The sequence below is a fragment of the Streptomyces sp. L2 genome (assembly GCF_004124325.1).
In the GTDB taxonomy this organism is placed as follows: domain Bacteria; phylum Actinomycetota; class Actinomycetes; order Streptomycetales; family Streptomycetaceae; genus Streptomyces.
The window spans coordinates 7,135,746-7,247,730 of the sequence record NZ_QBDT01000001.1; the positions used below are offsets into that span (position 1 = coordinate 7,135,746).

Sequence of the window (111,985 nt, forward strand, 5' to 3'; positions counted from 1 at the left end):
CCTGCCGGGTGGCGGGCAGGGTGACGAAGAAGAAGGTGCGGACGGGGCCGCCGTAGAGGTCGCGGCCCGCCTCGATGAGGGAGACGTCGAGGCGTTCCAGGGCCGCGTACAACGGGATGATCATGAAGACGACGAAGCCGTAGACCAGGCCGGCGACCACGCCGACGCCGGTGTTGAGGATCTTCGTGTGGTCGTCGGCCAGCCCCACCGCGCGCAGGGCGCGCAGCAGCGGCCCGTCGTCGGAGAGGACCACCGACCAGCCGTACATGCGGACCAGGTAGTTGGCGAAGAACGGCACCACGATCGCGGCGATCAGCGCGTGTTTGTAGCGTCCGCCGTGCAGCGCGATGGTGTACGCCACCGGGTAGGCGATCAGCAGGCAGATGACGCAGGTCAGCACGGCGTAGCCGAGGGAGCGGGCCAGCACCTCGGTGTAGGCGGGGTCGGCGAGGGCGCGGACGCTGCCGAGGTCGAAGCCGAAGCGTGGGTTGCCGAGCGCGTCGGTGGTGCCGACGGCGAGGACGGCGACCAGCAGCAGCGAGGCGATCAGGAACGCGGTCATCCACAGGGTGCCGGGCAGCATCAGCCAGGTCCACAGCCGGGCGCCGGTGGTGTCGCGGCCGCGCCGGCGGGGGCGGGCGGAGCGGGGGAGCAGTGCCATGGGTCAGCCCGCCTTCACATGGGTCCAGGCGGTGTCGCGGGCGTCCTCCGCCGCCCGGCCGCCGTTGCGGAAGTACAGGTCCGCCTTGAGGTCGTCGGCGCTCACCAGGCACTGCGGGAACGGCTTGACCAGGTCGGCGTAGGTCTTCTCGGTGCCGGCGACGGGCATCGGGTAGCCGATGTACTCGATGTTCTTCTTCACGTTCTCCGGCCGGAGCATGTAGTCGAGGAAGAGCATCGCCGTGCCGGGGTGGGCGGCGTTCCACGGGATGGCGTAGCAGTCCGAGTTGATCGGGGTGCCTTCCCCGGGCGCCTCGAAGCCGAAGACCGAGGGATCCTTGGCCTGGTTGAGCATGGCGGCCATGTCGCCGCTCCAGGCCTGGGTCATCAGCGCGTTGCCGTTGAGCAGGTTGTTGTAGCTGTCGCTGGAGAAGCCGCGCAGCCTCGGGCGCAGGGTGGCCAGCAGGCCGGTGATGCGGTCGAGGTCGTGGGTGTCGCCGGTGCTGACGTCCAGGCCGAGTTCGAGGGCGCCCATGCCGAGCACCTCGTCCCGGTCGTCGAGCAGGAACACCTTGCCCCGGACGGAGTCGTTCCACAGGTCCCGCCAGGAGCCGCCCAGGTCGCCGATCCGGTCGCGGCGCCAGCCGATGCCGGTCTTGTACATGGTGAAGGGCACGGTGTGGGCGGATCCGGGGTCGTACCAGGGGTCGGCGAAGTAGGTGTACGTGCCGAAGATCGCGTGGGCGTTGGTGAGCGCGGAGTGGTCGATACGGCGGAGCCGGCCGCCGCGGGCCAGGCGCTGGGCCCATTTGGCGGTGGGGAAGATGATGTCGTAGCGGTTGCCCGCGTTGAGTTTGGCGACCATTCCTTCCATCGAGTCGAAGTTCGACTGGACGACCTTGACGCCGTACTCCTTCTCGAAGCCCTTGAAGACGGACGGGTCGACGTAGTCGGCCCAGTTGAAATAGACGAGATCGCCGTCGACGCGGGGCCGGACCGGGGCGAGGTCCTTGGCGTCGGCGGTCTTCGCGGGCATGAAACCGCAGCCGCCGGCCGCGGCGCCGAGCAGGCCGCAGGCGCCTGCCCGCAGCAGCGCGCGTCGGGTCGGTGGAGGTACCTCGGGGGACATGAACGTCCTCTTTCGTCGAGGAACGGCACAACTCCAGGGCGGTACCGGCTGGTCGGATCACCACAGGCCCTGACTGCGTGGTGGAGACCGGTCTGGGGAGGCGCGGGGCGTGCGTCAGCGCGGGAGGGATAAGCCCGACGGGGGGCGCCGGAGGGACGCGACGCGCGGGTGGGGCCGGGACGCGACGTGCCGGTACGGCCCGCACGCGACGTGCCGCTGCGGCCGGGACGCGATGCGCGGGTGCCGTCGGGACGTGACGCGCGGATAGGGCCGGGCCGCCGGGCGGTGCGGCGTCACCGGCGGTCCCCGCCCAGGCGGTCCCGGTCGAGGTCGGCCCTGTCCAGCCCGGCCCCCTTGAGGCCGGCCCCCTCCAGGTCGGCCCGGATCCGGCGGGCGAACCAGCCGACGGCGGCCTCGCGCCGGGACAGCGGGCCCGGCTCGAACCCGGGGGTGGTCAGACCGGCCTGCACGCGCTCGACCAGCTCGGCGTCCTCGTCGTTGGTGACCCAGCCGATGTGGATGTTCAGGCGCCGCGCCAGCCGGGTGCGGACGCTCTCGCCGTGCCGGGTGTAGAAGGCACCGGGAATCGCCGCCCGGTCCTGGGCGGTGGGCAGGGCGGTCCACGCGAGCACGTGGTCAGGGTAGAAGTCGATGAGCGTGTTGGGGTAGATCACGGCGTACCGCCATACCCGCCGGTCGGCCTCGGTCAGCCCCGGCATCGGCGTGGCGAGCCGCTGGTAGAGCCGCTCGGTCCAGTTGGAGGAGGGGTTGTCGCGCAGCGGCGACTCGAACAGTACGTAGTTCTCCTGGATGTCCACCGTGTACGCCTGGTAGTCCAGCAGCCGCATCAGCGCGGGGTGGGCGACGGGGACGTGGTAGCCCTCCAGGTAGTTGTCGACGATCACCTTCCAGTTGGCGTTCTGCTGCTCGCCGGCGGCCGGGTCGTGGATGCGGTGCTTGCCGACGGGGACCAGATCCGGCCCGGCGTAGCGGCCGACGGCCTCCGCGAGTCCGGCGCAGCTCTCGGCGAGCGGGACCGCGTCGAGGTCGAGGTTGACGAAGACGAAGCCGAGGAACGACTCCACGTTGACCGGGTGCAGTCCCAGGCGGGGCTTGTCCAGGCAGGGGATCCGGCGGGCCTCGGGGGCTCCGACCAGCCGGCCGTCCAGCTTGTAGGTCCAGCCGTGGTAGGGGCAGCGGATCGCCTTGCCCGAGGGTTCCGGTTCGGTGACGAGGCGGGTGCCCCGGTGCCGGCAGACGTTGAGATGCGCGGCGAGGCCGCCGTCCTCGGTGCGTACGACCAGCACCTCGCGTCCCGCGGCGGTGGCGGTGAGGCGGGCGCCCGGGCCGGGCAGGTCGGACTCGTGGCAGACCAGCTGCCAGGAGGTGGCGAAGACGCGCTCGGTCTCGGCCTCGGCGATGGCCGGATCGGTGTAGTAGCGGGCGGGCAGGGCTTCCCCCGGATGTTCGGGGGGCGGTTCCGGCGTGGCCGGGGTCGCGGCGGCTGCCCGGGTGGTCGGCGAGTGCATGGGATCCTCCTCCGCGCCGCGTGACGCGGCGATGGGCGGTGAGGCGAGCCCGGGGAAGCGGCAGGTAGCACGGCGGACCTGCCGGCTCCGGAAGCGGGCTGACTAATTGGTTAGTCAGAGTGGGCCCGAGGGTCCGGCAAGTCAAGGCTTGTGGGCTGACTAATTAGTTAGTTAGTCTCGTGGGGCGGGTCGGCGACGACCGGCCCCTTCCGTTCAGCCCGCCCGGTCCTCCAAGTCCGGACCTACGGCGGCCCGGGCGCCCGCATCCGGACGCCCGCACATCGCACGACGTCCCAAGCGTCGGCCCCACGGCCCCGCTGCCCCTCCCGCATCTCCGTCCACGCCATCGCCGCGCCCCCGGAGGCCTCGCATGAGCGTTCGCCGAAGTCTGGTCTGGCTCGGCCTCACGCCGGAACCCGAACAGGAACTGCCCGCCGCGGTCGCCGCCCTGCGCGCCCCGGCGGCCGGCCGCCCGGCACCGGCCCTGATCACCGCCGAACGGCGCCGCGTCGAGCGGCTGGTGCTGCGCGGCACCCAGCGGGACTGGCTGCGCTACCTCGGCGAGGTCACTGCCCTGGTGGTCCAGGCAGCCGACGGTCCCCCCGCCGCCGGCCGGGGCGCCGCGCTGCTGGCGGCGGAGGTCGTCCTCGACCACCACCGCATGCTGATAGGCCTGCCCGGCAGCGGCTACGACCGCACCGCCGCCCAGCGCCACGCCCTGGAACGGGCCGTGGCACGGCTGACGCCCCGTGACGCCCACGCCGAGCCCCGGAGCACCGTATGACCGACGTCCTCTCCCTCCTGCCCCCGGGCCGGCCCGGCCTGCTCGCCGACGTGCCGCCCGGCGCGTGCGAGGACCTCGCCCACTACCTGGCCACGGGCGGCTGCGCCCCGCTCCCCGCACCCGGCCGGCTCGTCGACCGGATCGCCGCGGCCGGGCTGCGCGGACGCGGCGGCGCCGGATTCCCCACGGCCGTCAAGCTGCGCACCGTCCGGGACGCCCCGGGAGGTCCGCCCGTCGTCGTCGCCAACGGCGAGGAGGGCGAGCCCGGTTCCGTCAAGGACCGCTGGCTGCTGTGGCACCGGCCGCACCTGGTCCTGGACGGCCTCCGGCTGGCCGCCGCCATGACGGGCGCCGCCCGCGGCTACGTCTACCTCTCCGACGACCTGGCCGAACACGCCGTACGCCAGGCACTGGCCGAACGGAAGGTGCCGGCCGGACGCCAGGCACTGGCCCTGCGCCAGGCGTCGGCCGAGTGGGCCCCCGAGGTGCCCGTGGACGTCGTGCGCACCGAGCGGACCTATGTGGCGGGGGAGGAGACCGCGGTGGTCCGCCGGATCGACGGCGGCCCGGCGCTGCCCACGGCCAAGCCGCCGCGCCCGTTCGAGAGCGGGGTCGGCGGTGCGCCCACCCTGGTAGCCAACGTGGAGACGCTGGCCCGGATCGCCGCCCTGCACACGCATCCCGAGTCCGCGGCCGCGATCGCCGGCACCCACCTGGTCACCCTCTCCGGCGCGGGCGGAACCCCCGCCCTGGTCGAGGCGCCCGCCGGTACCCACCTCAAGACCCTGGCCGACCTGAGCGGGCACGGCAGGGCGCGGGCGGTCGTCCTGGGCGGACTGTTCGGCGGGCTGTACGGGGCCGGCTGGAGCGACCTGCGACTCGACCACGAGGAGCTGGCCGCCGCGGGCGGCGCCCTCGGCTGCGGGGCCCTGCACTTCCTCCACCCCGACGACTGCCCGGTCGCCGCCGCCACCGACGCCGCCGGCTGGCTCGCCGCGCAGAGCGCCCGGCAGTGCGGGGTCTGCGTCTCCGGCACCTCGGCTCTCGCCCGGGCCCTCACCGCCGTCGCACGCGGCGAGGCCGACGGGACCACGGTCGCCAACCTGGAGCGCTGGTCCCGGCAGTTGCCCGGCCGCGGCGCCTGCGGGCTCATCGACGCCGCCGCACGCATGGTGGCCACCCTGCTCACCCACTACCCCGAGCGGATCGAGGCCCACCGCAGCTCCCCGTGCCCGCCCTGCACCGCAGCTCCTCCCGCCACCCACCGGTACACGGTCGCCGTCCCCTGACGTCCGCCGCCGGCCGCCCGCGCCCCGCCCCACCCGCCGTCCACCTCTCCCCGCTGCCTCCGCCATTCACCTCTCCCCGTTGTCCCTGTCACCCGCCGGTACACGGTCGCCGTCCCCTGACGTCGGCCGCCGGCCGCCCGCGCCCCGCCCCACCCGCCGTCCACCTCTCCCCGCTGCCTCTGCCGTCCACTCCCCGCTGTCCGTGCCGCCCACCGGTACACGGTCGCCGTCCCCTGACGTCCGCCGCCGGCCGCCCGCGCCCCGCTCCACCCGCCGTCCACCTCTCCCCGCCGCCTCCGCCTCCGCCCGCCCCTCCCCGCTGTCCCCGCCACCACCCGCTTCTCCCCGCCGCACCCGGCGCCCACCCCCTCCCGGCCGCCGGCCCCCCCATCTCGCTAAACCCACCGTCGCCCGCCCCCACCCCCCGAAGGGACCCGTCATGAAACTCCTGCTCGACTCCACCCGCTGCCAGGGCTACGGCCTCTGCCAGGAACCCGCGCCCGAACTGATCGACCTCGACGAGTGGGGATACGCGCGGCTGCGCGAGACCACCGTGCCCGACGACGCCGCGGAAGCCGCCGCCGCTGCCGTCGCCGCCTGCCCCAACTCCGCGCTGAAGCTGGTGAAGTGACATGGGACGCGACCTCTCCGCCCTCTTCGACCCGGTCTCCGTCGCCGTCGTCGGAGCCAGCGACGACCCCGCCAAGTACGGTCACGCCATCGCCGTCCAGGCCCTCCGCGCGAACGGCCGCCGGCCCGTGCACCTGGTCAACCGGCGCGGCGGCACGATCCTCGGCCGCACCGCCGCCCCGAGCCTCGGCGCGATCGGCGAACCCGTCGACCTGGCCGTGGTCGCCGTGCCCGCGTCCGGCTTCGAGGACGCCGTCGACGAGGCCCTGCGCTGCGGCGCCCGGGCGATCGTCGCCATCACCGCCGGCTTCGCCGAGACCGGCACGGCCGGCCGCGCACGCCAGCACGCGGTCGCCGAGCGGGTCCGGGCCGCCGGTGCCGTCATGGTCGGCCCCAACTGCCTGGGCATCGCCGACAACACCACCGACCTGTTCCTCGCCTCCGACACCTTCACCCCCGGCGGCATCGCGCTGCTCAGCCAGAGCGGCAACCTCGCCCTCGAACTCCAGCTCCGCTTCCGCCCGCACGGCCTCGGCTTCTCCCGGTTCGTGTCGCTGGGCAACCAGGCCGACGTCACCCTCGTCGACCTGCTCGCCGACTGCGCCCGGCACGACGGCACCCGCGCCATCGCCGTCTACGCCGAGGACTTCGCCGACGGCCGCGCCTTCGCCGAGGCCGCGGCCGCCGCCGGGAAGCCGGTGGTCCTGCTCACCGCCGGACGCGGCGACGCCTCCGCGCGCAGCGCCCAGTCGCACACCGGAGCGCTGACCACCTCCGCCGACGTGGTCACCGCAGCCTGCCGTGACGCCGGCGTCGACCTGGTCGCCACCCCCCGGGAACTCACCGTCGTCCTCGCCGCGTCCGCCGGGGGCCGGCGGGCGGCCGGCCGCCGGGTCGCCGTGCTCACCGACGGCGGGGGGCACGGCGCCGTAGCCGCCGACGCCGTCGAGACCGCCGGACTCGCCGTTCCCGAACTCCTGCCGCCCACCCGGGAGAAGCTGCGGGCGGCCCTGTGGGAGCAGTCCGCCGTCGCCAACCCGGTGGACCTGGCCGGCATGGGCGAGCAGAACCCCGGCTCGTACGCCGACACCGTCGCCGCGCTGCTGGCCGCCGAGGAGGCCGACGCCGTCCTGATGACCGGCTACTTCGGCGGCTACGCGGCCGCCGACGGCGGGCTCGGCGGCGGCGGTACGGCCCTCGCGCACGGGGAGCGGGAAGCCGCCCGCCTCATCGCAGACCGGCACCGGGCCACCGCGAAACCCCTGGTGGTGCAGTCGATGTACCCCGAGTCGCCGAGCTGCCGCACCCTCGCCGCCGCGGGCATCCCGGTCTTCGCCGCCACCGAGGACGCGGCACGCGCCCTCGCCGCCGCCGGCCCGGGAGCGTCCGCCACCGGGATCGCCCCGCTGCCCCAGCCCGCCACGCCCCTCGCCGCGACCGGCTACCTGCAGACGCGCGCCGCCCTGGAAGCCGCCGGACTCCCCTTCCCCGCCGCCCGAGAGGTCCACGACGAGACCGAACTGCTAGCCGCCACCGAGGAGTTCACCGGCCCCTACGTGCTCAAGGCGCTCCACCTGCTGCACAAGTCCGACGCGGGAGGAGTCGCCCTCGGCCTCGCCGGACCCGCCGAACTCCTCGCCGCCTTCCGGGAGATGCGCGCCCGGCTCGGCGCGCCCGCCTACTCCGTGGAAGCCATGGCGGACCTGACCGACGGCATCGAGCTGATCGTCGGCGTGAACCGCGACCCGCGCTTCGGCCCCGTCGCCATGATCGGCCTGGGCGGCGTGCTGGCCGAGGCCCTGCACGACGTCACCTTCGCCCTCGCCCCCGTCACCGCCGACCGCGCCGAGCGCCTGCTGCGCGGCCTGCGCACCGCGGCCCTGCTCGACGGAGTCCGCGGCCGGCCCGCCGTGGACGTCGCCGCGGCCGCCGCCGCCGTCGAGACGATCACCACCTACGCCGCCGCCCACCCCGAACTGGCCGAGATCGAGGTCAACCCCCTGCTCGTCCGCCCGCACGGGGTCCTCGCCCTCGACTCCCGCGCCGTACTCGCCTGACTCGTCCCCCTATACCGAAGAGGCACCCATGGACCTGCGCTACACCCCCGAGCAAACCGACCTGAAGCGGCGCGCCGCCGACTACGCCCGCCTGCTGATGCGGTACGAGGACCAGTCCGAGCAGGCCGGCGGCCCCCTGCCCGAGCCGCTCGTCCGCGAACTGACCCGCGCCGCCATGGACGCCGGCGTCTACGCCATCAACATGCCCGCCGAGTGGGGCGGCGCCGGGCTCAGCCTGTTCGACCAGGTCATCGTCGAGGAGGAGTTCGGCAAGGTCACCAACTGCCTGTGGGACATACCCTGGCGACCCGCCAACGTCCTCGCGTACGGCGACGAACGGCAGCGCGAGAAGTACCTGCTGCCCGTGATCCGCGCCGAGAAGTTCGACGCCTTCGCCGTCACAGAGCCGGGCGCCGGATCCGATCCCTCCGCCGGGACGTCCACCGCCACCCGCACCGACGGCGGCTGGCTGCTCAACGGCGAGAAGTGGTTCGTCACCTGCGGCGACATCGCCGACTTCCTGCTGGTGCAGGCGGACGCCGGGCCCGACCGGCTGCCCACCCTGTTCTTCGTCGACAAGGCCGCGCCCGGCGTCGAGATGACCCGCGTGCCGCACTTCATGCACTCCGCGGTCAACGGGCACCCCGAATTCACCTTCACCGACGTCTTCGTGGCCGACGAGGACGTGCTGGGCGGGGTCGGCAACGGCTACGAGCTGACCAAGGAGTGGTTCACCGACGAGCGCCTGATGATCGCCGCGCGCACCGTCGGAGCGGCCGAGCGCGCGCTCCGGCTGGCGCGTGACTGGGCCGTGGAGCGGGAGCAGTTCGGGGCGCCGATCGCCTCGTACCAGCTGATCCAGGGGATGCTCGCGGACTGCGCGGTCGACATCGCCGTCAACCGCGCCTACACCCACCAGGTCGCCTGGGAGGCCGACCAGCCGGGCACCGACCGCAAGACGCTGCACGCCAAGGCCTCCACCGCCAAGCTCGCCGCCAGCGAGGCCGCCGGCCGGGTCGCCGACCGCTGCCTGCAGATCTTCGGCGGCCGCGGCTACGACCGCACCTACCCCGTCGAGCGCATGTACCGGGAGCTGCGTGTCGACCGGATCTGGGAGGGCACCTCCGAGATCCAGCGCCTGATCATCGCCAACGAGCTGATCAAGCGCGGCACCCGCGCCCTGGCCCTGCCCACCCACTGAAACCGCCCCCGCGACACCCACGAGCGAGGACTTCCATGGACTTCCGTCTCACCCCGCGCCAGGCACAGCTCAAGGCCGGCGCCCGCGCCCTCACCGACTTCATCACCGCCTACGAGACCCAGTGCGAGGAGAACAACGGCCTGCCCGCCGACGCCCACGCCAAGATCCGTGACGCGGTGCTCGACTCCGGCCTCCAGGCCGTCAACATGCCGGCCGAGTGGGGCGGTGCCGGCCTCACCATCGCCGAACAGGTCACCGTCCAGGAGGAGTTGGGGCGCCTCACCGGTGCCCTGTGGGACATGGTGTGGCGGCCCGCCAACGCCCTGCGCTTCTGCACCCCGGAGCAGCGCGAGCGGTTCCTCGTCCCGGTGATCAAGGGCGAGCGGCGCGACTGCTACGCCGTCACGGAGCGCGGCGCCGGCTCGGACCCGCAGAACATCGCCACCACGGCGACGAAGAACGACCAGGGCTGGGTGCTGAACGGCGAGAAGTGGTTCGTGACGGTCGGCGACCACGCCGACTTCATGATCGTCCTCGCGGCGGCGGGACCGGAGCGCGCGCCGACGCTGTTCCTCGTCGACAAGGACACCCCGGGCATCGAGATGACCCGCGTGCCCCGCTTCATGCACACCTTCGTCTACGAACACCCCGAGTTCACCTTCACCGACGTCCAGGTCGACGACGACGCCGTGCTCGGCGGGATCGGCGAGGGCTACGACATCACCCGCTCCTGGTTCACCGAGGAACGCCTGATGATCGCCGCCCGCACCACCGGCGCGGCCGAACGCGCCCTGGAACTCTCCCGTGACTGGGCCGTGGAACGGGAGCAGTTCGGGGCGCCGATCGCCTCGTACCAGCTGATCCAGGGGATGCTCGCGGACTGCGCGGTCGACATCGCCGTCAACCGCGCCTACACCCACCAGGTCGCCTGGGAGATCGACCAGGCCACGCCCGAGGACCGCAAGCGGCTGCACGCCAAGGCGGCCATCGCCAAGCTCGCGGCCAGCGAGGCCTCCGGCCGGGTCGTCGACCGCTGTCTGCAGATCCACGGCGGGCGCGGCTACGACCGCTCCTACGCAGTGGAACGCCTCTACCGCGAACTGCGCGTCGACCGGATCTGGGAGGGCACCTCCGAGATCCAGCGCCTGATCATCGCCGGCGAACTGATCAAGCGGGGCACCGGCGTGCTGGACCTGCCGGGGGCCTGACCCCACCCGCGGGCCGGAGCACCACCGTGCTCCGGCCCGCCCACGGCCGTCCGCCCCGGCGCTGCCGGCCGTACGACGAACCCCCACCGGCACAGCCAGCCGTACGACGCCGCCCGGATCGGCGCTGCCGGCCGTACGACGACACACACAGCGAAGGAGGACGACGGATGACCGGTATCGAACGCGTGGGGATCGTCGGCTGCGGACAGATGGGCGCCGGCATCGCCGAGGTCTGCGCACGCGCCGGCGCACGGGTCGTGGTCGTCGAGCGCGACGCCGGAACCGCCCGTGCGGGCCTGCGCCGCATCAGCCGCTCTCTCGACCGCGCCACCACGAGCGGCAGACTCGACGCCGGGGCCCGCGAGGCCGCCGCGGCCCGGATCACCGTGGCCGACCAGATCGAGGCCCTCAACGACAGCGATCTCGTCGTGGAGGCGGTCGCCGAGGACGAGCGCCTCAAACTCGACGTGTTCACGCGACTGGACACCGTGGTCACCGGCGAGCACAGCATCCTCGCGACCAACACCTCCTCCCTCCCGGTGATCCGGCTGGCCACCGCGACACGGCGGCCCGAACGCGTTGTCGGCCTGCACTTCTTCAACCCCGTGCCGGTACTGCGGCTCGTCGAACTCGTCCCGTCCCTGCTCACCTCGGCCGGCACGGCCGCGCGCGCCGAGGAGTTCGTGACCGAGGTGCTCGGCAAGGAGGTCGTCCGGACCGGCGACCGGGCCGGCTTCGTCGTCAACGCGCTGCTGGTGCCGTACCTGCTCGCCGCCGTCCGGATGGTGGAGTCGGGCAGCGCGAGCGCCGAGGACGTCGACCGGGGGATGGTGCTCGGCTGCGCCCACCCCCTCGGTCCGCTGGCCCTGACCGACCTGATCGGCCTGGACACCACCCGGGCCATCGCCGAGTCGCTGTACGCCGAGTTCCGCGAGCCCCAGTACGTTCCGCCCCCGCTGCTCTCCCGGATGGTGGAGGCCGGGCTGCTCGGGCGGAAGTCCGGGCGGGGCTTCCACACCTACGACGCACCGCCGCACCGCGCGGAATCGGCACCGGCGGGGGCGGCGGGGCCGGCGTGAGGGAAAATGGCCCCGGCGTACGACCACCGAACGAGGGGAGCCGCAGGGTGTCCACGAAGGTGCGCACGGCAGACACGCGCGAGCGCATCCTGACCGCGGCATGCGAGGTGATCGCCGACATCGGCTTCGAGAAGATCCGGATGCGGATGGTCGCCGAGCGGGCCGGGGTGTCGACGGCGCTGCTGCACTACCACTTCGACACGCGGGAGAAGCTGTTCACCGAGGCGATGCGGCACTCCTTCGCGCACACCGCCGTCGACGTCGACCGGGACGCGGAGACCGCGCCGGCCTCCGTCATCCTGGCCCGGATCCTGCGCAACCTGCTGCCGACCGACCCCGAACTGCACCAGGACTGGCGGCTGTGGCAGGAACTGTGGGCCCGCGCCCTGCGCGACGAGGACACCCGCGTCTTCGCCGTCGACCTGTACGCGCAGCTCCACGCCTGGGTCGCCGACGCCGTACGGCGTGGCATCGCCTCCGGCGAGTTCACCCCGGCCGACGTGGACGACCTCAGCACGCTCGTGCTGTCCCTGTGCGACGGCTACGGCATCCGCCTGATGCTGCGCGACCCGGCGGTCACCGTGGACGGGGCCCTCGCCGCGATCTGGCGGCACGTGGCCGCGGCGCTCGGGCTGCCGGACACCGTCCCCGCCGGGTGAGGGGCTCGCCTTCGCCGAGGCGGGGTACTCGGACCGCGGAAACCGTACGACCGAGCACGACACGGGCGGGAGGCGTCGGGATGAGCGAGTACACGACTCCGTCCCAGGCGGAGGGCGAGCCGGACGAGGACGTCACGGAGGCGGCCGAGCCGCAGCGGACGACGCCCTCGCAGGCGGAGGGTGAGGACGACGACGAGGAGTCGTCCCGCTGACCCACCGCGGCGGTCCTCAGTCCCCGTCGCCTGGGCCCCGGGCCGCCGCCAGGTAGTTGTACGCCGAGGCCCGGGAGATGCCGAGCCGGGCGGCGACCTGCTGGACCGCCCCGCGGACGGCGAACACCCCGCGCCGGTCGAGATCGCGGAACAGCGCCAGCCGTTCCGCGCGCGGCAGCTGGACCCACGCCGTGCCGTGCGCCGGCTGCCGGGTGTCGACGACGGCGTCCACCACCGCGCCGATGTCGTCGCCGAACGTCGTCGTCGGCACGGCCTCGGGCGCGGGCCCCGCGACACCGGCCAGCTCGCCGGTCAGGGCGTGCACCTGCCCCAGCGCGGTCACGTCCAGATTGACGCAGAGCGCCCCGAACACGGCGCCGCCGGAATCGCGCAGCAGCATCGTCGAGGACTTGACCAGCTTCCCGTCCGTCGTGCGCGTCAGGTAGTTCAGCTCGTCGCTCGCCTCGTCGCCCCGGGCCAGCAGCCGCATGCCGATCTCGCTCATCGAGCCGCCGACCCCGCGCCCCGTGACCGATCCGGCGAGAGCGACGACGGAGTGCTCGGGCCGCCGGAAGTCGTGGATCACCACCTCGCACATCGCCCCGAAGGTCGCCGCGATCCCGTCGATCACCGGCGTCAGCGCGGCGATGACAGCATCCCGCTCACCACCCGTGCCGCCGCCCGGCCCGCCGTCCACCCGGCCGGGCCCGGAGCCCGCGCCGCCCGGTCCGGGATCCGCCTGCCCGGGCCCGGAGCCCGCGCTGCTGGGTCCGGGGTCTGCCTGCCCGGGCCCGGCACCCGCGCTGCTGGGTCCGGGGTCTGCCTGCCCGGGCCCGGCACCCGCGCTGCTGGGTCCGGGGTCTGCCTGCCCGGGCCTGGAGTCCGCGCTGCTGGGTCCGGGGTCTGCCTGGCCGGGCCCGGCGTCCGCGCCGCCCGGTCCCGCATCCGCGCCGTCCGGCCTCGTGCCCGAGCCGTCGGATACCCCCTCCGTGCCGCCCGGTCCCGCATCCGCGCCGTCCGGCCTCGTGCCCGAGCCGTCGGATACCCCCTCCGTGCCGCCCGGTCCCGCATCCGCGCCGTCCGGTCCCGTGCCCGAGCCGTCGGATACCCCCTCCGTGCCGCCCGGTCCCGCATCCGCGCCGTCCGGCCTCGTGCCCGAGCCGTCGGATACCCCCTCCGCGCCGTCCGGTCCCGCGTTCACGCCGCCCGGTCCCGCCCCCGTGCCGCCCGGTGCGGGGGGAGTCACCGCTGACCGCGCCTGTGCCTCTGTCATCCGCTCGCCTCCGATGCGCCGTGCGCCGCCCGAACTGGGCATCTGGACTTTCCGTCTATATGTTAGACAATGTTTCCAGAACCCGGTGGCTCCGGGCCACAGCGGTCCCGGAGGTCACGGCGACAGCCGACCGCGCCCAGAACGGAGTACGTACATGCCCGACACCCAGCGCGTCACGCTCCAGGACGTCAGGGACGCGGCGGAGCGGATCAAGGGCGTCGCCCACCGCACCCCCGTCCTGCGCTCGCGCACCCTGGACGAACTGGTCGGCGCCGAGGTGCACATCAAGTGCGAGAACCTCCAGCGCGTCGGCGCCTTCAAGTTCCGCGGCGCGTACAACGCGGCCTCCCGGCTGTCCCCCGAGCAATTGGCCAAGGGCATCGCCGCCTACTCCTCTGGCAACCACGCGCAGGCCGTGGCCCTCGCCGCCAGGGAACTCGGCACCACCGCGGTCATCGTGATGCCCGAGGACACCCCGCGCGCCAAGCTGGAGGCGACCGCCGGCTACGGCGCCGAGATCGTCACCTACGACCGCTACACCGGCGACCGGGTCGCGATCGGCGAGGCCCTCGCCGCCGAGCGCGGCCTCACCCTCGTACCGCCGTACGAGCACCCGCACATCATCGCCGGGCAGGGTACGGCCGCCCTGGAGCTGATCGAGGAAGCCGGGGAGCTGGACGCGCTGGTCGTGCCGGTCGGCGGCGGCGGGCTGATCGCCGGCAGCGCCGTGGCCGCCAAGGGGCTGCTCCCGGAAGTCCGGGTCATCGGCGTCGAACCGGAGGCGGGTGACGACACCAAGCGGTCCCTCGAAGCCGGCCACCGGGTGTCCATCCCGGTGCCGCGCACCATCGCCGACGGGCAGGCCGCCGAGATCCCCGGCGAACTGACCTTCTCCCTCAACCGCCTTCTCCTCGACGGCATCGCACTGGTCAGCGACGAGCAGATCCGGGACGCGATGCGCTTCGCCTTCGAGCGCCTGAAGACGGTCGTCGAGCCCAGCGGCGCCAGCGCGCTCGCCGCCCTGCTCGCCCACCGCGTCGAGGCGCTGCCGCCCCGCGTCGGCGTCATCCTGTCCGGCGGCAACGTCGGCGCGGAACGGTTCGCCGAACTCGTCGGCGGCAACTGAACCCCACCCGGGGCCCGGCGAGCGACGGCAGTACGGCGGACGGGCCCGGCGGCCGGCAGCCGGCGCGTGCCGGGCCCGCGCCGGTGGCATGATCCGCCGGACAGGCCATAGCCTCGACGGGACACGTCTGGACAGGTAGGGCGGCGACATGACGCACCCGCAGGACCCCAGTGAGAGCGGGGCCGACGGCCGGCGGCTCCAGGTGGAGACCCACGGGCTCGACGTGATCGGGGACGCGGCCCGCAAGGGCACCCCGGGCACGCTGTTCTGGCCGTGGTTCGGCGCGAACGTCTCCGTGCTCGGACTCAGCTACGGCGCCTTCGCGTTCGGCTTCGGCATCTCCTTCTGGCAGGCCCTCGTCGCCGGAGTCCTCGGCATCGTCGTCTCGTTCCTGCTCTGCGGGTTCATCGCGGTCGCCGGGAAACGCGGCTCGGCGCCCACGATGGTGCTCAGCCGGGCCGCCTACGGCGTGCGCGGCAACCGGCTGCCGTCCGTCATCTCCTGGATGCTCACCGTCGGCTGGGAGACCGTCCTCACCGCGCTCGCCACCCTGGCCACCGCGACCGTCTTCGACCGCCTCGGTTGGGGCGGCGGCACCGAGACGAAGATCGTCGCCCTCATGGTCGTGGCAGCGCTGACCGTCGTGGGCGGGGTGATGGGCTTCGACCTCATCATGCGCCTGCAGACGGTGATCACCGTGGTCACCGGCGTGCTCACGATCGTCTACGTCGCCCTCGTCGCCGACCACGTCCACTGGAGCACGGTCAGCGCCGTACCCGCGGGCTCCGCCCAGGAGTTCATCGGCGCCCTCGTGTTCATGATGACCGGCTTCGGCCTCGGCTGGGTCAACGCCGCCGCCGACTACTCCCGCTACCTGCCCCGCGGTTCGTCGAGCCGGCGCGTGATCGGCTGGACCACCTTCGGCGCCTCGGTCGCCCCGCTGCTCCTGCTCGTCTTCGGCCTGCTGCTGGCCGGCTCCTCCGCCACGCTCAGCAAGGCCATCGCGGCCGACCCGATCGGCGCCCTGACGACCATCCTGCCCACCTGGTTCCTGGTGCCGTTCGCCGTGGTCGCCGTACTCGGCCTGGTCGGCGGCGCGGTCCTGGACATCTACTCCTCCGGCCTGGCCCTGCTCTCCGCCGGACTGCGCGTGCCCCGCTATCTCGCCGCGCTGTTCGACGGCGTTCTGATGATCGCCGGATCCATCTACATCGTCTTCTTCGCCGACGACTTCCTCGGCCAGTTCATGGGATTCCTCACCACCCTCGGCGTGCCGATCGCCGCCTGGTGCGGAGTCATGCTCGCCGACCTCGCGCTGCGCCGCCGCGACTACGACGAGGGCGACCTGTTCCGCCCGCACGGACGCTACGGCGACGTCGCCGCCCTGCCCCTGCTGCTGACCCTCGCGGCGACCGCCGTCGGCTGGGGCCTGGTCACCAACACGGCCGCGAGCTGGCTCACCTGGCAGGGCTATCTGCTCGGCCCGTTCGGGCTCGGCGGCAAGAGCGGGGCCTGGGCGTACGCCAACCTCGGTGTCCTGGTCGCCCTGGCGCTCGCCTTCCTCGGCACCCTGCTGCTGGGCCGGGGGAGGGTGCGCGAGCAGGAGGCGAAGGCGCTCAGCCAAGAGGCCGGCGAGGGGGCGTACAGCGCATGACCTCCGGACACCTCGCGGTCATCGACATGCAGCACGTCTTCGCGGACCCGGCGAGCCCCTGGGCCACCCCCCGCTTCGCCGACGCGGCCGCGGGCGTACGACGGCTGCTGCCGGACTTCGGCGACCGCGTCACCTTCACTCGCTTCGTGGCCCCCGCGCAGCCCACCGGGGCCTGGCGCGCCTACTACGACCGCTGGCCCTTCGCCCTCCAGCCCCCGGACGCCGGACTGTGGCGGCTGACGGAGGAGTTCGCGGACCGTGCCGCGCACGTCGTGGACGCCCCCACGTTCGGGAAATGGACCCCGCCGCTGGCCGACCGCGTCGGTCCGGACGGCCCGCTGGTGCTGGCCGGCGTCAGCACCGACTGCTGCGTGCTGTCCACCGCCCTGGCCGCCGCCGACGCCGGCACCGAGGTGCTGGTCGTGGCCGACGCCTGCGCCGGAGTCGACGACGACTCCCACATCAAGGCACTGCACGTCATGGACCTCTACCGGCCCTTGATCCGGGTCACCACCGTCGACGACCTGCTCGCCGGCGCCGGCACCCCGGCATGACCGGTGTGCCGCCCAGGCACCGGCACGGACGCGCAGGCATGCCTTGTGGCCGCCGTGGGTACGCGAGGCGGGAGCACGCCCGGGCACACCGGTCCGTGCGGCCCGTAAGACCGCCGCTACCTGGGGATCTGCCATGGAGACACCCGCACACGACGACCTTCCGACGCCGGCCGAACAGGCGCTCGACGCGCTGGCCGTCAACGCCGACGACCAGGCCGCGCTGGACACCCTCGCACACAGCGAGGTGCTCATACCGGTGCCGGACGACGCGGTGGACGGAGAGGGAGCCGACGCCTCGACGGTCGCCCTGCCCGTCCTGGAACAGCCCGGGGGTGAACCGGTCGTGCCCGTGTTCACCTCGGAGGTCGAGATGGCCGGCCTGCTGCCGTTCGTCTCCCGCTACCGCCTGATACCGCTCGGCGCCCTCGCCTCGCAGTGGCCCGAGGACGACCTGTCCCTCGCCATCGACGGCAACTCCACCCACGCGCTGACGCTCACCTCGCAGGGGGTGCGCACACTGCTGGCCCGGTGAACCGGGAGCTGAACGGGGGAGTGCCCGCGCCGCCGTCCCGGTGACACCGGGGCTCCGGCGGGCCGGGGCTGCTCCTGCGGCCGGGCCCGGGCCGCAGGCCGCCGATTCAGCGCCGGTCGTCGCCTCCTCGCCCTCGGCGCCCTAGTCGCCGCCCTCGGTGAGCATCCGCCCGAGCACCGCCCGCTGCAGCGGGCGGACCTCGGCGTGCAGGGCGCGGCCCTTGCCGGTCAGGGCCACCCACACCCCGCGCCGGTCCTCCGCGCACACCGAGCGTTCGACCAGACCCTCCTTCTCCAGCCGGCCGATCAGCCGGGACAGCGCGCTCTGGCTGAGATGCACCCGTCCGACCAGGTTCTGCACCCGGCACTGGTCGCCCGCCTCGGGCGACTCGGAGGCCAGGATGTCCAGCACCTCGAAGTCGCTGGCGCCCAGCCCGTGCGGGTGCAGGACACGGTCGATCTCGCACATCGTGCGCGCGTGGACCGTGAGGATGTCCCGCCAGCGTTCTTCGAGCCGGGCGTCGGCCGTCTTGACTGCCATACCCGCACCGTAGCACCGATCCGGCCAATCGTTGAGTGTGCAACTAATGCGGGTGGTGGCGGGCGTGACGGCAGCTGCGCCATGCTCAGGCGGACGGGTCCTGCAGCAGGCCGACCAGGTTGCCGTCGGCGTCCTTCACGGAGGCGATCAGCCGGCCGTTGCCGACGTCGCGCACGTCCTGTACCACCTCGGCGCCGGCCTCCAGCAGCCCCGCCAGACGCTCCCGGAGATCCGTCACGTGCCAGTACGGCACCGGCCCGGTCAGCCCCTGGGCGTGCCCGTTGGGGTCGAGCCCGACATCCTGCCCCTCGGCCTTGAAGCCGACGTAGTACGGCTGGTCCGCGTACGGCTCGACCCCGAGCAACGCGGTGAACAGGGCCTTGGCCCGCCCCAGGTCCTTGACGGGGTAGATGATCGTCTGCACACCTGCGGTCATGGGACTCACTCCTCGATTACGGCACCCGGCGGGTTCCTCCTCGCCGGTGCCTTCACGCTACGGCCGCAAGCCCCACCCCGGCTTCTCCGATCCTGACCGCTTGCGAACTCCGCCCGGGCGCTCTCCTCCCCGACGGCGCCTATTGAGTCGTACGGCCGTTCGGTACCGGACAACGGGTGGTGAGTCGGGCGTGTGGCGGCGTCGGGCGGGTCACAGTGGGAAGCGGCGGACGAGGAGGCCGGGACGGAGGCGGGGCGGATGATGGGAACTCCCTCGGGCCGTGTGCGGCAGGACATCCTGCGCTGGCTCAAGGACCCGGCGGCCCACTTCCCGGCCCGGTACGCGCGCGATCCCGCGGAGACGGGCGTGACCGCGGGTGCCGTGGCCGCCAAGCTAGGCGTCTCCCGCCGGGCCGCCGCCGCCCACCTCACCCTCCTCACCCGCCTCGGCCTGCTGCGCACGCGGCGGATCCGCTGCCGTACCCACTACCGGCGTGACGAGATCCGCATCGCGGAGGTGGCGAGGCTCTTCGAGAAGGGCTGGTGACCGGGAAGGGCCGATGAGGCGGCCGCCGCCCGGCGGTACCCTGGTGCCCGGCCGTGATCACCCGTCGGGGCAGGCCCGAACCAGGAGACGTACGAGCGATGACAGCCCCGGAAGCCGAGAGTATCCGTGTCCGCACGGCACCGCCGAAGCGGTCCGAGTGGCGCGCCCAGATCCCCGTCGTCGCGGTCGTCGCCGTGGGCGGTGCCCTCGGCGCGACGGCCCGCTACGCGCTGAGCCTGGCCCTGCCGACACCGCCCGGCGGCTTTCCGTGGGCGACGTTCTGGACCAATGTCATCGGGTGTGCCGTGATCGGCGTGTTCATGGTGCTGATCACCGACGTGTGGGCCGCCCACCGCCTCGTCCGCCCGTTCTTCGGCACCGGGGTGCTCGGCGGGTTCACCACCTTCTCCACCTACACCGTGGACATCCGCACCCTCGTCGGCGGCGGCCACCCGCGCACGGGCCTGGCCTACCTCGCCGCGACCCTGTGCGCGGCCCTCGCGGCGGTGTGGCTGGCCTCCGTCGCGGCCCGCCTGCTGCTCACCAGGAGGCAGCGATGACATCACCGATCGGCCGCGCCCTGCGGCTCACCGTCTACCTCGACGAGGACGACACCTGGCACCACCGGCCCCTCTACTCCGAGATCGTCCACCGGGCGCACGCCGCCGGGCTCGCCGGGGCCAGCGTCTTCCGGGGGATCGAGGGCTACGGCGCCTCCTCCCGCATCCACACCTCACGGCTGCTGTCCCTCAGTGAGGACCTGCCCGTCGCGGTGGTCGTCGTCGACACCGAGGAGCGTGTCCGGGCCTTCCTGCCCAAGCTCGGCGAACTCGTCGGCGACGGCCTGGTGACCCTGGAGGAGTGCGAGATCGTCACGTACGCCGGCCGTGCGGGAAACCCGGACCAAGCGGACCCGAAGGGTGAGAATTCCTCGTGAACTGGCTGTTGGTCGTCGCCGGGGCCATGGTCGGCGCCCCGCTGCGCTACCTCACCGACCGGGCCGTACAGGCCCGGCACGACTCGCTCTTCCCCTGGGGCACCTTCGCGGTGAACCTAGGCGGCTGCCTGGTGCTGGGCCTGCTCAGCGGCGCCACCGCGGCCGGAGCGGCCGGCCCGCACGTGCAGTTGCTGCTCGGCACCGGCCTGTGCGGGGCGCTGACGACCTACTCGACCTTCTCCTACGAGACCCTGCGGCTGACCGAGGCGGGGGCGGGCCTCTACGCTGCGGTCAACGTCGTCGCGAGCGTGGCGGCGGGCCTGGGAGCCGCCTTCGCCGGGGTGTCCCTCGCCGGGGCCCTCTGGGGCTAGCCCCTCAGTCAGCTGGGGGCCGGCCCTCCGGGCTGGGGGCCTCCAGTACGACCCGGCATAGTAAGACTGTCAGACTGTCTACAACACTGTCGACCAACTATCCCCAGAACTGGATCCCATGAGCGCCATCTCCGTCGGTCAAGCCGTCGTCCTCGGAGTCGTCGAGGGGGTGACCGAGTTCCTCCCCGTGTCCTCCACCGGCCACCTCAAGATCGCCGAGGGGCTCATGGACATCCCCGTCGACGACGCGTCCGTCGTCGGCTTCTCCGCCGTCATCCAGGTCGGCGCCATCGCCGCCGTGCTCGTGTACTTCTTCAAGGACATCAAGCGGATCGTCTCCGCCTGGTTCCGCGGTCTGACCGACCGCGAGGAGCGCTACCACCACGACTACAAGTTCGCCTGGTGGGTGATCTACGCGACGATCCCGATCGTCGTCGTCGGCCTGGCCGCCAAGCCGCTGATCGACGGCCCGCTCGCCTCGCTCTGGGTGGTGGCCGGCTCGCTCATCGTCGGCTCCGGCGTGATGTGGTGCGCGGACCAGATGGGACGGCACAAGCGCGGCGAGGACGACACCTCGTTCAAGGACGCCATGCTGGTCGGCTGCTCCCAGATCCTCGCCCTGCTCTTCCCCGGCTTCTCCCGCTCCGGCGCCACCATGTCCACCGCGCTCGTCCTCGACCTGGACCGCGTCGCCGCCACCCGCCTCTCCTTCTTCCTCGGCATCCCCGCCCTGACCGGCGCCGGCCTGTACGAGCTGAAGGACGCGCTCGGCGCGGGCGTGGGCGCCGCCCCGCTGGCCGTCGGCACGCTCGTCTCCTTCGTCGTCGCCTACGCCTCCATCGCGTGGCTGCTCAAGTTCGTCGCCAAGCACTCCTTCAACGCCTTCGTCCTCTACCGGATCGTGATCGGCGTCGGCCTCCTCGGGCTGCTCGCCACCGGCACCCTCAACAGCTGACCTGACCCGGCCGGCCGGGGCCGTACACCGCCCACGGGGTGCGGAACGCCCGCACCCCGTGGGCGGGCTTGTCGGGGCCCGCCTTGACAGGTCCGCCCCGCAGACCGCACCATCGCTTCCGTGAACCTGTCAGACAGCCAGACAGGTGGCCCGATACCCCGGCGCGTCAGCGCGATGGAGGCGGTCCTCGGCCACCTCCGGGACGCCATCGAACGCGGCGAGTACGCCATCGGCGACAAGCTCCCCTCCGAGGCCGAGCTGTGCCGCACCCTCGAGGTGTCCCGCCCCGTGCTCCGCGAGGCACTGCGCGCCCTGCAGACGATGGGCCTGACGGTCTCCCGGACCGGCAAGGGCACCTTCGTCGTCGCCGACACCGTCGAGGAACCGACCTTCGGCGACTACGCGGCCGGCGACCTGCTCGAAGTGCGCCGCCACATCGAGATCCCCGTCGCCGGGTACGCGGCCCGCCGCCGCACTCCCGAGAACCTCGACCGCCTCGCCCACCTGCTCGCCCGCATGGAGCGGGAGACGGACACCACCGCGTGGGTCGCCATGGACACCCTCTTCCACCTCACGGTGGCCGAGGCCGCCCAGAACCCGGTCTTCCGCCGGGTCATCGAGGAGATCCGCGACGCGCTGGCGCGCCAGTCGGCCTTCCTGAACGAGCTGGGCGGGCGCCGTGAGCAGTCCAACCGCGAACACCGGGCCATCGTCGAGGCCCTCGCGGACGGCAGCGAACACGACGCCGTCGACGCGATGAGCCACCACCTCGACCGCGTCGAGACGACCCTCACCGACATCGTGCGCGCCTCGCGCGCGTCCACCGGCGCCGGCGCGTGACCCGCGTCCCGGCTCCCGCCGCTCTCCCACCCACCCACCAGTGATCCAGGCAGCCATGTACACCAGCACTCCCGCGGCCCCACCCGTCGTCCGCGAACCCCTCCACGCCCCCGTCGCCCACCTCATCCGCGGCGGGGTCGTCGAGGGCATCCACCACGGTTCCGTCGTCGTCCTCGACACCACCGGAAACGTGCGTTTCCAGCTCGGCGACATCGAGGCCGCGTTCTACCCGCGCTCGGCGCTCAAGCCCGTCCAGGCCGTGGCCATGGTGCGGGCCGGGCTGCCGCTCGACGGCGAGCTGCTGTCGCTGGCCGCCGCGAGCCACTCCGGCGAGGAACGCCACCTCGCCGGCACCCGCCGCATCCTCGAACTCGCCGGACTCACCGAGGACGACCTGCGCAACGTCCCCGACCTGCCCTACGACCCGGCGGTCCGGGACACCTGGGTCCGCGAGGGCCGCGCGCCCTCACGACTGGCCCAGAACTGCTCCGGCAAGCACGCGGCCATGCTGTGGACCGCCAAGCTCAACGGCTGGTCCCTGTCGGACTACCTCGACCCCGCCCACCCGCTCCAGCAGGCCATCGCCGAGATCACCGAGGACCTGACCGGCCAGCGGATCGCCCGGGTGACCGTGGACGGCTGCGGCGCGCCCCTCTTCTCCGTCTCCCTGCACGGCCTCGCCCGCGCCGCCGCCCGCATCACCACGGCCGCGCCGGGCACGCCCGAGGCGCGGGTCGCGGACGCGATGCGTGAGCACGCCGAGATGGCCTCCGGCTCCCGGCGCGATGTCGCCGCGCTGATGAGGGCTGTGCCCGGGCTGCTCGCCAAGGACGGGTTCGAGGGCGTTCAGGTCGCCGCGCTGCCCGACGGGCGGGCTGTCGCCGTGAAGATCGCGGACGGGGCGAACCGGGCGCGGATACCCGTGGCCGCGGCGGCGCTGGTCCGCGCGGGCGTCGAGGAGGGGCCGCTCGCCGAGTTCGCGGGGGAGCGGTTGCTCGGGGGAGGCAGGCCGGTGGGGTGCGTGCGGGTTGCGCGGGCGCTGGATCCGTTGCCGGCGTGTGTGTAGTGGGCCGCGTCGCGACGGGGTTCTGCGGGCCGTTCGCGGTCTGCGGGCCGGTCGTGGCTGATCGCGCCCACGCGGCGGTAGCCGCACATAGACAAACGCCCCGCGCCCCTTTCAGGGGCGTCTCACCTCTGTGTCTCAGAAAGAGAACCGTTTCCTCATGACCTCCGAAGCGAGCCGTGTCGAGCATGACCTGCTCGGCGACCGTGACGTACCCGCCGACGTGTACTGGGGGGTGCACACCCTGCGTGCCGTGGAGAACTTCGCCATCACCGGGACGCCGATCTCCGCGTATCCGCACCTGATCGACGCGCTGGCCGCGGTCAAGGAGGCCGCCGCTCTCGCCAATGAGGAGCTCGGGCTGCTGGCGCCCGAGAAGGCGGGCGCGATCGTCGCCGCCTGCCGGGAGATCCGGGACGGGAAGCTGCACGAGCAGTTCGTCGTGGACGTCATCCAGGGCGGTGCGGGCACGTCCACCAACATGAACGCGAACGAGGTCGTGGCGAACCGGGCGCTGGAACTGCTCGGACACGGCAAGGGCGAGTACGCGTATCTGCACCCCAATGAGGACGTCAACCTGGGGCAGTCCACCAACGACGTCTACCCGACGGCCGTCAAGATCGCCACGGTCTTCGCGGTGCGCGGACTGCTCCGGGCGATGGCCGTGCTGCAGGACTCGTTCGCCCGGAAGGCCGTCGAGTTCCGTGACGTGCTCAAGATGGGCCGTACGCAGTTGCAGGACGCCGTGCCGATGACGCTGGGCCAGGAGTTCTCCTCGTACGCCGTCATGCTGGAGGAGGACCGCAGCCGTCTGGCGGAGGCCGTCGAGCTGATCCATGAGATCAACCTGGGCGCCACCGCGATCGGGACCGGTCTCAACGCGCCCGCCGGGTACGCCGAGTCGGCCCGCGGCCACCTCGCCGCGATCACCGGGCTGCCCCTGGTCACCGCGGCCAACCTGGTGGAGGCCACGCAGGACTGCGGGGCCTTCGTCCAGATGTCCGGGGTGCTCAAGCGGATCGCGGTCAAGCTGTCCAAGAGCTGCAACGACCTGCGGCTGCTGTCCTCGGGGCCGCGTGCGGGCCTCGGCGAGATCAACCTGCCGCCGGTGCAGGCCGGTTCGTCGATCATGCCGGGCAAGGTCAACCCGGTCATCCCCGAGGTCGTCAACCAGGTGGCCTTCGAGGTCATCGGCAACGACGTCGCCATCACCATGGCGGCCGAGGCCGGGCAGCTCCAGCTCAACGCGTTCGAGCCGATCATCCTGCACTCCCTCTCGGAGAGCATCACCCACCTGCGCAGCGCCTGCCTCACCCTCGCCGAGCGCTGCGTGGACGGCATCACCGCCAACACGGAGGTGCTGCGGGCCACGGTGGAGAACTCCATCGGCCTGGTCACGGCCCTGAACCCGCACATCGGCTACACCGCGGCCACCGAGATCGCCAAGGAGGCCCTCGGCACCGGCCGGGGCGTGGCGGAACTGGTCCTGGAGAAGGGCCTGCTGCCCGCTGAGCGGCTCGCGGACCTGCTGCGGCCGGAGGTCCTCGCCGGCCGCGGCGCGACCCCGGCGGTCTGAGGCGAGGACACCCCGCGTGCGCCGCCGGCCCGCGGTGCAGGATCGTGCCTGCCGTGCAGGATCATGCCTGCGGTGCAGGACCATGCCTGCTGTGCCGGGTCATGCCGACACGCGGGGTGTCTTCACCCGCGGGAGTGACCCCGGCTGGGCGGCCCGTCCCGCGCGGCCCGTACAGGCACTGCCGTCCGACGTGGCGTCGCCCGCGGGCATCGGCTGATCGGCCCAGCAGGTCTCGTCATTATCCAGAAAATGCTACTAACGCTCATATGGTGAATTCGCGGCCTCGGTAGAGGCCGTCTCCTGTCCTGGCGAACAGCCCCCGTACCGGTGCCGGGCGGAGCGACGGAATCCCCTCGGTGAATCCAGGAGAATTCATGCGTGTGGCCGTGACAGGTGGCGGCGGATTTCTCGGGTCGCATCTCTGTGAAACGCTTCTTCGACGCGGTGACGAGGTCGTGTGTCTGGACGACTTCTCCACCGGAGACCCGGCGAACATCGCCGCGTTTCTCCAGAATCCGGCTTTCGAACTCGTCCGGGGCGATGTCAGCCGGTCGGTCGACGTCCGGGGCACCGTGGACGCGGTGGCCCACCTGGCCAGCCCGGCCTCCCCGCCGGACTACCTCAGGCGTGCCCTCGAGACGCTCGCCGTCGGCAGCCGCGGCACGGAGAACGCCCTGCGGCTCGCCGCCCGCCACGACGCCCGCTTCGTCCTCGCCTCCACGAGCGAGGTGTACGGCGACCCCGAGGTGCACCCGCAGGAGGAAAGCTACTGGGGTCATGTGAACCCCGTCGGACCACGCAGCGTGTACGACGAAGCGAAACGTTTCGCCGAGGCGTTGACCCGGGCCCACCGGACGCATCGCGGCACGAACACGGGAATCGTCCGGATCTTCAACACCTACGGCCCGCGCATGCGTCCGCACGACGGCCGGGTCGTCTCCAGTTTCGTCGTGCAGGCCCTCGCCGGTGAACCCCTGACCGTCTACGGCGACGGAAAGCAGACGCGCAGCTTCTGCTACGTCGACGACCTGGTCCGCGGCATCGTCGCCATGCTCGACTGCGACGAGCCCGGACCGGTGAACCTCGGCAACCCCGTCGAACTCACGATGCTCGAACTCGCCGAACTCGTGCTCGGCCTCACCGGATCCAGCGCCGAGATCCAGTTCCACCCGCTGCCCGTCGACGACCCCGCCCGCCGACGCCCGGCGATCGCCCGCGCCGCCGAACGGCTGGGCTGGGCGCCCGAGGTGGGCATCGACGAGGGCCTGCGCCGCACCGTGCGGTGGTTCGCCGAACGCCCCGCCGGCGTCGCGGCCGCGCTCGCGGCGATCCGGGGCGGCCAGCAGGACGGCGTGGCCGCCGCGCGGCCCAGCCCGCTCGGCGCGACCCCCGCGGCGTCGTGACCCAGACGGAGCACGGCCCGGCGCCGGGCGGCGCCGCTGTCGGACTCGGCACCCCGGCGGGCCCGGAGCAGGAGTTGCGGCACCACCTGCTGACCCTGTCCTCGGGCAACGTCGTCGACACCGCCGCCGACGGACCGGTGTTCGGCAGGCCACGCCGCACCCTCCCGACCACGCCGGCCTTCTGGATCCCCGGCCTGCGGCGCGCGGACCGGGTGAGGGCCGCGCTGCTCGCCGCCTGCTGGCTGGCCGCCCTGGTGTGTTTCTGGGAATGGTGGGTGCGCCCCGAACACCGGGTCAGCTGGACCGGGTTCGCCGTCAACAGCGCGCTGCTGCTGTACCTGTCCCTGCTGCCGATGTACTTCGTCGTCGTGGTCCTGCGGCTGCGCACCCTCGACACCGCCGTCGAAGTCCCCGCCGTCCGCACCGCGTTCGTGGTGACCCGCGCCCCCTCGGAACCCTGGGCGGTCGCCCGCGCCACCCTCACCGCGATGCTGCACCAGGACTTCCCCCACCCCTACGACGTGTGGCTCTGCGACGAGGACCCGCACCGGGAGATCCTCCACTGGTGCGAGACCAACGGCGTACGCGTCTCCTGCCGGCGAGGCGTCGCGTCGTACCACCGCGACGCCTGGCCCCGGCGCACCCGGTGCAAGGAAGGCAACCTCGCGCACTTCTACGACCACTGGGGATACCGCGACTACGACGTCGTCGCCCAGCTCGACGTCGACCACGTACCCCACGCCCGCTATCTGTGCGAAGTGGTCCGCCCGTTCGCCGATCCCGCGGTCGGCTACGTGGCCGCGCCCAGCGTGTGCGACGCCAACGCCCGCTCCTCCTGGGCGGCCCGCGGCCGGCTGCACCGCGAGGCCACCTTCCACGGACCCATGCAACTGGGGCACTCCGACGGACTGGCACCCCTGTGCATCGGCTCCCACTACGCCGTACGCACCCACGCCCTGCGGGACATCGGCGGACTCGGACCCGAACTCGCCGAGGACTTCTCGACCACGTTCCTGCTGAACTCGGCCGGCTGGCAGGGCGCGTTCGCCATCGACGCCGAGGCGCACGGCGACGGCCCCCTCACCTTCGCCGCGATGGTCACGCAGGAGTTCCAATGGTCACGGAGCCTGGTCGTGATGCTCCTCGGCATGCTCCCGCGCCACCTGCGGCGGATGCCCGCCCGGCTGCGCGTCCGGTTCGCGTTCGCCCTCTCCTACTATCCGCTGCTGGCCCTCACCACCACCGGCGGACTGCTGCTGCCGCCCATCGCCGCCGTCACCGGCACCCCCTGGATCAACGTCGACTACGGCGCCTTCCTCGTCCACTTCTGGGCCATGTCGTTCTTCCTGGTCCTGCTCACCCTGCTGCTGCGCCGGCGCGGACTGCTGCGCCCCGCCGACGCGCCCCTGCTGAGCTGGGAGGGCTGGCTGTTCGGGCTCACCCGCTGGCCGTTCGTCGCCTGGGGAGCCGCGGCGGCACTGCTGCAGCGGCTGCGGCCGAGGACGATCGTCTTCAAGGTGACGCCCAAGTCCCGTGACGGCATGGAACCGCTGCCGCTGCGCCTGATGCTCCCCTACCTCCTCATCACCGTCGCGCTGTCCACGGCGGCCCTGGTCGGGGAAATCACCGGACCCGCGATCGGCTACGTGTTCCTCTGCCTCCTGGGCTCCCTGTCCTACGGGGCGGTGACCCTCGCGGTGAGCGCCCTGCACATCCGGGAGACCGCGCGATCGGCGGGCGTCGGCGCGCACCGGGCCCTGCGCACCGCCGCGTGGCCGCTGGCCGCCGGGCTCGTCGCACTCCTGCCGCTCACCGGGGCGCTGCTGCTGTTCCCCACCTACCTGCGCGGCTTCATGGCGGGCTGACACCGCCCGCACCCCTGGCCACCCACCCCGACGAGAACGAGGTCCCCCATGCCCGAAACGGTCCTGGTGACCGGCGGCGCAGGCTTCATCGGCAGCCACACCTGCGTCGAACTGCTCGCCCACGGCTACGAAGTCGTCGTCGTCGACAACCACGTCAACAGCTCGCCCCGCGCCCTGGACCGCATCACCAAGACGGCGGGCCGGCCCCTCGCCGGCGCCTACCGCGTCGACGTCCGCGACCGGCGCGCACTCTCCGAGGTGTTCACCGCGCACCCCGTCGACGCGGTCATCCACTTCGCCGCCCACAAGGCGGTCGGCGAGTCGGTGGCCCTGCCCGTCGAGTACTACGACACCAACGTCGGCGGCACCTGCGCCCTGCTGGCCGTCATGCACGACCACGACGTCCACCGGCTGGTGTTCTCCTCCTCCTGCTCCGTCTACGGCGAGGCACCGACCGTACCGCTCACCGAGCGGAGCCCGGTCGCCCCGACCAACCCCTACGCCCACACCAAGCTGGCCTGCGAGCGGATCCTGCGGGACGTGTGCGACCACCTGCCGGACATGAAGGTGCTGGCCCTGCGCTACTTCAACCCCGTCGGAGCCCACCCGAGCGGACTGCTCGGCGAGGACCCGCGGGGCGTCCCCAACAACCTCATGCCCTACGTCGCCCAGGTCGCCGTCGGCCGCCGGGAGCGGCTGGACGTCTTCGGCGACGACTACCCCACGCCCGACGGCACCGGCGTCCGCGACTACATCCACGTCATGGACGTCGCCGAGGGACACCGCGTCGCCGTCGCGCACCTCGACGACCAGGCGGGCCTCCGGGTATTCAACCTCGGCACCGGCACCGGCACCTCCGTGCTCCAGCTCGTCGCCGCCTTCGGCGAGGCCAGCGGCCGCCCGGTGCCGTACCGGATCGTCGAACGCAGGCCCGGAGACGTCGCCGAACTGGTCGCCGACGCGGGCGCGGTCGCGGTGGCCTGGGACTGGCGCACCACCCGCGACCTCACCGCCATGTGCCGCGACGCCTGGCGGTTCCAGGAACTCAACCCCGACGGCTACGCAGGCCGGCCCCCACGCGCCGGCGGCCCCACGACAGGAGGAACCCCATGCGGCTGACCGTCATCGGCACCGGCTACCTGGGAGCCGTGCACGCCGCGTGCATGGCCGAGATCGGCCACGAGGTCCTCGGCGTCGACACCGACGCCGCGAAGACCGCGGCCCTCGCAGCGGGCCGGGCCCCGTTCTTCGAACCCGGCCTGCCGGAACTCCTCGCCCGGCACACCCGGACCGGCCGGCTGCGCTTCACCACCTCCCTGGAGGAGGCCGCCGACTTCGCCGCACTGCACTTCGTCTGTGTCGGGACCCCGCAGCAGCCCGACTCCCTCGCCGCCGACCTCAGCCACGTCGAGGCGGTCGTCGACGGACTGGCACCGCGGATCACCCGCGACAGCCTGATCGTCGGCAAGTCGACCGTGCCCGTCGGCACGACCCGCGCGCTCGGCCGCAGGGTCACCGCGGGCGCCCGGGACGGCGTCGAGATCGACCTCGCCTGGAACCCGGAGTTCCTCCGCGAGGGATACGCCGTCCAGGACACCCTGCGCCCCGACCGCCTGGTCGCCGGGGTGACCACACCGCACGCCGACCGGCTGCTGCGCGCCGTCTACGAACCGATGCTGCGCTCCGGGATCCCCTACATCCGCACCGATCCCGCCACCGCGGAACTGGTGAAGGTCGCCGCCAACTCGTTCCTGGCCACGAAGATCTCCTTCATCAACGCCATGGCCGAGGTCTGCGACGCCGCCGGCGCCGACGTGGTGACGCTGGCCGACGCACTCGGCCACGACGAACGCATCGGGCGCCGGTTCCTCTCCGCCGGCCTCGGCTTCGGCGGGGGCTGCCTGCCCAAGGACATCCGCGCCTTCCTCGCCCGCGCCGAGGAGCTCCAGGTCGGCGAGGCGGTGGCGTTCCTGCGGCAGGTCGACCGGATCAACGAGCGGCAGCGCCTGCGCACCGTCGACCTGGCCCGGCAGCTCCTCGGCGGCACGTTCGCGGGACGGCGGATCGCCGTGCTGGGCGCCACCTTCAAACCCGACAGCGACGACGTACGGGACTCACCGGCGCTCGCCGTCACCTGCGAACTCGCCGCCCAGGGCGCCGACGTCCGCGTGCACGACCCGGAGGGCGTCGACAACGCGCGGGCCGTGCTGCCCGGCCCGGCGTACCACACAGCCGTTATGACGGCGTGCCGGGACGCGGAACTCGTGCTGCACCTGACCGAGTGGCGCGAGTACCGCGCGCTGGACCCGGCCCGGCTCGCCGAGGTGGTCCGGGCCCCGCGGCTGCTCGACGCGCGCAACGCGCTGGACACGGCGGCCTGGCACGCGGCCGGCTGGCACGTCCGGGCCCTCGGCCGCCCCGCCCACGTCCCGCAGCCGGGCCACGGCGAGCCGGTCCGGGTGACGATCCCTCACGCCTTGGGCGCTCCCTGCACGGCCCCCACCGCCGGAGAGCCGGTCAGCGGCGCCCCGGCGTAGTCGGCCGTCCCGGGGTCGACACCCAGGGACCGCAGGTCCACGGCGGCACCCGCCAGCGCGTGGGCGCACCGGGAGACCAGTGCGCCCCGCGTCGCCCCGCCGCCGCGCACGCCGGGCCCGCCGGTGGACAGCGGTACCTCGGTGAGGCAGGGATCCGCGGCGGTACCGGTGGCCCGCGAGCCCTGCGTCTCCTGGCCCGACTCCCGGCGCCACGCGGCCAGATCGGTGTACCAGTGGTCACCCCACTGCAGGGTCCAGCCGGCCGGACCGTGGTAGTCGTTGCCCTGCATCTCGACCTCGGAGGTGTCGAAGTGCCCCTGGGCCGCGACCACCGGCGCGCCGTCGGTGACGAACACGTTGTTGCGCACCCAGACCGCGCCCAGGTTCGGCTGGAGCCGCAGCGCGGGCGCCCGGACCGAGCCGTTGGCCGAGGCCAGCACGGTGTTCTGGTAGATCGCGAGGTTGGCCACCCAGGAGCCGAGCGCCACGATGCCGCCGTAGTCCTGGAGCTTGCGCCCGTTGTCCCGGCTGATGTTGTAACGGATCGCGTTGTCGGTGTGGGCCCGGTTCGGTACGGCCGAGTACGCGAGGAATCCGGCGCCGTCGTTGCCGTACGACAGGTTGTACTGCATCAGCGAGTACGACACGTTGTTGTCCAGCCCGAAGCCGCCGCCGTCCACCTGGGACCCCGTGTGGTTGTCGTAGGCCACGTTGCGCTGGAACACCATGCGCGTCGAGTCGTACGTCCAGATGCCCTCAGGGCCCTCCAGCGCGTCGGCGGAGGACGACCCGCCGTTGTCGTGGGCGACCGACTCCTGCACCACGCCGTGGCTGACGCTGCCGAGGACGATCCCGCTGCCGGTGTTGCGGGACGCGGCCGGGTCGCCGGCGTTCTTGAACGCGACCACCTTGGAGACGGTCAGCTTCTCGTGGGCGTAGACGGGCGCGTCGGCGTCGAAGGCGGGACCGTCCGCGACGAGACCCGCGTCCTTGTTGTCGTGCACCGCGCAGTCGTCGATCACCACGTCCCGGAAGCCGGACCCCTCGGCGCCGCCGTGCAGCCGGATGCCGTTGCGGAAGCCGGACACGTCGACACCGGAGACGCGGATGTAGGGCAGCTTGCGCCTGCCGGAGAGGTCGCTGACGAGGGAGATGCCGTCCTGGTCCCGGTAGGAGGTGCCCTTCCCGGCGAGGACCAGGTCGCGGATGACGATGCCGCTGGTGTCGTGCACCTCGATGCCCCGCGTACCTGCGGCCGTGACGATGGCGCGGCCGTCGCCGTAGGACTCGATCACGACCGGTCTGCGCGAGTCGCCCGCGTCCCCCGGCCCGACGCTCAGCGTGCCGGAGAACCGCGCGCCGCCCTGCAGCCGCAGCCGGTCGCCCGGCTTCAGCCGGACCGTGTCCGCCCGCCGCAGTGTGCGCCAGGCGGTCTGCGGGGTCCGCCCGTCGGCGTGGTCGTCGCCGTGGGGACTGAGGTAGAAGTCGCGTCCGCCCTGGGCGTTCTCCCGCACGGGAACATGCGGGGAGGGCAGGCCGCCGCAGCCGGCGAGCAGCGCCACCACCGCGCACAGGCCCAACGCGGCCCGCACGCGCCGCCGCGCCGCGACCGCCCCTTCCGCCTCCCCGCTCCGGGTGGCTCCCCTGTCGTCTCTCCGCCGCCGCACTGCCCCTCCTGCCCGGTCGATGTCCGAACGGACCCCGATCCACGGAGACCGTGGGACTCACCCTGACGCGCGGACCGCCGTGGGGCGTGCCAGCACGCGGGCGCCGGTGCACAACACGCCTGATTGGCGGCGTTTCGCCGCAGCGGGCGGGCGGTCCGGTCACCCGGTGCGGCCCGGCGGCCGGCGGGGTCAGCAGTGCGGCATGATGACGCTCATGTCCTCGCAGTTCCAACCGGTTCTGGACCGGATCCAGGCGGAGATCGACCGCACCCCGGGCCGTGGCCGGTCCGCCGACTACATTCCGGCCCTCGCGGCCTGCGATCCACGCAGCTTCGGCATGGCCGTCGCGGAGCCGGACGGCAGCGTGTACGGGGTGGGGGAGTGGCGGCAGCCGTTCTCGGCGCAGTCCATCACCAAGGTCTTCACGCTCGCCCTCGACCTGGCCCGCGAGGGCGACGAACTCTGGGAGCACGTGGGCCGCGAGCCCTCCGGCAACCCGTTCAACTCGCTGGTGCAGCTGGAGTACGAGAACGGCATCCCGCGCAACCCCTTCATCAACGCGGGCGCGCTCGTCGTCACCGACCGGCTGCAGACCCGGACCGGGGACGCGGCCGGTGAACTGCTGTCGTTCCTGCGGGCCGAGAGCGGCAACCCTGGCATGGACTTCGACGCGGAGGTCGCCGCCTCCGAGACCGCGCACGGCTCCCGCAACGCGGCCCTCGCCCACTTCATGGCGTCCTACCGCAACATCGACAACCCGGTGCCGGTCCTGCTCGACCAGTACTTCCGGCAGTGCTCCATCGCCGCCTCCTGCGCCGACCTGGCCCTCGCCACCACGTTCCTGGCCCGGCACGGCATCCGCGCCGACGGCTCCCGGCTGCTCACCCGGAGCCAGGCCAAGCAGATCAACGCCATCATGCTGACCTGCGGGACGTACGACGCGGCCGGGGACTTCGCCTACCGGGTGGGGCTGCCCGGCAAGAGCGGTGTCGGCGGCGGGATCATCGCGGTGGTGCCGGGCCGCTGCACGCTGTGCGTGTGGAGCCCGGGCCTCGACGAGCGCGGCAACTCGGTGGCCGGCGTGGCGGCCCTGGACCGGTTCACGACGCTCACGGGGCTGTCGGTGTTCTGAACACCGCGGGGCCGAGTGGCTGAGCGTCAGCCCTCGTCGCCCTCGGCGCGCCTGCGCCTCGCCCGCAGGGTCAGGCCGACCGCGCCCAGTCCGAGGCCGGCCAGTCCGGTGCCGGCCGCGACGCCGAGGGTGCCCGGCCACGCTGAGTCGTCGTCGGGCTCGGCGGCCGTGGCCGCCGCCACCGGTGTGGCGGCCGGCGCCTGCCGGGGCGTGGCGCGCAGCCCGTCCAGCGAGCCGACCGGATCGACCAGCCCGGCGGCCCCGAAGCCCCAGTCCAGCAGGGACCGCGCCTCCTGGTAGACGGTGTAACCGCCGCCGGCCTGCGGGTTCATCACGGTCACGATCAGCGTGCGGCCGTTCCGGCGCGCCGCGGTGACCAGGGTGTTGCCGGCGTTGCTGGTGTAGCCGTTCTTGACGCCGATCACCCCGGGGTACGGCTCCACCCCGTTGGCCCCGGTGAGCAGCCGGTTGGTGTTCGCGATCCCGTACGACGACCCGTCACCGGGGAACTGGGCCACGGCCGTGGAGCAGTAGCGGGCGAAGTCGGGGTTGCGCAGACCGTTGCGGCCGAAGATCGCGAGGTCGAACGCGGAGGACACCTGGCCCGGGGCGTCGTAGCCGTCCGGGGAGACGACGTGGGTGTCCAGGGCGCCCAGGGCGTGGGCCTTGGTCTGCATCTTGGCGGCCGTGGCCTCCCAGCCGCCGCCGAGCGAGGCGAGGACGTGCACGGCGTCGTTGCCGGAGGCGAGGAAGACGCCCCGCCACAGGTCGGCCACCGTGTAGGTGTGCCCCTCCTCGATGCCGACCAGGCTGCTGCCGGGGCCGATGCCGGCCAGGTCCTCCGGGGTGACGGTGTGCCGCATGGTGCTCGGCAGGCCGGGCAGCACGGTCAGGGCGAACAGCGTCTTGAGCGTGCTGGCGGGCGGCAGTTTGCGGTGGGCGTCATGCGAGGCCAGCACCTCGCCGGTGTCGGCGTCGGCGACCAGCCAGGAGAGCGCGGACACGTCCGGGAGGGCCGGTACCCCGCGGTGCGGCCGGACCTGGACGCCCGAGCGGTACAGCAGGGCCGGCTGGGGCACCGCCGCCCGGGGCCGGGGCGGCGCCGGTTCCATGATCCGCTGCCCGGCGGAGGCGGCGGTCGGGGCCAGCGCCAGCATGCCCGCCACGCACAGGGCGCAGGCGGAGGAGACCGTCCGAGAAGAAAGTCCGGTAATCATATGATTAACGTACGAACGGCTGGTCCGGGTCTCGCGCCGTCTGGGCCGAACGGCCGAGCGTCGTTCGCCGAGTGCCGAGTGCCGAGTGCCGAGTGCCGAGTGCCGAAGCGCCGAGTGTCCGATCGCGCCCGGTGCCGTCACCGCTCCGGCAGCGTCGGCTGCACGCGCCGCAGGAAGGTGGCGTTGTCGGGTGTCTCGCGCAGCCGTCGCAGCAGGGTCTCCAGGCCGGCCGGTCCGCCGTCCCGTGACCCCAGGGCCCGGCGCAGACCGCGCGCGCCGGTCAACTCCGCCCGGTCGAGCAGGAGTTCCTCGCGCCGGGTGCCGGTCAGGGCGATGTCCACGGCGGGGAAGACACGGCGGGCGGCGGCCTCCCGGTCGAGGTGGAGCTCCATGTTGCCGGTGCTCTTCAGCTCCTCGAAGAAGTAGCCGTCGGCGCGGGAACCGGTGTCCACCAGGACGGTGGCGAGGATTGTGAGAGAGCCGCCCTCCTCGGCCTGGCGGGCGGCGCCGAAGAACCGCTTGGGTCCGATCAACGCGCCCGCGTCGACGCCACCGCTGAGCGTACGGCCGCCGGCGGCGGAGGCGTTGTTGTGCGCCCGGCACAGCCGGGTCAGGGAGTCCAGCAGGATCACCACGTCCTCGCCCTCCTCGACGAGCCGCTTGGCCCGTTCGACCACGAGGTCGGCGAGCGCGATGTGCTCCTTGGGCGCCCGGTCGAATGTGGACGCGTACACCTCGCCCCGCACCGAGCGGCGCATCTCGGTCACCTCCTCGGGGCGCTCGTCGAGCAGCAGGACCATCAGCCGGCTCTCGGGGTGGTTGGCGGCGACGGCGGCGGCGAACTGCTGGAGCAGCACGGTCTTGCCGCTCTTCGGCGGGGCGACGATGAGCCCGCGCTGGCCCTTGCCCACCGGCGCGAACAGATCGGTGAGGCGTCCGGCCGGTCCGGACGCCGGGTGTTCGAGCCGGATCCGGCGGTGCGGGTGCAGCGGAGTGAGGTCCCGGAAGTGGCGGCGGTCCTTGAGGGCGCCCGGGGCCCGGCCGCCGACGCGGGTGATCTCGGTCAGGGCGCGCCGTTCCCCGCGCACGCCCTCGACGAGGTCGCCCCGGCGCAGGCCGTGACGGCGGATCAGCGCGGGGGAGACCTGCGGGTCGGCCGGGGAGGCCAGACAGCTCGGAGCCCTCAGGTGCCCCTTCCCGTGCGTGTCGATGTCGAGGACGCCGGTGACGATCCGGTCGGCCGGGGCCTGGCCGGTCGCGGGCGGGTGTTCGAGTGTGGTGGTGGTCATGGGTGGTGGTCCTTTCACGGACGGGAAGACAAGAGGCGAAGGGGGAGAGGCCGCGAGCGGGAGGCGGGTACGCCTGCCTCCGGGCGGCGGGAACGACACCTCGGTACGGCGAGAGAAGGCCAGGTCACGAGGTGGTGCTGAGAAGCCGGGCCGGCGGGAAAGCGACGGCCGTGCGGCTGGAAGAGAGGGAACCCGCACCGACGCCCTGACGACGGGGCGCGCAGCGGTGCTGATCGCACTATAGCGCCGGCCCTGGGGGTGTCAACAAGTCGCCGTCCCGTTCTGTTCCCGGGCCAGGGCTCAGGGCCCAGGGCCCAGGGCCGAGGCTCAGGCTTGGGGCCGGGGCTCAGGTCCAGGTCCAGGGCCGGGGCCGGGGTCGGGGCCGGCGCCCGGTCCCGGTCACGGCCGCGTCGGACCGACCGATACCCCGGTGCCCCGGTCGCCTCTACGATCGCTCTGTCGCGCCCCATTCCCACGACCGCCAGGAGAGCCGGTGGAGTCCACGCCCGCGAGACGCCCGCACCGCCTGGATCCGGCCGGTGGCTGTCCGCACGCCGACAACGCGCGGCTGCTGGCCCGGAGTTCCGTGGCTCCGGTCGAACTGCCGGGCGGGATCGAGGGGATGGCCGTCCTGGGGCACGAGGCGCTCCGCGCCTTCCTCCAGCACCCGGACGTCGCCAAGAACGCCCGGCACTTCACCGCACTGCACGAGGGGCGCATCCCCGAGGGGTGGCCGTTGCGGACGTTCGCGACCGTGCCCGGCATGACCACCGCGGACGGAGAGGACCACCGGCGACTGCGGTCACTGGTCAGCAGCGCCTTCACTCCGCGCCGGGTCGAGGAACTCCGTCCCCGGGTAGAGGAGTTGACGGCGGACCTGCTCGACGGCCTGGAACGGGCCGCCGAGGAGGGCGAGGGCGTCGCCGATCTGCGCCGGCACTTCGCGCTGCCGCTGCCGATGGCGGTCATCAGTGAACTCCTCGGCGTGGACGCCGGGTTCCGGGCGCGGCTGCACCGGCTGAGCAGCCAGGTCGTCGCCACCGACATCGAACCCGCCGAGGCCGTCGCCGCCAACCGCGAACTCCTCGCTGTCCTCGCCGAGATCGCCGCGCAGAAGGCGGACCGGCCCGGCGGCGACCTCACCAGCGCCCTCCTCGCCGCCCGGGACGAGGAGGGCGGCCGGCTGGACGGGCAGGAACTGATCGGCACCCTCCTGCTGATGATCGTCGCCGGGCACGAGACCACGCTGAACCTGATCACCAACGCCGTGCGCGCCCTGTGCGGCCACCGCGAACAGCTCGACCTGGTCCGGGCGGGCGGCGCGAGCTGGGCCGACGTGGTGGAGGAGACGCTGCGCTGGGACGCGCCGGTCAGCTACTTCCCGTTCCGCTACCCGGTCCGGGACCTCACCGTCGACGGCACGCTCGTCCCGGCCGGCACTCCGGTCCTCGCCGGGTACTCCGCCGCCGGCCGCGACCCCGCCGTGCACGGCCCGGACGCCGACCGCTTCGACGTCCGCCGGCCGGCCCGTGACGGTGCCCTACGGCATCTGTCCCTGGGGCACGGCGCCCACTACTGCCTGGGTGCTCCGCTGGCCCGGCTGGAGGCGACCGTCGCCCTGGAGCGGCTGTTCGAGCGCTTTCCCGGACTGGACCTCGCGCTGCCGGAGGAGGAACTGACCCGGCACGCGAGCTTCGTCGGCAACAGCGTGCGCACACTGCCGGTGCGCCTGAAGCCCTGAAGCCCTGAAGCCCTGAAGCCCTGAAGCCCTGAAGCCCTGAAGCCCTGAAGCCCTGAAGCCCTGAAGCCCTGGCGGCCGGACGCCCGGCGAAGGGCCGACGCGCCGGTCCTCACGCGGACCGCGCCTCCGCCTCCTTCGCGATCTGCTCGAACCGGGCGCCCATGGCCTCCTTCAGGGCCTGGGCACCCGACAACGGGCGCACCATGACCATGAGTTCGTCGATGAGGCCGTCCTCGTCGAGGTGGATGAAGTCGCAGCCGGTCAGTTCCCGGTCGGCCACCCGCGCGCGGAAGACCAGCGCGTGGTCACGGCCGTCGGCGCCGGCCAGCTCCCGCTCGTACCGGAAGTCCTCGAAGACCTGGGCGACCGCGCCCAGGATCGCCGCGGTGATCGCCTTGCCCGAGTATGGCTTGAAGACGACCGGGCTGGTGAAGACGACATCCTCGGCCAGCAGTGCCTCGACGGCCTTCAGGTCTCCGGCCTCGACCGCCTCGCGGAACGCGCGCACTCGGATCACCCCACATAGTCAATTAATTGAATAGGTGCGGATGAGAGTAGTCACCGGCTGCTAGCGTGTCCACATGTCGCTCAAGTACGCCGTCCTGGCCGCCCTGCTGGAGGGCGAGGCCTCCGGCTACGAGTTGTCCAAACTGTTCGACGTCTCGTTCGCGAACTTCTGGCCCGCCACCCCCCAGCAGCTCTACCGGGAGCTGGAGCGCCTCGCCCAGGACGGGCTCGTCCAGGCCAGGACCGTGCGCCAGGAACGGCGGCCGGACAAGCGGATGTTCACGCTCACCGAGTCCGGCCGCGCCGGTCTGCGGGCCTTCGCCGACGCGCCGCCCCGGCGGCCCACCGCCGTCCGCGACGAGCTGCTCATCAAGATCCAGGCCATGGACGGCGGCGATCCCGAGGTCACCCGGGCGCTGGTGGAGGAGCGCAGGGGCTGGGCGCAGGGCAAACTCGACCGCTACCAGCGGGTGCGCGAGCGCCTCCTCGGCGGCCGGAGCGAGGAGGAGTACCTGCGCGACGCCGAGCGGATCGGACCGTACCTCACCCTGCTCGCCGGAATCTCCTTCGAGGAGGAGAACCTCCGCTGGTGCGACCGCGTCCTCGGCATCCTCCGGCAGCGCGTGACCCTAGGCTGACCCCATGTTCAGCCCCGAAGGCCCCACGCTCCGTGAACTCGCCGTGCAGGCGCTGTCGTCGGTCGAGCACGGCTACGACCTGCTCGCCCCGAAGTTCGACCACACCCCCTTCCGGACGCCCGGCCCGCTGCTGGAGTCCGTCGCGAAGGCACTCGCCCCGCTCGGCCCCTACGAGGACGGGCTCGACCTGTGCTGCGGCACCGGCGCCGGGGTCGACGCGCTGGCCGGGATCTGCCGCCGCCGTGTCACGGGCGTCGACTTCAGCGCCGGCATGCTCGACGTCGCCCGGCGCCGGGTCCCGGCCGGGGCGCCGGACGTCTCCTGGGTGCGGGCCGATGCCCGCGCGCTGCCGTTCACGGCCGCCTGCGACCTCGTGGTCAGCTTCGGGGCGTTCGGTCACTTCCTGCCCCGCGAGCTGCCCGGCCTGTTCGCCCAGGTGCGCTCGGCGCTGCGGCCCGGCGGCCACTTCGCCTTCCCGGTGCTCGCCCCGCCCCGCCCGTCGCACCCGGCGTACTGGACGCTGCTGGGCTTCGACGCGGTGATGCGCGTGCGCAACGCGTTGTGGCGGCCCCCGTTCGTCATGTACTACCGGGCCTTCCGGCTCGGCGACATCCTGCGGGAGCTGGGGCACGCGGGCTTCACCGTGGACCTGTACGCCCTGCCCGAGTTCGGGCGGCGCTCCGACGGCGGCCCGCGGGCCCGGCTGCTGGTGGCCCGCCGCGCTCAGACGGCAGCGGGCAGCGTGAACTCGTAGACCAGCGCGTCCCGTTCCGCGTTCACCACCAGGTCGGTGATCTCCAGCGGGCGGGCGAACTGGTCGTGCACGCGCCGGGTGACCCGGACCGCGGTGGCGTCCCCGAGCTGGGTGATGCAGTCCCGGTGATGCAGCGTCAGACCGGCCTTGCGCATCCAGTCGTAGACCCTCCTGAGCTGGGCTTCCGCCGATCCGTCCGCGCGGTCGCGGTAGCGGCCCAGCTCCGCGACCTCGGTCAGCGCGACCGCGGAGAAGGAGGTCACGGCGGTGCGCAGGGCGCGGCCGTCGGGCGTGGCCGACCGGTAGCGGTGCACCAGGGTCGGCCGGTGCGGAGCCAGCCCCAGCGCCGCGGCGTGGTCCGGCGGCGGCTCCTCCCACGTGACCGTGGCCCGGTCCACCGCGCACGGGTCCGCGGAGCGCGCCCCCACCGGGAAGGCGAGGGACACCGGGTCCTCGACCGGACGGCCCGGCAGCGTCGCGTGACTGCCCCGGCGGTCCGTGGCGACCAGGCCGCCGCGCCGCAGCACCTCCAGCGCCTGCCGTACGGTCTCCCGGCTCACCCGGAAGTGGGCGGCCAAGTGCCGCTCCGCCGGGAGCCGTTCACCCGGCGATATGGTGCCGTCGCGCAGCTCGTCCAGCAGCAGCGTCGCGACCCGCCAGTACAGCGGCTGGTCGTCCGGCTGCCGGGACGCCGGCGGCTGGTCGCCGGACGGCCGCGCGTCGCCGGACGGACGAGCGTCGGCGGGCGGAGCGGGATCGCGCGGCCGGTCCTCGGTCGTCGCGGGTACGTGGGGGGTGGTGCGGGCCATGCCGCGCCTCCTGTTGGTGACAAGACGTAGCCGAAGGGGCTCATTGCGTGACCACATCTAACATTGGTCTAAACCACGAGGGAAGAGCAGCCTACTGGTTCGGCCGAAACCCACCCGCGCGACCCCCCGTTCACAGGACGCTGTAGACCGCCTCGACCAGAGCCGTCTTGCGCGGGTCGTCGGCGATGTGCGGCCCCATCCGGTTCATCGTGTAGCCCAGGGCCACGCCCGCCTCGGGGTCGGCGAGTCCGCAGGAGCCGCCGAACCCGTCGTGTCCGAAAGCCCGCGGATTGGGCCCGTAGGAGCCGTTGGTGCCGCTCAGCCACAGCCCGAGCCCGATCTCCGTCTCGTGCTCGAAGCCCGCCCCCAGGACCAGGTCGCGGCAGCCGCCCTGCCCCTCGCGCACCCGCTCGGCCGCCTCCGGGGAGAGGATCCGCCGCCCGCCGTACGAGCCGCGCCCGGCGAAGACGCCGTACAGCGCGGCGACGGCCCGCGCGGTGCCATGCCCGTTGGCCGCCGGGATCTCCGCCGCGCGCCACTCGGGTGTGTTCGCCTGGGCCGCGCCCACCAGCGGATTGGCCAGCGCGGCGATCGCCTCCGGTGTCAACTGGCCGAAAGTAGCCGCTTGATCGCCGCCGGGGCGGGCGCGCGGATGGACCAGTTCGGCGACCCGGCCGGACTCCTTCTCCGGCAGGCCGACGGTGAAGTCGATCCCGAGCGGCCCGGTCACCTCCCGCTCCAGGAACGCTCCCGGGCGCAGCCCCGAGACCCGCCGTACGACCTCGCCCACCAGGAAGCCATAGGTCAGCGCGTGGTACCCGGACCGGGTGCCCGGCTCCCACCACAGCTCGGTGGCCGCCAGCCTCGCGGTGGTCAGCTCCCAGTCGTACAGGTCGTCGAGACTGTGCGGCTCGCGCAGCCCGCACAGGCCGGCGCGGTGCGAGAGCAGGTGCCGTACCAGCACCCGTTCCTTGCCGGCGGCGGCGAATTCCGGCCAGTACGCGGCCACCGGGGCGTCGAAGTCGAGCAGCCCGCGGTCGGCCAGGATGTGGGCGCACAGCGCCACCGGGCCCTTGGTGGTCGACCACACGTTGACCAGGGTGTCACGCTCCCAGGGCCGGGTGCGGTCCGCGTCCGCCCAGCCGGACCACAGGTCCACGACGCTCTCGCCGTCGATGCTCACCGCGACGGCGGCGCCCAGCTCGCCGCGCTCGGCGAAGTTCTCCTCGAACGCCTGCCGCACCGCCGTGAACCGGGCGTCGCAGTGACCGTGCACCTGTGTCTGCCGAGTCGGCATCGGACCTCCGTGGTCGCCGGAAAGGCCGGGCCGCCACCCGCGGCCCGGGCCCTCCAGAACATACCGACTGGTCGGACCGGGGGGAAGGATGCGCGGGCCCCGCAGGCGTGGCTCGGTGAAGAGGTCGCAAACGCTCACAGGAGGAACAGCCTGCCCGCGGGGTCCTGGTGTCCCTCGGCCGTGTGCCAGTAGTCACGGGTCTCCACGGCCCGACCCGCCTCGTCGAAGCGCACGAACACGCAGCCCGCCAGCGCCGACTCGGCGCCGCCCTCCGCACCGAGCACCCGGAACTCCGCCACCGCGACGCCGTCCGATCCGACGAGGGGCGCGGAGAACCGCACGTCGGTCACCCGCTCCTCGGCGAACGACCAGCGCAGATAGGCGGCGAGCGCGTCCCGGCCGCGGTGCGGCTCGCGGAACGGCATCGACCGGTGCACACACTCCTCGGCGTACAACTCGACCAGCGCCCCCACGTCGTGCGCGGCCCACGCCCGCTCCCAGACACGGACGAACCGCTCGGCCGCCGCACGCGTGTCCATCCCGCCGTCCTCCGTCATCTCCGAACCCCGTCCTCTTGTGCCCCGCCGTCCTGCTCCCCGCTTCCTCAGGCGTACGACCGCAGCCAGCGCAGCTTCACCGCCTCGTGGAACGGGCCGCCGCCTTCATGGTCGTTGAAGTCGTACAGCTCGATCGTCTTGTCCTCGTGCGCCCAGGCGTTGTACGCGGCGAACACCGTCGACGGCGGACAGGTCTGGTCCTCCCCGCCCGCCGAGAACAGGGCCGGGGCGCGCCCGCGGGCGGCGAAGTGCACGCCGTCGAAGTAGGAGAGCGTACGCAGCACGTCGGCCGTGCGGCCGTGGTGCGTCTTGAGGAACAGGCCGATCTCCCGGTACGGGGGCCGGTCCGTCAGCGTCGTCGCGCGCGGGAAGTCGCAGAGGAACGGCACGTCCGGGGCGACGGCGGCGAGGTCGGGGACCAGGCCCCCGACGGCGAGGGTGATCCCGCCACCTTGGCTGGAGCCGATCGCCACGGTCCGGGAGGCGTCGGTCAGTGGGTGCGCGCGGGCCGCCTCGATCGCGCGGACGGCGTCCGTGAACACCCGGCGGTAGTAGTGGTTCTCCGGTGCGTCGATGCCCCGGGTCATGAACCCGGGGTAGCCGGGCGCGGAGCCCACCGGGTCGGGTGTGCCGGCGCCGGCTCCCCAGACGCTGCCCTGGCCGCGGGTGTCCATCACGAAGTGCGCCCGGCCCGTCGACGCCCACAGCAAGTTCTCGTGCGGCAGGCCGCGCCCGCCGCCGTAGCCGATGAACTCCACCACCAGCGGCAGCGGCTCCGCCGCCCCGGCCGGCAGCCGCAGCCAGCCCTTGACGGGGTGGCCGCCGAACCCGGCGAAGGTCACGTCGTGGACCCGTACCGTGGACAGGCCCGTGTCCACCGGCTCGAAGCGCGCGTCGAGGTCGTGCGCGCGGGTCTCCCGCAGCGTCTTGTCCCAGAACGCGTCGAAATCCCCGGGTACGGTGGACTCGCTGCGGTACTTGCGGAGTTCGTCGAGGGGAAGGTCGAACAGGGCCATCGGCACCGCCTTCGCGAAGGGTGACTGCGGGACCTCACCGTACGGGCGTGGCCGGCTCACGAACCAGGCCCACGGAGGGGCGTCCGGCGCGGATTCCGGCCTCCTGCCCGGGCCTGCCCGCCCTGGTCAGGACAGTGGAGGGCGCTGGGCTCGCGGGCCGGTACCTCAGGCGCGGGGCTGGTTCCACCGGGGGCCGGTGTTCGCCCACTCCCGTTCCCATTCGGTCAGCCGGTGGCGCAGCGCGATCCGGCGTTCGACGGCGTAGCCCAGGAGCACGACGCCCGCGGCGCCGCCGCCCGCGCACAGGCCGATGGTGACCGTGTGCTGCCACACCGCGACGTCGTCGGGCGGCGGGGCGACACTGCGGCCCTTGCTGTCGAACCACACGTCCACCGCGTCACCGACCCGGGTCCCCGCCGGTACCCGCGCCGTGGTCGTGTGTTTGCCCTTCCCGGGCTCCGTCCAGCTCACCTTCGCCCGGTAGCCGTGATCGCGGTCGCCCTGCACCGCGGGCAGGCGTTCGGGCGTGCCGCCGACCACCACGGCGTGCACCTTGTGCCGTTCGGACCGCTGCGCCACCGCCACCGCCTGGGCCTCGCTGTGGGCGTGCAGGCCCACCGCGACCCCCACCAGCGGTGCCACGACGACGAGCAGGACGGCGACCAGCAGCGTCGTCCATGCCTCCACCACGTCCGACCGGCGCCGCAGCGGATTGCGCCGCCAGCGCCAGCCAAGCACCCGGGTACGCATGTCCACCTCCTCGCCGCCGGAGCGGGAGGGCCGCGAACCGGGTCATCGGTCCGCCGTCCCCGCACCCGAGCGTCTACACAGGTCTCGTACCCCGTACGGAGTCCCTCGCTCATCCTGGGAACCGCTACTTCCGGCCCACCTGGAGCACGGGCGACGACACGCGCCCCACGGCTGCGGGTGCGGCGGGCGCGCGCGACCGGCGCGCTCAGCCGAAGCGTTCGACGCGGATCCGGTCCACGGGCCGGCCCGCCGCGACGAGCAGTCGCGAGGCGTGCTCGGCGAACCCGTTGGAGCCGCACACGTACGCCTCCCACCCATCATCCGACTCCTCGCCCAGAAGTGACACCACATGGGCGGCGGTGATCCGTCCCACGGGCACCCCGGCCGGGGCGCTGCGGGTGAACACGGGCGTGGTCTCCGCGCCGAGTTCCCGCGCGTAGATCAGCTCCTCGGGGCTGCGCGCCGACACCAGCATGCGCAGCGGCACGGCGAGGCCGCGCGCCCGGTGGTGCCGCACCATCGACATCAGCGGCACGACGCCGGATCCGGCGCCGAGCAGCAGCGCGGGCCGGTCGCCGGGCCAGGCGAAGAAGCCGCTCAGCGGCCCGCGCACCTCGACGTTGTCACCGGGCCTGGCCACCGTGTGGAACCAGCCCGACACCTCCCCGCCCGGCACGTGGTCCAGGGTCAGCTCGATGTGCCCGGAGTCGTCCGGCGCGGACGCGATCGAGTAGTGGCGCTGGGCCGTGTAGCCGTCGGCGGCGGTCAGCCGCACCATCAGGTGCTGTCCGGGCAGGTGCCCCGCCCATCGCGGCACGGCGAGACGGAAGGTGGCCGCGCGCGGCGTCTCCCGCCGTATGCCGGTGAGCGTCGCGGTCTGCCACGCGGTCGCGGCCTCGCCGCTCACCGCGATGCGGCCGGGCACCGCGAACCGCGTCGGGGGAGCGAAGGGCGAAGTGAAGGCCGGCACCGCCGTCCGGTCAGCCACGCGCCACCGCCCCGCCCGCCGGGGAACCTGCGGGATGGTCGTCCGGGTCCCCGCCTGCCAGGGTGTCCGCGGGCAGGCCGTCCGGATTGCCGCCCGCCGGGGAGCCCACCGACTGGTCGTCCGGGTCCCCGTCCGCCGGGGCGTCCGCCGGTCGGTTGTCCGGGTCCCCGTCCGCCCCGGCCGCTCCGTCGCCCGCGTACCGCTGTTCCTCCCAGGGGTTGCCGCGCGCGTGGTAGCCGTTGCCCTCCCAGAAGCCCGGCTCGTCGTGGTCGAGGAGGGTGATCCCCGCGATCCACTTGGCGCTCTTCCAGAAGTAGAGGTGGGGCACCAGCAGACGTGCGGGGCCGCCGTGCTCGGCGGGAAGCGGCCGGCCGTCGTACTCCCAGGCGATCCAGGCCCGGCCGCCGGTCAGGTCCGTGAGCGGCAGGTCGGTGGTGTAGCCGGTGTGGGAGTAGGCGATCGCGTGGGTGGCGCTCGCCAGGGGCCGGACGACCTCGAAGAAGGCGTCCAGCGAGACACCGCCGAAGCGCACCCCGAACTTCGACCAGCCGGTCACGCAGTGGATGTCACCCTCATACACCGAGGCCGGCAACGCCCGGGCGCCTGCGGCGTCCCACGTGTGCGGCCGCTCCACCAGGCCGTCGACGCGGAAGGACCAGTCGGCGGCGGTGAGGTCCGGGGTGACCTCGGCGGACAGGACGGGCCAGTCGTCCCTCGCGTCGTACTGCCCGGGCGGCAGACCGGCGGGCCGGACGCGCGGGCGGCCCGTGAAGCCTCGGGTGATGTTCATGGTTCAACCGTACGTTGTCGTCAGCTGCACTCCGCCCCAGGTCAGTGCCGTCGTCGCCGGTGCCGGGACTCAGTCCACCGGCCCGGGATCCGGGGCGCTCGCGTTGTAGCGCTCCAGGTAGGCGGCGAACCGGGTCAGGTCCTCCTCCGGCCAGTCCGCGAGACGCTCCCGGAAGGCGGCCCGGCGGCTGCGCGTGACCTGGGCGAGGATCTCCTCGCCGGCCCCCGTCAGGTGCAGCACCTGCACGCGGTGGTCCTCCGGATCGAGGCGCCGCTCGATCAGCCGGGCCCGCTCCAGCGCGGCCACCTGCCGGCTCACCGTGGACTTGTCCAGGGCGTAATGTGCCGCGAGGTCGGTCGCCCGGCAGCCGCCGCTCTCCTCCAGGTGGCCGAGCAGCGTGTACGACACCAGCGACAGCTCGGGGTGCATGCGTCCGGCCGAGGCGCGGGCCCGGCGGGCGAAGATGGTCATCTCGCGCTGGATGGTCTCCACGGCCCGCTGCGCTGCTGTCATGGGAATACCTCCTCCGCCGTTGTAGTTGTATACTACAACTTGAAATGAGAGTTGTATAAGCCAACCTTTCGTCGATCTTTGGAGGGTGCCCGCGATGAGGTCACCGGCCCTGCGTCACGTGCTCACACACCTGATCACCCCGCTGCTGATGTGCCTCGGCATGGGGCTCGCGTACATGGGGGCCTTCGTGACCCCGGAGCCGCACCACCTGCCCGTCGCCGTCGTCGGCGCCGGCCCGGAGGCCAAGGTGCTCGCCCAGACCGTCAAGGACACCGCCGGGGACCGGCTCGACGTCCGCACGGTCCCCACCCGCTCCGACGCCGTCCACCTGCTCAGGGACCGGCAGGTGACCGGCGCCTACGTGCCGAGCGCCGAGGCCCCCGAGCTGATGGTGGCCAGCGCCGCCTCCGACATGGGAGCCACGGCCGTGGAGCGGGTCTTCACCCCGGTCGCCGACCAGGAGGGCGTCCCGCTGAAGGTCACCGACGTGACCAGGCCGGTGTCCGACGACCCCACCGGCCAGGGCCTGTTCTTCCTGCTGATCGCGCTCAGCATCGGCTCCTACGCCTCCGTCGCCGCGCTCGGCGCCGCGGGCGGGGCGCTCGCCATGCGGATACGGGCGCTGCTCGCGCTCGGCGTCTCCGCGGTGGTCAGCGGCATCGGCGTGCTGCTGGCCGGGCCGGTGTTCCACCTCGCGCACCACGGACTCGCGGGCCTGTGGGGGATGGCGTGGCTGTACTCGGCCGGCATCCTGTTCATCGGCGTCGGCCTGCACACCTTCCTCAAGCGGTGGACCACGCTGGCCATGATGGTCCTCTTCGTGATGCTGAACTTCACCAGTTCCGGCGGGTTGTTCCGGCCCGAACTGCAGAACGGCTTCTTCGGCGCCCTGCACGCCTTCTGGAACGGCGCGGGCTTCGTCGAGGGCATCCGCGGCCTGCTGTACTTCGACGGCGACGGCGTCGCGCACAACGTGCTGACGCTGACGGTCTGGCTCCTGGCCGGCCTCGCGGTCACGGCCGTCGCCGCCCTGTACGAGCGGGCCGGGAAGCACATGCCCCGGCATGCGGCCGTCGCGGAGCCGCGTACCGCCGTAGCCGCTCCGTCCCGGCCGTCGGCACCCGGCGTGGAGCGGACCGCTGAGCGGGCGGCCGAACCGAAGGCCGAGGCAGTGGCCGTGGCCGACGCCGTGGCGGAGGAAGAGGCCGAGGCCGAGGAAGAGGCCGAGGAGACCGTCGGAGTCTGAAAGGGGCTACCCGATGGTCACCACCCGGGCCCACTCCGGCGGCGCGTCCGGCCGGTACTCGGGGTCGTGCTCCCGCCAGGTCCGGGTGCCCGGACGGGGGAAGAGGCCGACCACCGTCCGGCACGGCGGACGGGTGTCCGGCCACGGAGTCTGGCCGTCCGTCAGGACCACCACCACGTCCGGTCCCGGCCGCGTCCGCAGGGCCCGCGCGAATCCCGTCCGCAGGTCCGTCCCGCCCCCGCCGGTCAGCAGCAGCCCCTCCGCCCGGCACAGCGGCTGCACGCCCTGGGCCGCCGCGTCGCACGGCAGCACCGTCACCAGGTCCCGGCGCCCGCCCACCGACCGTGCGATCGCGGCCACCTCAAGGAGAGCGCCGCCCAGCTCCGCGTCGCTCACCGACCCCGAGGTGTCGATCACCACGGACACCCGGGGCGGCCGGCGCCGCAGACTCGGCAGCACGACACCCGGCAGCCCCGCCGAACGGCGCGACGGGCGGCCGTAGCTGTAGTCCTCACCGGCCCCGGCGCCGGACGTCGCCGAACGCACCGCCGCCCCCAGCAACTCGCGCCACGGCTGCGGGGGATGGAACACCTCCTCCGCCCAGCGCCGCCAGCCCGCCGACGTGCTGCCCGGACGGCCGGTGATCGCCTGGGCCACCCGGAACCGCACCCCGTCCCGCTCCTGCTCGCTCAGGCCGTGCGCGCCGTCCGGGCCGAGGTCCCACGGCCGCGCCAGCCCGTCGGCGCCGCTCCCGCAGTCCAGCCAGGCCAGGTCCCCCAGCCGCGGGCCCAGCCGGAACTGCCGCAGGTAGTCCTCCATCAGCTCGCCGTCCCGCAGGCCGAGCCACTGCGGGGTGACCGCGCCCTCGGGCCTGACGAGCCCCTCGCCGTACACGTCGTCGTTGATCTCGCAGTCCGCGGCGATGTTCATCCGCAACCGCTCCCCGCGGCCCGTCAGCCCCCGTTCGCGGGCGACCCGGTCACCGCGCGCGTGATGGTCCCGCAGCAGGTGCGACACCTCGTGCACCCACACCCCGGCCAGCTCCTCGACCGGCGTGCGGGCCACGAACGCGGGGGAGACGTACACCCGCCAGTGCCAGTCCACGCCCATCGTCGGCACCTGCCGGGACTCCACCACGTGCAGTGCGAACAGGGCGGTCGCCAGGTACGGCCGGGCCCGCACCGCCTGCAGCCGGGCGGCGAAGAGCTTGCCGGTGTCCAGTCCCATTTCGGCCGGCACGGTCGCGGTCATCGGCGGGTCTTCGTGGCGACCGCGGCCCGCGCCGCCCCGCGGTCCGCCTGCCGGGTCACCGAGACCGCCCCGGCCAGCCGGTCGATCGACGCCGGCACGTCCCAGTCCGCCTGGCGCAGACTGGCGAGCGTGGTCGCCGGGACCACCAGCACGTCCGGTGCGCCGGTCTCCAGCGCGCGCACCAGCAGCGCCCACGCCGCGTCCCAGCGGGCCCGTTCCGGTCGTCCCCGGACCGCGTCGACCACCGCGTCCAGGGCGGCCTGGCGCAGGTCGCCGCGCTCGGGCAGCACGGCGTTCGCCGGGTCGGCCAGCAGCAGTTCCGGGTCGGGCAGGTCCAGCCGGTCCAGGCTCGCCAGCAGTTCGAGGCCGGGGCCGTCGCCAACGGTGCCACGGACCAGCAACGACAGCACGTCCCGCGAGGAACCGGCCGCGGTCGCGAACGCGATCAGCCGCAGCGTCATCTCCCAGCTGCGCGGCGAGGGCCAGGCGCCGCCCCGGCGGGTCTCACCGGTGGGCAGCCGGTGCACGAGCGGCGGCCGCGCCGTCAGGAACCCGCACACCGCGCGCCGGGCCCGGTCCACCGCGTCCGTGAGCCGGGCCGGGTCCAGTGCGGGCAGGGTCGCCCGCGGCCAGGTGCCGCCGAGACCGCGTACGACGACGTCGTGGTCGTGCGTCCACTGCAGGTGCACGAACCGGTTGGCGAGCGGTGGGCTCAGCTCCCAGCCGTCGGCCGCGGAGGAGCGGGGGTTGGCGGCGGCCACGATCCGTACGTCAGGCGGCAGCTTGAGCGAGCCGATCCGGCGCTCCAGTACGAGCCGCAGGAGGGCCGCCTGTACGGCCGGAGGTGCGGTCGACAGCTCGTCCAGGAACAGCAGGCCCCGTCCGGCCCGAACCAGCCGCACCGCCCAGTCCGGCGGGGCCATCGGGACGCCCTGGGCCGCGGGGTCGTCTCCTACGACGGGCAGCCCCGAGAAGTCGGAGGGCTCGTGCACGCTGGCGATCACCGTGGTCAGCGGGAGGTTCAGGGCCGCGGCGAGCTGGGTCAGGGCGGCGGTTTTGCCGATGCCCGGCTCACCCCACAGCAGCACGGGCAGGTCTGCCGCGACCGCGAGGGTCAGCGCTTCCAGTTGGGTGTCGGGGCGGGGTTCGGTGGTGGTGGCGTCGAGGAGGGTGAGGAGGTTGGTGGCGATGTCGAGTTGGGAGGGGGGTGTGGGCATGGTGGTCACCTTGGTGTGTGGGAGTCGGTTTGAGCAGGGGGTGGCGGTGGGTGGTTTGGTGCGGTGGGTGGTCGGGTGCGGGTGCGTGGTGGCTGTCGCGCAGTTCCCCGCGCCCCTTGGTGGGGTGCTGTGCGGGGGTTTTATGAGGTGTGGCGGGGGGCGTCGCGGGAGGGGGCTCGGCCTGGGCCGGTGAGGCCGGCGCGGTAGAGGGCATGGGTGGTGCGGCGGGCTGCCGTGCGGGACAGGGCGTCGCGCAGGGGGCCGTCGCGCAGGATCGCGGCGGGGCCCAGGAGGGCCTCGACCACGGCGAGCGCACCCGTGATGTCGCCGTGCTCCAGGCGTTCGCGGACTCCGGTGAGGCAGTCCGGGCGCCGGTGGGCCTCGTCGACGACCCGCAGGCAGGGCAGCGGCGGCCCGCCGAAGGCCATCAGGATTTCCTCGCGGCGGATCTCGGCCGGATCGTGGTCCAGCGGGGCCAGCGCCCCGTCGACCAGCCCGAGCCGGTGCCGGGCACCCCGGCACTCCACCACGCGGGGATCGCCCGTGGGAGCGGGGCGGTCCGGCGGCTCGGCCTCCGGGGCCAGCGCCGAGGCGACCAGTGGGTGCAGCCGGGACGGTTCGAGGAGGCCCGCGCGGAGCAGCTCCAGGTCGGGCGGGGTCCAGGTCGCCGCGTCCGGCAGCACCGGCAGGGCCGCCGATCCGCCGCGCCCGGGGGCCGCCGTGAGCAGCCGCAGGGCGGGCGGTCGTACGCCGTCCTCGTCGCGCGTCAGTTCCAGGACCAGCCGGTTCCGGGACCCGCACCGCACGGTGAGCGCGCCGTCGGCCCGGCCCTCGGCGCGGAGCAGGATCGCCGCCTCGGCGGCCCACCGGCCGACGTTGCAACCGGATTCGGGAGGCACCGGGACCGGTGGTGCCGGGTCGCCGGCGCCGGCCCGCTCACGCAGCTCGGCCGTCCTGCGGACGTCCCACAGATGGCGGTGCAGGTCGAGGCGGTGGCGCCGGTGGGGACGCGGGTGGGGGTGGCGGCCGGCGCCGTAGCAGGCGGAGGAACCGTCCCACAGGGAGAGGGCGATCCGCTGGCCGGCGTCCGCCCACGAGGGCGGGGTACGGACCACCAGGTGCAGCGGGCCGGCGCCGGCCTGCCCGGGATCGTCGTACCGGGCCAGGCTGAGGGTCAGGGCCGGGCGGAGCAGTCCGTCCGGGGCGATCCTCGGCATGTGCCAGCGCAGCAGGTCGGGCGCGAGATGGCGGAGGTCGGCACGGACCCGGGCCGCCAGGGCCGAGCCGTGGGTGCGGGCGACGGACCGCAGGTCGAGGTCGACGTCGACCCCGGCGGCGGCACACGCTCCGGCCCAGTCCCCGGCACCGCGGCGGGCGGTCGCCGTCTCGATCATGGAGGGCGGCACGGCGAACTCGCGCACGCGCAGCCAGAGGGAGAGCCGGGAGTTCCCGTACGCGGTCTGAGTGAGCATCAGCGCTCACCTTGCGCGGACGGTACCCCCCATCCGGTCACAGATTGAGTGGTCATCGCGGGGGAGCGTAGCCGACACGCGGAAACGGGCGCCATGTGTTTTCCACGCGGCGCCGGGCGTCTCGAACTCGGCGTCGCCGACCGGAGATCGGAGCCCTGGGGTAGGCTGGCCGTCCGGCCGCGGACCGTCGCGGCCGCCCGCTGCCGAGGAGGTGAGACCCATTACCGCTGTGTCAGCTGGGGTGCTCGCTCCTTGTGACAGCGCGGATCACCGGTACCGGTGACCGCGCGAGCGCCCTTCGGCCTCAGGTCTTTGTCGAAAGGCTCTCGGCTTCCATGCCTTCCCTTCCTTCTCGTGTCCCGCTTTCCCCGTCCGCCGTCGTCTCCGCGCTCCGCGCCGCCGGGTGCGTGTTCGCCGAGGACGAGGCGGAGTTGATCCTCGCCACCGCCCGCATTCCGGAGGAGGTCGCCGCGATGGTGGAGCGGCGTACCGCCGGACTCCCGCTCGAACACGTCCTCGGCTGGGCCGAGTTCCACGGACTGCGGATCGCCGTGGAGCCGGGCGTGTTCGTGCCCCGCCGCCGTACCGAGTTCCTCGTGGACCAGGCCCTCGCCCAGGCCCCGGACGTCACCGTCGTCGTGGACCTGTGCTGCGGCTCCGGCGCCCTCGGCGCGGCCCTCGCCGCCGCGCTCGGCCGCACATCAGCGGCGGTTCGAGCCGGCGGCGTCGAGGTGCACGCCGCCGACATCGACCCGGCGGCCGTCCGCTGCGCCCGCCGCAACCTCGCCGCCTTCGGGGGCGGGGCCCATCTGGGCGACCTGTACGACGCCCTGCCCGCGGGCCTGCGGGGCCGGGTCGGTGTCCTCATGGCCAACGTGCCGTACGTCCCCACCGCCGAGGTGGCCCTGCTGCCGCCCGAGGCTCGCGACCACGAACCGACGGCCGCCCTGGACGGCGGAGCGGACGGACTCGACGTGCTGCGCCGGGTGGCCGCGGAGGCGCCCGCCTGGCTGGCACCCGGCGGCTGCCTGCTGACGGAGACGAGCGAACGTCAGGCGCCGGCCGCCGTACGGGAGTTCGGCCGGGCGGGGCTGACGACCCGGGCGGCGGTGTCGGAGGAACGGGCCGCGCACGTCGTGATCGGGGTTCGCCCCTAGGCACGGCCCGGGGTCCGCGCCTAGGCAGGGCCCGGGGTGCGTGTCTAGGCACGGGCCGGAGTCCGCGTCTAGGCAGGGCCCAGGAGAGCGCGCCTAGGCACGGGCCGGGGTGCGCGCGTCTAGGCGGGGCCCAGGGGTGCGCGTCTAGGCACGGGCCGGGGGGCGTGTCTCGGCACGGGCCGGGGTGCGCGGCTAGGCCCGCCCCGCAGTGCGCGCCTAGGCCGCCCCGGAGTCCGGGACGCGTCTGCCGCTCAGGTGGCCGTCCCGTTCCCGGACTGGTTAGGCGACGGCGGGCTGGGCGACGACGGGCTCGGCGACTCGCTGCCGTTCGGACGGTGGCCGTCCCGGTTCCACGGCTTGCCGTGGCCGGGGAAGCCGCCGTCGCCGCCGTCGCGGTGCCGGAAGCCGCCGTCCCCGCGCTGGAACGAGCCCGCGAACGCGGCCGTGGCCGTCCTCTTGCCGCTGTCGGCGCGGGTGCCGACCAGCAGGGCCTGGTCGCCCTTCTTCAGGGCACCCGCGCCCGTGTCGCCCGAGCCGCCGCCGTCGCCCCGCACCGTGACGCCGGAACCCACCGTCCACGTCCACGACGTGCCGTCGGCGCTCTTGACGGTGACCTGGTCGCCGGACACCTTCTCGACCGTGCCCCGCTGCCAGATCCGGACGATCCACTTGCCGGTGTCGCGGTCCTTGACGGTCGCCTCCCCGTGCGCCCCGCCCCCACGCGCCCCGAGTCCGGGCCCGTGCCGGTGCGGCGACGGCGTGGCGGAGGACGAGGCGCTCGGTGTGGCGTCCGGACCGGACGGGTCCGACGCGGCGGCGAAGGCGACGGTGCCGCCGAGGGCCAGCGCCCCCACCGTGCACGCCACGGTCACCACCCGGGCCCGCGCCGACGTCCGGCGCCACCGGCCGCTCACCGGCCCGCGCGGTGCATCGCCGTGCCCGCCGCCGGCCGGCTCCTTCCCCTCCGGGCCCACCCGCGGGGCGTACCCGGGCATCGGCGGAATCGGCCCGCCCGGCCCGCCGCCCGCGGGGCGGCCTTCCTGCTCCGGTTCCTGGCTCACCATGCGCTCCCATCGGCCCTGGCGCGCGGCCTCGCGAAGACATGCCTACCTGTGATTGTCCCGGGAGGGGGTTAAGGGCCCGATAACCAGTTCCTGTGAATCGGTGCCGGTACCAGTACCGGCCGCCGCTACGGCAGCTCCTGCGCCCGGGCGATGAGTAGCGCCACGTCGTCGTGGTTGTCCGGGTGGTGCAGCGTGCGCAGCAGCCGGTCGCAGGCCTCCTCCAGCGGACGGGCCGGGTCGTCGAGCAGGGAGAGCAGGAAGTCCAGGCGTTCGTCGAGGGAGTGGCAGCGCGTCTCGACCAGCCCGTCGGTGTAGAACACCAGCTCGTCCCCCGGCTCGAAGTCGACGGTGATCGTGGTGAACGGGACGTCGCCGACGCCCAGCGGCACCCCGGTGGGCAGGTCGAGCAGCTCCGGCGGGTGGCCGGGACGGAGCCGGGCCGGCGGCAGATGGCCGGCGTTGGCGATCCGGCACTGGCGCAGCCGCGGATCGTGCACGGCGTACACACAGGTCGCGATGGAGTGGTCCAGGGCCGAGGTCGTCTTGTCCAGGTGTTCCAGCAGCAGCGCGGGGTCCAGGCCGAGCGGGGCCAGGGTGGTGGTCGCCGTGCGCAGCCGGCCCATGGTCGCGGCCGCGTTGATGCCGCTGCCCATGACGTCGCCGACCACCAGCGCCGTCCGGCCGCCGTCCAGCGGGATGACGTCGAACCAGTCGCCGCCGACCTCGCTGGTCGCGCCGGCCGGCTGGTAGCGGGACGCCACCTCCAGGCCGGTCGTCACCGGCGGATGGCTGGGCAGCAGGCTGCGCTGCAGGGTGAGCGCGGTGTTGCGGGCGTTCTGGTACCAGCGCGCGTTGTCGATCTGCACGGCCGCGCGGGCCGCCAGCTCCCGGGCCAGCACGACGTCGTCCTCGCCGAACGGCGCCGGATTGCGCGTCCGCTTGAGGTCCAGGGCGCCCAGCACCTCGCCGCGCGCGATCAGCGGCACCGCCAGGTACGAGTGCAGCCCGGCGCGGCCCAGCAGCACGGCCGCCTCCGGGGAGCGGGCGATGCGCGGCAGGTCCTCGTCCTTCACCCGGGGCACCAGCACCGCCTCGCCGCTGCGCACGCACTCGGTGACCAGCCGGTCGGGCGCGTACCGGGCGATCTGGCCGGGCGGGTCGGCGGCCTGCACGGCGTCCGACTCGTGCTCGGCGCGGACCGCCAGCGCCCGGATCACCGCCGACTCCGACGGCCCGAGGGTGCTGCGCCGGCCCTCCACCACGGCGTCCAGCAGATCGACGGCGGCCACGTCGGCCAGCTCCGGCACGGCGACCTCGGCCAGCTCGCGGGCGGTCCGGTCCAGGTCCAGCGTCGTACCGATCCGGGCGGAGGCGTCGGCGATCACCGCGAGCCGGCGGCGCGCGGCCTCGGCCTCGACGGACGCCCGGTGCTGCTCGGTGATGTCGACGACGGAGACCGCGACGCCGAGGACGTTGCCCATGGCGTCCTCCAGCCGGTACAGCGACATCGCCCAGGTGTGGTCCTGGTCCGGGTCGGCGGGCGTACGGCCGACGAGGGGCTCGTCGATGACCGGCACGCCGGTGTCGAGGACGCCCCGGGCGGAGCCCTCCAGCGCGTCGGCGTCCAGCAGCGGCAGCACCTCGCGGATGCCGCGGCCCACGTGCTCCGCGGCGGGAAAGCCGTTGATCTTCTCCAGCGCCGGGTTGACCGAGACGAACCGCAGGGCGGTGTCCAGCACGGCGAGCCCGATCGGTGACTGCTTGACCATGCGCTCGGACAGCGCGACGTCCTGCTCCAGCCGGCGCACCGTGTTCTGGTCGGCGGCGAGCCCCAGCGCGTACACGTCGCCCTGGTCGTCCAGCAGCCGCATGTTGCGGAACTCCACCAGCCGGGTGCTGCCGTCCTTGTGCCGGACCGGGAAGCCGCCCGCCCAGCTCTGGCCGGTCCGCAGCACGTCGGCGAAGAGCTTGCCGACCAGCTGGATGTGCCGCTCGTGCACCATCAGCCGGGCCGCGTACTCGCCGAGCGCATCGCGGGCGGCGTACCCGAACAGCTCCTCCGCCTGGGGGCTCCACAGCACGATCCGCCCGTCGGCGTCCAGGACCACCGACGCCACTCCGAGCACGTCGAGCAGCCCGCCCGGGCGCACCGGCCCGCGCATCTCGCCGCCCTCCGTCACCGGAGCCCCGGCTGCACTCATGCCACGCACCGCCTTCGCCCGTCCGCACGGCACGCTGTCCCCCGTGCCGACTCCCCTTGTTCTACCGCGCTCACACCCGACTCTCCGCAGCCGTCGCCGTCAATCTCCACCATCTCTCAACACGGGGCCGGGCGTACCCGGAAGTCGCCAGTTGGCGGCACCCGGGGTGTGACGGCCGCCGGGGATGCCCCAGGACATCCATCTGTTTGGTCTGTACATGCCCACATGGCCGGGCCAGACTGTCCGCCGACCGAGTGCCACCACCCCCCTTTTCCGAGGAGTCGGCCATGCCCGCGTCCGCCCGGCCACGCAGCCACGGAGTCCTCAGCGGACTCCTCGTCCTCGCCACCGCAGCCGTCCTGTCCCTCGCCGTGCCGACCTCCGCCTCGGCGGCGGACACGTGGACCGAGACCGGCTCGGACCGCGCGCGCCCGCTGACCGAGAGCCAGGGCCTGACCTCCGTGGAGGTGCCGGCGGGCAGCCCCAACCGCTACACCGGCATCGGCACCATCCCCCTCGGCCTGTCCCTGCGCGGCTGGAACCACGTCGGCGACCCCGACGCCACCTACAACGGCTACTACGTCGAGCCGTACCAGGAGGACTCGGGCGGCGCGAAGATGTACCGGGTGCAGGCTCCGGACGGCAGCTGGTCGGAGTACGTCCACACGCTGAGCCCGGGGGAGGCGCTGAACAACTCCTGGGTGGCGATCTCGCCCGACGGCCAGTGGATGCTGTCCGGCGAGTGGGGCACGATGGACCGTTTGCTGGTCTTCCCGACACCCGGCGTCAACGCCTCGACCTCGCCCTCGGCGAACCTGCCCCAGGCGGCCACCGTCCACCTCGACCACGCCGTCCGGGACGTGCAGGGCTGCGACTTCTCCGGGCCGACGACCCTGCTGTGCTCCTCCGACGACCCGGACGGCTCGCTGTTCGGCATGACCAAGCCGCTGCTCCAGATCGACCTGTCGGCCGCTCCGAACGGCTCGGACGTGACCGGCCACGTCACGGCCCTGCGCCAACTGCCACTGCGCAGCGGCTGCTCCGGCAGCTTCGAGGCGGAGGGCATCGACTACGACCGCCGTACCGGCATCCTGCGGGTGATCGTCATGTCGCCCGGGTTCTGTGTGATCACGGACAGCATGACGTACAAGTTCTCGCGCGGCTGAGGCGCGTAGCAGGGGCCGCGGGGGCCCGGCCGAGGTGTGGGCCCGGCCCGCCGGTGCTTTGCTGAGGGTGGACGCGGCTGGGCGGGGTACCCCGTTCCACCGCAGCACGGCCACGAAAGGAGCGATCATGAAGAACGCGGAGCGGTCGCATCCGGAGACCGTCTCGGTGGAGATCAGCGGATGCTCCAAGGACGACGCCCGTCTCGTCTTCGAGGCGCTCGGCACCTGTTTCGCCTCCGACCGCGGGGCGGAGGAAGTGCCCCAGCAGCTCCACGAGACCCGGCCCATGGTCTGGCTCGGCAGCTACGACGTCGCGGACGCCCGCGGCGAGGCCTGCCCGCCGGTCCACCTCGACGCGTCGGTCCTCGCGGACGTCCAGGGCGGGTACTGGGCCGTGGACCGGTTCCGCACCACCCTGGACTCGATGTTCACCGTCCACGAGACCTGCGCCGCCTCCGGTGACCAGGAACGGGACCTGCACCTGCGCCTGGAGAACCGCTGACGGCACCCCTCGGGGCCCGCACGCGCCCCGGACGGCCCGCCGCCGTCCGGGGCGCACGTGTGTCCGGGGCGCGTGCGGGCCCTGGGCGCACGCGTGTCCGGGGTCACGCGCCCTCCCTTCTGCAACTAGTTGCATAATCGGGTGTCCGTCCTCTACAACAAGAGGCGACCACACCGTGCACGGAGGGCCCGATGAGTCGTTACCCGCACCTGATGTCCCCGCTCGACCTGGGCTTCACCACGCTGCCCAACCGCGTGCTCATGGGCTCCATGCACGTGGGCCTGGAGGAGGCCGAGCGCGGCTTCGAGCGGATGGCGGCGTTCTACGCGGCCCGCGCCCGCGGGGGAGTGGGACTGATCGTCACCGGCGGCATCGCGCCCAACGACGAGGGCCGGCCGTACGAGGGCGGTGCCAAGCTCACCACCGAGGAGGAGGCCGAGCGGCACCGGGTCGTCACCGACGCCGTGCACGCCGAGGGCGGCCGGATCGCGATGCAGATCCTGCACTTCGGCCGGTACGCCTACCACCAGGACCTGGTCGCGCCGAGCCCCCTGCAGGCCCCGATCAGCCCCTTCGTGCCGCGCGAACTCACCGATGCCGACGTCGAGCGGACCATCGACGACTACGCCCGCACCGCCCGGCTCGCCCAGCAGGCCGGTTACGACGGCGTGGAGATCATGGGCTCCGAGGGCTACCTCATCAACGAGTTCATCGCCCGGCAGACCAACCGGCGCGAGGACCGCTGGGGCGGCTCGTACGAGAACCGGATGCGCTTCCCCGTGGAGATCGTCCGGCGGGTGCGCGAGGCGGTCGGTGAGGACTTCATCATCGTCTACCGGCTGTCCATGCTGGACCTGGTCCCCGGCGGATCCTCCCTCCAGGAGGTCGTCACCCTGGCCAAGGCCGTCGAGTCGGCCGGCGCGACGATCATCAACACCGGCATCGGCTGGCACGAGGCCCGCATCCCCACCATCGCCACCTCCGTGCCCCGCGGCGCCTACACCTGGGTCACCAGGAAGCTGATGGGCGAGGTGTCCGTACCGCTGGTCACCACCAACCGCATCAACACCCCCGATGTGGCCGAGGAACTGCTCGCCGGCGGCCACGCCGACATGGTCTCCATGGCCCGCCCGATGCTCGCCGACCCCGACTTCGTCGCCAAGGCCGCCGCCGGCACCCCGGAGGCCATCAACACCTGCATCGGCTGCAACCAGGCCTGCCTCGACCACACGTTCAGCGGGCAGATCACCTCCTGCCTGGTCAACCCCCGCGCCTGCCACGAGACCGAACTGGTGCTCTCCCCGACCCGGCGCCGCAAGCGGGTCGCCGTCGTCGGCGCCGGCCCCGCCGGACTCGCCTGCGCGGTCAGCGCCGCCGAACGCGGTCACGACGTCACCCTGTTCGACGGCGCGAGCGAGATCGGCGGCCAGCTCAATGTGGCCCGCAAGGTCCCCGGCAAGCAGGAGTTCGACGAGACGCTGCGCTACTTCCGCCACCAGCTCGACGTCCACGGCGTCGACGTACGCCTGGACACCTGGGTCGGTTCGGCGGACCTGGCAGGCTTCGACGAGGTCGTCGTCGCCACGGGTGTCACCCCGCGGACCCCGGACCTCCCCGGCGTCGACCACCCCCGCGTCCTCGGCTACCTCGACGTGCTGCGCGACGGCGCACCCGTCGGCGACCGCGTCGCGATCCTCGGCGCCGGCGGCATCGGTTTCGACGTCGCCGAGTTCCTCACCGACGGCGGCGACAAGGCGAGCGAGGACCCGGGGACGTACTTCCGGAACTGGGGCGTCGACATGGACTACACGGCCCCCGGCGGTCTCGCCGAGCCGCAGCGGCCCACCCCGCCCCGCCAGGTCCACCTCCTCCAGCGCAAGACCACCAAGGTCGGCGCCGGCCTCGGCAAGACCACCGGCTGGATCCACCGCACCGAACTGAAGCACCGCGGCGTGACGATGGTCCCGGGCGTGCGCTACGACCGCATCGACGACGCCGGCCTGCACATCACCGTCGGTGAGGAGAGCACGGTCCTCGACGTCGACACGGTGGTCCTGTGCACCGGCCAGGAGCCGCGCCGCGACCTGTACGAGGAGCTGGCCGCCGCCGGACGCAGCGTCCACCTGATCGGCGGCGCGGACGTCGCGGCCGAACTGGACGCCAAGCGGGCCATCAAGCAGGGAACCGAGCTGGCGGCGGCTCTGTAGGGGCCGGCGCGCGCGTCCCTAGGATGTGCCTATGTCCCTGCCGCACGCGATCCTGACCGCCCTGCTGGAGAAGCCGTCCTCCGGGCTGGAGCTGACCCGCCGCTTCGACCGGTCGATCGGCTACTTCTGGTCCGCGACGCACCAGCAGATCTATCGCGAGCTGGGCAGACTGGAGGCCGAGGGCCACATCCGCACCCTGCCGGCCGAGCAGCCGGCCCGCGGGCAGAAGAAGAGCTACGAGGTCCTGCCCGCAGGCCGCGCCGAACTGGCCCGCTGGACGGCCACCGCGCAGGACCCCAAGCCGCTCCGCGACGTGCTGCTCCTGCGGCTGCGCGCCGCGGCCGTGGTCGGCACGGGCGGCCTGGCGGCCGACCTGAGCCGCCATCTGGAGCTGCACCGGCGGCAGTTGGCCGAGTACGAGGAGATCGAGCGCCGCGACTTCCCGCCGGGCCGCGACGCCCCCGAGGACCGCCTGCGGCACCTGGTGCTGCGCGCGGGCATCGACCTGGAGACCTTCTGGACCGCCTGGCTCACCCACGCCCTGGCGGAGTTCGCCGACCTCCCGTCCCCGGAAACACCCGCCCAAGAGGCCGACACCGGCCGGGAGCCAGGCGCCGGTCCGGACCGCATCGCCGCCCAGGAAGCCGACACCGGCCGGGAGTCAGGCGCTGGTCCGGAAGGCGGCGCCCGCCGGGAAGCCGGCGCCGGCCGGGGGCCAGACGCGGGGCCGGCGTCTGGGGCCGCCCCGGACGGGGCTGCCGGTCCGGGCGGCGGGCCCGCGGTCTGATGGCGGTGCCGCCCGCGGGGTGCCTCGCGGGCGAACGGTGCCCCGCAGGCGAACGGCGCCCCCGGGGTACGCCGCCCCGGGCGGACGGGCCACCGCTCTGGGGCCGGGCCACCGCTCGTGGCTGGGCCGGCTGGACGGGGCCGGGGCGTTCGTTCAGAGTCGGTACGGCTTCGAGCGGCGGCGCAGGAACCAGCCCGTCGCGATGACGCCCGCGCTCACGAGGCCCGCACCGATACCGAGGGTGAGGGTGCCGTAGTCGTGCGAGGCGCCGCCCAGGCCGCCCATCACGCCGCGTGACGGCTTGGACGTCGCCGAGATCGTGGGCCGCGCGGCGGCGGACACGATGACGGACTGGGATCCGGCCGTGGAACCGCTGGAGCAGAGCACGACGACGGTGTACGTCCCCGGGCTCACCCCCGACCAGGCCGCGGACTGGCTGACCGTGGTGCCCGAGAGGGCCACCTGCCGGCCCTGCGAGAAGTTCGCCTGACCGCTGCTCAGCAGCGAGGCGTTGCCCCAGCTGCCGTTGATCTGGGTGCAGGCGCTGGTGACCACCGAGACCGTGGACCCGGTGGTGCTCACGGAGATCCCGGAGGCCGCCGCGGCCGGCCCGGCGAGTCCGGCCGGGAGCGTGGCGGCGGCCGCCAGGGTCAGCCCGGAGCTGAGGAGGAGTCGGGTAGTTCGCATTGGGGCCTCCGGCGGCACGGTGGCGGTACGTCCCATGCGCCGCCGGGAGTCGGGAAACGACCGTGCTGCCTCAAGTGCAGCCAACGCGCAGCCGGACCGTGCCGCACCTGGACCGCACCCGATCAGGTGACGTTCACGCCCCGGCCCGGCCGGCCGCCGCCCTCGCACCCCGTGATCGCGTCCGCTCCCGTCCCCCGCCGAGCGGAACGAGCCCGCCGGACCGGTACCGGCCCGCACCCGGCAGCAGAGGCACGCTGGTGGGCATCCGGTGCGGTTACGTATGCTGAAGCCCTGGACGGTCTAACTCCCGCCGTTGAACGGGGAGTTCAGACCTGTGGCGCGGTAACGCTGTCGTCGCCGGATCCGCGCCGACACGGGTGGGCCGGAAGCCCGGGCCGGCACCGGTTCGGGCTCCCTGGCCCCCGCCGTCTTCCCACGGGGTGTCAGAAAGCTGCTCCATCCGGCCCACTCAGGGTGGTTCGTACACCCTGGTCAGCCCAACATTCGATCGGATGTACCTCTCCGCGTCCCCCAGGAGAGGTCCCCCATCGTGCGTGTCCAGTCGCTGACGCTGGCCGCGGCCGCGGCCGCCCTGCTCGCCCCGACGACGCTTCCCGCCACCGCCGCCGTCGCGCGGCCACCCGCGGACTCCGCCGCCCACAGCGAGGGCGAGGTCCCGGCCGCGGACCTGCTGGACCGGGTGCGCGACTGCGACCAGGTCTCCCACGGCCGGTACCGCACGGACGCGGGCGCCCGCGCGACCGTCCCCGTCTGCGGCACCCGGGAGGCGGACTTCTGGAAGGCCGACCTGGACATCGACTGCGACGGCCGGCGCACCGCCCACTGCAACCGCCGCACGGACCCGCTGTTCTCCGCTGCCACCGCCTATCCGCAGTCCGACGGCCGCCACCTCGACGCCGAGTCCCTGCCGTACATCGTGGTCCCGGCGCCGAGCGGCATCTGGGACCACGACAAGGACGGCGTCCACGGCGGCTCGGTGGCCGCGGTCGTCTACCGGGGCCGTGTCCAGTACGCGGTGGTCGGCGACACCGGCCCCCGCGGCATCATCGGTGAGGCGTCGTACGCCACCGCCCGCCGCCTCGGCATCCACCCCGACCCGCGCCACGGCGGAGCGACCTCCGGAGTCACGTACATCGTCTTCAAGGGCTCGCGCCTCGACCCCATCGAGGACCACGAGGCGGCGGTGGCGATGGGGGAGAAGCTGGCGAGGAGATTCGTACGGGACAACTGACCGAGGCACCAGGCGCACCGGGACACCGGGCACACCGGGGCGCCAAACCCACCGGGACACCGGCCTACACCTTGCGGTAGCCGTACGCCTCCACCGCCGCCGCCTCCACCGCGTCCAGGTCCGCTCCCGTCGCCGCCGTGACCACGGCCGCCACCGCGCCTTCGAGGAACGGCGCGTCCACCAGGCGGGAGCCGTCCGGGAGTTCGTCGCCCTCCGCGAGGAGCGCCTTGACCGTGAGGACCGCGCTGCCGAGGTCGGTGAGGAGCGCCACCCCGGCACCGCGGTCCACGGAGGCGGCCGCCGCGGCGATCAGTTCGGCGCTGGTGCCGAGCCCGCCGCCCTCGGTACCGCCCGCCGGGGCCACCGGCACCGCCGGGGCCCCGCCCGCCAGACCCTTCGCCAGCGCCGCGACGGAGGCGGCCACCTCCGCGCTGTGCGACACCAGCACGATTCCGACCAGCTTCTCGTCACCCACGGTCAGCCCTCCGCGGCGTGCGCCGCTTCCCCGAGGGCGGCGATCAGCAACGCCGACGACGTCGCCCCGGGGTCCTGGTGGCCGATGCTGCGCTCGCCGAGATAGCTCGCCCGGCCCTTGCGGGCCTGCAACGGGGTGGTGGCCTTGGCGCCCTCCTCGGCGGCGGACCGCGCGGCGGCGAAACCGTCCGTGAGCGCGTCCACCGCCGGCACCAGCGCGTCGATCATGGTCTTGTCACCGGGAGCCGCGCCACCGAGCGCCATCACGCCGTCCACGCCGGCCCGCAGCGCCTGCGCCAGCTGCTCCTCGCCGACCTCGGCGGCGTCCCCGAGCGCCTTGCCGGTACGGCGCAGCAGCGTGCCGTAGAGCGGCCCGGAGGCGCCGCCGACCGTCGAGATCAGCTGGCGCCCGGCGAGCACCAGCACCCCGCCCGGGGTGTCCGGCGCCTCCTTCTCCAGGGCGGTCCGGACGGCCGTGAACCCGCGCCGCAGATTGCTGCCGTGGTCGGCGTCCCCGATGGCCGAGTCGAGGGCGGTGAGCCGTTCCGCCTCGCGGTCCACGGCATCGGCGGTCGCCGTCATCCAACGGCGGAAGAAGTCGGCATCGAGCACTGGATCTCCTCGCAGAGTAGGGAAGTCGGTCGCCGCGTCCGCCGTATCACATGCCCCAGCGCAGCCCCGGGGTCTTCACGGGAGCGTCCCACAGCCGCAGCAGCTCCTCGTCGACCTGGCAGAGCGTGACCGAGACGCCCGCCATGTCGAGGGACGTGACGTAGTTGCCGACGAGGGTGCGGGCGACGGCCACCCCGCGCTCGCCCAGCACCCGCTGCACCTCGGCGTTGAAGCCGTACAGCTCCAGCAGCGGCGTCGCCCCCATGCCGTTGACGAGGACGAGCACCGGGTTGCGCGGTGGCATGTCCTCCAGGATCGCGTGCACCGCGAAGTCGGCGATCTCCCCGGAGGTCATCATCGGCCGCCGCTCCCGGCCCGGTTCGCCGTGGATGCCGATGCCCAGCTCCAGCTCGCCCGGCGGCAGGTCGAAGGTGGGGCTGCCCTTGGCCGGCGTGGTGCACGCGCTGAGCGCGACACCGAAGCTGCGCGCGTTCTCGTTCACCTGCCGGGCGAGGGACTCCACCCGCTCCAGCGGCTGCCCCTCGGCTGCGGCGGCACCCGCGATCTTCTCCACGAACAGCGTGGCCCCGGTCCCGCGCCGGCCGGCCGTGTAGAGGCTGTCGGTGACGGCCACGTCATCGTTGACCAGGACCTTCGCGATCTGGATGCCCTCGTCCTCGGCGAGCTCGGCCGCCATGTCGAAGTTGAGCACGTCACCGGTGTAGTTCTTCACGATGAACAGCACCCCGGCCCCGCTGTCCACGGCGGCCGCGGCCCGCGCCATCTGGTCCGGCACCGGCGAGGTGAAGACCTCGCCCGGGCAGGCCGCCGACAGCATGCCGGGGCCCACGAACCCGCCGTGCAGCGGCTCGTGCCCCGACCCGCCGCCGGAGACGAGCCCCACCTGCCCGGCCACGGGCGCGTCGCGCCGTACGACCACCCGGTTCTCCACGTCCACGGTCAGATCCGGATGCGCGGCCGCCATACCCCGCAACGCGTCGGCCACCACGGTCTCGGGGACGTTGATCAGCATCTTCATGCCTATCTCCTCGGAAGCTCAGCAGGTGACTCTCTGACCGGGTTTCTTCCTGTTCAGGCCAGGGTGACGAGGCCCTGCTCATCAGTATCGGCCTTGCGGCAGCGCTGGTCATGTGCGCTGCGGCGGGGATTACGGGAGCCGTGTTCCGTCGATCGGTGTAATATCGTATACGGTATCGGTTTCATCGGGGGAAGCGAGCAGTGACCGTCCTGCGTGGCGCCCCCCCGTAAGCGGCGCGAGGAGCCCCCTACGATGCGCGAGTTCTCAGTTCCCGCCCTGCCCGTGGCCTCGCCGGCGGGCAGTCTCACGGACGTCGTGTTCGACCGTGCCCGGACCGATCCCGGCCGCGTCGTGGTGACCGGCGGCGGGGAAGGCGGACGGGACATCACGGCTGGGGTATTCGGCGGCGCCGTGCTGGCGCTGGCCAAGGGACTGCTCGTCAGCGGTGTGGAGTTCGGGGACCGGGTCGGGATCGTCTCCCGAAACCGCGCCGAGTGGATGCTGTTCGACTATGCCCTGTGGACGATCGGCGCGCAGTCCGTGCCACTGCATCCGGAGTGCGGCACCGCCCAGGCTTACGCGGCCTTCCGTGCCGCCGATGTGACGGCCTGTCTGGTGGAGAACGAGACACACGCCATGACGGTCGCCCCGCTGCTGGCACGTCTGCCCCGTCTCAACCGCCTCTGGGAGATCGAGCGCGGGGCCCTGGACGAGATCGCCGCGTCCGGCACGGACGTGCCCGACGAGACGGTCCGCCGGCGGCGCATGGCCCTGATACCGGAGTCGGTCGCGACGATCGTGCAGACGGCCGGCACCTCCGGTCCCGCCCGCGGCTGTGCGATCACGCACGCCAGTCTCATGACGGCCGCCGATGCCCTGCTGGACCGCTGCGGTCCCGCCCTCACCGACAGCACGCAGCCGGCCGTCTTCCTGGTCGTCAACCTCTCCCAGTTGCCGAGCCGGGTGATGCAGGTCGCCGCCGTCCGGGCCGGCATCCGGGTGGGGCACCAGCCCGACGCCGATCCGGATGCCGCCCTGGCCGGGTTGCGGCGTTGCCGGCCGACCTTCGCCCTGGCCGGGCGTGACCTGTTCGAGCGGGCGTTCGCCGCCGTCCGCCAGGAGGCGGAGGCCGAGGGGCGGATCGGTGCCTTCGGGATGGCCGTCGACGTGGCGGTCCAGTACGCCGAGGCCGCCGAGCGGAGAGCCCTCGGCTCGGGCCTGGGGCCCGGCCCCGGGGCACGTCTCCAGCATGGCGTGTTCCAGAGCTCCGTCCACGACGGACTGCGTGACGTCCTCGGGGGGTCCCTCCGCCACGCCCTGATCACCGGCGTCGGACCACAGCGTCGTCTGGGGCTGTGCTACTCGGGAGCGGGCCTGACCCTCAGCGAGACGTACGGCCTCGCGGAGTTCTCCGGACTCGTCTCCGCCAACGACTTCGGCCGGCCGAAGTTCGCGACGGCGGGCAGGCCGTTGGCCGGGACCGAGGTGCACGTCGACGACCGCGGCTATATCTGGGTGCGTGGTGCGCAGTGCTTCGCCGGTTACGCCGGCGACAAAGAGGACGCGGACCGGATGATGTCGAACGGCTGGCTGCCCACCGGGGACCTGGGCTCACTGGACGACGAGGGACGACTGAGCATCACCGGGCGGCACGACGACCTGCTGGTGACGGCCGACGGCACCACGGTGCTGCCCACCGCCGTCGAGGAACGGGTCAGGGCACATCCCCTGGTCGTGCACTGCGTGGTCGTGGGTGACAGGCGGCCGCACCTCGCCGCCCTCATCACACTCGACGAGGCCGCGGTGGAGCACTGGCTGCGCCTGCGCGGCCGGCGGGTCGCCGACGGCCGGATCACCGACGAGCGGGATGTGCGGGCGGAGATCCGCCGGGCTGTGCTCGCGGCGAACAAGCACGTCCCCGAGGCGCAGCGCATCAAGGTGTTCCGCATCCTGGCCGAGCGGTTCTCCGTGCACGGTGGTCTGCTCACCCCGGCGCTGGCGCCGAGGCGGCGCGCCATCGCCCAGGCGTACGCGCCGGTGGTCGACGAACTGTACGAAGTGGCCGCCCGCCGAGGTCGCTGACCGCCGAGCGTGCCGCACCGACGGGAACGGCCGCCCACGCGTCGGCGTGGACGGCCGTTTGCCCGATTCCCGGACGAGTAGGTGGCCGGGTCAGGGGTTGCGGACCCAGAATTCGACCGAGAGCGGCGGGACGGTGAGGGAGAGCGTCGGACCGGTCTTGAAGCCGAGGCTCTGGTTGTTGGTCGACGGGCCGTAGCGGTGTCCCTCGAAGGAGGCGGCGGTCTGCGTGTCGACGGTGTAGGTGAAGGAGTCCGTCGCGGAGCGGTTGGTGATCGCGAAGACCGGCTTGCCGGCGGGGGTCTTCCACGCCATGATGCGCTGGTCGGCGAGCCGGGTCGACTCGTCGACCAGGTAGCGCACCGAGTCCCAGGGCATGTACTTCACGAAGCCGGCCACCGAGTTCCAGTTCTGCGGGTTCCAGGTCCAGTGGCCGGCCGGGAGGTCCGGGAAGCGGGAGAAGTCGGTGTCGGACGGCGGCCGCCAGAAGCCCAGCGAGTAGCCGGGCGACTCGGCGTTGGTGGTGGGCTTCAGCGCGTGGAGCCAGAACCAGGTGGGCGCGTCCTGGAACACCATCCAGTTCATGATCGACTGTGCGGTGTTGACGGTCCGCCAGTCCGACGTCTGGTTGTCGAGGTACTCGAACTCGTTGTTGAAGACCGTCTTGCCGGAGGCGCCCACGTTGAAGTCGTGGTCCATCTGGTAGTTGCTGTCATAACCGATGCGGTGGTACGTCCAGGCGTCCACGTAGGACAGCGCCTGCGGATCATCGGTGATCGCCTGCCCGATGGCGCCGCCCCAGCCGTCCAGGCTGTCGGCCGTGATCATCACGTTCGGGTACTTGGCCCGGATCTTGGGTGCGACGGCCTTGAAGGTCGCGAGGTACTGGTCGGCGGTGTAGACGCAGGAGGAGTACGGGGTGGAGAAGCGGGGCTCGTTCTGCAGGCCCCACATCGAGATCGGGACGCCGAGGCCACTGAGGTAGTCCAGGTCGCCGACGAGCGCGTCGCCGAACTGGTCGAGGAAGGTGGCGTCGAACTGCTTCAGTGAGCCGCCGATGTAGGAGTTGTCGGACTTCCAACCGGGCGCCGGGGACCAGTACTCGGCCGAGACGCCCTCGATGCCGGCCTGCTTGATCATGTCGGCGATCAGGGCGGTCTGGCCGGGGTAGCGGCCTCGCATGTGCTTCTGCGTGGAGTCCAGGCCCCGGTAGTACAGGCCCATCGCGAGCCGGCAGTAGCGGAAGCCCCGGTCGGAGCGGCCCGCCTTGAGCATCTCGCTGTAGAAGCGGGTGCGCTCGCTGTCCGTCAGATCGTACGGGACGCCGCTGACCTCGTCCGGCAGGCCGTTGTTGCCCGATCCGATGGAGTCGGACTGGATCTCGAACCCGAGGCCCTTGATGGTCTGCCGGCGGGACTGGTCGAAGCGGATCGTGTAGTCGCCGGACGTGGCCGCGGCGGCGGGGGAGGAGCCGATCAGCGGATAGAAGGCCGCTCCCGCACCGGCGACGGCGGCGCCACGCAAGAGAGAACGTCTGCTGACATGACGGGACTTGGGGCCAGACATCATTGTCTCCTTGGGAATGTCGGACGTGCTTGAGCCGGGGCGAGGGGAAGAGCACCATCGGCACTCGTCCTCGGCCGGGGACGGCGCCCCGCGAGGGCCTCCGGGGGGTGGGCCCTGCCGGGGCGCCGTCGGTGGCGCCGCCGGGGAGCGGGCGGGCGGCGCCGGTTCGCGGCCGCTAGAAGCGGGCGACGGTGTAGCGGTCGACGACGGCTTCGTCGAGTTCGATGCCGAGACCGGGTCCGGTGGGGACGGTCAGGGCTCCGTCGCGGAACTCGGGGGACTCGACCAGGATGTTCTCCCGGATCGGGTTGGGTAGCCGGTTGTACTCGTAGGTGCGCAGGTTGGGGGTGGCCGCGCAGAGGTGCAGGGCCGCGGCGAGGCTGACGCCGGAGCCGACGCCGTGGGGGGCGATGTCGACGTGGAAGGACGAGGCGAGCGCCGCGATCCGGGTGGCCTCGGTGATGCCGCCGCAGCGGGCCACGTTGGGCATGAAGACGTCGATCGCCTCGTACAGCAGGGAGTCGCGCAGGTCGAACCGGGTGAAGTGGGTCTCGCCGTTGACGATCGTCAGTCCGGTACGGCGGCGCAACTCCCGGAGGTTGCGCAGGTCGTCGACCTGGAGGGGCTCCTCGTACCAGGAGATGTCCAGGTCCCGCAGGACCGAGCCGACCCGCGTCGCCTCGTCGAGGTCGTAGGCGCAGTTGACGTCGGTGAGGATCTCGACGTCCGGGCCGACGGCCTCGCGTACGGCGCCGAGGTGTGCGCGGTCGGTGCGCGCACCTCGGCCGATCTTCACCTTCAGGGCGCGGAAGCCCTTGCCCGTGTAGTACAGCGCCTGGCGGGCGGAGTCCTCGGGGTCGGCGTGCAGGGCGACCGGGCTGGCGTAGCAGTCGATGCGGGTCCGTACCGGTCCGCCGAGCAGCCGGTGCACGGGCTCGCCGGCGATCTTGCCGCGCAGGTCCCACAGGGCGAGGTCGATCCCGGCGAGGGCCTCGAGGTAGAAACCGCGGTTGTGGCCGCCGGCGGCCTGGCCCTTGAAGAGGCGGTCCCAGACCGCGGTGGTGGCGAGCGCGTCCTGTCCCACCAGCAGCGGCGCCAGGACCGTGGAGACCACGGTGGCGGTGACCTCGGGCGAGGGCAGGCCGTAGCACTCGCCGATGCCGACGCTGCCGTCCTCGGCGTGCACCTTGACGAGGGTCGCGTACTGGCCGTGGCGGGGCAGGACGCGGTGGCTGGCGGCCGGATAGCGCAGCCAGTCCGGGACGTCGTCGGGCGAGTCGTACAGGTCGGCGAAGTTGGCGGACAGCGCCAGTGCCTCGACCTTGGTGATGGGAAGGGGTGTGTTGCTCACGTCGTACTCCACTGTGTCGGGTCCGGGCCGCCTGCGGCGGTACCGGCTCAGGCGGGGATGGCCCCGTATTCCTGCGGCTCGGTGTGCGCGGTCTCCTTGCCGGCGAACACGGCGATGAGGGTGATGACACACCCGGCGATGACGTACAGCGCGACGGGGGCGATCGAGTTGCTGTAGGCCTGCAGGGCGGTGCCGATGAACGGGGTGGTGCCGCCGAAGATGGCGCCGCCGATCTCACGGCCGGCGCTGACGCCGCTGTAGCGCACGCGGGCGTCGAACTGCTCGGCGACCAGGGCGGCCTGGGGGCCGAAGACCATGTCCTTGCAGACGGGGATGGCGATGACCATGGCGAGGAAGATGAGCGGGGTGCTTCTGGTCTCCAGCAGGGAGAAGAAGGGGAAGGCGTAGGCGATGGTGCACGCCAGTCCGATGGCGACCATCATGCGGCGGCCGATCTTGTCGGACAGCCAGCCCCAGAACGGGATGGCGACGATCTCCAGGGTCGAGGCGAAGGCGATGGCCCAGAGCATCGTCGACTTGGACAGGTGCAGGGTTCCGGTGGCGTAGGCGAGGGCGAAGGCCTGGATCAGGTAGCCCCAGACGAACCCGGAGATCGTGATGCCCATGGTGCGCAGGACGGCCCCCGGCTGCTTCTTCAGCGCGACGAGCAGCGGGAAGCGCTCCTTCTGGCCGTGGTCCTCCAGCTCCGCGAAGACCGGGGTCTCGTCGATGCCCTTCCGGATCCACAGGCCGAACACCACCAGCACGGCGCTGATCAGGAAGGGGATGCGCCAGCCCCAGGCGTTGAAGGAGCTGTCGGGGAGCATCGAGACCAGGCCGAAGACGGCGCTTGCGAGGACGAAGCCGGCGCCGGTGCCCATCGCGGGGACGGCACCGTAGAGGCCTCTCTTGCCCGGTGGCGCGTTCTCCACCGTGAGGAGCGTCGCGCCCGCGAACTCGCCGCCCACGGCGATGCCCTGGCAGACGCGCAGGACGATCAGCAGGATCGGGGCCCACACGCCGGCCGTGGCGTGCGTGGGCAGGACGCCGACCAGAGCGGTGGCCAGGCCCATGCCGACCATGGTGATCAGCAGGACGGTCTTGCGTCCGATGCGGTCACCGAGGTGACCGAAGAGGATGCCGCCGATGGGGCGGGCGGCGAAACCGACGGCGAACGTGGCGAACGAGGCCAGCGTGCCGCCCGTGGAGGAGGAGCCGAAGAACAGCGGGCCGAACACCAGCGCCGAGGCCAGGCCGTAGAGGTTGAAGTCGTACCACTCCATGACGGTGCCCACGGTGCTGGCGACCATCGTGCGCCTGTTGGACCTCGGGTGCCGCGGGTTCATCTCACTGTCTTCGGTAACCACCACTGTGGTCATGAGGAGTCACCACTCTCTTGCGGGGACGGGGGTGGGTGTGAGGAAGGTATTCGATATACGAAATTAGAACCAGGGGTTACCGGCCAGGAATTTCAGGAACTTCACCGTGTGACGTTCCGGCTACGGAAGGTGTCCGCCGAACGCCGGTGCCGCGGGCGCCGACCACGGCGACGGGCGCGCCAGTACGGCCCCCGCCAGGAGGTCCGGACGCTCCAGGCGATGCCGGGCGGTGCTCACATACATCAGGCCGCCGCCGAAGGCGACGCTGCTGACGTGGGGTGTGGGGACGTGCAGCCGGGCGGCGACGCCTCCGTCGGGCGCGTAGCGCCGCACCTCCCCGGCGCCCCACAGGGCGACCCACAGATGGTTTTCGCTGTCCACGGTCATGCCGTCCGGCCGCCCCTCGGTGGGTGCGAGCCGGGCGAACCGCTCGTGCGGGCCGAGAGCGCCGGTCACGGGGTTCACCGCATACCTCAGGACCGTGCCCGCCGCGCTGTCGGCCAGGTACATGACGCTCCCGCAGGCGGTGAAGGCCGGGCCGTTGGGCACCGTCAGGCCGCACAGCATCCGTTGCACGCCACCGTCGGGGTCGGCCCGGTACAGGCTGCCGACCGCGCCCTCGCCCGAACGGGCCATGCTGGTCGCCCAGAAGCGGCCGGCGGGATCGCAGACGGCGTCGTTCATCCGCATGGGGACCGTGGCGTGCTCCTCCGGTCTGGCGAGCCACTTCAGGAAGCGTCCGCGCAGGACGAGCGCGATGCCGGGCCCCGCGGCCGCGATCCAGTCACCGGGGGAGGAAGCGAGCGGTGCCACGGCGCCCAGGGGCACGCCGAGGTTCAACAGCCGCTCGGCGGGTTCGCCGGGTCGGTCGGTGCACCGGTACAGGCCGCCGCGCAGCAGATCGACGAAGACCGTCTGTTCGGCGTACACGCGGAGACTCTCCGCCAGTTCGTAGCGCTGTGGCGTCCACGCCTCCCACCCGGTATTGCCGGCCGGGGGAGGCTGCGCCGGCCGGGTCGGGGCCGGGAGGTCATCGAACCTCATCCGCCTGTACCTTCCCTGCGTCACCTGATCGTGCTGCCGGGTGTGACGGCGAGCAGGCCCAGCTCGGCACGGGCCGGCAGTCCCTCCCAGTCGCCGGGGGAGGCGACGGCGAACGCGCCGGCGGCCACGGCCCGTTCCAGCCGGGTCGGCACCGTCTCGCCGTCCAGGAGGCCGGACAGATATCCGGCGACGAAGGCGTCGCCCGCTCCCACGGTGTCGCGCACCGGCACGGACACGGCCGGCCGTGACGTCGATCCGGAGGAGTCGAAGACCTCGGCACCGTCGGCCCCGCGTTTGACCACCACCTCGGCCACGCCCTGCTCCAGCAGGGACTCCACGCGCGCGTACTCCGTGGTCGCCCGGGCGTCGGCCACCAGGGGCAGTTCGTCGTCGGAGGCGATGACGACGTCGGTATGTCCGGCCAGCGGACGCAGCGCGGACGCGGCCTCCTCGGGGGACCACAGGCGCGCCCGGTAGTTGACGTCGAGGCTCACGCGGGCGCCCCGCGTCGGCGCGCAGCGCACCGCCTCCCCTACGGCCTCTCGCGGACCGGGGCCCAGGGCGGCCGTCACGCCGGTGACATGGACGATCCGGGCACCGTCGCTCAGGGCCGCGCGCACGTGGTCGGTGCTCAGGGTGCTGCCGGCGGAACCGGTGCGGTAATAGGTGACCCGGACCAGGTCGGCGATCCGGGGCTCGAAGACCACCAGGCCGGTGGGGCCCGCGTCCGTGGTGGCGGCGCGGGAGACGTCGACGCCTTCCGCGCGCAGGGTGCGCAGGACCAGGCGTCCGAACTCGTCGTCGCCGGTCAGGCCGGCCCAGCGCGCGGTGTGCCCGAGCCGGGACAGACCGATCGCCACGTTGGACTCGGCGCCGGCCACGGAGAGGTTCAGACAGCCGCCGAGTTGGAGGGGCTGGCCGGCCCGCAGGGCGGCCATGGTCTCGCCGAAGGTCAGGACGTCGATCATCGGCGCGTCACCTCCCGGAAGCGGGCCGCGCGGCCGGCGAGCGCGTCGAGCGAACCCCCGCGGGCGGCGTCCCCGACGAGCGGGCCACCGACCCCGACGGCCAGTGCACCCGCGGCCAGGTGGGCGCGGGCGGCCTCCGCGTCCACACCGCCGACGGGCACGAACGCGACCTCGGGGAAGGGGTCGCGCAGGGCCCGCAGGTACGCCGGCCCTCCGATGGAGGCGGGGAAGAGCTTGACCGCCGTGGCACCCTCGCCCAGAGCGGCGATCACCTCCGTCGGTGTCACCGCTCCGGCGAGCACCGGCAGCCCCAGCGCCCGGCATGCGGAGACGGCGTCACCGACGCCCGGGGTGACGCCGAAACACGCGCCCGCCGAAGCAGCGGCGTGCGCGTCTCCGGCCGTCAGCAGGGTGCCCGCGCCGAGCAGGGCCCCGGGGCCCAGTTCGGTGCGGGCCTTCTCGATGACGCTGAGGGCGTCCGTGCTGGTCAGGGAGACCTCGATGATCTCGACCCCGGAACGGAACAGGGTCAGCACCGTGTCGAGCGCAGCTTGGGCGTCCGTTCCGCGCACGATGGCCAGCAGCCTTTCCCTGTCGAGGGTGGAGAGGAGGTGGGCAGCCGACATGGTGCCTCCTGGAGTCGTTGCCGGTAAGGAGTCGTTGCTGTTATTTAGTAGATCGTATACCTTTCTTGGGATCCTTCAACCCCGCTCCGCGACCTGGCCGGGCGGCGCGGCAGCAGACAGGTGGTCGTTTCCAGATGAGCAGAACAGCGTTGATCACCGGCGCCGCCGGCGGTATCGGCAGGGTGGTGGCCGAACGGTTCGTCGCCGACGGCTACCGGGTGGCGGGGGCCGACCTCGCGGCGCCCGAGGTCCCCGGCGTCTCGCCCTACCGGGCCGACGTGTCACGGGCCGACGACGTGGCCGGCCTGGTCCGCGCGGTCGCCGCCGACCACGGCGGCATCGAGGTGCTGGTCACCTGCGCCGGACTGACCGAGGGCGCGCCGCTGCACCGCACCGGCGAGGAGGACTGGCGGCGGGTCCTCGACGCCAACCTCACATCGGTGTTCCTGTGCGTGCGCGAGGTGCTCCCGCAGATGATGGCGTCCGGCGGCGGACGTGTCGTCATGATCGGTTCCGTGCTCCACCGCACCGCCGCTCCCGGGCTGCCCGCGTACGCGGCGTCCAAGGCGGCCATCGCCGCGCTCGGCCGTCAGCTCAGTGTCGACTACGGACGGCACGGCGTCTCGTTCGTGACCGTCGCACCCGGCTGGGTGCGCACCCCGGCCACCGAGTCGCGCCTGGGCACCGGCGACGACGAGAGCCGGCTGCGCGAGTCCAACCCGATGGGCCTCCTGGGCACCCCCGAGGAAGTCGCCGCGGCGGTGGCCTACGCCGCGTCGCCGGAGGCCGCGCTGCTGACCGGATCCGAGCTGGTGCTCGACGCGGGGGCCTCTGTGGTCAGCGCCGCCAGCCTGCTGCGCGACGAACACCGTGAGCGTATGGGCCTGCCACCGCTCCGCCACGCCTGACACCGGCCGGGAAGCCATGAGGAGGGGGTGCCGGACCCGGTCCGGCACCCCCTCCTCATGGTGGCGGCGGCTAGGCGGCTAGGGGTGCGCGGACACCTCGTGCCCGGCCTGGGACAGCGTGTGCGCCTGTGCGGCCGCCGCCGCGGCCCCGGCGTCCTTGCGGCGCAGCGCGTCCATGATGGCGTCGTGCTCGTCGATGACGGCGGACCAGTTGCGGGCGTCCTGCGGTGCCGTGACCCGGTACCGGCGGATCGTCAGCAGCAGTTGCTCCGTCAGTTCGGTGAGGATGCGGTAGCCGCTGGCCTCGGCGAGGAGGCGGTGGAACTCGGAGTTGAGGCGCTGCAGTTCGTCGGTGTCCGTGGTGCGCAGTGCGTCCCGCATCCCGTCCTGCACGGCCTCCAGGTTCCGCAGCAGGCCGTCGTCACTGTGCTCGGCGGCGAGCCTGGCGACCAGTCCGTCGATCGCCTCACGGGCGAGGAAGACTCCGCGCATCTCGGTCTTGTCGACCTGCGCCACGACCACCCCGGAGTGGACGCGGGAGGTGAGCAGCCCCTCGGACTCCAGCCGCTTCACGGCCTCCCGGACCGGGATCTTGCTGACACCGAGGTTGCGGGCCATCTCGTCCATGTTGATGCGCTCACCCGGACGCAGATGGCCATCGGCGATGGCGCCGCGCAGGCTCTCGTACACCAGGTCGGCCTTGCTCTTCACCGCGGGCAGCCGGGCGGCCCAAGTCTTCTCTGCCATTCGTCCATCGTATGCGATATCCGTCCACTGTTGGCGATTGTTTTCCGTCGTTCGACGAGGACCGGCGGGCTGACGGCGGCCGGTAAAGGCGGCAAAACACCTCTTGACGGACGTGGAATATACGAAATACGTTATACGTGCTGATCTGCTACCGCCGACCGCCCCCGCCCGCCGCACCGGCGCTGGAGTCGACATGACTGAGCTGTCCCCCACCCCGGTCGTCCCCGCACGCCACGTACCGGCCCGCGGGCAGGCGACGACGTCCCATCTGTTCCGGCTGAGCGGGGACGACCGGGCCTCCGCACGGCTGCGCGCCTGGCTCAGCATCCACCTGCGCCGCTGGAACCTCGAGCAGCTCGCCGACGACCTGCTGCTCATAGGCGCGGAGCTGTCCTCCAACGCGCGCCGGCACGGCGCCGGCGCCTCCACGGTCGCGGTCACCCTGCGGCGGAACGCGTACGGTCGCGCCACGGTGCGCCTCGACGTCACGGACGCCGGACCCGGCTTCGACAGCGCCGCCGTCGCTCGCGGCTGGTACGACCCGGACCGCATGGAGGCGTGCGGAGGCCGCGGTCTGCTGCTGGTCTCGGAACTCAGCCGGCGCTGGGGCAACGGGCTGGTGGCGGGCCGGCACCGGGTCTGGGCCGAGATCGCTGAATGAGAAGACGTGGCCGGGCGTATTCATACCGGTGGCCGGTGCGGCCTCCCCAGGGCTGCACCGGCCACGTCGTCGGAAGGGGATCAGCAGCTGAACGTCGGCTGCGCCCAGTCCGCGTGGTCGTAGTCCGGGCCGTCACCGCCGTCCGTGACGACCAGCTGCACGGACTGGGCGCCCGTGATGTCGGCGGTGAGCTGCTGGGCGCCGTCGGTGCCCTTCAGCAGGCCGGTCGAGGCGACCTTCCTGCCGTCGGCCAGCACCTCGAAGGTGACCGATCCGCGGTCGCCGACCTCGTCGTCCACGCCGACCGTGGCCTTGAGGGCCGAGCACTGCTTGCCGGTGTAGTACTCCAGGGAGCTGGCGGCGTTCGTGCCCAGGCCCTTGGCGTACGTGGTCCCGGCGATGGTGAGCGCCTTGCCGTCACCGGCGGCGGCCTCGCCGTTGCTGTGGTCCTTCTCCACGGGACCCCAGCCGTTGGCCGAGCTGAGCGCCGTCAGGTCGCTCGCGAAGGAGTCACCGGCCGGCGGCGCCACGGCAACCCGCGCCCGCAGCGGGACCCGGGTGGTGACCGCGTCCCCGTGCGAGGGCCAGTACGTCGCCACGGCGTTGACGCCGTAGCTGCCGGGGCCGGTGCCCTTCGGGGCGGTCACCGACCAGGTCGTGGTCAGCGCCTTGCCGCTCTTCAGGGTGCGGGCCGTGGCCGGGGAGGTCGCCTCCGCCTGCCAGCCGTCCGGGACGTCGAGGTCGACGGAGACCCGCCTGGCCGTGGTGCGGCCCAGGTCGGTGAGCGTGGTCGTCACCTCTTCGGTCTTGCCCGGCTGGACGAAGTCCGCGCCGGTGACGCCCAGTTCGGCGGCCGGCGGGTAGACGACGGAGTGGTCGTCCTTCCACACGCGCAGCAGGACCGTGCCGTGGGCGGGGACGGTGGCCGCGAGCGTGCCGGCCGAGTTGTAGTCGCGGTGCTGCCACAGATCGCGCACCCGGTAGGCGTGGCCGGTGGCGAGACCGGCCGCCGTCGCGGTGGTCGCGATCCGCTGGGCCCGGTCGCTCTCGTTGAACAGCGCGACGGCACGGCTGCCGTCCGCCATCTCCTTCACGACGACCCAGCGGCCGCCCTCGGAGGACACCACGTGCCCCTGCTCGCCGAGCTTGTCCTGGTCGACGGCGATGACGTCCTTGTTCTCCAGGATCTGGTACGTCGCGTCGTCGGCCTGGCGCAGATCGGTGCCGATGAGCAGCGGCGCCGCCATGACCGACCACATCGAGAAGTGCGTGCGGTACTCGGTGTCCGTCATGCCTCCGTTGCCGACCTCCAGCATGTCGGGATCGTTCCAGTGTCCCGGGCCCGCGTACGGGGCGAGCGGCAGGTTCTGCTTCATGATCGACAGCATGCTGCCCCAGCTGTCGCTGATGTCACCGGTGGTGCGCCACAGGTCGCCGACGCCCTTGGCCCACAGCCAGGGCTTGTTCGAGCCCCACTCGCAGATGCTGTAGACGATGGGCCGGCCGGTGGCCTTCAGGGCGTCCCGCATCGTGGTGTAGCGCTTCTGGGCGTCCACGCCCTGGTTGTTGCAGTTGTCGTACTTGAGGTAGTCCACGCCCCAGTCGGCGAACTGCTGGGCGTCGCTGTACTCGTGGCCCAGCGCCCCCGGGAATCCGACCTCGCTGCAGGTGTGCGTGCCCGCGCTGGTGTAGATGCCGAGCTTGAGGCCCTTGGAGTGGACGTAGTCGGCGACCGCCTTGATGCCGTGCGGGAAGCGCACCGGGTCGGGCACCAGCTTGCCGTTCGCGTCGCGCTGCGACTCGGCCCAGCAGTCGTCCAGGTTGATGTACTGGTACCCGGCGTCCTTGAGGCCCTTCGCGACGAACAGGTCGGCCATGCCCTTGACCATGTCCTCGTTGAACTCCGGCCGGCAGTGGGTGGAGTTCCAGTTGTTGAAGCCCATGGGCGGCGTGTCGACCAGGCCCGCACCGGGCGACGTCGCCGCCGGCGCGCCGTCCCGTGCCGCCGCGACCGCCGCCGGAGCGCCGAGTCCGGCACCGCACAGCACCGCTGCCGTCAGCGCCCCTATTCCTCTGAGTCGTGCACTCCGGGCTGAGAGTTGGCGCATGCCTCGCATGTCCTTCCGTGTGCTGCCGCTTGATTGAGATGCTCATGACGAGCGAGCGCCTACGTTAGATCGTGTTGGAAATTGTCGGAAGGGGTTGGACGTCTTTGATTCAGGGCGAGTTGAAGCGGGAACTAAGCGACTGATCGGTACGGTCGACACGACAGTCTGTTTGATTTTGTGAGAGCCCGGTCGGAACCGCCACGGTACGCGCTACGGCGTGCCCGTACCCGGCGCCGGCCGGCCCGCGCGCCGCCACGGCCGTAGCTTCTCCGGGTTCCGGACCACCCAGATCCGGCTGACGCGTCCCTCGGTGATGTCGAAGGAGGACACGGTCACGACCGTGCCGGCCCGCTCGGCCACCAGCCCCGGCACGCCGTTGACCGACCGTTCCAGGAGGTGCAGTCCCGGGGCCGTGCCGGCGACGGCGACCATGTACTGGGCGATGCGGGCGCCGCCCTCGACCGGGCGCAGGACCGTGCCGACCAGGCCGCCGCCGTCGGCCGTCATCACCGCGGCGGGATCGAGGAGCCCGACGAGCGCCGCGATGTCCTTGCTCTCCCACGCCTCCCGGACCTGCCTCACCACCTCGGCCCGGCCGGTCGCGGGCACAGCCGTGCCCTTGGCGTCCACGCGGCGGCGGGCCGAGGCCGCCAGTTGCTTGCAGGCCGCGGGGGTCCGGTCCAGCACCTCGGCGATCTGGGCGAAGGGGTAGCGGAAGACGTCGTGCAGGACGAACGCCACCCGCTCGGCGGGTGTCATCGACTCCAGCACGACGAGGAAGGCCAGGTTCACCGACTCGTCCAGGACGATCTGGTCGGCGGGGTCCGCGGTGGTGGCGGCGGGGCCGGCGCCGGCCGCGTGGTGCCACTCGGTGCGGTCGGGCAGCGGCTCCGGCAGCCACGCGCCGACATAGCGTTCACGGCGGACCCGCGCCGACCCGAGCAGGTCCAGGCAGATGCGGCTGATCACCGTCGTCAGCCAGGCGCCGGGGGACAGGATCGACTCCTGCCTGAGGCGCGGCAGCTCGTACCAGCGGGCGTAGGCGTCCTGTACCGCGTCCTCGGCCTCCGTCACGGAACCGAGCAACCGGTAGGCGACATTGAGCAGTTGGCGTCGCTCGGCGGCGACCCCGTCCGTGCCGGTCCCGACAGGTTCCATGCTTCCGGCCGCCCCCTCGCCTTACCTTTCGCGGACCCACGTCGTCGGTGTGGTGAGACCTTATCGATCTACTGCCCGAGGGCGGAAAAGGGGATGCGCCATGGCCACTCAGGTGACGGCGAAGGCGACCGCGACGGCGAAGGCCCGGCGCGGTGCCTCGTTCCTGCGGATCGCGATCGCCCTGCAGACCCTGACCATCTTCCTCCAGGCCGTCTCCGCGGGGCTGCTGCTGACCGCGTCCTACGGAGAGACGCTGCACAGTGCCGGGGCCCGGGTGATGTACGGGGCGTCGATGCTGTACGTGCTCGCCGCGGTGCTGGCGTGGAAGCCGGGCGGTGGATCGTCCCGGCCGGTATGGCAGGCGTCCGGCTTCCTGGCCCTCGCCTCGGTCCAGGTCGTGCTCGGCATCGCCCACGTACCGTCCGTCCATCTTCCGCTCGGGGTGCTGATGTTCGGCCTGAGCCTGCTGGCGCTGGCCCGGCGCTGAGGTGGCGTCACTCCCCGGCACGGGAAGTGCGGACCGGCTCCGGTCAGGCGGGGTCGGCGGCGGGTGTCCGGCGTGAGAGGGCGTCGGACGCGCGGGCCGTGGCGTAGAGGGAGACGGCCAGGGCGAGGGCGAGGGCCAGGCCCGCGGTGTAGACGCCCGCCGACGGTTCGGCCGGGGCGCCGCCGGCTTCCTTGCGGGCGGATCCGCTGAGGAGGGGCACGACGACGAGGACGGCCAGGCCGAGGACGACCTCGCCCCAGACGACCCTGGGGAAGTGCCCGAGCGTCAGGTGGCGGAGGGAGACGGTGTCGCTCGCGCGGCGGGCCCGCGTCATGCGGGGCATCAGCCAGAACTGGTTGACGGCGCCCGCGGTGACCATGCCCAGGACGAGGACGGTCTTCACGAGCAGCGCGAGTCCGTAGCCGGTCGTCCACAACTGGCTGACGGTGCCCACGTGTTCCCAGCTCATCCACAGGCCGGAGACGACGACGGCGGCGACGCAGATCATCGCGACGAGGCTGAAGCGCCGCCACAGGTCGGCCCAGAGCAGGCCCGCGTCCGGGCCCAGGCGCCGCCGGGCGCCGGCGAGGAGGCTCAGCAGGACGAGACCACCGAGCCAGACGGTGCCGCTGATGATGTGGGTCTGGGTCAGGACCCGGTCCAGCATCTCGTCCGTCGTGAGCGGGACGGTGGCCGGGACCGCGCCGATCAGCGTGACGGCCAGGGCGAGGGGGAGCGCGATGAGGGCGAGCTGGTCCAGCCGGCGCCGGGCGCCGCGGGTGAACAGCGTCATGAGGGTGATCGCGGCCCCGAGGAGGACGAGGTTCTGCACCAGGTAGAGGGTCCCCTGGGCGATCCAGGCGCCGTCGTCCGCGGGCGCTCTGAGGAACTGCCATATGCGTCGTGGCGCGAGGGCGTTGCCGAACGGCATCCCGGGGCCGTTCCGGGCCACCCGCGCGGCGAGCTGGAAGTATCCGGCCACCAGGAGAACCACTCCGGACCAGGCGAGACAGACCGACAGGCGGTCACGCAGCCGGGAGCCGTCACCGTCACCGTCCGACGTCCCCCTGAGAGCGGGGCGCACGGTGGTCGCGTAGGTGACGAGGCCACCGATGGCGCCGGTCAGGCCGATGAAGTAGCCGGTCTTGGTCAGGGCTCGCCACGGGGTGGGCAGCGTGTAGCCGGCCGTGTCCGCGGCCAGCAGAAGGGTGCTCATGAAAGGTGAGGCTAACCTAAGTTCATGTCGGGTCAATGCCTCAGTAGCCGCCCAGCAGCGTCCGGACCGCCAGCAGGTTCTCCGGCCCGGTGGAGCTGTGCCAGCGCGAGGGATCGGCCGGGCGCCTGCCCCAGAGCAGCAGCAGGCGTACGGCGGCGTCGCTCTCGATCGTGGCGGGGCCCTCGGGAGCGGCCAGGCGGATGGCGGCGCCGTCGGCGTCGGCGGTCACCACGACGTCGTCCGTGCCCGGCGTGCGCAGCCGGCCCTCGACCCGCTCCCCGGGCCCCAGGTCCAGGCCGGCGCGGCCCTTCGTCAGCAGCGGGCGGCCGACCGACATGACGCTGTGCTCGGTCATCCACGGTTCGTCGAGTGCCCGGACCGCCGTACGGTCGTCACCGGTGAGGTCCCAGCGGTGCAGCACGAGTTCCTGACGCATGTGTTCGACGAAGAAGGGGACCGTCACGGACCGACCGGTCCACATCACCTCCGTGTCCGCGGGCAGGTCGTCCGCGGCGGCCGAGGCCACGTCCACGAGATGTGCGCAGCGGCTGACGAAGGCCGCCCACAGTTCGGAGTCGGGCATCCGCCGGTAGGGAGCCTCACGCTCGAAGCCCCGGGTCTCCGCCGGCGCCCCGGCGAGGAACGCCTCCAGGACCCGGGCCAGTTCCTCGGCGTTGCCCGTCTGGTGGACCAGGACGTCGCGTACCGTCCAGGCCTCGCACCACGTCCCGTCGTCGGGCCGCCGCCCCTGCACGGCACGGACGAAGGGGACCAGTTCCGGCAGGGCTTCTTCGACCTGGGAGGGCATCATGCGCCATGAGTAGCCGTCAGGGGACGCCGCCCAAACCGGTGGGGGCCGGGAAGGCCCCCACCGGTTTGGGCGGTCACCGCGGCGCGGGGATCAGCCGACGCGCAGCGTCAGAGCCGTGGTGTGCAGCGTGCCGCCGGTCCGGAACTGCAGGAACAGCCGCCAGTTCCCGGACTGGGCGAACTCGGCGTGGAAGGTCAGGGACGGTCCGCCGCGGTCGCCGTCGGCCTCGGTCTCCGGGTGGAGGTGGGCGAAGGCGAGATCGCCCTGGTGGAAGGCGGTCAGGTGGGCGAAGACGCCCAGGTACGGCTGCAGGTCGGTGACCGGTTCGCCGTTCCTGGTGACGGTGGCGGTCAACCGGTGGGCCATGCCCGCCATGAGGTCGCCCTTCACCGCCACGGTGTAGCCGTCGACGGTGGTGCTGCCGGACGCCGGCGGCAGCGGCGCGTCCGTCGCCGTGCCGGGCACCTTCACCGTGCGGCTGAGGACGAGGTCCTTGCCCTTGCCGGGACCGCTGTCCGGGGTGAAGGAGGCGTACAGGCGCCAGGTGCCCGGTCGCAGGGCGGCCAGGGGCGCGGTCCAGGTGCCGTCGCCGGCCATGGCCGGGTGCAGGTGCTGGAAGCCGGTGAGGTCGGTGCGGACGGCGTAGAAGTGCATCCGCTTGGTCTGGTCGACGGCGAAACCGGTGACCGGCCTGCCGTCCGGGCCGGTGATGGTGAAGCGGTAGTCGGCCCCGCGGCCGGCGGACAGCGTGGCACTCGCGGAGGCCATCCGGTAGCCGTCCTTCGCGGCGGTCAGGCCGTTGCCGGCGGACGCGGTGTCCATGCCGGGCATGGACTCCATCGCGTCGGCCGACGCGGAGCGGGAGGGTGTGCCGCCGTGGTCCATGCCGGCCATGGGCGAGCTGTGGCCGGAGCTGTGGCTTGAGCCGGAGCCGCAGGCGGTCAGCGTGAGGCCGAGCGCCGCGGTGAGGGTGGCCGCCGTGAGGGCATGGCGGATCGTCCGGTGGTGCTGGGACATGTGGTGTCTTTCCAGGTGGGCGCCGTGCCGCGGGCCCGGCGCGGTGAACGTGAACGGGCGACCGGTACCGGACGCGCGGCGGTGAGCCGCGGGGCCGGAGGTCGCGTCACGTCCGTGCGACGCACACCTGGTGCAGGAGGTCACGCCCGCCGGCCGGTGGCCCCCGGTGGCGCACGTCGCCGTACGCCCGCCGGATCCCCGGCAGCAGCACGGCGGCCACGAGCAGGACGACGGCCGCGGTGAGCGGCGGCAGCGGGATCCCGGAGCGGGGCGTGGTGGCCACGCACAGCGCCCCCCGCGCGGCCTGGTCCACCCGCGCTACGGCCTTCGGACCCGCCCCCTCCGGAGCGAGGACGGCGTGCGCGGCCGTTCCGGCCGGCATGTGCGAGGCGACCGGCATGCCTGGCGTCGCCCCGTGACAGCCGCCGTCGGCCGCGGCCGGACCGCCGTGCATGAGGAACAGCCCCAGCAGCACGGCGACCAGCACGGCCGGCCGCACCACCCGACGGCGGCGGACCCCGGCCGCACCGGCGGAGGACTGCGTCACGATCACGGCTCCACCCTAAGGGCACGGGCAGCGGCCCGCCGCGTCCCCCCGCGCGGCGTAGAGTCCCGGGCGTGGAACGGGAGCGGACGGCGTGAAGGCCGAGGCGTCCGGGGCGCGGCCGGAACCCGCGGGGATGCGGCCGTGGCGTTTCGTCGTGTGGTTCGGGGCGGTCAGCCTGCTCGCCGACTTCGTGTACGAGGGCGCCCGTTCGGTCACCGGCCCGCTGCTGGCCTCGCTGGGCGCCTCCGCCCTCGTCGTCGGTGTCGTCACCGGTGCCGGTGAGGCGGCGGCGCTGGTGCTGCGGCTGGTGTCCGGCCCGCTCGCGGACCGGACCCGCAGGTTCTGGGGGCTGGCGATCGCCGGGTACGCGCTGACCGTCGTCTCCGTGCCGCCGCTCGGCGTGGTCGGCGTGCTGTGGGCGGCCTGCGTCCTGGTGGTCGCCGAGCGGGTGGGCAAGGCGGTGCGCTCACCGGCGAAGGACACCCTCCTGTCGCACGCGACGGCCGCGACCGGCCGCGGCCGGGGGTTCGCCGTGCACGAGGCGATGGACCAGGTCGGCGCCCTCGTCGGCCCGTTGACGGTGGCCGGTGTCCTCGCCCTGACCGGCGGCGACTACGGTCCCGCGCTGGGCGTCCTCGCGGCACCCGGGGTGGCCGTGCTGGGGTTGCTGTTCTGGCTGCGGGCCCGGGTGCCGGACCCGGAGGCGTACGAGCGCGCGGTGACCGGCGCCGCGGGCGGCCCGCCACCGGCACCCGGCGGTCGGCTGCCGGCCGCCTTCTGGACCTACGCGGCGTTCACCGCGACCACGACCGCCGGGTTCGCCACCTTCGGCGTGCTGTCGTACCACCTGGTGACCCGGCACCTGCTGACGACCGCCTGGGTGCCCGTGCTGTACGCGGGCGCGATGGCCGTCGACGCGGTGGCCGCGCTGGCCACCGGCTGGTGGTACGACCGGATCGGCCCGCGGGTGCTCGTCGTCCTGCCCGTCCTGGCCGCCGCCGTACCGGCGCTCGCGTTCACCGACACCGTCGCGTGGGCCGTCGGCGGGTCCCTGGTGTGGGGTGCGGCGATGGGCGTGCAGGAGTCCACGCTGCGGGCGACGGTCGCCGACCTGGTGCCCACGCCCCGGCGGGCCACCGCCTACGGGATCTTCGCCGGGGTGGTCGGCGGGGCGGGCCTGGCGGGCGGGGCGCTCACCGGTGCCCTGTACGACTACTCGATCCCGACGCTGATCACGGTGGTGGCCGCGATCCAGGCGCTCGCCCTGGTGCTGCTCGCCGTGACCCGCCCGCGGCACCGTCGGCCGTGACGGGCGTCCGGTCGCCGTTGGCCGGTGGTCCTCACAGGGCCTTGGCCGGCCAGTCCAGCAGCCGGGCGCCGATGACCGCGGTCTGCAGCATGTAACGGTGCCCCGGATCGGCCGGGTTGGCGCCGGTGAGCTTGTGGATGCGCTCCAGCCGGTACGTCAGGGCGCGCACGCTCAGCGACAGGCGGCGGGCGGCCTCCGCGGCCACACAGCCCACGTCGAAGTAGGCCGTGAGCGTGGCCAGGAGCGGCTCGGCACCGCCCCGGGCCGCCGTCAGCGGGCCGAGGGTGTCCAGCACCAGGTCGGCCATGGCCTGCCGGTCACGGGTGAGGACCGGGTACACGAGCAGGTCGACGGCGCGCAGCACCGGGTCGTCCAGGCCCAGCCGGTCGGCCAGTTCGAGGGTGTTGAGGGCCTCCTCGTACGACTGGACGACTCCGCCGGGGCCCGGCTGGGGGCGCCCGATGGCCACCGTGCCCCCGTCGGTGGCGGCGTGCGCCCGCTTCGCGAAGTAGGGCAGGATCTCGTCCTCGTGGCCGGGGGCGATGCACAGCAGCCGGCCGTCCTTGGTCGTGAGCAGGGCGCTGCGGTTGCCGAAGCGGGCGAGGAGCGCCTGCTCCACCTGGCGGGGCACCGCGTCGCCCTCCGTGTAGGCGGCCGGGCCGCGCGCCACGGCGACCGCGTGGGCGTGGGCGAGCCGCAGCCCGAAGCGTTCGGCGCGCTCCGCGAGGCGGCCCAGGTCGCTGCGGCCGTAGAGCAGGTCGTCGATGAACTCGCGGCGGGCCGCCTCCTCCTGGCGTACGGCGAGGGTCTGCGCGCGTTCGTACCCCTCCGCGAAGGCGTCTATCGCCTGCTGCACGGCGGCCAGGACGCTGTCCGCCGTACCGGAGCCGGTACTCGGCCAGCCCGCGCGGGTGGCAGACAGATGGGCGCTGACCAGGGCGCGCAGTCCATGCCCGTCGTCGGCGGCGTGCTCACCCAGCACGCGCCGCGACTCCAGCTCCTCCCGGGTGAGCCGGCGGCCGGTGTCCGAGACCTCCTTCAGGATGCGGTCGTAGCCGTCCAGATACCGCTCGGGCGTCTCCCGGTGTGTCACGCCGTCCCCCCGTGGATGTTCACGCGCCGATGCGGTCCTCCTGTCGGCCCACCGGCATCCAGACCTTAGTGAACACTGCCGGATGTCGGCAATGCGCGAGCGGGTCCCGCTCGCCCATCATGAGCCGCGGGGAGCACTGCTGAGCGTTTCGGTGCCGGACACCGGCAGGGTGTCCGGCACCGGAACGCCCGCTTCCCGGCCCTTCTCCTGATGCCTGAAGGACGTGTGTCATGGATGCCATCGGCGTGCTCGCCGTCGTCTGTCTGCTCCTCGTCGCCCTCGCGCTGTTCGCGCTCTCGCGGCTGTTCCGCAAGGTGGAGCAGGGCAAGGCGCTGATCGTCTCCAGGATGCGCAAGGTCGACGTCACCTTCACCGGCCAGGTCGTCCTGCCCGTGCTGCACAAGGCGGAGGTGATGGACATCTCGGTGAAGACCATCGAGATCACCCGGGCCGGCCGGGACGGGCTGATCTGCCGGGACAACATCCGCGCCGACATCCGCATCTCGTTCTTCGTGAAGGTCAACAAGACCGTCGGGGACGTCATCAAGGTCGCCCAGTCCGTCGGCACGGCACGCGCCAGCGACCAGAAGACCCTGCAGGAGCTGTTCCACGCCAAGTTCTCCGAGGCGCTGAAGACCGTCGGCAAGCAGCTGGACTTCACCGACCTCTACACCAAGCGCGAGGAACTCCGCTACAAGATCATCGAGTTGATCGGTGTCGACCTCAGCGGCTACCACCTGGAGGACGCGGCGATCGACTACCTGGAGCAGACGCCGCTGTCCCAGCTGGACCCGGCGAACGTCCTGGACGCCCAGGGCATCCGGAAGATCACCGAGCTGACCGCCGTGGAGCACGTGCGCACCAACGAGGCGCAGCGCACGGAGGAGAAGGAGATCACCCGGCAGAACGTGGACGCCCGCGAGGCCGTCCTGGAGCTGGAGCGCCGGCAGGCGGACGCCGAGATCAAGCAGAAGCGGGAGATCGAGACCTCCCGCGCCCGCGAGGAGGCGGAGACCGCCCGGGTGGTGGAGGAGGAGCGGCTGCGTGCGCAGGGCGCGTTCCTGCGCACCGAGGAGCAGCTCGGCGTGCAGCGGGAGAACCAGGCCCGCGAGGTCGCCGTCGCCGCGAAGAACCGCGAGCGGGTCATCGCCGTGGAGAACGAGCGGATCGAGAAGGACCGCATGCTGGAGGTCATCGCCCGGGAGCGGGAGACCCAGCTGACGAAGATCTCCGCCGACAAGGAGGTCGAGGCGCAGCGCCGCGACATCGCCGAGGTCGTGCGCGAACGGGTCGCGGTGGACCGGACGGTCGCCGAGCAGGAGGAGTCCATCAAGAAGCTGCGCGCCGTCGAGCAGGCGGAGCGCGAGCGGCAGGCCGTCATCATCGCCGCCGAGGCCGAGGCGCAGGAGAAGCTGGTCAAGGACATCAAGGCGGCGGAGGCCGCCGAACAGGCCGCCACCCACCGCGCCGCCGAGGAACTCACCCTCGCCGAGGCCCGGTTGAAGACGGCCGATCTCGACGCCCGGGCCAAGCTGCGGCTCGCCGAGGGCGTCCAGGCCGAGGCCGCCGCCGAGGGTCTCGCCGCCGTCCAGGTCCGCGACAAGGAGGCCGCCGTCATCGAGAAGGCGGGCCGGGCCGAGGCGGAGGCCACCCAGGCCCGGCTGCGGGCCGAGGCCGAGGGCGCCAGGGCCAAGGCGCTCGCCGACGCCGAGGGCGCGAAGGCGAAGGCGCTGGCCGAGGCCGAGGGAGCGCGGGCCAGGGCGCTGGCCGACGCCGACGGCATCGGCGGAAAGCTGAAGGCAGAGGCGGAGGGCCTGACCGAGAAGGCCGCCGCGATGGCCGCCCTCGACGACGCCTCCCGCGGCCACGAGGAGTACCGGCTGCGGCTCCAGGCGGAGAAGGAGATCCGGCTCGCCGGCCTGGACGTGCAGCGGCAGGTCGCCGAGGCACAGGCCACGGTGCTCGCCACCGGCCTGGAGAACGCCGACATCGACATCGTCGGCGGGGAATCCGTCTTCTTCGACCGGCTGGTCTCCTCCATTTCGCTCGGCAAGGGCGTCGACGGGTTCGTGCGGCACTCCGAGACCGCGCAGGCCCTGGCCCGCCCGTGGCTCGACGGCACCTCCAGCTTCACCGACGACCTGGCCGGCGTCCTCGGCCGGGCCTCGACCGCCGACGTGCAGAACCTGACGGTCTCCGCGCTGCTGATGAAGCTCATGAAGTCGGGCGGCACCGAGGCCGGCACCGTGCAGCAACTCCTGGACCGGGCGGGCGAACTGGGCATCGCCGACACCCCGCTCACCGCGCTGAACGGCACCGCCAGGGTCTGATCACCACCGGTGCCCCGGCTGCCGCACAGGGGACGGCAGCCAGGGCACCTCCTCTGCGCCACACGTCTCCCCGGACATCCCCTCCCCCTTGCCACGCGGAAGGAACGTACCGTCCATGGCCACCGTCCCGGAGGCGGGCGCCCACGACGCCGGCACCTACGAGCTGCTGCGCGACCGCCTCACCGCGCAGGCCGCCGAACTCGCCCGCCGTGCCGACGCCCTCAACGCCCGCCGCGTCGAGGAGTTCGGCTCCGCCCGGCTCGACCTCGCCGGCAGCGAGCAGCTGCGCACCCCGCACCCGTGCGTCCCGTGCGACGTCGTCGCCGTCGGGGACACGCTGCTCCTCGGCACCGCCGGCCGGCCCGCGCCGGACGCCCCGCCCGCGGTGGCCGACGTGTTCACGCTCTACGACCGCGAGCTGAACCCGCTGCCCGAGACCGCCGTACCCGGACTGCTCGACGACCCGTCCTTCCAGCGGGAGTTCGCCGACCTGCACCGCTACTTCCGCCAGGCCCGGCTGCTGCGCCTGCGGATCACCGCCGGCCGGCTCCTCGCGGTGTTCCGCACCGGCGAGAAGGCCGACGACATCCGCGTGCTGCGCTGGACCCCCACCGACGACGGCCGGGTGGCCTTCCTGGACGCGCGCGGCGAACGCGACGACGTCTTCCCGCCCTCCGACGAGGTCACCTGGACCGCGACGACCCGCGAGGACCACGTCCTCGGCCGCCACCCGCACGTCGCCGTCCCCGGCGGGCTGTTCGTCTCGACCGTCGGGGGCACCCTCACCGTCAAGACGGAGAACGACACCGAGACGGGGGAGGGCATCCACAGCGAACCGGTCGACGAACCGCTGCAGGCCCTCGCCGACGCGGACATCGCCCACGCGCGCGTGGGCGCCCTCGTCCTCCTGCGCGTCCGCCCCTACAAGGAGGACGCCCACCGGCACCTCGTGTTCAACACCCTCACCCGATCGGTCACCCGCCTGGACGGCCTCGGACAGGGCTGCCGCCGCCTCCCCGAGGACCGGGGCGTCCTGTTCCCCGGCGGCTACTGCCTGGCCACGGGGACCGTGAAGACGTACGACCTCGACGTCCGCGAGCTGGAGTTCGAGCGGGAGGTGCGCTCGCCCAACGGCGAGGACGTGCTGTACGCCTTCCACGCGCGCGGCGGCGGTCGCGCCCTGCTGCTGTCGTACAACACGATCCGCCAGGAGGTCGCGGCCCCGCTGCCCTGCCGGGGCTGGGGCCTCTTCGACGACGGCACGTTCGCCGTGGTCCGCGCGGACGGCGACCAGCCGGCCCAGGTCCACCCGGTCCAGCTGTGGCACTCGCCGTACGACTCCGACACCCATGCCGCGGGCGCCCCCACCGGCAGCGGACCGCTGGCCCGGATCGGCAACGCCGACCTGGTGCGCGCCATCTCCGCCTGCCTGTCCGTCGCCGGCACCGTCCGCGACGGCATCACGACCGGCGAGGGCTACCAGGCCCTGTCCGCCGCCTGCGTCCGCACCGCCGACGGCCACCACTGGCTGGGCGAGACCGAACTCGGCGGCCTGCACGGGCCGTTGGACGACCTCCGGGACACCGTCGGCCAGATCCTCGCCGAGTTCGAGCACGTCCAGGTCCTCACCCGGCAGGCCGCCGACGCGCTCGACGAGGCCGCCGGGCGGATCGCCACCGTGGTCCGCAGGCTGCGCGGCGAGGCCCCGAAGGACGCCGCCGCCTGGGTCGCCGGCCTGACCGAACTCCGGCACGCGCACGGCCGGCTCCTCAACCTCAAGGAGCTGCGGTACGCCGACCGGGACCGCCTCGACACCCTCGCCACCGTCGCCGAGACCGACCTCGCGGCTCTCGGCGAGCGGGCCGTGGGCCTCCTCGCCGAGGACGACGCCTTCGCCGCCCACCACACCGGCGTCGAACAACTCGCCGCCGACGCCCAGGCGATCACCACGGTCGCCGAAGCCGGCCCGGTCGGCGCCCGGCTCGACGAACTGGCCGACGGGCTCACCACCGTCACCGACGTCGTCGCGAGCCTCGACATGGGCGACGCCACCGTCCGCACCGCCGTCCTGGAGCGCGCCGCCGCCGTCCTCGCCGGCGTCAACCGCGCCCGCGCCGCCCTCGACGCCCGCCGCCGCGCCCTCCTCGACCACGAGGGCCGCGCCGAGTCCGCCGCCGAGACCGCCCTGCTCGGCCAGCTGGTCACCACCGCTCTCGCCGCCGCCGACACCACCGAGGCCTGCGACGACCAACTCGCCCGCCTCCTCGCCCGGCTGGAGGACCTGGAGTCCCGCTTCGCCGACTTCGACGACGTCCTCGCGGACCTCGCCGACCGGCGCACCGAGATCTACGAGGCGTTCACCGCCCGCAAACAGACCCTCGCCGACGCCCGCGCCCGCCGCGCCGAACAGCTCGCGGCCTCCGCCGCCCGCGTCCTGGACACCGTCGCCCGGCGCTCCGCCGCCCTCACCGACCCCGACGCGGTCAGCGCCTACTTCGCCTCCGACCCGCTCGTGGCCAAGGTCCGCCGCTCCGCCGCCGAACTGCGGGACCTCGGCGACCCCGTCCGCGCGGAGGAACTCACCGGCCGCCTGGAGTCCGCCCGCCAGGAAGCCGCCCGCGCCCTGAAGGACCGCACCGACCTGTACGGCGACGGCGGACGCACCCTGCGGCTCGGCGCCCACCGCTTCGCCGTCACCACCCAGCCACTCGACCTCACCCTCGTCCCGCACGGCGAGGGCCTCGCCTACGCCGTCACCGGCACCGACTACCGCGCCCCGGTCACCGACCCCGGCTTCGCGGACACCCGCCCGTTCTGGCAGCGCACCCTGCCCTCCGAGTCCCCCGAGGTCTACCGCGCCGAACACCTCGCCGCCCGCCTGCTCGGCGCACACTCGCCCGAGGCGCTCATGGCCGCCGACCTGCCCGCACTGGTACGCCGGACGGCGCAGGAGGCGTACGACGAGGGATACGAGACCGGCGTCCACGACCACGACGCGACCGCCGTCCTCACCGCGCTGCTGCCCCTGTACGAAGGGGCCGGGGCGCTGCGCCACGAACCGGCCGCCCGCGCCGCCGCCCAGCTCTTCTGGGCCCACCGCACCACGGAGGCCGCACGCCAGACCTGGACCCGGCGCGCCCGCTCGCTGGCCCGGGCCCGGGACACCTTCGGCCTGGCGCCCGCCATCACCGACCTGCGGCGCGAACTGGCGGACGCCATCGGCGGTGACGAGGCCGCCATCGGCGGCGAGGCCGCCGCCGGCTACCTTTTCGAGGAACTCACCGGCGGGCCCGAGGGATTCGTCCTCGGCGCCGGCGTGCGCGTCCTGCTGGAGAAGTTCCGCCGTACGGTGGGCACCACCGCCTACGACGACGACCTGGCCGCGCTGGATGCCCTGGACGACCTCCCGGCCCGCCGGCAGCTCGTCCAGGCCTGGCTGTCGGCGTACGCCACCGCCACCGGCACCGAACTCGCCCCGGGCGACCTCGCCGAGGCGGTCGCGGCCGAACTCTGCCCGGACCTGCCCCGCTACGACGGTGACGCCCCGCTCACCGCGACCGCCGAGGGACTGCTGGGCACGCACCCGCGCGTCACCGGCGGCCGGCTGCCGCTGCGGCTCGACGAGTTCCTCGCCCGCACGGCCCGGTTCGCCGCCCACGACGTGCCCGCGTTCCGCGCCTACCAGCGCCGGCGCACCGCCCTGGTGGACGCCGAGCGCGCCCGGCTGCGGCTGGACGACCACCGGCCCCGGGTCATGTCCGGCTTCGTCCGCAACCGGCTCGTCGACGAGGTCTACCTGCCGCTCGTCGGCGACAGCCTCGCCAAGCAGCTCGGCACCGCCGGCGCCGGCGGACGCACCGGTACCGGCGGCCTGCTGCTGCTCCTGTCCCCGCCCGGCTACGGCAAGACGACCCTCATGGAGTACGTCGCCGGCCGGCTCGGCCTGATGCTGGTGCGGGTCAGCGGCCCCGCCCTCGGCAACGCCGTCACCTCGCTCGACCCCGCCGACGCCCCCGACGCCGGATCCCGCCAGGAGATCGAGAAAATCAACTTCGCGCTGGCGGCAGGCAGCAACACGCTCCTCCACCTCGACGACATCCAGCACACCTCGCCCGAACTGCTGCAGAAGTTCATCCCGCTGTGCGACGCGACCCGCCGCGTCGAGGGCGTGTGGGACGGGCAGCCCCGCACCTACGACCTGCGCGGCAAGCGCTTCGCCGTCTGCATGGCCGGCAACCCCTTCACCGAGTCCGGAGCCCGCTTCCAGGTCCCCGACATGCTCGCCAACCGCGCCGACGTGTGGAACCTGGGCGACGTCCTGACCGGCAAGGAGGACGCGTTCGCCCTCAGCTTCCTGGAGAACGCGCTCACCTCGAACCCCGTCCTGGCGCCCCTCGCCGGCCGGGACAGCGCCGACCTGGACCTGCTGCTCCGGCTCGCCGCCGGCGACCCCACGGCACGCGCCGACCGCCTTGAGTACGCCGTCCCGTCGGCCGAGCTGGACCGCGTCCTCGCCGTGCTGCGCCATCTCCTCGCCGCCCGCGACACCGTCCTCGCGGTCAACGCCGCCTACATCGCCTCCGCCGCCCACGCCGACGCGGCCCGCACCGAGCCGCCGTTCCGCCTCCAGGGCTCCTACCGCACCATGAACCGGATCGCCCAGCGCCTGAGGCCCGTCATGAACGACGCCGAACGCGCCGCCGTCATCGACGACCACTACACCGCCGAGGCCCGGACCCTCACCCAGGGGGCCGAGGCCAACCTGCTGAAACTCGCCGAACTGCGGGGCACGCTCACCCCGGCCCAGGCCGACCGGTGGGCCGAGGTCAAGGCCGCCCACGTCCGCGCCCGGGCGCTCGGCGGCGCCGAGGACGATCCCCTCGTCCGCGCCGTGGCCGGAATCGGCCTCCTCGCCGACCGGCTCGCCGCCGTCGAGTCCGCCATCCGCCGCGCCGCCGGCGACCCGGCCGGCTCCGCGCATCCCCGGCACGCCGCCCGGCCCCGGGAGACCTGATGACGTACTTCCTCGCTCCGCTCGCCGCCGCCGTCGCCCTGGTCGCGCTCAGCACGGCCGTCCTGATCCGCCGAGACCGCCGCCGCATGCGCCACGACTGACCGTTGGCCGGTCACCTCGGCTGCCGACTCGGTTCCGCCGCGACTGCCCCGGGCTGGTCACGTCGGCCGCCGGCTCGGCTCCGCCGCAACTGCCCCGGGCCGGTCACGTCGGATGCCGGCTCGGTTTCGCCGCGACTGACCAGGGCTGGTCACGTCGGCTGTCGGCTGGGTTTCGCCGCGACTGCTCCGGGTCGGGTACGTCGGCTGTCGGCTCGGCATGGCCGCGACTGACCAGGGCTGGTCACGTCGGCTGTCGGCTGGGTTTCGCCGCGACTGCTCCGGGTCGGGTACGTCGGCTGTCGGCTCGGCTTGGCCGCGACTGCCCCTCGCCCGCCGCCCTGGCCCGCCACTCTCGGTCGCCCGCCCGGCTCGCCCACGACTGACCCGGGCCCGGCGCCCTGGCCGACCGCTCGGCTATCTTGCTCGTGGGGCCCCGGCCGGATGTGTGGACGAGGGCGTGCGAGGACGGGAGCCGGGTGTGCGGGCGCGGGATTTGGCGGTGGTGTATGAGACGGTCGGCCTGGACAGCGCCGCCCTCGACGCCGCCCGGCTGATGGCCGCCCACCGGCTGCCCGCCCTGCTGGTGGTGGATGAGCGCGGCGCGCCCGAGGCGATCCTGCCCGCCTCCCAGATGGTCAAGCTCCTGGTGCCGGGATACGTCGTGGAGGACCCGACCCTCGCCGCCGTCGTCGACGAGGACCACGCCGACCGGCTCTGCGAGGCCCTGGCCGGACTCCGGGTCCGCGACTGCCTCACCGCGACCGCGCCCCCGCCAGCGATCGCCGCGCCCGACGACACGGCCTTGGAGGTCGCCGCGCAGATGGCGCAGGCCCGCAGCCCGCTCGTCGCCGTGGTCGACCGGGACGGGGCCGGTCCCCGGCTCCTCGGCGTCATCACGGCCTCGCACCTGCTGGAGCGCCTGCTCGCCGTCACGTGATGACGGCCCTCGCTGCCGGAGCCCGGCAGTCCGGGTCCCGCCCGGTCTGCTGGTCAAGGAACTGCTGGGGGGACGCCAAGAGAGGGTAAGGTGCCCAGCGGTGTGCCGGGAAGTCTGGTCGGCGAACAGGGAGAGCTCTGTCGTCCGATCGGAGGTGGCCGTCATGGCCGACATGGCACGCGGGGCGCCGTACGGCACGGGGCCCGCGGCGGTGGTGTCGTGAGCGACTGGCACGCCTGGGCCGCCGTCGCCGTCTTCGCCGGCGCGTACGCCCTGATCATCAGCGAGAAGATCCACCGGGTCGCCGTCGCCCTCGGCGGGGCCGGCCTGATGCTGGCGATCGGCGCGACCGACGACGCCTCGGCGTTCTACTCCGAGACCTCCGGCATCGACTGGAACGTCATCTTCCTGCTCATGGGCATGATGATGATCGTCGGCGTGCTGAAGAAGACCGGCATGTTCGAGTACCTGGCGATCTGGTCCGTGAAGAAGGCCCGCGCCAGGCCGTTCCGGGTGATGGTCATGCTGGTCGTCATCACCGCACTGATCTCCGCCCTGTTGGACAACGTGACGACCGTCCTGCTGGTCGCCCCGGTCACCCTCCTCGTCTGCGAACGCCTCGCCCTGCCCGCCGCGCCCTATCTGATCGCCGAGGTGCTGGCCTCCAACATCGGCGGCACGGCGACCCTCGTCGGCGACCCGCCCAACATCATCATCGCCAGCCGCGCCGGCCTGACCTTCAACGACTTCCTGGTCCACCTCGCCCCGCTGATCGTGGTCCTGGTCGCCGTCCTCCTGCTGCTCTGCCGGGTCATGTTCCGCGAGGCGTTCGTCTACGACGAGGACCGCGCCGCAGGGATCATGGCGCTGGAGGAACGGGAGGCCATCAAGGACCCCCGGCTGCTGGTGCAGGGCCTGCTCGTGCTCGCCCTCGTCGTGGCCGGCTTCGTGCTGCACCCGGTGCTGCACTACGAGCCGAGCGTCGTCGCCCTCCTCGGCGCCGGTCTCCTCGTGGCCGTCTCCCGGGTGGACACCGACGAGGTGCTCTCGGAGGTGGAGTGGCCGACCCTCGCCTTCTTCGCGGGCCTGTTCATCATGATCGGCGGCCTGATCGGCACCGGCGTCATCGACCAGGTCTCCCAGGCCCTCGCCCACGCCATCGGCACTGGCGAACTCGGCGGCGCCATGACGATGCTCGGCGCGTCGGCGGTGCTGTCCGGGATCGTGGACAACATCCCCTACGTGGCGACCATGGCGCCCGTCACCGCCGACCTCGTGCACACCATGGGCGGCGGCGCCGACCACGTCATGTGGTGGGCCCTGGCCCTCGGCGCCGACCTCGGCGGCAACGCCACGGCGATCGGCGCCAGCGCCAACGTCGTCGTCCTCGGCATCGCGGAACGCAACCGCCGGCCCATCGGCTTCTGGCAGTTCACCAAGTACGGGCTGGTCGTCACCGCCGCCACCGTCGCCGTCTCCCTCGCCTACGTCTGGCTGCGCTACTTCGCCCTCGGCTGACACCGTCCCCGGCGGTTACCGCGGTGCCTCCGACATCAGGTGCGCGGCCCCGAATCCTGGGCGGGCGGGGACACGGTCCCGGAGCCCGCGCCGGGCACGGCCGGGGAGGTGCTGGGCAGCGGATCGGACGCCTTCTCCGTCTGCCGCGGCACCACCGCGCCGGGGTGCCCGGCCGGGACCGCCCCATCGTGGGGCAGGTACGACACGGCCCCGAGCACCATGACGATCGCCGCGGCGGTGCCGACCACGCCGGCCAGCCGGCGGCGCCGCGCGCGGCCGTCGAGCTCCCGCCACGCCCGGCCGGGCCGGACGTCCTCGGGCTGCCACAGCTCACCCACGGACTCTGGTGTCCCGGCCGGCTCCGGCACGCCGCCCGGCCCGGCGGCCGCCCGTTCCCGCGCCGACGGCTCCCTCGGCGCCGACCGCCGGATCGCCCCCTCGCTGTCGTCGAGGAACCTCTGCCACACCGCGTCCGGAACCGGAGGGACGTCCTCGTGCCCGCCGCCCCCGCCCAGCCGTCCCGTCACCACTGCCCCTCCGCTGCTCACCCCGGCGCACCCCACCCTGAGGACGGGAACACGGGCCCGCGCGTTCCGTCGGCCGCGCGAGCGGTCCGGCCGGAACCGGTGCGGGCTTCGATCGGGTAACGCGCCGGGGCGGGAGCCACCCCCGCCCCTACCTTTGCATAGTCTAAAGATGAGGAGGGGCGCCCGAGCGAGGCGGCTCTTCAGTGCCGCGAGACCGCTGGAGCAGTCCATGACCGTGAAGAAGCCACCGAGGAACGTGACGGTGCTGTCCTGGATGCCCTTCGCGGTGATGGCCGTGGTGACGGCGGGGGACCTGCTGTCCGGGCCCGGAGTGGGCTTCCTGCCGCTGGTCTCGCTCGGCCCCGCCTTCGCGGGCCTCGTCGGTGGCTGGCGCCGTACGGCCCTGATCGGCGCCGCCTCCCTGCTGCTCTGCGTCGTCCTCGGGGTGTACGACGGGCTCTTCGAGGAACGCCGGGGCTTCACCGCGATGGCCTCGGTCGCCGGCGTCACCGGCGTGGGCATCGCGGCCGCCCTGATGCGCTCCCGGCGGGAGGCGGAACTCGCCAGCGTCCGCTCCATCGCGGAGGTGGCCCAGCGGGTGCTGCTGCGCCCGGTGCCGAGAACCGCGGGCCCGCTGCAGACGACGGTGTCCTACACCTCGGCCGTCGCCGACGCGCACATCGGCGGGGACCTGTACGAGGTGGTGGCCTCGCCGCACGGGATCCGGGTGATCGTCGGCGATGTGCAGGGCAAGGGACTGGCGGCGGTCGAGACGGCCGCCGTGGTGCTCGGCGCCTTCCGGGAGGCGGCCCACGACGAGCCCGACCTGCTGGGCCTGGGAGAGCGGCTGGAACGCAGCGTGGCCCGGGAACTGGAGGGGGAGAAGTTCGTCACCGCCGTACTTGCCGAGATCGGCTCCGGCCACGACGTCGTCTTCCTCAACTACGGGCACCCCGCCCCGATGGTCGTACGCGCCGACGGCCGCACCGACTTCCCGCGGCCGCCCGCCTACGCGCTGCCGCTGGGCCTCGGCATGCACGAGACGGAGGGTCCCAAGCCGTACCGGGTGCCCTTCGCCCCCGGCGAGCAACTGCTCCTCTACACCGACGGCGTCACCGAGACCCGGGACGCGGACGGCGTGTTCTACCCGCTCGGCGACCGGTCGCGGCTGCTGGACGAGCCCGACGCGGACGCCGCCCTGAGTGCCCTGCGCGAGGACCTGATGCGGCACGCCGAGGGCCCGCTCCACGACGACGCGGCGATGCTGCTGGTGCGCTACCGCGGTCACCCCGGCGTCGCGAACGGGGTAGAAAGGGACCATGGCCGAGACCGCGATGCCTGAGCCCGGATCCGAGCCCGGGCCCGAGCCGGGCCGGGACGACGTCGACGCGGTCACCCGGGCGGTGCTGACCGCCTCCCGGCTGCTCGTGGCGGTGTCCGCGCGCTCGCTCGCGGAGGTCGAGGAGCGGGTGACGCTGCCGCAGTTCCGCATGCTGGTCGTGCTGTCCAGCCGCGGTGCCACCAAGCTGGTCGCGCTGGCCGACCTGCTGCAGGTGGCGCCCTCGACCGCGATGCGCATGGTGGACCGGCTGATCGCGGCCGGTCTCGCGGACCGGCAGCCCAACCCCGCCAACCGGCGGGAGACGCTGCTGCGGCTGACCGGGGAGGGCCGGCGGACGGTGGAGACGGTCACCGCCCGGCGGCGCGCCGAACTCGCCCCGATCGTCGAGCGGTTGCGTCCGGACCAGCGGGCGGCGCTCATCGAGGCACTGGCCGCGTTCAACGAGGCCGGCGGTGAGCCCCCCGTCCCCATGGACGGCACCGAGACGTCCCGGCTGGGCTGGGTGACCGCCACCCTGCCGACACCGGACTCCCCGGATTCCGCCGAAGGGCCGAAGGGGCCGGGGGATTCCGCCGAAGGCCGGGGGAGGTCGGGGGATTCCGCGTAAGGGCCGGGGAAGCCGGGAGACTCCCCCCCAAGGGCCGGGGGTTCCGGGGGACTCCGCCGGACCGCCGGCGGGGCCGGGGGAGTCACCCAAGGGCCCGGCGGGCGCCGCGCCTGAGCGTTGACGTGGGCCGCCGCCCGTCAGTCCGGTGACGGCCCCTCGTCGAGGCGGGCCGCGCACTCCAGCAGCATGGCGTGCACGAACGCCTGGGGCAGGTTGCCGCGCAACTGCCGCTGGCGCACGTCGTACTCCTCCGCGAACAGACCGGCCGGCCCGCACGCCGACCGGGTCCGCTCGAACCAGCGCCAGGCCCGCTGCCGGTCACCGAGGTGACAGGTGGCCAGGGCCATGGTGAACCCGCAGAGCAGGAACGCCCCTTCGGCCTCGCCCAGCGGGATGCCCTCGTGGTCGAACCGGTAGAGGTAGCCGTCCTCGCCCAGACAGTCCTCGATGTACGCGCGCGTGGTGGCCGCGCTGGGGTCGCCGGCGGGCATGCAGCCGCGGGCCACCGGCACCAGCAGGGCCGCCTCGGGGCCGTCGTCGTCCGCCGCCCGGCGCCAGCGGCCGTCGGGCCGCAGACAGCGGCGGCGGGTCTCGGCGAGGATGACCTCGGCCGTCTTGGCGCACCGTTCGCTCGTCGCGCCGGGCAGCACCTCCGCGATCCGGCGCAGCCCGCACACCACGCTCAGCCGCGAGTGGGTCCACCACCGGTCGTCCAGCTCCCACAGACCGGCGTCGGGCCGCTGCCAGTTGCGCTCGACCGCGTCCACCGCCACGGTCACCGCCTGCTCCGCCTCCGGAGTGAGCCGGTCGTGCCGGGCGGCGGCCGCGAACAGCTGCAGTGCCTCGCCGAAGGTGTCGAGCTGGAACTGGGTGGCGGCCGCGTTGCCGATCCGGTCGCTGCCTCCCGGGTAGCCGGGCAGCGGCAGCGTCGACTCCTGGGGGACCGGCCCCCCGGTCACCGTGTAGGCGGGGCGGACCGCGTCGCCGTCGACGAGGATGCGCTCGGCCACGAAACGCACCGCGCCGTCGAGCAGCGGGTGCGGCCGGTGCGCGGCGACGGCCAGGCCGGCGTAGCTCTGGTCGCGCAGCCAGGCGAAGCGGTAGTCGTAGCTGCGCCCGCTGTTCGCCCGCTCCGGCAGCGAGGTCGTGGCCGCCGCGACCATGCCGCCCGAGTCGCTGGTCAGGCCGCGCAGTACGGCGTACGCGTGCCGCGCGTCGCGGGGCGCGGCGAGGTCGGAGCAGTCCGGTACGGCGTCCTTCCACTGCTGTTCCGTCTCCCGCCACAGCCGGCCGGGCTCCAGTGGGCCGGCGCCGGGCCGTTCGGACAGCTCCAGCACCAGGTCGTGTTCCTCGCCCTCGGCCAGCCGGAACTCGCCGCGCAGCCCCTCCTCGCCCCAGGAGGCCCGGTGCGCGCCGAGCAGCCGCAGGTGCAGTCCGCCGGCCCGGGCCGTCCACACCTCCCCGTCCAGCCGGGCATCGCGCACCCGCTCGGAACCGAACCCCGGGCGGGGGTCGAGAATCATCCGCAGCCGGGCCGCGCCGCGTTCCACCCGCATCCTGCGCAGCAGCACGAGCCGGTCGGACGACGCGGGCATCGCCAGGGCGTCCCGGCACTCCACGACGCTGTCCCGGGTCACCCAGCGGCTCACCCAGATCAGGGTGCCGTCCTCGTAGTAGCCGCCCCAGACGTGCCAGTCGTCGGTGGGCGTGACCGCGAAGTGCCCGGCACCGCCGATCAGGGACGAGAAGACCGCGTCGTCGTGCCAGCGGGGGGCGCAGAGCCAGACGATCCTGCCCTTGGGGTCGACCAGCGCTCCGCGTTCGCCGTCCGCGAGGGTCGCGTAGTCACGGAGCACCCAGGGCGGGCAGCCGCCGTCACGCGGGGGCGGTGTCGCATCCGAATCCGTATCGTCACCCATGGCACTCGGGCTTACCCCGGTGCGGCGACCGGAAACGCGTGCTGCGCCGACCGGCCCCGGATCCCGGGAGCGGGGCCGGGGCCTCGGAGTGCCGTGCGGCCGACCGCGCCGTACGCACCGCGAACGCCCCGGCGACGACGAAGTCGGCCAGCGCGGCGGTACGCCAGCGCCGGCTGGCCAGGGCGAGGGCGGCCATGCTCGCCGCGTGCAGCGCGTCGGGCACGGCCGCCCACCGGGCGGGTACGACGCCCCAGGCGCCGGCCAGCCCCTGCGCCACCTGCCGGGCGCCGAGCAGTCGCACCGCGCCGCGGGCGGCCCGGCTCGCGGTGGTGTGCGGGCAGCGGCTCAGCACGCCGCCCGGGAACACCACGAGCGTGGAACCCCACGCGACGCGGACGGCGTTCTCCGGCACCATCACGCCACCTCCTCGGGTCTATCAGGCCGGACCGTCGGCCCCGGACCGGGCCGGGCCGGGCGGGGGGCTGGTGCTGGGCGAGCCGCTCGGAGCGCCCGGGCGGCTTGGTGAGCCGCTCGGCGCGGGCGTCGCGCTCGGGGTCCCGCTCGGTGACGGGGTCGAGCTCGGTGACGGGGCCGGCGAGGCCGAGCCGGCCGGTGCGACGCCGGTCACCTCCCCGGTGACGGCGTCGACGCGGTAGGCGTGGACGCGGTGCGGCCCCACCGTCTCGATGGTGACCGACCAGACCGTGCGGCCCGTGGCGTCCTTCTCCAGCCGGACGTCGGTCACCTTCCCGTACTCCGGCATCCGCACCCGGTCGACCGCCTCCTCGGGCAGCAGCTTCGCGCCGGCGACCAGCGTGCCGGTGCGCGTCTTCGAGGCGGCCGACTGACCGGCTGGCACGTCCGCCCCCAGCACGTCGCCCCCGGCGGCCCCGACGCGGACGAGGTGTTCGGTGCCGTCCTCGGTGGCGACGCTCGTCCGCCACACCGGGGCGACGGTGTTCACCCGGCTCAGCCCGACGGAGACCAGCCTGCTGCCGGACACCTCGTCCAGCGCCTTGCGGATGGCCCGGTCGTACTCCGTCTCCACCTGGGGCAGGACCTCGGAAGGGTGCGTCGGCGGCGGGCCGCTGCACGCGGCGGCGGTACCGGCGAGCAACGCCGCCGCCACGACGAACCCGAACCGGCGGCGCCGTCCGGTCCTGCTCCCTGGGGGATGGGCCATGGTGCGTGCCTGCCTTCCTGTCCCGGCCGCGCTGCCGCTCGTGAGGTTCCCGCGGTTTCCCGCCGGCACCGGGGTACGCCCGCAGCCGTTTCCCAAACCGCCCGAGCCCGCGGACGTCACCACCGACCCGCCCGGGCGGGCCACCACGTGTGCGGCCAGGGGGAGGTCACCCCCGGCCGCGCCGCGTCACGACGTCCCGCAGGCGGTCCAGCGGTCCCCAGGCCGGCGCGGTGACCTTGACCAGCGGCGCCGACCGAGGTGAGCGCGGGCGCGGCCTGGTCGGTGCCGACTCCTCCGTGGGCCGTACGCCGGAGCCCGCCGCGCGCAGCACGTCGGGCGGGCACAGTGCCTGCAACCGGGGGAAGACCAGTTGCTCCTGCTCCAGCACATGCCGCGTGACCCCGGCCCCGGCGGCCAGCAGCAGCTCCACGAACTCCTCGCCGCGCGGATCCGCGGCCTCCAGCGCGCTGAGGGTCCATTCGAGTTCCCGGCCCTCGGCGAGCTGCGCTTCGACCCAGTCGTCGCCGTCCACGACGTACCGGCGCACGGTGGGATGCAGGTGCTCCCGCTCCGCCACCAGATGGCGTACGGCACTGATGCTGATCCGCTCCACCAGCGACGTCCGTTCGGCGCTGCCGGGCGCGGCGGAGCGCACCTGGTCGAAGAGGCGCTGGATCCGCTGGTGGTCCGCGGTGAGTTCCCCGAGCATGCCGCTCTCGCTCTCCACTGAAAGGCTCCCTGCCGGCGCGTGACCCCGGCGCTCTCGCCGGGCTGCCGCGGCCGGCGCCGGCCGGCCGCTGCCGCACCCCGGGTGCCCTCATCGCCCCCGCGTCATGCCTCGGCTTGGCCGCCCGGGATTGAAAGACGAGCGGCTCGGGTACCCCCGCGCCCGCCGCACGACCGCCGGGCCGTGCGGCGCGAACCGTGGGCCGACGTGGAGGAGCGTGGTGCGGGCGTGCTGCTGCGACGACGCAGGGCGAGGGTACGGGCGAGGGGGCGGCAGGCCGGGTTCCAGACCTATGTCGTGGCCGACCGGCGTGCGCCGGTGTCGGAGCTGGCGAACCAGTTGCTGCGCAAGGCCTTCCCCGACCACTGGTCGTTCTTCCTGGGCGAGATCGCCCTCTACAGCTTCATCGTGCTGGTGGTGACCGGCACCTATCTGACCCTCTACTTCGACCCGAGCCTGGCCGAGGTGCCGTACCGCGGTTCGTACGAGCCGCTGCAGGGGCTCCTCGTCTCCAAGGCCTACGAGTCGACGCTCCACCTGAGCTTCGACGTGCGCGGCGGCCTGCTGATCCGTCAGATGCACCACTGGTCCGCGCTGGTGTTCGTGGCCGCCATCGGCGTGCACATGCTGCGGATCTTCTTCACCGGTGCCTTCCGCCGGCCCCGCGAGCTGAACTGGATGATCGGGGTGACCCTCTTCCTGCTCGCGCTCCTGGAGGGGTTCTGCGGCTATTCGCTGCCCGACGACCTGCTGTCCGGCACGGGCCTGCGCACCGCCAATTCGATCGTGCTGTCGATCCCGGTCGTCGGGACCTATCTGAGCTTCTTCCTCTGGGCCGGTCCCTACCCGGGCGAGGCGATCGTCCGGCGGCTCTACATCGTGCACGTGCTCTTCGTGCCGGGCGTGATGATCGCCCTGATCGCCGCCCACCTGATCCTGGTCGTCTATCTGAAGCACACGCAGTGGGCCGGCCGGGGCAAGACCAACCGGAACGTGGTCGGGCAGCCGATGTACCCCCAGTTCATCGCCAAGTCCACCGGTCTGGCCCTGATGGTCGCGGGTGCCACGGCGATCCTCGGAGCCGTCGCCCAGATCAACCCCATCTGGGCCTACGGCCCCTACGTGCCGGACGTGGTGTCCACCGACGCACAGCCCGACTGGTACGTCGCGTTCCTGGAGGGCGCGCTGCGGCTGATGCCCGGCGTCGAGTGGAACGTGGCCGGGCACACCTTCATGTGGAACGTCCTCGTGCCCGCCGTCCTGCTGCCGGCCCTGCTGTTCCTGATCCTCTACATGTACCCCGTGTTCGAGCGGTGGGTGACGGGGGACCTCCGGGAGCACCACATCGCCGACCGGCCGCGCGACCATCCGACCCGGACCGGCCTCGGCGTGGCGGCCGTGGTGTGCTACGCCGTGCTGCTCATGGCGGGCGGCAACGATGTGCTGGCGTACGAGTTCGACGTCTCCGTCAACATGCTGACCTGGATCTTCCGGGTGGCCGTGTTCGTCGCGCCTGTCCTCGCCTACCACGTCACCAAGCGCGTGTGCCTGGCGATGCAGAAGCACGAGCGCACGCTGCTGGAGGAGGGCGAGGAGACCGGTGAGGTGATCCAGGACCTGGCCGGCGGGATGGGGGAGACCCACGAGAGGCTCGACCAGGACACCCGCTACAAGCTGCTGGTCCGGGACATTCCCCGGCCGCTGGTCCACCCCGGAGCCGACGCCCCGCTGCACCGCAGGCTGCAGGCGTCGCTGAGTTCCTGGTACTACCGGGACCGGGTCGACATGCCCACCACGGCGGAGGAGCGGCTGCAGATCACGGGCCGCACGGCCGACCCGGTCTCCGAGGGCGCCGGCGGGGAGGGGAGCGAGGGCGAGGAGTGAGCGCGGGCGGGCTGAGCGAGGGCGAGGAGCGGGCGGGGGCGGGGAGTGCGGACACAAGCGTGTCGCGCCCGTGCGACGACGGGCGCGACACCTGGGGACGGTGGAATTCACCGGTGTGGTCGGCGGGCCCTGCTCATGCCGACGGTCAGCCCCATCGCGGCCAGCCCCAGCAACAGGGTCACGGCACCCGTGAAGCAGTTGTTCCACACGATGCCGGCGCGCGCGCCGTGGGTCGCGGTGACCACCCAGGGCGCGACGATCAGCCACACGCCGAGCGGCGCGATCACCCAGGCCAGCCGGAGCATCCGCTCCGGTGCCAGGACCAGTCCGAGACCGATCAGGCCCACGGTGATACCGACGATGAGGTTGTTGACGGTGATGTTGGGGTCACTCGCCGAGAAGTGGATGACCCAGGGGGATATGGCGCAGTAGACACCCGCCAGGAGAATCAGTCCCTCGACGGCGATCGCCGGGCCGCTGGAGGCAGTGCGCTCCAGCCGCTCCCGCATCTCCGCTATCTCGGGGTGGGTGCCCATCCAGCCTGTGTTCTGCGCGTACGACATCTCTGCCGTCTCCTCTCGGGGAGAGGGTTTATTGCCTTGTGCAACGAATCCCCCCTTTCGGGTGGTTTATCCATCTTTTATGTGGATTTCTCGCGTCAGGCGTCGCCCCGGCCGGAGAACTCGAAGACCATCCCGGAGACGCCCCCGCCGAGCAGGCCGAGCCCGATGAGGGAGAGCCACGCCCCGTAGATGAGGCCGACGGCCAGCAGCGTCACACCGGCGGCGGTGACCACGGGGTACGGGCTGTGCGGGGGGAAGAAGTCGACCCGGCCGCTGCGCTCCTGGATCTCCCCGTCCGGGCGGTCCTCCGGCCGCCGGCCCTTGCGCTTGTAGTTCATGACGAGGAAGAACGTGATCACCGACGACATGAGGCACGAGACGGTGAGCGCCGCGATGCCGGCGGGTTCGCGCGCGAACCAGATGTAGGCGACGTCGGTCAGCAGGAAGAAGACGGCCACGCCGCCGAAGAGATACGCCTCGTGCTTCATTCGCTCTGCGTCCCTAGGGTGTCGGGGGTGGGTTCCACGTCGCCGTGCTCCTCCTCGGGCAGCACCCGCAGGACCTCCGGATGGTGCAGGTCGAAGGCCGGGGAGTCGGACCGTACCCGCGGCAGCGCGTGGAAGTTGTGCCGCGGCGGGGGACAGGAGGTCGCCCATTCCAGGGAGCGGCCGTAGCCCCACGGGTCGTCGACCTCGACCATCTCGCCGTAGCGGGCCGTCTTCCACACGTTGTAGAGGAACGGCAGCGTCGACATGCCGAGCAGGAACGCGCCGATCGACGAGATGGTGTTCAGGGTGGTGAAGCCGTCCGCGGCCAGGTAGTCGGCGTACCGGCGGGGCATGCCCATCGCGCCGAGCCAGTGCTGGACGAGGAACGTGGTCTGGAAGCCGACGAACAGCGTCCAGAAGTGGATGCGGCCCAGCCGTTCGTCGAGCATCCGGCCCGTCCACTTGGGCCACCAGAAGTAGAAGCCGCCGAACGTGGCGAACACGATCGTCCCGAACAGCACGTAGTGCAGGTGGGCCACGATGAAGTAGCTGTCGGTCACGTGGAAGTCCAGCGGGGGCGAGGCGATCAGGACGCCGCTGAGCCCGCCCAGCAGGAAGGTCACCAGGAAGCCCAGCGACCACAGCATGGGGGTCTCGAACGAGAGGCTGCCCTGCCACATCGTGCCGATCCAGTTGAAGAACTTCACCCCGGTGGGCACCGCGATCAGGAAGGACATCAGGGAGAAGAACGGCAGCAGCACCGCACCGGTGGCGAACATGTGGTGCGCCCACACGGTGGCCGACAGCATGGTGATCGCGATCGTCGCCCCCACCATGCCGACGTAGCCGAACACCGGTTTGCGGCTGAACACCGGGATGATCTCCGTGACCACGCCGAAGAACGGCAGCGCCACGATGTAGACCTCCGGATGGCCGAAGAACCAGAACAGGTGCTGCCACAGCAGCGATCCGCCGGTGGCCGGGTCGAAGATGTGGGCCCCGAACTGGCGGTCCGCCACCAGGGCCAGCAGCAGCGCCGTGAGCACGGGGAAGGCCAGCAGCACCAGGATCGACGTGAACAGGATGTTCCACGTGAAGATCGGCATCCGGAACATCGTCATCCCCGGACAGCGCAGGCACATGATGGTGGCGATGAAGTTCACCGCGCCGAGCGTCGTGCTCAGACCCGCGACCGCCAGGCCCAGCGCCCACAGGTCACCGCCGTGCCCGGGGCTGTGCACCTCGCTGTTCAGCGGCGCGTAGGCGAACCAGCCGAAGGGCGCCGCACCGTGGTTGGCGAGGAACCCGCCGAGCACGGTGAGCCCCCCGAAGAGGAAGAGCCAGTACGTCAGGGCGTTCAGCCGGGGGAACGCCACGTCGGGCGCACCGATCTGCAGCGGCATCACCGCGTTCGCGAAACCGGCGAACGTGGGGGTGCCGAACAGCAGCATCATGATCGTGCCGTGGATGGTGAACAGCTCGTTGTACTGCTGCTCGGTGACGATCTGCATGCCCGGCCGGGCCAGTTCGGCCCGCATGAGCATCGCCATCGTCCCGGCCACCAGGAAGAACCCGAACGACGTGACGAGGTACAGGTTCCCGATCTTCTTGTGGTCGGTGGTGGTCAGGTAGTCCCTGATCCGCTCGCCCGTGCTGACGCGAGGGTTCCGCTCGGCATCCCGTGTTCCGCCCTGCCCCGGATGCGTTGTCGACATTGAGCGCCCTCCACGCGGTGAACCGACGGGCCGGCGTCCGGCCACGAACGCGACCGGGTTAGCCGCCACCGCCTGCTTCTAAACCCGGGCGCGCGCCGCCTGCGCCCGGGCCCGCTGCACCGTGCGGGTGACACCGCGCGCGCGTCACCCGGCCCGGGCCGACCTCCGGCCCGCAGGGCCGTGAGGCTGGGGAGCCGGCGGCACCGCCCGGGCGCCCGGCACCCGTTCGGCGGCGTCCGGAAGGCGGGGCCGGCGACGCGACAACAGAATGATCTTTGCATGCGGCAACCGAATCGGGGGACTCGCTGCGCCAGCCACGTCCCTGCCGACAGTCCGAGGCTCCCATGACGCCCCTCAGCACCATCAGTGAACCAGGACGGAGGAGAACGAGCGGCGCCCCCGCCCGGGCCGACGCCCCGCTGTCCTCCGAAAACATCGACGACCTGGTGCGCGGCGTCGCCCTCCAGCCCCCCGGCCCCGCCCGTGCCGCCGCCCGGGACCGCGTCATCCGGCGGCTCCTCCCGCTCGCCCGCCGGATCGCCGCCAAGTACCGCGGTGTGGCGGGGGAGGAGCAGGACGACCTCGTCCAGGTCGCCTGCCTCGGACTCGTCAAGGCCGTCGACGGCTACGACCCCGGCCGCGGCCACGCCTTCCTGTCGTACGCGCTGCCGACGGTCACCGGCGAACTCAAGCGCCATCTGCGGGACCGGACCGGGCCACTGCGGCTGCCCCGGCCGGTGCAGGAGGCCCGGCAGCGGGTGCGGCGGGCCCAGGAGGAGCTGGAGCAGCGGTCCCGCGGGCGCCCGCCCACGCCCGCCGAGATCGGGCGGGTCTGCGGTCTGACCGAGGAGGCCGTCACGGACGCGCTCAGGTCGGAGGCGGCCTGCCACCCCCGCTCGCTCGACGCCAACGGTGACGGCGCCGACGCGCTGCGGCCCGCCCTGGCCGACACCTTGGGCGGCTGCGACGCTGCCCTGGACCTCGTCGCCGACCGCGTGTCCCTGGCACACGCCCTGGGCGCCCTGCCCGAGCGTGAACGGCACATCCTCTACCTGCGGTTCTTCCACGACCAGACGCAGGCGCAGATCGCCGAGGCGGTCGGCCTCTCGCAGATGCACGTGTCCCGGCTGCTGAAACGCTGTCTGGCCCGGCTGCGCGACGAACTGCTGCCCCCCGAGCCCGAAACCGAGCCCGACCCCCGGGCCGCCGGCGCCCGGCCCGGCACACCCCCGGCCGAACCGCCCCGCCGGGAGACACCGGCCGACGCGTCCGGCCCCGGGACACCGGCCGAACCACGCGACCACGCGCGCGACGAGGCGCGGGCAGAGGCGCGGGACCACGAGGTACGGGCCGAAGCGCCCGGCCGGCCCGGAGGACTCCCGCGCACCGGGCGCCGCGAGACGCGTTCCCCGAGGCCAGGGCTCCACAGGCGCCGCGGGAGCCGCCGCACCCGTACGGCCAGGCGCGCGCCCACCGCCGCCACCCTCGCCGGCGGCAGGCCCGCAGCCCGTCCCGCACGCGCGACATGCCCCGTCCCGGCGCACCTGCCGAACCTGCCACGAGCCTGGCAAAAAGGTCACTTTCCGTTTATCAGAACGACCCGGGGGTCACCCACCGGGCACGACTGAGGCTGTCTCTGAGGGAGTTCGTATGACACTGGTCGCCGATTACGTCCTGCAGCGCCTGTCCGAATGGGGCGTGCACCGTGTCTACGGCTACCCCGGCGACGGCATCAACGGCATGCTCGGCGCCTTCGACCGGGCCGAGGGAGAGCCGGAGTTCATCCAGGTACGGCACGAGGAGATGGCCGCGTTCATGGCGTGCGCACACGCCAAGTTCACCGGCGAGGTCGGCTGCTGCATCGCCACCTCCGGCCCCGGCGCCGTACACCTGCTGAACGGCCTCTACGACGCGAAACTCGACCACCAGCCGGTCGTCGCCGTCATCGGCCAGCAGAAGCGGCTGTCGCTGGGCGCGCACTACCAGCAGGAGATCCACCTGGACCGGCTGTTCGCCGACGTGTCGGAGTTCTGCCAGGTCGTCATGCACCCGGGACAGACCCGGCACGTCATCGACCGGGCGTTCAAGACGGCCCTCACCACCCGCGGCGTCGCCACGATCATCATCCCGGACGATATCCAGGAGGAGGACGCCGTCCCGTCGCCGCCCAAGATGCACGGCTCCGTGTTCTCCAGCGTCGGCTGGAGCCAGCCGCGCGTGCTGCCCGACGAGGGCGAGCTGCGCAAGGCCGCCGGCATCCTCAACGCCGGCGAGAAGGTCGCCATGGTCATCGGCCAGGGCGCCGCCAAGGCCCAGGGCGAGGTCATCGAGGTCGCCGAACTCCTCGGCGCCGGAGTGGCGAAGGCACTCCTCGGGCGGGAGGTGCTGCCGGACGACCTGCCGTTCGTCACCGGCCCCATCGGCCTGCTCGGCAGCAAGGCCAGCGACGAGATGATCCAGGGCTGCGACACCCTGCTGATGGTCGGCACCAGCTTCCCCTACTCCGAATGGCTGCCCGACGAGGGGCAGGCCAAGGGCGTGGAGATCGACATCGACGGCCGGATGATCGGCATCCGGTACCCGATGGACGCGCACCTGGTCGGCGACTCCAAGGAGACCCTCAAGGCGCTGCTGCCGCTGCTGCGGCGCAAGGAGGACCGCGGCTGGCGCAAGAAGATCGAGAAGCACGTCCGCGAGTGGAACGCCGTCTGCGACAAGTGGGCGAGCGAGAACTTCGGCGGCACGATCAACCCGCAGGCGGTCGCCGCGGAGCTGTCGCCGCGCCTGCCCGACGGCGCCATCCTGACCGCCGACTCCGGCTCCGGGACCAACTGGTGGGCCCGGCACCTGAAGCTGCGCGACGGCATGCGGGCCTCGCTGTCCGGCACCCTCGCCACGATGGGCCCCGGCACGCCGTACGCCATCGCCGCGCGCTTCGCCTACCCGGACCGCCCGGTCATCGCCTTCGCCGGCGACGGCGCGTTCCAGATGAACGGCATGAACGAGATGATCACCATCAAGCGGTACCTGGACCGCCTGTCCGGACCCGCGCCGTTCGTCTTCTGCATCTTCAACAACCAGGACCTCAACCAGGTCACCTGGGAGCAGCGGGCCATGGCCGGCGACCCCAAGTACCCCGGCTCGCAGTACATCCCGGACGTGCCGTACGCCCAGTACGCCGAACTCCTCGGGCTGAAGGGCATCTACTGCGACAACCCGAAGAAGGTCGGGGCCGCCTGGGAGGAGGCCCTCGCCTGCGACCGGCCCGTGGTACTGGAGTTCAAGACCGACCAGGAGATCGCCCCGATCCCGCCGCACATCATGGCCGGCCAGGGCAAGAAGGCCGCCAAGGCCGCCGTGAAGGACCCGGAACGGACCGGCATCGCCACCAAGGGCGCCCGGCAGAAGCTGTCCGAGATGGTCGAGCGCCTGCCCGGCCGCCACTGAGGAGGACCGAACCGATGGCCGCAGGACCGGCCCCGGCCGCATGCCCGATCGACGCGGTCGACGTGCACGCCTTCGAGGTGCCCACCGACGGCCCCGACGGCAAGGAGCAGGACGGCACCCTGGAGTGGGACTCCACGACCGCCGTCCTGGTCCGGGTGCACGCCGGCGGCAGAACCGGACTCGGCTACACCTACGGGGACGTGTCGGTCGCCTCGTTCGTGACCTCGAAACTGGCCCCCCTGCTGCACGGCGAGGACGTCACCGCGCCGGCCGCCCTCTCGGAGCTGATGGCGCGGCAGATCCGCAACGCCGGCCGCCCCGGCGTCGGCGCGATGGCCGTCTCCGCCGTGGACGTCGCCCTGTGGGACCTCAAGGCACGGCTGCTGGACCTGCCGCTGACCCACGTCCTGCCCTCCTACCACGACCGGGTCCCGGTCTACGGCAGCGGCGGCTTCACCAACTACCCCCTGGACCGTCTCGCCGACCAGCTGACCGGCTGGGCGGAACAGGGCATCCCGCGCGTCAAGCTCAAGACCTCCCGCGAGCCCGGACAGGACCCCGAACGGCTCGCCGCGGTGCGCAAGGCGGTCGGCGACGGCACCGAGCTGTTCACCGACGCCAACGGCGCGCTCAGCCGCAAGGAGGCGCTGTACTGGGCGCGCAGGTTCCACGAGGAGTGGGACGTCCGCTGGTTCGAGGAACCCGTCAGCTCCGCCGACGTCACCGGGCTGCGGATGCTGTGCGAGGCCGGACCCGGACGGCTGGAGATCGCCGCGGGGGAGTACGCCTACACCCTCCAGGACTTCACCAACCTGGTGGAAGGCCGCTGCGTGGACTGCCTCCAGGCCGACGTGACGCGCTGCGGCGGCATCACCGGCGTCCTCCGGGCGGCGGGCCTCGCCGACGCCCATCACCTCGACCTGTCCGCCCACTGCGCCCCGGCCGTCTCCGCGCACGCCTTCTGCGCCGTGCGCCGGCTGCGGCACCTGGAGTACTTCCACGACCACGTCCGGGTCGAGCGCCTGCTGTTCGACGGCACCCTGTCACCCGACGGCGGCGCCCTGCGCCCCGACCCCGGCCGCCCCGGGCTCGGCCTCGACGTCAAATGGTCCGACGCCGAGCCCTACCGCGTCCACGGCACACGACCGGCCTGACCGCCCGCAGGGCCCGACCGGCCGCTCGACCGAGGAGAGTGCAGTCACCGATGGCCGAGGCGAGCCGCCGGACCACCCGCGAGGTGCCGGCCCAGACCGACCCGCAGCTCCCCGGCGCACCCCGCGCCCGGCAGACCCTGGACGTCGGCAAGCTGGAACCCGCCCCTGCGCAAGGCCGTCGACGGCGAGGTCCGCTTCGACACCGCCACCCTCGGCCTGTACGCCCAGGACGCCTCCAACTTCCGGCAGGTCCCGGTCGGTGTCGTCGTCCCCCGCGCCCTGGACGACGTCGTCGCCGTACACCGGATCTGCCACCGCTTCGGGGCGCCGATCCTCAACCGCGGCGGCGGCACCAGCCTGTCCGGGGAGACCGTCAACGAGGCGGTCGTCATCGACCACTCCAAGTACCTCACCGCCATCGGCGAGATCGCCGCGCAGAACGCCCTCGTGACCTGCGAGCCCGGCGTCATCAACGAGGAACTCAACAAGCACACCGGAAAGTACGGCCTCGTCTTCGGACCCGACCCCTCCTCGCACTCCCGCTGCGTCATCGGCGGCAACATCGGCAACAACTCCTGCGGCATCCACTCCATCCAGTCGCAGCTGTACGGCCCCGGCCCGCGCACCAGCGACAACGTCCACGCCCTGGAGATCGTCACCTACGACGGCGCCCGCCTCCGGGTCGGCGTGAACGAGGAGGAGCAGCTCGGCGACATCATCGCCGCCGGCGGCAGGAAGGGCGAGATCTACGCCGCCCTGCGCGACCTGCGGGACACGTACGCCGACGCGATCCGGGCCGGCTTCCGCTCC

At 73.2% G+C, this 111,985-nt stretch carries 98 protein-coding genes and 3 pseudogenes (2 of these 101 only partly in view); 52 read left to right on the forward strand and 49 right to left on the reverse strand.

Features of this window, described 5'->3' with window-relative positions:
- The 3 genes from DBP14_RS31970 to DBP14_RS31980 all read right to left on the reverse strand — a co-directional run.
- Positions 1-661: the 5' portion of an ABC transporter permease gene (locus DBP14_RS31970; protein WP_129311078.1), read on the reverse strand. The gene continues 239 nt to the left of window position 1, outside the view; 661 of the gene's 900 nt are visible here — the first part of the coding sequence; the start codon lies at positions 659-661; the stop codon falls past the left edge of the window.
- A gap of 3 nt (positions 662-664) precedes the next feature.
- On the reverse strand, positions 665-1,789 hold the full coding sequence (locus DBP14_RS31975; RefSeq protein ID WP_129311080.1) for a spermidine/putrescine ABC transporter substrate-binding protein: 1,125 nt from the start codon (positions 1,787-1,789) through the stop codon (positions 665-667).
- A gap of 293 nt (positions 1,790-2,082) precedes the next feature.
- On the reverse strand, positions 2,083-3,318 hold the full coding sequence (locus tag DBP14_RS31980; protein ID WP_129311082.1) for an aromatic ring-hydroxylating dioxygenase subunit alpha: 1,236 nt from the start codon (positions 3,316-3,318) through the stop codon (positions 2,083-2,085).
- A gap of 370 nt (positions 3,319-3,688) precedes the next feature.
- On the opposite strand from DBP14_RS31980, the gene DBP14_RS31985 reads away from it, so the two are divergent.
- From DBP14_RS31985 to DBP14_RS37355, 9 genes are all read left to right on the forward strand, one after another.
- Complete coding sequence (locus tag DBP14_RS31985) at positions 3,689-4,102, forward strand: hypothetical protein (RefSeq protein ID WP_129311084.1); 414 nt, start codon at positions 3,689-3,691, stop codon at positions 4,100-4,102.
- Entirely contained in the window at positions 4,099-5,391 is a 1,293-nt protein-coding gene (locus DBP14_RS31990) for an NADH-ubiquinone oxidoreductase-F iron-sulfur binding region domain-containing protein (RefSeq protein ID WP_129311087.1), read from the forward strand. Before DBP14_RS31985 ends, DBP14_RS31990 begins: the two co-directional genes overlap by 4 nt.
- Positions 5,392-5,830: 439 nt before the next feature.
- Positions 5,831-6,022: a ferredoxin gene (locus tag DBP14_RS31995; RefSeq protein WP_129311089.1), complete on the forward strand. Its 192-nt coding sequence runs from the start codon at positions 5,831-5,833 to the stop codon at positions 6,020-6,022.
- A 1-nt stretch (position 6,023) separates the two neighbouring features.
- Positions 6,024-8,078, forward strand: coding sequence for an acetate--CoA ligase family protein (locus DBP14_RS32000; RefSeq protein WP_129311091.1), 2,055 nt, complete (start codon positions 6,024-6,026; stop codon positions 8,076-8,078).
- Positions 8,079-8,106: 28 nt separating this feature from the next.
- The gene (locus DBP14_RS32005; protein WP_129311093.1) at positions 8,107-9,279 is read left to right on the forward strand and encodes an acyl-CoA dehydrogenase family protein; all 1,173 of its coding nucleotides are present in this window, start codon (positions 8,107-8,109) and stop codon (positions 9,277-9,279) included.
- 35 nt (positions 9,280-9,314) lie between these two features.
- A complete protein-coding gene (locus tag DBP14_RS32010; protein WP_129311095.1) occupies positions 9,315-10,487 on the forward strand; it encodes an acyl-CoA dehydrogenase family protein in 1,173 nt (390 codons plus the stop codon).
- Positions 10,488-10,654: 167 nt separating this feature from the next.
- Entirely contained in the window at positions 10,655-11,566 is a 912-nt protein-coding gene (locus DBP14_RS32015; RefSeq protein WP_129311097.1) for a 3-hydroxybutyryl-CoA dehydrogenase, read from the forward strand.
- A 47-nt stretch (positions 11,567-11,613) separates the two neighbouring features.
- The gene (locus DBP14_RS32020) at positions 11,614-12,225 is read left to right on the forward strand and encodes a TetR/AcrR family transcriptional regulator (RefSeq protein ID WP_129311099.1); all 612 of its coding nucleotides are present in this window, start codon (positions 11,614-11,616) and stop codon (positions 12,223-12,225) included.
- Between the two features lie 80 nt (positions 12,226-12,305).
- The gene (locus DBP14_RS37355; protein ID WP_277752740.1) at positions 12,306-12,437 is read left to right on the forward strand and encodes a hypothetical protein; all 132 of its coding nucleotides are present in this window, start codon (positions 12,306-12,308) and stop codon (positions 12,435-12,437) included.
- 16 nt (positions 12,438-12,453) lie between these two features.
- Here DBP14_RS37355 and DBP14_RS37065 read toward each other — a convergent pair whose 3' ends face one another.
- Positions 12,454-13,134, reverse strand: a complete 681-nt coding sequence (locus tag DBP14_RS37065) for a PAS domain-containing protein (protein ID WP_241741089.1) — start codon at positions 13,132-13,134, stop codon at positions 12,454-12,456.
- Positions 13,135-13,864: 730 nt separating this feature from the next.
- On the opposite strand from DBP14_RS37065, the gene DBP14_RS32030 reads away from it, so the two are divergent.
- The 4 genes from DBP14_RS32030 to DBP14_RS32045 all read left to right on the forward strand — a co-directional run bounded on the left by DBP14_RS32030 (position 13,865) and on the right by DBP14_RS32045 (position 17,576).
- Positions 13,865-14,836: a threo-3-hydroxy-L-aspartate ammonia-lyase gene (locus DBP14_RS32030; RefSeq protein WP_129311103.1), complete on the forward strand. Its 972-nt coding sequence runs from the start codon at positions 13,865-13,867 to the stop codon at positions 14,834-14,836.
- A gap of 148 nt (positions 14,837-14,984) precedes the next feature.
- Positions 14,985-16,490 (forward strand): cytosine permease, encoded by a 1,506-nt coding sequence (locus DBP14_RS32035; protein WP_129311105.1) that lies wholly within the window; start codon positions 14,985-14,987, stop codon positions 16,488-16,490.
- Positions 16,487-17,044 carry a cysteine hydrolase gene (locus tag DBP14_RS32040; protein WP_129311107.1) on the forward strand — a complete coding sequence of 186 codons (558 nt, stop codon included), beginning with the start codon at positions 16,487-16,489 and terminating at the stop codon, positions 17,042-17,044. The genes DBP14_RS32035 and DBP14_RS32040 overlap by 4 nt, the downstream gene beginning before the upstream one ends.
- Before the next feature lie 133 nt (positions 17,045-17,177).
- On the forward strand, positions 17,178-17,576 hold the full coding sequence (locus DBP14_RS32045) for an SseB family protein (RefSeq protein ID WP_129311109.1): 399 nt from the start codon (positions 17,178-17,180) through the stop codon (positions 17,574-17,576).
- A 141-nt stretch (positions 17,577-17,717) separates the two neighbouring features.
- On the opposite strand, the gene DBP14_RS32050 is transcribed toward DBP14_RS32045, so the two are convergent.
- Entirely contained in the window at positions 17,718-18,116 is a 399-nt protein-coding gene (locus DBP14_RS32050) for a MarR family transcriptional regulator (protein ID WP_129311111.1), read from the reverse strand.
- 85 nt (positions 18,117-18,201) lie between these two features.
- Complete coding sequence (locus tag DBP14_RS32055; RefSeq protein ID WP_129311112.1) at positions 18,202-18,552, reverse strand: VOC family protein; 351 nt, start codon at positions 18,550-18,552, stop codon at positions 18,202-18,204.
- Between the two features lie 258 nt (positions 18,553-18,810).
- On the opposite strand from DBP14_RS32055, the gene DBP14_RS32060 reads away from it, so the two are divergent.
- From DBP14_RS32060 to DBP14_RS32115, 12 genes are all read left to right on the forward strand, one after another.
- The gene (locus DBP14_RS32060) at positions 18,811-19,098 is read left to right on the forward strand and encodes a helix-turn-helix domain-containing protein (RefSeq protein ID WP_129311114.1); all 288 of its coding nucleotides are present in this window, start codon (positions 18,811-18,813) and stop codon (positions 19,096-19,098) included.
- Between the two features lie 98 nt (positions 19,099-19,196).
- On the forward strand, positions 19,197-19,658 hold the full coding sequence (gene crcB, locus DBP14_RS32065) for a fluoride efflux transporter CrcB (protein ID WP_129311115.1): 462 nt from the start codon (positions 19,197-19,199) through the stop codon (positions 19,656-19,658).
- Entirely contained in the window at positions 19,655-20,035 is a 381-nt protein-coding gene (locus DBP14_RS32070) for a DUF190 domain-containing protein (protein WP_129311117.1), read from the forward strand. The genes crcB (DBP14_RS32065) and DBP14_RS32070 overlap by 4 nt, the downstream gene beginning before the upstream one ends.
- Entirely contained in the window at positions 20,032-20,406 is a 375-nt protein-coding gene (gene crcB, locus DBP14_RS32075; protein WP_129311119.1) for a fluoride efflux transporter CrcB, read from the forward strand. Before DBP14_RS32070 ends, crcB (DBP14_RS32075) begins: the two co-directional genes overlap by 4 nt.
- Positions 20,407-20,524: 118 nt before the next feature.
- Positions 20,525-21,361: an undecaprenyl-diphosphate phosphatase gene (locus DBP14_RS32080; RefSeq protein WP_129311121.1), complete on the forward strand. Its 837-nt coding sequence runs from the start codon at positions 20,525-20,527 to the stop codon at positions 21,359-21,361.
- 120 nt (positions 21,362-21,481) lie between these two features.
- A complete protein-coding gene (locus DBP14_RS32085) occupies positions 21,482-22,201 on the forward strand; it encodes a FadR/GntR family transcriptional regulator (protein ID WP_129311123.1) in 720 nt (239 codons plus the stop codon).
- A 55-nt stretch (positions 22,202-22,256) separates the two neighbouring features.
- A complete protein-coding gene (locus DBP14_RS32090) occupies positions 22,257-23,267 on the forward strand; it encodes an asparaginase (RefSeq protein ID WP_129311125.1) in 1,011 nt (336 codons plus the stop codon).
- Between the two features lie 157 nt (positions 23,268-23,424).
- Positions 23,425-24,840 (forward strand): aspartate ammonia-lyase, encoded by a 1,416-nt coding sequence (gene aspA / locus DBP14_RS32095; protein WP_129311127.1) that lies wholly within the window; start codon positions 23,425-23,427, stop codon positions 24,838-24,840.
- A gap of 374 nt (positions 24,841-25,214) precedes the next feature.
- Positions 25,215-26,243: a UDP-glucuronic acid decarboxylase family protein gene (locus tag DBP14_RS32100; RefSeq protein ID WP_129311128.1), complete on the forward strand. Its 1,029-nt coding sequence runs from the start codon at positions 25,215-25,217 to the stop codon at positions 26,241-26,243.
- Entirely contained in the window at positions 26,240-28,108 is a 1,869-nt protein-coding gene (locus DBP14_RS32105) for a glycosyltransferase (protein ID WP_129311130.1), read from the forward strand. The genes DBP14_RS32100 and DBP14_RS32105 overlap by 4 nt, the downstream gene beginning before the upstream one ends.
- 48 nt (positions 28,109-28,156) lie before the next feature.
- The gene (galE, locus tag DBP14_RS32110) at positions 28,157-29,227 is read left to right on the forward strand and encodes a UDP-glucose 4-epimerase GalE (protein ID WP_129311132.1); all 1,071 of its coding nucleotides are present in this window, start codon (positions 28,157-28,159) and stop codon (positions 29,225-29,227) included.
- Positions 29,218-30,645 (forward strand): UDP-glucose/GDP-mannose dehydrogenase family protein, encoded by a 1,428-nt coding sequence (locus DBP14_RS32115; RefSeq protein WP_129311134.1) that lies wholly within the window; start codon positions 29,218-29,220, stop codon positions 30,643-30,645. Before galE ends, DBP14_RS32115 begins: the two co-directional genes overlap by 10 nt.
- Here DBP14_RS32115 and DBP14_RS32120 read toward each other — a convergent pair.
- Positions 30,579-32,312 (reverse strand): right-handed parallel beta-helix repeat-containing protein, encoded by a 1,734-nt coding sequence (locus DBP14_RS32120; RefSeq protein ID WP_241741090.1) that lies wholly within the window; start codon positions 32,310-32,312, stop codon positions 30,579-30,581. The two genes, DBP14_RS32115 and DBP14_RS32120, sit on opposite strands and share 67 nt — an antisense overlap.
- A 202-nt stretch (positions 32,313-32,514) precedes the next feature.
- On the opposite strand from DBP14_RS32120, the gene DBP14_RS32125 reads away from it, so the two are divergent.
- On the forward strand, positions 32,515-33,444 hold the full coding sequence (locus DBP14_RS32125; protein WP_206739389.1) for a glutaminase: 930 nt from the start codon (positions 32,515-32,517) through the stop codon (positions 33,442-33,444).
- Positions 33,445-33,470: 26 nt separating this feature from the next.
- Here the strand turns inward: DBP14_RS32125 and DBP14_RS32130 are convergent, their stop codons facing one another.
- Both DBP14_RS32130 and rho read right to left on the reverse strand, forming a co-directional pair.
- The gene (locus DBP14_RS32130; protein ID WP_129311136.1) at positions 33,471-34,661 is read right to left on the reverse strand and encodes a D-alanyl-D-alanine carboxypeptidase family protein; all 1,191 of its coding nucleotides are present in this window, start codon (positions 34,659-34,661) and stop codon (positions 33,471-33,473) included.
- A gap of 137 nt (positions 34,662-34,798) precedes the next feature.
- Positions 34,799-35,950 (reverse strand): transcription termination factor Rho, encoded by a 1,152-nt coding sequence (gene rho, locus DBP14_RS32135; protein WP_129311138.1) that lies wholly within the window; start codon positions 35,948-35,950, stop codon positions 34,799-34,801.
- A 493-nt stretch (positions 35,951-36,443) separates the two neighbouring features.
- Between rho and DBP14_RS32145 the strand changes: the two genes are divergently transcribed.
- Positions 36,444-37,691 (forward strand): cytochrome P450, encoded by a 1,248-nt coding sequence (locus DBP14_RS32145; RefSeq protein ID WP_129311140.1) that lies wholly within the window; start codon positions 36,444-36,446, stop codon positions 37,689-37,691.
- Between the two features lie 109 nt (positions 37,692-37,800).
- Here DBP14_RS32145 and DBP14_RS32150 read toward each other — a convergent pair whose 3' ends face one another.
- On the reverse strand, positions 37,801-38,199 hold the full coding sequence (locus DBP14_RS32150) for a nuclear transport factor 2 family protein (RefSeq protein ID WP_129312186.1): 399 nt from the start codon (positions 38,197-38,199) through the stop codon (positions 37,801-37,803).
- Between the two features lie 73 nt (positions 38,200-38,272).
- Between DBP14_RS32150 and DBP14_RS32155 the strand changes: the two genes are divergently transcribed.
- Complete coding sequence (locus tag DBP14_RS32155; RefSeq protein WP_129311142.1) at positions 38,273-38,836, forward strand: PadR family transcriptional regulator; 564 nt, start codon at positions 38,273-38,275, stop codon at positions 38,834-38,836.
- A gap of 4 nt (positions 38,837-38,840) precedes the next feature.
- Positions 38,841-39,590 (forward strand): class I SAM-dependent methyltransferase, encoded by a 750-nt coding sequence (locus tag DBP14_RS32160; RefSeq protein ID WP_129311144.1) that lies wholly within the window; start codon positions 38,841-38,843, stop codon positions 39,588-39,590.
- Here DBP14_RS32160 and DBP14_RS32165 read toward each other — a convergent pair.
- The 8 genes and pseudogenes from DBP14_RS32165 to DBP14_RS32200 form a co-directional block, all read right to left on the reverse strand.
- Positions 39,560-40,399 (reverse strand): GntR family transcriptional regulator, encoded by an 840-nt coding sequence (locus tag DBP14_RS32165; protein ID WP_129311146.1) that lies wholly within the window; start codon positions 40,397-40,399, stop codon positions 39,560-39,562. The two genes, DBP14_RS32160 and DBP14_RS32165, sit on opposite strands and share 31 nt — an antisense overlap.
- A 130-nt stretch (positions 40,400-40,529) precedes the next feature.
- Positions 40,530-41,696: a serine hydrolase domain-containing protein gene (locus tag DBP14_RS32170; protein ID WP_129311148.1), complete on the reverse strand. Its 1,167-nt coding sequence runs from the start codon at positions 41,694-41,696 to the stop codon at positions 40,530-40,532.
- A gap of 134 nt (positions 41,697-41,830) precedes the next feature.
- Positions 41,831-42,235, reverse strand: a complete 405-nt coding sequence (locus tag DBP14_RS32175; protein WP_129311150.1) for a nuclear transport factor 2 family protein — start codon at positions 42,233-42,235, stop codon at positions 41,831-41,833.
- Between the two features lie 65 nt (positions 42,236-42,300).
- Positions 42,301-43,269 (reverse strand): acetylxylan esterase, encoded by a 969-nt coding sequence (locus tag DBP14_RS32180; RefSeq protein WP_129311152.1) that lies wholly within the window; start codon positions 43,267-43,269, stop codon positions 42,301-42,303.
- A gap of 165 nt (positions 43,270-43,434) precedes the next feature.
- Entirely contained in the window at positions 43,435-44,019 is a 585-nt protein-coding gene (locus DBP14_RS32185; RefSeq protein WP_164992451.1) for a hypothetical protein, read from the reverse strand.
- A gap of 205 nt (positions 44,020-44,224) precedes the next feature.
- Complete coding sequence (locus tag DBP14_RS32190) at positions 44,225-45,007, reverse strand: ferredoxin reductase (protein WP_241741091.1); 783 nt, start codon at positions 45,005-45,007, stop codon at positions 44,225-44,227.
- A gap of 187 nt (positions 45,008-45,194) precedes the next feature.
- A pseudogene (locus DBP14_RS32195) lies at positions 45,195-45,797 on the reverse strand (sulfite oxidase-like oxidoreductase); the annotation flags it as partial.
- 69 nt (positions 45,798-45,866) lie between these two features.
- Positions 45,867-46,310, reverse strand: a complete 444-nt coding sequence (locus DBP14_RS32200) for a MarR family winged helix-turn-helix transcriptional regulator (protein WP_129311154.1) — start codon at positions 46,308-46,310, stop codon at positions 45,867-45,869.
- Between the two features lie 94 nt (positions 46,311-46,404).
- On the opposite strand from DBP14_RS32200, the gene DBP14_RS32205 reads away from it, so the two are divergent.
- On the forward strand, positions 46,405-47,556 hold the full coding sequence (locus tag DBP14_RS32205) for a hypothetical protein (RefSeq protein WP_129311155.1): 1,152 nt from the start codon (positions 46,405-46,407) through the stop codon (positions 47,554-47,556).
- A gap of 6 nt (positions 47,557-47,562) precedes the next feature.
- Here the strand turns inward: DBP14_RS32205 and DBP14_RS32210 are convergent, their stop codons facing one another.
- From DBP14_RS32210 to DBP14_RS32220, 3 genes are all read right to left on the reverse strand, one after another.
- Positions 47,563-48,807, reverse strand: coding sequence for a VWA-like domain-containing protein (locus DBP14_RS32210; protein WP_129311157.1), 1,245 nt, complete (start codon positions 48,805-48,807; stop codon positions 47,563-47,565).
- The gene (locus tag DBP14_RS32215; RefSeq protein ID WP_129311159.1) at positions 48,804-50,024 is read right to left on the reverse strand and encodes an AAA family ATPase; all 1,221 of its coding nucleotides are present in this window, start codon (positions 50,022-50,024) and stop codon (positions 48,804-48,806) included. The genes DBP14_RS32210 and DBP14_RS32215 overlap by 4 nt, the downstream gene beginning before the upstream one ends.
- Positions 50,025-50,164: 140 nt before the next feature.
- Positions 50,165-51,496 (reverse strand): hypothetical protein, encoded by a 1,332-nt coding sequence (locus tag DBP14_RS32220; RefSeq protein WP_129311161.1) that lies wholly within the window; start codon positions 51,494-51,496, stop codon positions 50,165-50,167.
- A gap of 335 nt (positions 51,497-51,831) precedes the next feature.
- On the opposite strand from DBP14_RS32220, the gene DBP14_RS32225 reads away from it, so the two are divergent.
- Complete coding sequence (locus tag DBP14_RS32225; protein ID WP_129311163.1) at positions 51,832-52,653, forward strand: putative protein N(5)-glutamine methyltransferase; 822 nt, start codon at positions 51,832-51,834, stop codon at positions 52,651-52,653.
- Between the two features lie 251 nt (positions 52,654-52,904).
- Here DBP14_RS32225 and DBP14_RS32230 read toward each other — a convergent pair whose 3' ends face one another.
- Positions 52,905-53,717, reverse strand: a complete 813-nt coding sequence (locus DBP14_RS32230) for a hypothetical protein (RefSeq protein ID WP_129311165.1) — start codon at positions 53,715-53,717, stop codon at positions 52,905-52,907.
- A 125-nt stretch (positions 53,718-53,842) separates the two neighbouring features.
- Positions 53,843-55,918, reverse strand: a complete 2,076-nt coding sequence (locus DBP14_RS32235; protein ID WP_206739390.1) for a SpoIIE family protein phosphatase — start codon at positions 55,916-55,918, stop codon at positions 53,843-53,845.
- Positions 55,919-56,205: 287 nt separating this feature from the next.
- Between DBP14_RS32235 and DBP14_RS32240 the strand changes: the two genes are divergently transcribed.
- The 4 genes and pseudogenes from DBP14_RS32240 to DBP14_RS32255 all read left to right on the forward strand — a co-directional run.
- Positions 56,206-57,084: a hypothetical protein gene (locus DBP14_RS32240; protein ID WP_129311167.1), complete on the forward strand. Its 879-nt coding sequence runs from the start codon at positions 56,206-56,208 to the stop codon at positions 57,082-57,084.
- Positions 57,085-57,211: 127 nt separating this feature from the next.
- Positions 57,212-57,586, forward strand: coding sequence for a hypothetical protein (locus DBP14_RS32245; RefSeq protein WP_129311169.1), 375 nt, complete (start codon positions 57,212-57,214; stop codon positions 57,584-57,586).
- Between the two features lie 191 nt (positions 57,587-57,777).
- Complete coding sequence (locus DBP14_RS32250) at positions 57,778-59,793, forward strand: NADPH-dependent 2,4-dienoyl-CoA reductase (RefSeq protein WP_129311171.1); 2,016 nt, start codon at positions 57,778-57,780, stop codon at positions 59,791-59,793.
- Between the two features lie 31 nt (positions 59,794-59,824).
- Positions 59,825-60,364, forward strand: a pseudogene (locus DBP14_RS32255) (PadR family transcriptional regulator); the annotation flags it as partial.
- Positions 60,365-60,733: 369 nt separating this feature from the next.
- On the opposite strand, the gene DBP14_RS32260 reads toward DBP14_RS32255, so the two are convergent.
- Complete coding sequence (locus tag DBP14_RS32260; RefSeq protein WP_129311173.1) at positions 60,734-61,267, reverse strand: hypothetical protein; 534 nt, start codon at positions 61,265-61,267, stop codon at positions 60,734-60,736.
- Between the two features lie 550 nt (positions 61,268-61,817).
- On the opposite strand from DBP14_RS32260, the gene DBP14_RS32265 reads away from it, so the two are divergent.
- Positions 61,818-62,519: a glycoside hydrolase family 75 protein gene (locus DBP14_RS32265; protein ID WP_129311174.1), complete on the forward strand. Its 702-nt coding sequence runs from the start codon at positions 61,818-61,820 to the stop codon at positions 62,517-62,519.
- Between the two features lie 64 nt (positions 62,520-62,583).
- On the opposite strand, the gene DBP14_RS32270 is transcribed toward DBP14_RS32265, so the two are convergent.
- From DBP14_RS32270 to dhaK, 3 genes are read right to left on the reverse strand one after another with little or no spacing between them, the layout of a single operon-like run.
- Positions 62,584-62,994: a PTS fructose transporter subunit IIA gene (locus DBP14_RS32270; protein WP_129311175.1), complete on the reverse strand. Its 411-nt coding sequence runs from the start codon at positions 62,992-62,994 to the stop codon at positions 62,584-62,586.
- A gap of 2 nt (positions 62,995-62,996) precedes the next feature.
- A complete protein-coding gene (dhaL, locus tag DBP14_RS32275) occupies positions 62,997-63,605 on the reverse strand; it encodes a dihydroxyacetone kinase subunit DhaL (protein ID WP_129311176.1) in 609 nt (202 codons plus the stop codon).
- Between the two features lie 46 nt (positions 63,606-63,651).
- Entirely contained in the window at positions 63,652-64,644 is a 993-nt protein-coding gene (gene dhaK, locus DBP14_RS32280; protein ID WP_129311177.1) for a dihydroxyacetone kinase subunit DhaK, read from the reverse strand.
- A gap of 252 nt (positions 64,645-64,896) precedes the next feature.
- On the opposite strand from dhaK, the gene DBP14_RS32285 reads away from it, so the two are divergent.
- The gene (locus DBP14_RS32285; RefSeq protein ID WP_129311178.1) at positions 64,897-66,726 is read left to right on the forward strand and encodes an AMP-binding protein; all 1,830 of its coding nucleotides are present in this window, start codon (positions 64,897-64,899) and stop codon (positions 66,724-66,726) included.
- 90 nt (positions 66,727-66,816) lie between these two features.
- Here the strand turns inward: DBP14_RS32285 and DBP14_RS32290 are convergent, their stop codons facing one another.
- The 6 genes from DBP14_RS32290 to DBP14_RS32315 form a co-directional block, all read right to left on the reverse strand.
- Positions 66,817-68,247 carry a hypothetical protein gene (locus DBP14_RS32290; protein WP_164992452.1) on the reverse strand — a complete coding sequence of 477 codons (1,431 nt, stop codon included), beginning with the start codon at positions 68,245-68,247 and terminating at the stop codon, positions 66,817-66,819.
- A 217-nt stretch (positions 68,248-68,464) separates the two neighbouring features.
- Positions 68,465-69,640 carry a mandelate racemase/muconate lactonizing enzyme family protein gene (locus DBP14_RS32295; RefSeq protein ID WP_164992453.1) on the reverse strand — a complete coding sequence of 392 codons (1,176 nt, stop codon included), beginning with the start codon at positions 69,638-69,640 and terminating at the stop codon, positions 68,465-68,467.
- 47 nt (positions 69,641-69,687) lie between these two features.
- Positions 69,688-70,950, reverse strand: a complete 1,263-nt coding sequence (locus DBP14_RS32300) for an MFS transporter (RefSeq protein ID WP_164992454.1) — start codon at positions 70,948-70,950, stop codon at positions 69,688-69,690.
- A gap of 189 nt (positions 70,951-71,139) precedes the next feature.
- The gene (locus DBP14_RS32305) at positions 71,140-72,063 is read right to left on the reverse strand and encodes an SMP-30/gluconolactonase/LRE family protein (RefSeq protein ID WP_129311182.1); all 924 of its coding nucleotides are present in this window, start codon (positions 72,061-72,063) and stop codon (positions 71,140-71,142) included.
- 20 nt (positions 72,064-72,083) lie between these two features.
- Positions 72,084-73,031 (reverse strand): sugar kinase, encoded by a 948-nt coding sequence (locus DBP14_RS32310; protein WP_129311183.1) that lies wholly within the window; start codon positions 73,029-73,031, stop codon positions 72,084-72,086.
- A complete protein-coding gene (locus tag DBP14_RS32315) occupies positions 73,028-73,657 on the reverse strand; it encodes a bifunctional 4-hydroxy-2-oxoglutarate aldolase/2-dehydro-3-deoxy-phosphogluconate aldolase (protein ID WP_129311184.1) in 630 nt (209 codons plus the stop codon). Before DBP14_RS32315 ends, DBP14_RS32310 begins: the two co-directional genes overlap by 4 nt.
- A gap of 134 nt (positions 73,658-73,791) precedes the next feature.
- On the opposite strand from DBP14_RS32315, the gene DBP14_RS32320 reads away from it, so the two are divergent.
- Positions 73,792-74,565 carry an SDR family oxidoreductase gene (locus DBP14_RS32320; RefSeq protein ID WP_129311185.1) on the forward strand — a complete coding sequence of 258 codons (774 nt, stop codon included), beginning with the start codon at positions 73,792-73,794 and terminating at the stop codon, positions 74,563-74,565.
- Between the two features lie 78 nt (positions 74,566-74,643).
- On the opposite strand, the gene DBP14_RS36260 is transcribed toward DBP14_RS32320, so the two are convergent.
- Complete coding sequence (locus DBP14_RS36260; protein WP_164992455.1) at positions 74,644-75,312, reverse strand: GntR family transcriptional regulator; 669 nt, start codon at positions 75,310-75,312, stop codon at positions 74,644-74,646.
- A 193-nt stretch (positions 75,313-75,505) separates the two neighbouring features.
- On the opposite strand from DBP14_RS36260, the gene DBP14_RS32330 reads away from it, so the two are divergent.
- Entirely contained in the window at positions 75,506-75,973 is a 468-nt protein-coding gene (locus DBP14_RS32330) for an ATP-binding protein (RefSeq protein WP_129311187.1), read from the forward strand.
- A gap of 80 nt (positions 75,974-76,053) precedes the next feature.
- Here the strand turns inward: DBP14_RS32330 and DBP14_RS32335 are convergent, their stop codons facing one another.
- Entirely contained in the window at positions 76,054-78,081 is a 2,028-nt protein-coding gene (locus DBP14_RS32335) for an NPCBM/NEW2 domain-containing protein (protein WP_129311188.1), read from the reverse strand.
- Positions 78,082-78,291: 210 nt separating this feature from the next.
- The gene (sigJ, locus tag DBP14_RS32340) at positions 78,292-79,239 is read right to left on the reverse strand and encodes an RNA polymerase sigma factor SigJ (RefSeq protein ID WP_129311189.1); all 948 of its coding nucleotides are present in this window, start codon (positions 79,237-79,239) and stop codon (positions 78,292-78,294) included.
- 100 nt (positions 79,240-79,339) lie between these two features.
- Here sigJ and DBP14_RS32345 point away from each other — a divergent pair, with 100 nt between their 5' ends.
- A complete protein-coding gene (locus tag DBP14_RS32345; RefSeq protein ID WP_129311190.1) occupies positions 79,340-79,726 on the forward strand; it encodes a hypothetical protein in 387 nt (128 codons plus the stop codon).
- Positions 79,727-79,769: 43 nt separating this feature from the next.
- On the opposite strand, the gene DBP14_RS32350 is transcribed toward DBP14_RS32345, so the two are convergent.
- The 4 genes from DBP14_RS32350 to DBP14_RS32365 all read right to left on the reverse strand — a co-directional run bounded on the left by DBP14_RS32350 (position 79,770) and on the right by DBP14_RS32365 (position 83,323).
- Positions 79,770-80,942 (reverse strand): CopD family protein, encoded by a 1,173-nt coding sequence (locus tag DBP14_RS32350; RefSeq protein ID WP_129311191.1) that lies wholly within the window; start codon positions 80,940-80,942, stop codon positions 79,770-79,772.
- A gap of 40 nt (positions 80,943-80,982) precedes the next feature.
- A complete protein-coding gene (locus DBP14_RS32355) occupies positions 80,983-81,753 on the reverse strand; it encodes a maleylpyruvate isomerase N-terminal domain-containing protein (protein ID WP_206739391.1) in 771 nt (256 codons plus the stop codon).
- 90 nt (positions 81,754-81,843) lie between these two features.
- Positions 81,844-82,770, reverse strand: a complete 927-nt coding sequence (locus DBP14_RS32360; RefSeq protein WP_241741092.1) for a hypothetical protein — start codon at positions 82,768-82,770, stop codon at positions 81,844-81,846.
- A gap of 106 nt (positions 82,771-82,876) precedes the next feature.
- Entirely contained in the window at positions 82,877-83,323 is a 447-nt protein-coding gene (locus DBP14_RS32365; RefSeq protein WP_129311192.1) for a hypothetical protein, read from the reverse strand.
- Between the two features lie 85 nt (positions 83,324-83,408).
- Between DBP14_RS32365 and DBP14_RS32370 the strand changes: the two genes are divergently transcribed.
- Entirely contained in the window at positions 83,409-84,626 is a 1,218-nt protein-coding gene (locus DBP14_RS32370; protein ID WP_241741093.1) for an MFS transporter, read from the forward strand.
- Positions 84,627-84,657: 31 nt separating this feature from the next.
- Here DBP14_RS32370 and DBP14_RS32375 read toward each other — a convergent pair whose 3' ends face one another.
- Entirely contained in the window at positions 84,658-85,719 is a 1,062-nt protein-coding gene (locus tag DBP14_RS32375) for a helix-turn-helix domain-containing protein (RefSeq protein ID WP_129311193.1), read from the reverse strand.
- Between the two features lie 230 nt (positions 85,720-85,949).
- Here DBP14_RS32375 and DBP14_RS32380 point away from each other — a divergent pair, with 230 nt between their 5' ends.
- From DBP14_RS32380 to DBP14_RS32395, 4 genes are all read left to right on the forward strand, one after another.
- On the forward strand, positions 85,950-88,049 hold the full coding sequence (locus DBP14_RS32380) for a flotillin family protein (RefSeq protein ID WP_129311194.1): 2,100 nt from the start codon (positions 85,950-85,952) through the stop codon (positions 88,047-88,049).
- 115 nt (positions 88,050-88,164) lie between these two features.
- Positions 88,165-93,063: a DNA repair ATPase gene (locus DBP14_RS32385; RefSeq protein ID WP_129311195.1), complete on the forward strand. Its 4,899-nt coding sequence runs from the start codon at positions 88,165-88,167 to the stop codon at positions 93,061-93,063.
- A 579-nt stretch (positions 93,064-93,642) separates the two neighbouring features.
- Positions 93,643-94,101 (forward strand): CBS domain-containing protein, encoded by a 459-nt coding sequence (locus DBP14_RS32390; RefSeq protein ID WP_129312192.1) that lies wholly within the window; start codon positions 93,643-93,645, stop codon positions 94,099-94,101.
- 219 nt (positions 94,102-94,320) lie between these two features.
- A complete protein-coding gene (locus tag DBP14_RS32395) occupies positions 94,321-95,619 on the forward strand; it encodes an ArsB/NhaD family transporter (RefSeq protein ID WP_129311196.1) in 1,299 nt (432 codons plus the stop codon).
- Positions 95,620-95,654: 35 nt separating this feature from the next.
- On the opposite strand, the gene DBP14_RS32400 is transcribed toward DBP14_RS32395, so the two are convergent.
- Positions 95,655-96,167 carry a hypothetical protein gene (locus DBP14_RS32400; protein WP_241741094.1) on the reverse strand — a complete coding sequence of 171 codons (513 nt, stop codon included), beginning with the start codon at positions 96,165-96,167 and terminating at the stop codon, positions 95,655-95,657.
- A gap of 208 nt (positions 96,168-96,375) precedes the next feature.
- Here DBP14_RS32400 and DBP14_RS32405 point away from each other — a divergent pair, with 208 nt between their 5' ends.
- On the forward strand, positions 96,376-97,488 hold the full coding sequence (locus tag DBP14_RS32405) for a PP2C family protein-serine/threonine phosphatase (protein WP_129311197.1): 1,113 nt from the start codon (positions 96,376-96,378) through the stop codon (positions 97,486-97,488).
- Complete coding sequence (locus tag DBP14_RS32410; protein WP_129312194.1) at positions 97,481-98,095, forward strand: MarR family transcriptional regulator; 615 nt, start codon at positions 97,481-97,483, stop codon at positions 98,093-98,095. Before DBP14_RS32405 ends, DBP14_RS32410 begins: the two co-directional genes overlap by 8 nt.
- 137 nt (positions 98,096-98,232) lie before the next feature.
- Here the strand turns inward: DBP14_RS32410 and DBP14_RS32415 are convergent, their stop codons facing one another.
- The 4 genes from DBP14_RS32415 to DBP14_RS32430 form a co-directional block, all read right to left on the reverse strand.
- Positions 98,233-100,014, reverse strand: a complete 1,782-nt coding sequence (locus DBP14_RS32415) for a glycoside hydrolase family 15 protein (protein ID WP_129311198.1) — start codon at positions 100,012-100,014, stop codon at positions 98,233-98,235.
- Positions 100,007-100,432, reverse strand: coding sequence for a hypothetical protein (locus DBP14_RS32420; protein WP_129311199.1), 426 nt, complete (start codon positions 100,430-100,432; stop codon positions 100,007-100,009). The genes DBP14_RS32415 and DBP14_RS32420 overlap by 8 nt, the downstream gene beginning before the upstream one ends.
- A gap of 18 nt (positions 100,433-100,450) precedes the next feature.
- Positions 100,451-101,197, reverse strand: coding sequence for a PepSY domain-containing protein (locus tag DBP14_RS32425; protein WP_129311200.1), 747 nt, complete (start codon positions 101,195-101,197; stop codon positions 100,451-100,453).
- Positions 101,198-101,363: 166 nt separating this feature from the next.
- Positions 101,364-101,924, reverse strand: coding sequence for a hemerythrin domain-containing protein (locus tag DBP14_RS32430; protein ID WP_129311201.1), 561 nt, complete (start codon positions 101,922-101,924; stop codon positions 101,364-101,366).
- Positions 101,925-102,152: 228 nt separating this feature from the next.
- On the opposite strand from DBP14_RS32430, the gene DBP14_RS32435 reads away from it, so the two are divergent.
- Complete coding sequence (locus tag DBP14_RS32435; RefSeq protein ID WP_129312195.1) at positions 102,153-103,808, forward strand: ubiquinol-cytochrome c reductase cytochrome b subunit; 1,656 nt, start codon at positions 102,153-102,155, stop codon at positions 103,806-103,808.
- Positions 103,809-103,915: 107 nt separating this feature from the next.
- Here DBP14_RS32435 and DBP14_RS32440 read toward each other — a convergent pair whose 3' ends face one another.
- The 3 genes from DBP14_RS32440 to ctaD form a co-directional block, all read right to left on the reverse strand.
- On the reverse strand, positions 103,916-104,371 hold the full coding sequence (locus DBP14_RS32440; RefSeq protein ID WP_129311202.1) for an SPW repeat protein: 456 nt from the start codon (positions 104,369-104,371) through the stop codon (positions 103,916-103,918).
- 95 nt (positions 104,372-104,466) lie between these two features.
- Entirely contained in the window at positions 104,467-104,859 is a 393-nt protein-coding gene (locus tag DBP14_RS32445) for a cytochrome c oxidase subunit 4 (RefSeq protein WP_129311203.1), read from the reverse strand.
- Positions 104,856-106,574 carry a cytochrome c oxidase subunit I gene (ctaD, locus tag DBP14_RS32450; RefSeq protein ID WP_129311204.1) on the reverse strand — a complete coding sequence of 573 codons (1,719 nt, stop codon included), beginning with the start codon at positions 106,572-106,574 and terminating at the stop codon, positions 104,856-104,858. Before ctaD ends, DBP14_RS32445 begins: the two co-directional genes overlap by 4 nt.
- A 344-nt stretch (positions 106,575-106,918) precedes the next feature.
- On the opposite strand from ctaD, the gene DBP14_RS32455 reads away from it, so the two are divergent.
- The 4 genes and pseudogenes from DBP14_RS32455 to DBP14_RS37070 form a co-directional block, all read left to right on the forward strand.
- Positions 106,919-108,202 carry a SigB/SigF/SigG family RNA polymerase sigma factor gene (locus DBP14_RS32455; RefSeq protein WP_129311205.1) on the forward strand — a complete coding sequence of 428 codons (1,284 nt, stop codon included), beginning with the start codon at positions 106,919-106,921 and terminating at the stop codon, positions 108,200-108,202.
- A 22-nt stretch (positions 108,203-108,224) separates the two neighbouring features.
- Positions 108,225-110,021: a thiamine pyrophosphate-requiring protein gene (locus DBP14_RS32460; RefSeq protein ID WP_129311206.1), complete on the forward strand. Its 1,797-nt coding sequence runs from the start codon at positions 108,225-108,227 to the stop codon at positions 110,019-110,021.
- Between the two features lie 14 nt (positions 110,022-110,035).
- Entirely contained in the window at positions 110,036-111,175 is a 1,140-nt protein-coding gene (locus DBP14_RS32465) for an enolase C-terminal domain-like protein (protein WP_129311207.1), read from the forward strand.
- Positions 111,176-111,481: 306 nt separating this feature from the next.
- Positions 111,482-111,985: pseudogene (locus tag DBP14_RS37070) on the forward strand (FAD-binding oxidoreductase); its annotated part runs 642 nt beyond the window's last position; the annotation flags it as partial.

What these genes read in the sequence shown, in the direction of transcription:
- DBP14_RS32405 (WP_129311197.1), top strand. Translation starts at nt 96,376, where the DNA reads ATGACCGTGAAGAAGCCACCGAGGAACGTGACGGTGCTGTCCTGGATG.
- crcB (WP_129311115.1), top strand. Translation starts at nt 19,197, where the DNA reads ATGACAGCCCCGGAAGCCGAGAGTATCCGTGTCCGCACGGCACCGCCG.
- DBP14_RS32010 (WP_129311095.1), top strand. Translation starts at nt 9,315, where the DNA reads ATGGACTTCCGTCTCACCCCGCGCCAGGCACAGCTCAAGGCCGGCGCC.
- DBP14_RS32180 (WP_129311152.1), bottom strand. Translation starts at nt 43,269, where the DNA reads ATGGCCCTGTTCGACCTTCCCCTCGACGAACTCCGCAAGTACCGCAGC.
- DBP14_RS31980 (WP_129311082.1), bottom strand. Translation starts at nt 3,318, where the DNA reads ATGCACTCGCCGACCACCCGGGCAGCCGCCGCGACCCCGGCCACGCCG.
- ctaD (WP_129311204.1), bottom strand. Translation starts at nt 106,574, where the DNA reads ATGTCGACAACGCATCCGGGGCAGGGCGGAACACGGGATGCCGAGCGG.
- DBP14_RS32115 (WP_129311134.1), top strand. Translation starts at nt 29,218, where the DNA reads ATGCGGCTGACCGTCATCGGCACCGGCTACCTGGGAGCCGTGCACGCC.
- DBP14_RS32090 (WP_129311125.1), top strand. Translation starts at nt 22,257, where the DNA reads ATGTACACCAGCACTCCCGCGGCCCCACCCGTCGTCCGCGAACCCCTC.
- DBP14_RS32380 (WP_129311194.1), top strand. Translation starts at nt 85,950, where the DNA reads ATGGATGCCATCGGCGTGCTCGCCGTCGTCTGTCTGCTCCTCGTCGCC.
- DBP14_RS32425 (WP_129311200.1), bottom strand. Translation starts at nt 101,197, where the DNA reads ATGGCCCATCCCCCAGGGAGCAGGACCGGACGGCGCCGCCGGTTCGGG.
- DBP14_RS32320 (WP_129311185.1), top strand. Translation starts at nt 73,792, where the DNA reads ATGAGCAGAACAGCGTTGATCACCGGCGCCGCCGGCGGTATCGGCAGG.
- DBP14_RS32005 (WP_129311093.1), top strand. Translation starts at nt 8,107, where the DNA reads ATGGACCTGCGCTACACCCCCGAGCAAACCGACCTGAAGCGGCGCGCC.
- DBP14_RS31985 (WP_129311084.1), top strand. Translation starts at nt 3,689, where the DNA reads ATGAGCGTTCGCCGAAGTCTGGTCTGGCTCGGCCTCACGCCGGAACCC.
- DBP14_RS32310 (WP_129311183.1), bottom strand. Translation starts at nt 73,031, where the DNA reads ATGATCGACGTCCTGACCTTCGGCGAGACCATGGCCGCCCTGCGGGCC.
- DBP14_RS32355 (WP_206739391.1), bottom strand. Translation starts at nt 81,753, where the DNA reads ATGATGCCCTCCCAGGTCGAAGAAGCCCTGCCGGAACTGGTCCCCTTC.
- DBP14_RS36260 (WP_164992455.1), bottom strand. Translation starts at nt 75,312, where the DNA reads ATGGCAGAGAAGACTTGGGCCGCCCGGCTGCCCGCGGTGAAGAGCAAG.
- DBP14_RS32015 (WP_129311097.1), top strand. Translation starts at nt 10,655, where the DNA reads ATGACCGGTATCGAACGCGTGGGGATCGTCGGCTGCGGACAGATGGGC.
- DBP14_RS32035 (WP_129311105.1), top strand. Translation starts at nt 14,985, where the DNA reads ATGACGCACCCGCAGGACCCCAGTGAGAGCGGGGCCGACGGCCGGCGG.
- DBP14_RS32030 (WP_129311103.1), top strand. Translation starts at nt 13,865, where the DNA reads ATGCCCGACACCCAGCGCGTCACGCTCCAGGACGTCAGGGACGCGGCG.
- DBP14_RS32225 (WP_129311163.1), top strand. Translation starts at nt 51,832, where the DNA reads ATGCCTTCCCTTCCTTCTCGTGTCCCGCTTTCCCCGTCCGCCGTCGTC.
- DBP14_RS32245 (WP_129311169.1), top strand. Translation starts at nt 57,212, where the DNA reads ATGAAGAACGCGGAGCGGTCGCATCCGGAGACCGTCTCGGTGGAGATC.
- DBP14_RS32130 (WP_129311136.1), bottom strand. Translation starts at nt 34,661, where the DNA reads ATGATTACCGGACTTTCTTCTCGGACGGTCTCCTCCGCCTGCGCCCTG.
- DBP14_RS32250 (WP_129311171.1), top strand. Translation starts at nt 57,778, where the DNA reads ATGAGTCGTTACCCGCACCTGATGTCCCCGCTCGACCTGGGCTTCACC.
- DBP14_RS32060 (WP_129311114.1), top strand. Translation starts at nt 18,811, where the DNA reads ATGATGGGAACTCCCTCGGGCCGTGTGCGGCAGGACATCCTGCGCTGG.
- DBP14_RS32440 (WP_129311202.1), bottom strand. Translation starts at nt 104,371, where the DNA reads ATGTCGTACGCGCAGAACACAGGCTGGATGGGCACCCACCCCGAGATA.
- DBP14_RS32220 (WP_129311161.1), bottom strand. Translation starts at nt 51,496, where the DNA reads ATGCTCACTCAGACCGCGTACGGGAACTCCCGGCTCTCCCTCTGGCTG.
- DBP14_RS32240 (WP_129311167.1), top strand. Translation starts at nt 56,206, where the DNA reads ATGCCCGCGTCCGCCCGGCCACGCAGCCACGGAGTCCTCAGCGGACTC.
- DBP14_RS31990 (WP_129311087.1), top strand. Translation starts at nt 4,099, where the DNA reads ATGACCGACGTCCTCTCCCTCCTGCCCCCGGGCCGGCCCGGCCTGCTC.
- DBP14_RS32385 (WP_129311195.1), top strand. Translation starts at nt 88,165, where the DNA reads ATGGCCACCGTCCCGGAGGCGGGCGCCCACGACGCCGGCACCTACGAG.
- DBP14_RS32305 (WP_129311182.1), bottom strand. Translation starts at nt 72,063, where the DNA reads ATGAGGTTCGATGACCTCCCGGCCCCGACCCGGCCGGCGCAGCCTCCC.
- DBP14_RS32465 (WP_129311207.1), top strand. Translation starts at nt 110,036, where the DNA reads ATGGCCGCAGGACCGGCCCCGGCCGCATGCCCGATCGACGCGGTCGAC.
- DBP14_RS32210 (WP_129311157.1), bottom strand. Translation starts at nt 48,807, where the DNA reads ATGACCGCGACCGTGCCGGCCGAAATGGGACTGGACACCGGCAAGCTC.
- DBP14_RS32360 (WP_241741092.1), bottom strand. Translation starts at nt 82,770, where the DNA reads ATGTCCCAGCACCACCGGACGATCCGCCATGCCCTCACGGCGGCCACC.
- DBP14_RS32175 (WP_129311150.1), bottom strand. Translation starts at nt 42,235, where the DNA reads ATGGACACGCGTGCGGCGGCCGAGCGGTTCGTCCGTGTCTGGGAGCGG.
- DBP14_RS32205 (WP_129311155.1), top strand. Translation starts at nt 46,405, where the DNA reads ATGAGGTCACCGGCCCTGCGTCACGTGCTCACACACCTGATCACCCCG.
- DBP14_RS32445 (WP_129311203.1), bottom strand. Translation starts at nt 104,859, where the DNA reads ATGAAGCACGAGGCGTATCTCTTCGGCGGCGTGGCCGTCTTCTTCCTG.
- DBP14_RS32070 (WP_129311117.1), top strand. Translation starts at nt 19,655, where the DNA reads ATGACATCACCGATCGGCCGCGCCCTGCGGCTCACCGTCTACCTCGAC.
- DBP14_RS32000 (WP_129311091.1), top strand. Translation starts at nt 6,024, where the DNA reads ATGGGACGCGACCTCTCCGCCCTCTTCGACCCGGTCTCCGTCGCCGTC.
- DBP14_RS32125 (WP_206739389.1), top strand. Translation starts at nt 32,515, where the DNA reads ATGATGACGCTCATGTCCTCGCAGTTCCAACCGGTTCTGGACCGGATC.
- DBP14_RS32080 (WP_129311121.1), top strand. Translation starts at nt 20,525, where the DNA reads ATGAGCGCCATCTCCGTCGGTCAAGCCGTCGTCCTCGGAGTCGTCGAG.
- DBP14_RS32160 (WP_129311144.1), top strand. Translation starts at nt 38,841, where the DNA reads ATGTTCAGCCCCGAAGGCCCCACGCTCCGTGAACTCGCCGTGCAGGCG.
- DBP14_RS32050 (WP_129311111.1), bottom strand. Translation starts at nt 18,116, where the DNA reads ATGGCAGTCAAGACGGCCGACGCCCGGCTCGAAGAACGCTGGCGGGAC.
- DBP14_RS32185 (WP_164992451.1), bottom strand. Translation starts at nt 44,019, where the DNA reads ATGCGTACCCGGGTGCTTGGCTGGCGCTGGCGGCGCAATCCGCTGCGG.
- DBP14_RS32285 (WP_129311178.1), top strand. Translation starts at nt 64,897, where the DNA reads ATGCGCGAGTTCTCAGTTCCCGCCCTGCCCGTGGCCTCGCCGGCGGGC.
- DBP14_RS32455 (WP_129311205.1), top strand. Translation starts at nt 106,919, where the DNA reads ATGACGCCCCTCAGCACCATCAGTGAACCAGGACGGAGGAGAACGAGC.
- DBP14_RS32335 (WP_129311188.1), bottom strand. Translation starts at nt 78,081, where the DNA reads ATGCGCCAACTCTCAGCCCGGAGTGCACGACTCAGAGGAATAGGGGCG.
- DBP14_RS32165 (WP_129311146.1), bottom strand. Translation starts at nt 40,399, where the DNA reads ATGGCCCGCACCACCCCCCACGTACCCGCGACGACCGAGGACCGGCCG.
- DBP14_RS31995 (WP_129311089.1), top strand. Translation starts at nt 5,831, where the DNA reads ATGAAACTCCTGCTCGACTCCACCCGCTGCCAGGGCTACGGCCTCTGC.
- DBP14_RS32170 (WP_129311148.1), bottom strand. Translation starts at nt 41,696, where the DNA reads ATGCCGACTCGGCAGACACAGGTGCACGGTCACTGCGACGCCCGGTTC.
- DBP14_RS31975 (WP_129311080.1), bottom strand. Translation starts at nt 1,789, where the DNA reads ATGTCCCCCGAGGTACCTCCACCGACCCGACGCGCGCTGCTGCGGGCA.
- aspA (WP_129311127.1), top strand. Translation starts at nt 23,425, where the DNA reads ATGACCTCCGAAGCGAGCCGTGTCGAGCATGACCTGCTCGGCGACCGT.
- DBP14_RS32300 (WP_164992454.1), bottom strand. Translation starts at nt 70,950, where the DNA reads ATGGTCGCCAGCACCGTGGGCACCGTCATGGAGTGGTACGACTTCAAC.
- DBP14_RS32155 (WP_129311142.1), top strand. Translation starts at nt 38,273, where the DNA reads ATGTCGCTCAAGTACGCCGTCCTGGCCGCCCTGCTGGAGGGCGAGGCC.
- DBP14_RS32350 (WP_129311191.1), bottom strand. Translation starts at nt 80,942, where the DNA reads ATGAGCACCCTTCTGCTGGCCGCGGACACGGCCGGCTACACGCTGCCC.
- DBP14_RS32460 (WP_129311206.1), top strand. Translation starts at nt 108,225, where the DNA reads ATGACACTGGTCGCCGATTACGTCCTGCAGCGCCTGTCCGAATGGGGC.
- DBP14_RS32045 (WP_129311109.1), top strand. Translation starts at nt 17,178, where the DNA reads ATGGAGACACCCGCACACGACGACCTTCCGACGCCGGCCGAACAGGCG.
- dhaK (WP_129311177.1), bottom strand. Translation starts at nt 64,644, where the DNA reads ATGAAGATGCTGATCAACGTCCCCGAGACCGTGGTGGCCGACGCGTTG.
- DBP14_RS32330 (WP_129311187.1), top strand. Translation starts at nt 75,506, where the DNA reads ATGACTGAGCTGTCCCCCACCCCGGTCGTCCCCGCACGCCACGTACCG.
- DBP14_RS32100 (WP_129311128.1), top strand. Translation starts at nt 25,215, where the DNA reads ATGCGTGTGGCCGTGACAGGTGGCGGCGGATTTCTCGGGTCGCATCTC.
- DBP14_RS32260 (WP_129311173.1), bottom strand. Translation starts at nt 61,267, where the DNA reads ATGCGAACTACCCGACTCCTCCTCAGCTCCGGGCTGACCCTGGCGGCC.
- DBP14_RS32040 (WP_129311107.1), top strand. Translation starts at nt 16,487, where the DNA reads ATGACCTCCGGACACCTCGCGGTCATCGACATGCAGCACGTCTTCGCG.
- DBP14_RS32215 (WP_129311159.1), bottom strand. Translation starts at nt 50,024, where the DNA reads ATGCCCACACCCCCCTCCCAACTCGACATCGCCACCAACCTCCTCACC.
- DBP14_RS32230 (WP_129311165.1), bottom strand. Translation starts at nt 53,717, where the DNA reads ATGGTGAGCCAGGAACCGGAGCAGGAAGGCCGCCCCGCGGGCGGCGGG.
- DBP14_RS32345 (WP_129311190.1), top strand. Translation starts at nt 79,340, where the DNA reads ATGGCCACTCAGGTGACGGCGAAGGCGACCGCGACGGCGAAGGCCCGG.
- sigJ (WP_129311189.1), bottom strand. Translation starts at nt 79,239, where the DNA reads ATGGAACCTGTCGGGACCGGCACGGACGGGGTCGCCGCCGAGCGACGC.
- galE (WP_129311132.1), top strand. Translation starts at nt 28,157, where the DNA reads ATGCCCGAAACGGTCCTGGTGACCGGCGGCGCAGGCTTCATCGGCAGC.
- DBP14_RS32415 (WP_129311198.1), bottom strand. Translation starts at nt 100,014, where the DNA reads ATGGGTGACGATACGGATTCGGATGCGACACCGCCCCCGCGTGACGGC.
- DBP14_RS32315 (WP_129311184.1), bottom strand. Translation starts at nt 73,657, where the DNA reads ATGTCGGCTGCCCACCTCCTCTCCACCCTCGACAGGGAAAGGCTGCTG.
- DBP14_RS32235 (WP_206739390.1), bottom strand. Translation starts at nt 55,918, where the DNA reads ATGAGTGCAGCCGGGGCTCCGGTGACGGAGGGCGGCGAGATGCGCGGG.
- DBP14_RS32200 (WP_129311154.1), bottom strand. Translation starts at nt 46,310, where the DNA reads ATGACAGCAGCGCAGCGGGCCGTGGAGACCATCCAGCGCGAGATGACC.
- DBP14_RS32055 (WP_129311112.1), bottom strand. Translation starts at nt 18,552, where the DNA reads ATGACCGCAGGTGTGCAGACGATCATCTACCCCGTCAAGGACCTGGGG.
- DBP14_RS37355 (WP_277752740.1), top strand. Translation starts at nt 12,306, where the DNA reads ATGAGCGAGTACACGACTCCGTCCCAGGCGGAGGGCGAGCCGGACGAG.
- DBP14_RS32410 (WP_129312194.1), top strand. Translation starts at nt 97,481, where the DNA reads ATGCCTGAGCCCGGATCCGAGCCCGGGCCCGAGCCGGGCCGGGACGAC.
- rho (WP_129311138.1), bottom strand. Translation starts at nt 35,950, where the DNA reads ATGACCACCACCACACTCGAACACCCGCCCGCGACCGGCCAGGCCCCG.